This is a genomic window from Sporosarcina sp. SG10008 (assembly GCF_044569405.1).
GTDB classification, from domain to species: Bacteria; Bacillota; Bacilli; order Bacillales_A; family Planococcaceae; genus Sporosarcina; species Sporosarcina psychrophila.
This window is the reverse complement of sequence record NZ_CP172607.1, coordinates 1485587-1600929: the sequence shown is the minus strand read 5'-3', so window position 1 is coordinate 1600929 and position 115343 is coordinate 1485587. Positions and strand designations below refer to the sequence as shown.

Annotated in this window: 106 protein-coding genes, 1 pseudogene and 1 riboswitch (2 of these 108 running past the window's edge); of the genes and pseudogenes, 31 read left to right on the top strand and 76 right to left on the bottom strand. The window is 38.7% G+C overall.

The annotated features are described in order from the left end of the window. The 3 genes from ACGLYD_RS07605 to ACGLYD_RS07595 all read right to left on the bottom strand — a co-directional run. Window positions 1-803, bottom strand: partial view of a proline dehydrogenase family protein gene (locus ACGLYD_RS07605; protein ID WP_399632212.1) — the 5' portion only. The gene continues 166 nt to the left of window position 1, outside the view; 803 of the gene's 969 nt are visible here — the first part of the coding sequence; the start codon lies at window positions 801-803; its stop codon lies beyond the left edge, outside the window. A gap of 87 nt (window positions 804-890) precedes the next feature. Next, window positions 891-1565: an amino acid ABC transporter permease gene (locus tag ACGLYD_RS07600; protein ID WP_067209019.1), complete on the bottom strand. Its 675-nt coding sequence runs from the start codon at window positions 1563-1565 to the stop codon at window positions 891-893. A 20-nt stretch (window positions 1566-1585) separates the two neighbouring features. Beyond that, window positions 1586-2446, bottom strand: a complete 861-nt coding sequence (locus ACGLYD_RS07595; protein WP_187047720.1) for a transporter substrate-binding domain-containing protein — start codon at window positions 2444-2446, stop codon at window positions 1586-1588. A 216-nt stretch (window positions 2447-2662) separates the two neighbouring features. On the opposite strand from ACGLYD_RS07595, the gene ACGLYD_RS07590 reads away from it, so the two are divergent. Next, window positions 2663-3610: an urea transporter gene (locus ACGLYD_RS07590; protein WP_067209014.1), complete on the top strand. Its 948-nt coding sequence runs from the start codon at window positions 2663-2665 to the stop codon at window positions 3608-3610. Between the two features lie 140 nt (window positions 3611-3750). Here the strand turns inward: ACGLYD_RS07590 and ACGLYD_RS07585 are convergent, their stop codons facing one another. After that, window positions 3751-5454 carry a methyl-accepting chemotaxis protein gene (locus tag ACGLYD_RS07585; RefSeq protein WP_399632207.1) on the bottom strand — a complete coding sequence of 568 codons (1704 nt, stop codon included), beginning with the start codon at window positions 5452-5454 and terminating at the stop codon, window positions 3751-3753. 1015 nt (window positions 5455-6469) lie between these two features. On the opposite strand from ACGLYD_RS07585, the gene ACGLYD_RS07580 reads away from it, so the two are divergent. After that, window positions 6470-7213 carry an arylamine N-acetyltransferase gene (locus tag ACGLYD_RS07580; protein WP_187047717.1) on the top strand — a complete coding sequence of 248 codons (744 nt, stop codon included), beginning with the start codon at window positions 6470-6472 and terminating at the stop codon, window positions 7211-7213. 59 nt (window positions 7214-7272) lie between these two features. On the opposite strand, the gene ACGLYD_RS07575 is transcribed toward ACGLYD_RS07580, so the two are convergent. Further along, on the bottom strand, window positions 7273-8100 hold the full coding sequence (locus tag ACGLYD_RS07575; RefSeq protein ID WP_067209007.1) for a GNAT family N-acetyltransferase: 828 nt from the start codon (window positions 8098-8100) through the stop codon (window positions 7273-7275). Between the two features lie 84 nt (window positions 8101-8184). Continuing rightward, a complete protein-coding gene (locus ACGLYD_RS07570; protein WP_187047716.1) occupies window positions 8185-8955 on the bottom strand; it encodes a DUF2161 domain-containing phosphodiesterase in 771 nt (256 codons plus the stop codon). A gap of 143 nt (window positions 8956-9098) precedes the next feature. Between ACGLYD_RS07570 and ACGLYD_RS07565 the strand changes: the two genes are divergently transcribed. Further along, complete coding sequence (locus ACGLYD_RS07565; RefSeq protein WP_067209002.1) at window positions 9099-9521, top strand: MarR family winged helix-turn-helix transcriptional regulator; 423 nt, start codon at window positions 9099-9101, stop codon at window positions 9519-9521. 54 nt (window positions 9522-9575) lie between these two features. On the opposite strand, the gene ACGLYD_RS07560 is transcribed toward ACGLYD_RS07565, so the two are convergent. Together ACGLYD_RS07560 and ACGLYD_RS07555 are read right to left on the bottom strand one after the other, a co-directional pair. Further along, complete coding sequence (locus ACGLYD_RS07560) at window positions 9576-10331, bottom strand: SDR family NAD(P)-dependent oxidoreductase (protein ID WP_082786558.1); 756 nt, start codon at window positions 10329-10331, stop codon at window positions 9576-9578. Between the two features lie 63 nt (window positions 10332-10394). Beyond that, window positions 10395-11201 carry an SDR family NAD(P)-dependent oxidoreductase gene (locus ACGLYD_RS07555; protein WP_187047715.1) on the bottom strand — a complete coding sequence of 269 codons (807 nt, stop codon included), beginning with the start codon at window positions 11199-11201 and terminating at the stop codon, window positions 10395-10397. A 141-nt stretch (window positions 11202-11342) separates the two neighbouring features. Between ACGLYD_RS07555 and ACGLYD_RS07550 the strand changes: the two genes are divergently transcribed. From ACGLYD_RS07550 to ilvA, 3 genes are all read left to right on the top strand, one after another. Beyond that, the gene (locus ACGLYD_RS07550; RefSeq protein ID WP_187047714.1) at window positions 11343-11678 is read left to right on the top strand and encodes a diacylglycerol kinase family protein; all 336 of its coding nucleotides are present in this window, start codon (window positions 11343-11345) and stop codon (window positions 11676-11678) included. Next, entirely contained in the window at window positions 11663-12241 is a 579-nt protein-coding gene (locus ACGLYD_RS07545; protein WP_222618024.1) for a hypothetical protein, read from the top strand. The genes ACGLYD_RS07550 and ACGLYD_RS07545 overlap by 16 nt, the downstream gene beginning before the upstream one ends. Before the next feature lie 122 nt (window positions 12242-12363). Beyond that, complete coding sequence (gene ilvA / locus ACGLYD_RS07540) at window positions 12364-13632, top strand: threonine ammonia-lyase IlvA (RefSeq protein ID WP_067208991.1); 1269 nt, start codon at window positions 12364-12366, stop codon at window positions 13630-13632. Between the two features lie 101 nt (window positions 13633-13733). Here ilvA and ACGLYD_RS07535 read toward each other — a convergent pair whose 3' ends face one another. Beyond that, on the bottom strand, window positions 13734-14582 hold the full coding sequence (locus ACGLYD_RS07535) for a neutral zinc metallopeptidase (protein ID WP_338652439.1): 849 nt from the start codon (window positions 14580-14582) through the stop codon (window positions 13734-13736). Between the two features lie 160 nt (window positions 14583-14742). Further along, entirely contained in the window at window positions 14743-16230 is a 1488-nt protein-coding gene (dacB, locus tag ACGLYD_RS07530) for a D-alanyl-D-alanine carboxypeptidase/D-alanyl-D-alanine-endopeptidase (RefSeq protein ID WP_399632199.1), read from the bottom strand. Between the two features lie 138 nt (window positions 16231-16368). Between dacB and selD the strand changes: the two genes are divergently transcribed. From selD to ACGLYD_RS07510, 4 genes are all read left to right on the top strand, one after another. Continuing rightward, the gene (gene selD / locus ACGLYD_RS07525; protein WP_399632196.1) at window positions 16369-17418 is read left to right on the top strand and encodes a selenide, water dikinase SelD; all 1050 of its coding nucleotides are present in this window, start codon (window positions 16369-16371) and stop codon (window positions 17416-17418) included. A gap of 33 nt (window positions 17419-17451) precedes the next feature. Further along, window positions 17452-18516 carry a tRNA 2-selenouridine(34) synthase MnmH gene (gene mnmH / locus ACGLYD_RS07520; protein ID WP_067208983.1) on the top strand — a complete coding sequence of 355 codons (1065 nt, stop codon included), beginning with the start codon at window positions 17452-17454 and terminating at the stop codon, window positions 18514-18516. 507 nt (window positions 18517-19023) lie between these two features. Next, window positions 19024-20511 carry a catalase gene (locus ACGLYD_RS07515; RefSeq protein WP_067208981.1) on the top strand — a complete coding sequence of 496 codons (1488 nt, stop codon included), beginning with the start codon at window positions 19024-19026 and terminating at the stop codon, window positions 20509-20511. Between the two features lie 176 nt (window positions 20512-20687). Further along, window positions 20688-21713: a hypothetical protein gene (locus tag ACGLYD_RS07510; protein WP_399632192.1), complete on the top strand. Its 1026-nt coding sequence runs from the start codon at window positions 20688-20690 to the stop codon at window positions 21711-21713. 167 nt (window positions 21714-21880) lie between these two features. On the opposite strand, the gene cyoE is transcribed toward ACGLYD_RS07510, so the two are convergent. The 28 genes from cyoE to ACGLYD_RS07370 all read right to left on the bottom strand — a co-directional run bounded on the left by cyoE (window position 21881) and on the right by ACGLYD_RS07370 (window position 50874). Beyond that, window positions 21881-22822: a heme o synthase gene (gene cyoE, locus ACGLYD_RS07505; RefSeq protein ID WP_304627127.1), complete on the bottom strand. Its 942-nt coding sequence runs from the start codon at window positions 22820-22822 to the stop codon at window positions 21881-21883. A gap of 206 nt (window positions 22823-23028) precedes the next feature. Continuing rightward, complete coding sequence (locus tag ACGLYD_RS07500) at window positions 23029-24033, bottom strand: aliphatic sulfonate ABC transporter substrate-binding protein (RefSeq protein ID WP_338652443.1); 1005 nt, start codon at window positions 24031-24033, stop codon at window positions 23029-23031. Between the two features lie 330 nt (window positions 24034-24363). Then, entirely contained in the window at window positions 24364-25368 is a 1005-nt protein-coding gene (locus ACGLYD_RS07495; RefSeq protein ID WP_338652444.1) for an ABC transporter substrate-binding protein, read from the bottom strand. A 200-nt stretch (window positions 25369-25568) separates the two neighbouring features. After that, window positions 25569-26321: an ABC transporter permease gene (locus tag ACGLYD_RS07490; RefSeq protein WP_067208970.1), complete on the bottom strand. Its 753-nt coding sequence runs from the start codon at window positions 26319-26321 to the stop codon at window positions 25569-25571. Then, on the bottom strand, window positions 26254-27096 hold the full coding sequence (locus ACGLYD_RS07485) for an ABC transporter ATP-binding protein (RefSeq protein WP_399632188.1): 843 nt from the start codon (window positions 27094-27096) through the stop codon (window positions 26254-26256). Before ACGLYD_RS07485 ends, ACGLYD_RS07490 begins: the two co-directional genes overlap by 68 nt. Window positions 27097-27260: 164 nt before the next feature. Further along, window positions 27261-28190 (bottom strand): cysteine synthase A, encoded by a 930-nt coding sequence (gene cysK / locus ACGLYD_RS07480; protein ID WP_399632186.1) that lies wholly within the window; start codon window positions 28188-28190, stop codon window positions 27261-27263. A 23-nt stretch (window positions 28191-28213) separates the two neighbouring features. Beyond that, window positions 28214-28837, bottom strand: a complete 624-nt coding sequence (locus ACGLYD_RS07475) for a bifunctional precorrin-2 dehydrogenase/sirohydrochlorin ferrochelatase (protein ID WP_187047705.1) — start codon at window positions 28835-28837, stop codon at window positions 28214-28216. A 481-nt stretch (window positions 28838-29318) separates the two neighbouring features. Next, window positions 29319-31043: an assimilatory sulfite reductase (NADPH) hemoprotein subunit gene (cysI, locus tag ACGLYD_RS07470; protein WP_354312963.1), complete on the bottom strand. Its 1725-nt coding sequence runs from the start codon at window positions 31041-31043 to the stop codon at window positions 29319-29321. A 25-nt stretch (window positions 31044-31068) separates the two neighbouring features. Continuing rightward, on the bottom strand, window positions 31069-32895 hold the full coding sequence (locus ACGLYD_RS07465) for an assimilatory sulfite reductase (NADPH) flavoprotein subunit (RefSeq protein WP_399632183.1): 1827 nt from the start codon (window positions 32893-32895) through the stop codon (window positions 31069-31071). A gap of 144 nt (window positions 32896-33039) precedes the next feature. After that, entirely contained in the window at window positions 33040-33186 is a 147-nt protein-coding gene (locus tag ACGLYD_RS07460; protein ID WP_082786557.1) for a YezD family protein, read from the bottom strand. A gap of 35 nt (window positions 33187-33221) precedes the next feature. Beyond that, window positions 33222-33977, bottom strand: a complete 756-nt coding sequence (locus ACGLYD_RS07455; protein ID WP_399632181.1) for a sirohydrochlorin chelatase — start codon at window positions 33975-33977, stop codon at window positions 33222-33224. A 99-nt stretch (window positions 33978-34076) separates the two neighbouring features. Then, window positions 34077-34859, bottom strand: a complete 783-nt coding sequence (gene cobA, locus ACGLYD_RS07450) for a uroporphyrinogen-III C-methyltransferase (protein ID WP_067208943.1) — start codon at window positions 34857-34859, stop codon at window positions 34077-34079. A gap of 44 nt (window positions 34860-34903) precedes the next feature. After that, the gene (gene sat, locus ACGLYD_RS07445; protein ID WP_067208941.1) at window positions 34904-36052 is read right to left on the bottom strand and encodes a sulfate adenylyltransferase; all 1149 of its coding nucleotides are present in this window, start codon (window positions 36050-36052) and stop codon (window positions 34904-34906) included. Beyond that, window positions 36053-36781: a phosphoadenylyl-sulfate reductase gene (locus ACGLYD_RS07440; RefSeq protein WP_067208939.1), complete on the bottom strand. Its 729-nt coding sequence runs from the start codon at window positions 36779-36781 to the stop codon at window positions 36053-36055. It lies immediately after the preceding gene. 260 nt (window positions 36782-37041) lie between these two features. Continuing rightward, a complete protein-coding gene (gene cysC, locus ACGLYD_RS07435) occupies window positions 37042-37641 on the bottom strand; it encodes an adenylyl-sulfate kinase (protein ID WP_399632176.1) in 600 nt (199 codons plus the stop codon). A 223-nt stretch (window positions 37642-37864) separates the two neighbouring features. Next, a riboswitch (SAM riboswitch) is annotated at window positions 37865-37965 on the bottom strand. Window positions 37966-38131: 166 nt separating this feature from the next. Then, the gene (locus ACGLYD_RS07430; protein ID WP_399632174.1) at window positions 38132-39040 is read right to left on the bottom strand and encodes a DMT family transporter; all 909 of its coding nucleotides are present in this window, start codon (window positions 39038-39040) and stop codon (window positions 38132-38134) included. 59 nt (window positions 39041-39099) lie between these two features. Then, window positions 39100-40269, bottom strand: a complete 1170-nt coding sequence (locus tag ACGLYD_RS07425; protein ID WP_399632172.1) for a TraB/GumN family protein — start codon at window positions 40267-40269, stop codon at window positions 39100-39102. 156 nt (window positions 40270-40425) lie between these two features. Further along, window positions 40426-41181, bottom strand: a complete 756-nt coding sequence (locus ACGLYD_RS07420; RefSeq protein ID WP_067208929.1) for an amino acid ABC transporter ATP-binding protein — start codon at window positions 41179-41181, stop codon at window positions 40426-40428. Window positions 41182-41205: 24 nt separating this feature from the next. Beyond that, window positions 41206-41919 carry an amino acid ABC transporter permease gene (locus ACGLYD_RS07415; RefSeq protein ID WP_399632170.1) on the bottom strand — a complete coding sequence of 238 codons (714 nt, stop codon included), beginning with the start codon at window positions 41917-41919 and terminating at the stop codon, window positions 41206-41208. 12 nt (window positions 41920-41931) lie between these two features. Then, a complete protein-coding gene (locus ACGLYD_RS07410) occupies window positions 41932-42639 on the bottom strand; it encodes an amino acid ABC transporter permease (protein WP_399632168.1) in 708 nt (235 codons plus the stop codon). Between the two features lie 94 nt (window positions 42640-42733). Next, window positions 42734-43591 (bottom strand): transporter substrate-binding domain-containing protein, encoded by an 858-nt coding sequence (locus tag ACGLYD_RS07405; RefSeq protein WP_399632165.1) that lies wholly within the window; start codon window positions 43589-43591, stop codon window positions 42734-42736. A 32-nt stretch (window positions 43592-43623) separates the two neighbouring features. Then, entirely contained in the window at window positions 43624-44799 is a 1176-nt protein-coding gene (locus ACGLYD_RS07400) for an acyl-CoA dehydrogenase family protein (RefSeq protein ID WP_067208921.1), read from the bottom strand. Between the two features lie 506 nt (window positions 44800-45305). Next, a complete protein-coding gene (locus ACGLYD_RS07395; protein ID WP_067213936.1) occupies window positions 45306-46049 on the bottom strand; it encodes an amino acid ABC transporter ATP-binding protein in 744 nt (247 codons plus the stop codon). A 43-nt stretch (window positions 46050-46092) separates the two neighbouring features. Next, a complete protein-coding gene (locus tag ACGLYD_RS07390; protein WP_067208918.1) occupies window positions 46093-46749 on the bottom strand; it encodes an amino acid ABC transporter permease in 657 nt (218 codons plus the stop codon). A 43-nt stretch (window positions 46750-46792) separates the two neighbouring features. After that, window positions 46793-47947: a saccharopine dehydrogenase family protein gene (locus ACGLYD_RS07385; protein WP_067208915.1), complete on the bottom strand. Its 1155-nt coding sequence runs from the start codon at window positions 47945-47947 to the stop codon at window positions 46793-46795. An 86-nt stretch (window positions 47948-48033) separates the two neighbouring features. Beyond that, window positions 48034-48846, bottom strand: a complete 813-nt coding sequence (locus ACGLYD_RS07380) for a transporter substrate-binding domain-containing protein (RefSeq protein ID WP_399632159.1) — start codon at window positions 48844-48846, stop codon at window positions 48034-48036. An 817-nt stretch (window positions 48847-49663) separates the two neighbouring features. After that, window positions 49664-50311 (bottom strand): GGDEF domain-containing protein, encoded by a 648-nt coding sequence (locus ACGLYD_RS07375; RefSeq protein ID WP_067208910.1) that lies wholly within the window; start codon window positions 50309-50311, stop codon window positions 49664-49666. A gap of 146 nt (window positions 50312-50457) precedes the next feature. Next, complete coding sequence (locus tag ACGLYD_RS07370; protein WP_187047873.1) at window positions 50458-50874, bottom strand: HEAT repeat domain-containing protein; 417 nt, start codon at window positions 50872-50874, stop codon at window positions 50458-50460. Window positions 50875-51092: 218 nt separating this feature from the next. On the opposite strand from ACGLYD_RS07370, the gene ACGLYD_RS07365 reads away from it, so the two are divergent. Next, entirely contained in the window at window positions 51093-52127 is a 1035-nt protein-coding gene (locus ACGLYD_RS07365) for an ABC transporter permease (protein WP_342538145.1), read from the top strand. Window position 52128: 1 nt separating this feature from the next. Next, window positions 52129-52806 carry an ABC transporter ATP-binding protein gene (locus ACGLYD_RS07360; RefSeq protein ID WP_067208901.1) on the top strand — a complete coding sequence of 226 codons (678 nt, stop codon included), beginning with the start codon at window positions 52129-52131 and terminating at the stop codon, window positions 52804-52806. Window positions 52807-53044: 238 nt separating this feature from the next. Here the strand turns inward: ACGLYD_RS07360 and ACGLYD_RS07355 are convergent, their stop codons facing one another. Continuing rightward, window positions 53045-54070 carry a nitric oxide synthase oxygenase gene (locus tag ACGLYD_RS07355; RefSeq protein ID WP_067213935.1) on the bottom strand — a complete coding sequence of 342 codons (1026 nt, stop codon included), beginning with the start codon at window positions 54068-54070 and terminating at the stop codon, window positions 53045-53047. A gap of 487 nt (window positions 54071-54557) precedes the next feature. After that, window positions 54558-54761 carry a hypothetical protein gene (locus tag ACGLYD_RS07350; RefSeq protein WP_067208898.1) on the bottom strand — a complete coding sequence of 68 codons (204 nt, stop codon included), beginning with the start codon at window positions 54759-54761 and terminating at the stop codon, window positions 54558-54560. 587 nt (window positions 54762-55348) lie between these two features. Here ACGLYD_RS07350 and ACGLYD_RS07345 point away from each other — a divergent pair. The 3 genes from ACGLYD_RS07345 (at window position 55349) to guaC (ending at window position 58757) form a co-directional block, all read left to right on the top strand. Beyond that, a complete protein-coding gene (locus tag ACGLYD_RS07345; RefSeq protein WP_067208896.1) occupies window positions 55349-55645 on the top strand; it encodes a DUF3817 domain-containing protein in 297 nt (98 codons plus the stop codon). Window positions 55646-56082: 437 nt separating this feature from the next. After that, on the top strand, window positions 56083-57417 hold the full coding sequence (gene glnA / locus ACGLYD_RS07340) for a type I glutamate--ammonia ligase (protein WP_067208894.1): 1335 nt from the start codon (window positions 56083-56085) through the stop codon (window positions 57415-57417). A gap of 356 nt (window positions 57418-57773) precedes the next feature. Next, the gene (gene guaC, locus ACGLYD_RS07335) at window positions 57774-58757 is read left to right on the top strand and encodes a GMP reductase (protein ID WP_187047692.1); all 984 of its coding nucleotides are present in this window, start codon (window positions 57774-57776) and stop codon (window positions 58755-58757) included. A 242-nt stretch (window positions 58758-58999) separates the two neighbouring features. Here guaC and ACGLYD_RS07330 read toward each other — a convergent pair whose 3' ends face one another. Further along, a complete protein-coding gene (locus ACGLYD_RS07330) occupies window positions 59000-59581 on the bottom strand; it encodes a LysE family transporter (protein ID WP_067208889.1) in 582 nt (193 codons plus the stop codon). A gap of 115 nt (window positions 59582-59696) precedes the next feature. Here ACGLYD_RS07330 and ACGLYD_RS07325 point away from each other — a divergent pair, with 115 nt between their 5' ends. Then, window positions 59697-60248, top strand: coding sequence for a helix-turn-helix domain-containing protein (locus tag ACGLYD_RS07325; RefSeq protein WP_067208887.1), 552 nt, complete (start codon window positions 59697-59699; stop codon window positions 60246-60248). A 535-nt stretch (window positions 60249-60783) separates the two neighbouring features. On the opposite strand, the pseudogene ACGLYD_RS07320 reads toward ACGLYD_RS07325, so the two are convergent. From ACGLYD_RS07320 to ACGLYD_RS07260, 13 genes and pseudogenes are all read right to left on the bottom strand, one after another. Further along, window positions 60784-61433, bottom strand: a pseudogene (locus ACGLYD_RS07320) (ATP-binding cassette domain-containing protein); the annotation flags it as partial. Between the two features lie 109 nt (window positions 61434-61542). Then, on the bottom strand, window positions 61543-62733 hold the full coding sequence (locus ACGLYD_RS07315; protein WP_067208885.1) for an MFS transporter: 1191 nt from the start codon (window positions 62731-62733) through the stop codon (window positions 61543-61545). A gap of 792 nt (window positions 62734-63525) precedes the next feature. Continuing rightward, window positions 63526-63945, bottom strand: coding sequence for an arsenate reductase (thioredoxin) (gene arsC, locus ACGLYD_RS07310; RefSeq protein ID WP_067208883.1), 420 nt, complete (start codon window positions 63943-63945; stop codon window positions 63526-63528). Between the two features lie 22 nt (window positions 63946-63967). Further along, complete coding sequence (locus tag ACGLYD_RS07305) at window positions 63968-65266, bottom strand: arsenic transporter (RefSeq protein WP_304627124.1); 1299 nt, start codon at window positions 65264-65266, stop codon at window positions 63968-63970. Window positions 65267-65281: 15 nt separating this feature from the next. Then, entirely contained in the window at window positions 65282-65629 is a 348-nt protein-coding gene (locus tag ACGLYD_RS07300) for a metalloregulator ArsR/SmtB family transcription factor (RefSeq protein WP_067208877.1), read from the bottom strand. Between the two features lie 278 nt (window positions 65630-65907). Beyond that, window positions 65908-66540, bottom strand: coding sequence for an FMN-binding negative transcriptional regulator (locus tag ACGLYD_RS07295; RefSeq protein ID WP_399632151.1), 633 nt, complete (start codon window positions 66538-66540; stop codon window positions 65908-65910). 174 nt (window positions 66541-66714) lie between these two features. Then, window positions 66715-67008, bottom strand: coding sequence for an RNA polymerase alpha subunit C-terminal domain-containing protein (locus tag ACGLYD_RS07290; protein WP_340742049.1), 294 nt, complete (start codon window positions 67006-67008; stop codon window positions 66715-66717). A gap of 636 nt (window positions 67009-67644) precedes the next feature. Next, the gene (gene glmS, locus ACGLYD_RS07285; RefSeq protein ID WP_399632148.1) at window positions 67645-69447 is read right to left on the bottom strand and encodes a glutamine--fructose-6-phosphate transaminase (isomerizing); all 1803 of its coding nucleotides are present in this window, start codon (window positions 69445-69447) and stop codon (window positions 67645-67647) included. A 741-nt stretch (window positions 69448-70188) separates the two neighbouring features. Beyond that, entirely contained in the window at window positions 70189-70941 is a 753-nt protein-coding gene (locus ACGLYD_RS07280) for a hypothetical protein (protein WP_067213934.1), read from the bottom strand. A gap of 92 nt (window positions 70942-71033) precedes the next feature. Further along, a complete protein-coding gene (locus ACGLYD_RS07275; RefSeq protein ID WP_187047688.1) occupies window positions 71034-71723 on the bottom strand; it encodes a copper homeostasis protein CutC in 690 nt (229 codons plus the stop codon). 27 nt (window positions 71724-71750) lie between these two features. Then, window positions 71751-72698, bottom strand: coding sequence for an asparaginase (locus ACGLYD_RS07270; protein ID WP_399633146.1), 948 nt, complete (start codon window positions 72696-72698; stop codon window positions 71751-71753). A gap of 95 nt (window positions 72699-72793) precedes the next feature. Continuing rightward, entirely contained in the window at window positions 72794-73261 is a 468-nt protein-coding gene (locus tag ACGLYD_RS07265) for an N-acetyltransferase (RefSeq protein ID WP_067208863.1), read from the bottom strand. A gap of 549 nt (window positions 73262-73810) precedes the next feature. Beyond that, window positions 73811-74800 (bottom strand): SEC-C metal-binding domain-containing protein, encoded by a 990-nt coding sequence (locus ACGLYD_RS07260; protein ID WP_342538138.1) that lies wholly within the window; start codon window positions 74798-74800, stop codon window positions 73811-73813. 1276 nt (window positions 74801-76076) lie between these two features. Here ACGLYD_RS07260 and speD point away from each other — a divergent pair. The 6 genes from speD (at window position 76077) to nspC (ending at window position 82690) form a co-directional block, all read left to right on the top strand. Continuing rightward, complete coding sequence (speD, locus tag ACGLYD_RS07255) at window positions 76077-76895, top strand: adenosylmethionine decarboxylase (RefSeq protein WP_067213932.1); 819 nt, start codon at window positions 76077-76079, stop codon at window positions 76893-76895. A 44-nt stretch (window positions 76896-76939) separates the two neighbouring features. Then, window positions 76940-78367 (top strand): aminotransferase class I/II-fold pyridoxal phosphate-dependent enzyme, encoded by a 1428-nt coding sequence (locus ACGLYD_RS07250; RefSeq protein ID WP_340742603.1) that lies wholly within the window; start codon window positions 76940-76942, stop codon window positions 78365-78367. Further along, complete coding sequence (gene speE / locus ACGLYD_RS07245; protein WP_187047685.1) at window positions 78364-79215, top strand: polyamine aminopropyltransferase; 852 nt, start codon at window positions 78364-78366, stop codon at window positions 79213-79215. Before ACGLYD_RS07250 ends, speE begins: the two co-directional genes overlap by 4 nt. Further along, entirely contained in the window at window positions 79205-80050 is an 846-nt protein-coding gene (gene speB / locus ACGLYD_RS07240) for an agmatinase (RefSeq protein ID WP_187047684.1), read from the top strand. Before speE ends, speB begins: the two co-directional genes overlap by 11 nt. A gap of 290 nt (window positions 80051-80340) precedes the next feature. After that, complete coding sequence (locus ACGLYD_RS07235; protein WP_187047683.1) at window positions 80341-81540, top strand: saccharopine dehydrogenase family protein; 1200 nt, start codon at window positions 80341-80343, stop codon at window positions 81538-81540. 13 nt (window positions 81541-81553) lie between these two features. Continuing rightward, complete coding sequence (gene nspC / locus ACGLYD_RS07230; protein WP_399632141.1) at window positions 81554-82690, top strand: carboxynorspermidine decarboxylase; 1137 nt, start codon at window positions 81554-81556, stop codon at window positions 82688-82690. Between the two features lie 51 nt (window positions 82691-82741). On the opposite strand, the gene ACGLYD_RS07225 is transcribed toward nspC, so the two are convergent. From ACGLYD_RS07225 to ACGLYD_RS07210, 4 genes are all read right to left on the bottom strand, one after another. Continuing rightward, a complete protein-coding gene (locus ACGLYD_RS07225; RefSeq protein WP_187047869.1) occupies window positions 82742-83467 on the bottom strand; it encodes a 3D domain-containing protein in 726 nt (241 codons plus the stop codon). A gap of 324 nt (window positions 83468-83791) precedes the next feature. Then, window positions 83792-84574, bottom strand: coding sequence for a Cof-type HAD-IIB family hydrolase (locus ACGLYD_RS07220; protein ID WP_342538136.1), 783 nt, complete (start codon window positions 84572-84574; stop codon window positions 83792-83794). A gap of 255 nt (window positions 84575-84829) precedes the next feature. Further along, window positions 84830-86545, bottom strand: coding sequence for a phosphoenolpyruvate--protein phosphotransferase (gene ptsP, locus ACGLYD_RS07215; RefSeq protein ID WP_340742044.1), 1716 nt, complete (start codon window positions 86543-86545; stop codon window positions 84830-84832). Continuing rightward, window positions 86545-86811: a phosphocarrier protein HPr gene (locus ACGLYD_RS07210; RefSeq protein WP_067208839.1), complete on the bottom strand. Its 267-nt coding sequence runs from the start codon at window positions 86809-86811 to the stop codon at window positions 86545-86547. Before ACGLYD_RS07210 ends, ptsP begins: the two co-directional genes overlap by 1 nt. Window positions 86812-87139: 328 nt before the next feature. Between ACGLYD_RS07210 and ACGLYD_RS07205 the strand changes: the two genes are divergently transcribed. Next, window positions 87140-87499 carry a collagen-like protein gene (locus tag ACGLYD_RS07205; protein WP_187047679.1) on the top strand — a complete coding sequence of 120 codons (360 nt, stop codon included), beginning with the start codon at window positions 87140-87142 and terminating at the stop codon, window positions 87497-87499. Window positions 87500-87681: 182 nt separating this feature from the next. Here the strand turns inward: ACGLYD_RS07205 and purU are convergent, their stop codons facing one another. After that, window positions 87682-88590, bottom strand: a complete 909-nt coding sequence (gene purU, locus ACGLYD_RS07200; protein ID WP_340764576.1) for a formyltetrahydrofolate deformylase — start codon at window positions 88588-88590, stop codon at window positions 87682-87684. A gap of 344 nt (window positions 88591-88934) precedes the next feature. Between purU and ACGLYD_RS07195 the strand changes: the two genes are divergently transcribed. Then, entirely contained in the window at window positions 88935-89090 is a 156-nt protein-coding gene (locus ACGLYD_RS07195; RefSeq protein WP_082786555.1) for a DUF1540 domain-containing protein, read from the top strand. A gap of 312 nt (window positions 89091-89402) precedes the next feature. On the opposite strand, the gene ACGLYD_RS07190 is transcribed toward ACGLYD_RS07195, so the two are convergent. After that, entirely contained in the window at window positions 89403-89765 is a 363-nt protein-coding gene (locus ACGLYD_RS07190) for a hypothetical protein (RefSeq protein ID WP_399633142.1), read from the bottom strand. A 565-nt stretch (window positions 89766-90330) separates the two neighbouring features. Here ACGLYD_RS07190 and ACGLYD_RS07185 point away from each other — a divergent pair. After that, window positions 90331-90738: a DUF4395 domain-containing protein gene (locus tag ACGLYD_RS07185; protein ID WP_342538134.1), complete on the top strand. Its 408-nt coding sequence runs from the start codon at window positions 90331-90333 to the stop codon at window positions 90736-90738. A 116-nt stretch (window positions 90739-90854) separates the two neighbouring features. Here ACGLYD_RS07185 and ACGLYD_RS07180 read toward each other — a convergent pair whose 3' ends face one another. Continuing rightward, complete coding sequence (locus tag ACGLYD_RS07180; RefSeq protein WP_187047676.1) at window positions 90855-91331, bottom strand: DUF1641 domain-containing protein; 477 nt, start codon at window positions 91329-91331, stop codon at window positions 90855-90857. A gap of 6 nt (window positions 91332-91337) precedes the next feature. Then, window positions 91338-94274 carry a formate dehydrogenase subunit alpha gene (gene fdhF, locus ACGLYD_RS07175; protein ID WP_342538133.1) on the bottom strand — a complete coding sequence of 979 codons (2937 nt, stop codon included), beginning with the start codon at window positions 94272-94274 and terminating at the stop codon, window positions 91338-91340. Window positions 94275-94533: 259 nt separating this feature from the next. On the opposite strand from fdhF, the gene ACGLYD_RS07170 reads away from it, so the two are divergent. The 3 genes from ACGLYD_RS07170 (at window position 94534) to ACGLYD_RS07160 (ending at window position 97183) form a co-directional block, all read left to right on the top strand. Further along, window positions 94534-94893 (top strand): DUF2294 domain-containing protein, encoded by a 360-nt coding sequence (locus tag ACGLYD_RS07170; protein ID WP_067208827.1) that lies wholly within the window; start codon window positions 94534-94536, stop codon window positions 94891-94893. Continuing rightward, window positions 94894-95709 carry a formate dehydrogenase accessory sulfurtransferase FdhD gene (gene fdhD / locus ACGLYD_RS07165; RefSeq protein ID WP_187047673.1) on the top strand — a complete coding sequence of 272 codons (816 nt, stop codon included), beginning with the start codon at window positions 94894-94896 and terminating at the stop codon, window positions 95707-95709. A gap of 187 nt (window positions 95710-95896) precedes the next feature. Continuing rightward, window positions 95897-97183 (top strand): OFA family MFS transporter, encoded by a 1287-nt coding sequence (locus tag ACGLYD_RS07160; RefSeq protein WP_338652487.1) that lies wholly within the window; start codon window positions 95897-95899, stop codon window positions 97181-97183. A 218-nt stretch (window positions 97184-97401) separates the two neighbouring features. Here the strand turns inward: ACGLYD_RS07160 and ACGLYD_RS07155 are convergent, their stop codons facing one another. From ACGLYD_RS07155 to ACGLYD_RS07125, 7 genes are all read right to left on the bottom strand, one after another. Beyond that, window positions 97402-98556 (bottom strand): mannitol-1-phosphate 5-dehydrogenase, encoded by a 1155-nt coding sequence (locus tag ACGLYD_RS07155; RefSeq protein ID WP_399632131.1) that lies wholly within the window; start codon window positions 98554-98556, stop codon window positions 97402-97404. Between the two features lies 1 nt (window position 98557). Continuing rightward, window positions 98558-98995 (bottom strand): PTS sugar transporter subunit IIA, encoded by a 438-nt coding sequence (locus ACGLYD_RS07150; protein WP_067208818.1) that lies wholly within the window; start codon window positions 98993-98995, stop codon window positions 98558-98560. A gap of 17 nt (window positions 98996-99012) precedes the next feature. After that, window positions 99013-101103, bottom strand: a complete 2091-nt coding sequence (locus ACGLYD_RS07145) for a PRD domain-containing protein (protein WP_342538131.1) — start codon at window positions 101101-101103, stop codon at window positions 99013-99015. Between the two features lie 88 nt (window positions 101104-101191). Continuing rightward, a complete protein-coding gene (locus ACGLYD_RS07140; RefSeq protein ID WP_067213927.1) occupies window positions 101192-102631 on the bottom strand; it encodes a PTS mannitol transporter subunit IICB in 1440 nt (479 codons plus the stop codon). A gap of 232 nt (window positions 102632-102863) precedes the next feature. Next, entirely contained in the window at window positions 102864-103286 is a 423-nt protein-coding gene (locus ACGLYD_RS07135) for a DUF1801 domain-containing protein (protein WP_354312932.1), read from the bottom strand. 22 nt (window positions 103287-103308) lie between these two features. Next, window positions 103309-103515, bottom strand: a complete 207-nt coding sequence (locus ACGLYD_RS07130; RefSeq protein WP_187047868.1) for a cysteine-rich CWC family protein — start codon at window positions 103513-103515, stop codon at window positions 103309-103311. A gap of 122 nt (window positions 103516-103637) precedes the next feature. Next, window positions 103638-103973: a hypothetical protein gene (locus ACGLYD_RS07125; RefSeq protein ID WP_342538129.1), complete on the bottom strand. Its 336-nt coding sequence runs from the start codon at window positions 103971-103973 to the stop codon at window positions 103638-103640. A gap of 286 nt (window positions 103974-104259) precedes the next feature. On the opposite strand from ACGLYD_RS07125, the gene ACGLYD_RS07120 reads away from it, so the two are divergent. After that, window positions 104260-105165: a TIGR01777 family oxidoreductase gene (locus ACGLYD_RS07120; RefSeq protein ID WP_338652497.1), complete on the top strand. Its 906-nt coding sequence runs from the start codon at window positions 104260-104262 to the stop codon at window positions 105163-105165. 819 nt (window positions 105166-105984) lie between these two features. On the opposite strand, the gene ACGLYD_RS07115 is transcribed toward ACGLYD_RS07120, so the two are convergent. Beyond that, window positions 105985-106449, bottom strand: coding sequence for a DinB family protein (locus ACGLYD_RS07115; protein WP_067213926.1), 465 nt, complete (start codon window positions 106447-106449; stop codon window positions 105985-105987). Window positions 106450-107020: 571 nt separating this feature from the next. Between ACGLYD_RS07115 and ACGLYD_RS07110 the strand changes: the two genes are divergently transcribed. Further along, window positions 107021-108181 carry an iron-containing alcohol dehydrogenase gene (locus ACGLYD_RS07110; protein WP_399633140.1) on the top strand — a complete coding sequence of 387 codons (1161 nt, stop codon included), beginning with the start codon at window positions 107021-107023 and terminating at the stop codon, window positions 108179-108181. A gap of 112 nt (window positions 108182-108293) precedes the next feature. Here the strand turns inward: ACGLYD_RS07110 and ACGLYD_RS07105 are convergent, their stop codons facing one another. The 3 genes from ACGLYD_RS07105 to ACGLYD_RS07095 form a co-directional block, all read right to left on the bottom strand. Further along, on the bottom strand, window positions 108294-109025 hold the full coding sequence (locus ACGLYD_RS07105) for a hypothetical protein (protein WP_067208802.1): 732 nt from the start codon (window positions 109023-109025) through the stop codon (window positions 108294-108296). Then, window positions 109012-110355, bottom strand: coding sequence for an AAA family ATPase (locus ACGLYD_RS07100; protein WP_342538128.1), 1344 nt, complete (start codon window positions 110353-110355; stop codon window positions 109012-109014). The genes ACGLYD_RS07105 and ACGLYD_RS07100 overlap by 14 nt, the downstream gene beginning before the upstream one ends. A gap of 311 nt (window positions 110356-110666) precedes the next feature. Next, complete coding sequence (locus ACGLYD_RS07095; RefSeq protein ID WP_354312930.1) at window positions 110667-111755, bottom strand: hypothetical protein; 1089 nt, start codon at window positions 111753-111755, stop codon at window positions 110667-110669. Window positions 111756-111959: 204 nt separating this feature from the next. Here ACGLYD_RS07095 and ACGLYD_RS07090 point away from each other — a divergent pair, with 204 nt between their 5' ends. Beyond that, complete coding sequence (locus ACGLYD_RS07090; RefSeq protein WP_067208795.1) at window positions 111960-112775, top strand: S1C family serine protease; 816 nt, start codon at window positions 111960-111962, stop codon at window positions 112773-112775. 129 nt (window positions 112776-112904) lie between these two features. Here the strand turns inward: ACGLYD_RS07090 and ACGLYD_RS07085 are convergent, their stop codons facing one another. From ACGLYD_RS07085 to ACGLYD_RS07075, 3 genes are all read right to left on the bottom strand, one after another. Further along, the gene (locus tag ACGLYD_RS07085) at window positions 112905-114002 is read right to left on the bottom strand and encodes an ABC transporter ATP-binding protein (RefSeq protein WP_067208792.1); all 1098 of its coding nucleotides are present in this window, start codon (window positions 114000-114002) and stop codon (window positions 112905-112907) included. Window positions 114003-114148: 146 nt separating this feature from the next. Further along, complete coding sequence (locus ACGLYD_RS07080; protein ID WP_067208789.1) at window positions 114149-115033, bottom strand: CdaR family transcriptional regulator; 885 nt, start codon at window positions 115031-115033, stop codon at window positions 114149-114151. Between the two features lie 274 nt (window positions 115034-115307). Then, a protein-coding gene (locus ACGLYD_RS07075) for an aldo/keto reductase (RefSeq protein WP_399632123.1) crosses the window boundary here: on the bottom strand, window positions 115308-115343 show its 3' portion. The gene runs 948 nt beyond the window's last position; the window shows 36 of its 984 coding nt (coding positions 949-984); its start codon lies off the right edge, out of view; it ends in the stop codon at window positions 115308-115310.

Here is a 115343-nt window from a genome sequence, read left to right as displayed (position 1 = left end):
TATGTACAGAAATTATACCCTTCGCTAGCCAATTGCAATTGCATGTCCTTTCTAAAACCGTATAGCATTTGGAACTCGAATTTATGATTCGGGATGTCATTTTCTTTAACAAATTGTTTTACATGATTAATGACATGATGATCATGTGTTGCAATTGACGTGAATTTACCATTTAACAAATGCCATTCGATCAATTGAATATAGTTTTCATCGATTTCTTTTTTATCTTGATAAGCATATTCTTCAGTCTCTTTATAAGCACCTTTTACAATACGCAAACGGAAATTTTTGTAATTTTGAATATCTTCTACCGCGCGGAAGAAATAAGCTTGAATTACCGTTCCGATATTGTCATAGTCCTTAGACAACTCATCAAGGAGATCAAATGATGGTTGCAAACGAGCATGATCTTCCATATCAAAGTTAATGAAAATTTCATAACTTTTTGCTTTAGCTGCAATTTCTTTTAGATTTCCCAAACAGAAATCAATATCTATATCTAAACCTAATTGAGATGGTTTTAGAGAAATATGAGCATCGACCCCGTGTTCGTGAATAGCTTCGATGACTTCCAAAATTTGTTTTTTCGCAGCTAATGCTTCCTCTTTTTCAAAGACGAATTCCCCAAGGTTATCTACCGTACAAGAAATCCCATGTGCATTCAGTTCTTTAATACTTTGGATAGTTTCAGCTACATTAGTTCCTGCTACAACATTTTGTGCTCCCATTTTTAAGCCGTATTTTTTTGCCGCGCTATTCAAAAGCTGGTTTTGGGACAATCCGATAAAGAAGTCTTTTAACATGTTATATGCTCCTCAATATTGTTTTTTATTTTTTAATTATATCACACGACCGTGCTTTTGCTGAAATGATAACTGGTTACAGAATCATTAGTTGTTCAAAGAACTTTTTTCTAGATAATTTTGCCACACTTCGACAAGTAAGCAAATGCCCCAATAGATTAGACCTACCAAAATATAAACCGTCATATAGTCGAATTCCCTGCCCCCAACGATTTTTGCGCGTTGAAACAGATCGGGCACAGTAATCATCGCAGCCAATGAAGATGCTTTGATCAAATCTAGTAGAACATTAGACAATGGCGGAATTGCGATTCGTGTTGCTTGTGGTAAAATTACAAAAAGCAATGACTGCCAATAGGACATCCCTAATGCAGTGGCAGCTTCCCATTGTCCCTTATCAATTGAGTTAAGCGACGATCGGATAATCTCAGCCATATAAGCTGAAGAGTGAAGGCTGAAGCCTATTAAAGCGGCAGTGACAGCTGAAAATTGAATTCCGATATTAGGCAAACCAAAATAGAGTAAAAATAGGAATACAAGCATCGGTGTACCCCGCATATAGGATATGAAGATACGTGCTGGCCACCTAAATAGTACTAATTTAGACGTTCTGCCTAGCGCCAGGAAGAAGCCCAATATCAGCCCGCACACCATGCCCCCAAAGGAAATGAGTATGGTGTAACCAACCCCCTGCAAAATATACGGAAATGACTCGATGGCAAGCTGCAAATCGAAAATGTGTTGCCATTCAATTCCACTCACATTACAAGCCGCCTTTTCGATTATTCAAAATCATAGTCTTGTTCAACTGATACATCTTCCCCACCAAAGAATTGCTTCGACAATTCAGAAATTGTTCCATCCGCGTGCATTTCGACAAGTACGGAGTTCACTTGCTTTAGTAGTTCATCATTGTCTTTTTTCATGATGATTGCTTGGACATTCGGATGATATTTGATATCCGGATGGATCATGATTTCAAACTCCGGAAATGCAGCAAGTGCCAATTTTTGTAAGTAGTAATCATTCAAGATGACATCCGTACGGCCTATAGAAACATCACGCAAATACACATCATTTGTGACGTTATCATAAATCACCTCTTCAGCACCGTGGTCGCGTCCAACTTGCATATAAACGGAAGTTGCAGCCCCAGCCGCTTTTTTTCCTTTCAAATCTTCAAGAGACTCAATACCTGAATGATCCGATTTCCGTACGATAGCAGTACCGAATGAATACTTATAAGGCTCAGAAAAAGTGAATTTCTCTTCCCGTTCGGGTGTGATTTCAATATCATTCACTGCTAGATCAGCTTGCCCACTATTCAAAGAAGTAAGCATTCCGTCTAGACCCATTTCAACGTATTTGATCTCCAGCTTCAGACGCTTTCCTAGCTCGTTCATTATTTCAACTTCGTACCCCGTTAGTTCCTTGCTTTCGCCGTCATGGTATGATGCTGGATAAAGAGTTCCTGACGTTGCGACAACAATTTCACCTTTTTCTTGAATGTTCTCCCAAGTGGAAGTTTTAGAACCACTCTCCTTATTTGTATCGCCACTAGCACCACAAGCAGCTAAAACAACCATCATTGAAAATAGTAATAAAGACAGGAAGATTTTACTAAGATGTTTTTCTTTTGTCATCGAGATTCTCCTTTTGAAAATAGTATTTTACAAATAATTGTCCACTGAAAATTATAATACATTCTTAGTTAAGATGTAACCCTTATGATTCTAAATTAGGAATACAGATAGTTTAGAATTGGGGGGTTATTAGAGAAAAATGAAAAATAGTGATGGGATTATGGTATATTCATAAACAATTAGTTTTATATTCAAAGTAAAAGGAGATGTTCCCAAATGTGGGGATCTTTCAAGTTGGATAGCATTAAAGACCTGATACGTATTTCACTTAAAGGGTTTTCTCAAGTAATGTTAATCGACAATGCAATCTCAGGAGGGTTAATTCTTTTAGGGATAATGCTACACTCTCCCCTTCTTGGATTAATGGCACTACTGTCTTCCATGATTGGTACGGTGACGGGAAAATATTGTGGAGGAGACCAAATTGCAGTTAGCCATGGAATATATGGATTTAACGCCATCCTTTCCGGTATCGCGGTAATGTTATTTTTACAAAATGATTGGAACTGGGTTATTGCACTATTTGCTGCAATAGCAGCTGCTTTGCTTATGGCTATCTTATCGAAGTTTTTAGCCAAGTGGAATATTCCCTTGCTCACTTTTCCATTTCTTTTTGTAACATGGGTTAGCCTTTTTGCGGCATATCGTTTTAGCGCAATGCATGTAAACCCGTCATTTGTCACATCATCTCCTGCTAACTGGAATCTTCCAGTTGAAGGTAAACCCAATTTCTTTCTCGGTTTAATAAAAGGTGTAGGTGAAGTATTCATTATTGACTCTCTATGGGCAGGTTCGCTTATTCTAATTGCTCTCTTCGTGGCTGGATGGAGATTTGGTGTCTATGCGATTATTGGGACATTTGTGTCTTGGCTAACTGCATACTCGCTAGGGGTCGATGTTGAATTGCTAGATTTAGGTCTCTATAATTATAATGCCGTGTTAGCAATGATTGCCGTGGGTCTAATGTTCGATGAAAAAAATAATTTCCCCCTAATGGGTATATTTGCAGCTGCAATGACAGTCCCAATTGCAGCAGGTATGGATTTAATTCTTTATCCGAAAGGGCTTCCCGTATTAACATCTCCCTTTATCATTAGTACATGGCTATTTTTAGCGATGAGGAGAACGATACCCATATTTGAGCCACAAATCACAGAAAAGTAGCAAGAAAATACATAATTAAAATGTGTAAAGACCCGCAAAAGCAATTAGCTTTTTGCGGGTCTTTTTTTAATAAGAATAAGAAAATATTAGTTTTTTGACTTAGAATAGTGTCTAGCTCCAGGCGCTTTCGCTTTTCTTAATTATTCCAATCTGAACTGCCCGACAAGTTTCTCCAGATCTTGTGCCATATGACTCATTTCAGTAGAACGTGTTGCAACTTCTTCAATTGAAGCTGATGTCTGCTCTGTTGCAGCCGAGATATTGTTAGACATATCTTCAATTGAATGAATCGATTGCGTCAAGTCATTGATGAGTACTACTACACGATTTGAACTTTCTGCTTCAGCTGTCGTTAATTCTGAAATTAAGTTAATTTCCTTAACAGTTTCAGAGACGGCAATTGAAATGTTACTTAAGGAAGTTGCAGTCAAACGAACCGTTTCTGTTCCGGATTCAATAAGTTTTGTGCTCTCTGATGTAGAAGTAACAACTCGACCGATACTTTCAGTAATATCTTGCACTAGCTTTTCTACTTCAAGAACTTCTTTATTGGACTGTTCTGCAAGTTTTCTTACTTCCTCCGCAACGACCGCAAATCCTTTGCCATGTTCACCCGCACGTGCAGCTTCTATCGATGCATTAAGCGCAAGTAAATTCGTTTGGGCAGCAATGCCTGCAATTGAACTGGTGATATTTTGAATTTTAGTTGTAGATTCAATTAGATTTTGAATCGTACCACCTGCTTCATTTGAGGAGACTCTGATTTTCTCCATATCATTACTAATGTCATTTACGCTATGCTGACCTTCTTCTGCAATTTTCATTGTCCGCCTAGAGTTCCCCGCACTTAGTTCAGCTTTCTCTTTTGAATCCTGAAGATCATTCGCCAGAGAAGACAAGATTTTGGATGCATGTTCTGCATTGATTGTCCCGTCGGAGATAGAAGCTGCGGTTTCACTCATATTGTGTGCGACCTGTTGAATCGCCATCTGCATTTCATTTAATGAAGCAGCTGTGTCAAGTGAGTTTTGCGTTAATTGAACAGCTGTTGTTTTGACTGTCCCAATCGTATTGCGCAAGTTCGCTGTCATCATGTTTAATGTTCGTCCTAAATCGCCAACTTCATCTTTACTTGTTACAACTGTATCTTCAATGCCGAGATTTCCATTCGCAATTTCTTTCGCATGTGCGATTAAAGCTGAAATCGACTTTGTTTTACGTCTGATTAGCATAATTGTAATGATCGATGCGATGATCATTGGAATAAGGCTGATTAAAATACCATTCCGAACAACATCCCATGTTCTTCCAGCAACAATTGAACCATCAAAATCGATAACGCTGATTGCGATGATTTCTCCATTTGGATCGTGATTTTCAAATATCGGTGCATAACCAGATAGACGTTTTAGACCTGCAAATTCATAGAGCTCTGTGTAAGTTGAATGCTTCATATCCAAGAGCATTGCAAGCGCTTTTTCATCAACCGGAACCGAATCACCTGGTTCGAATCCTTTTGCACTTAAATGGTCATCAAGTGCTAGAATTTTCCCATCTAGATCAATGATGTATTGAGTCTCGAAAATAGCTTTATGATTGAGTGTCCAGTTAAGCTGTTGACCAACCTCATCCATCGTTTCGCGGTCACCTTTAAGCATTTTTCCCACGTCTTCCGGCCGGATCAAACCTGTTGTAATACTCGCGCATCCATACGCTTCAACACCTGCGGCATCATATAATTTATCGTAAGCTGTTTTATATGTTGCGATGGACGTAATCGCTAACATTGCAACCATGATACCGACAATAATCGTTCCCAATTGTACCGTTAGTGTATTTCTCATTGTTTTTCCCCCTACTATTCTACTAGTCTATAATACTCTATAAATCAACAAAAACAAAGTCCGTAAGACATAGATTATTCGTCCGTTTCATGCCTAATTAGACAAATTTCTGTTATTTTTGATGTTATCTTCTATGATAAGAGGGGATTATCTTCTGTATTGCCTACGGATAAATAATATAATTAGATATGTTGAATTAAAGAATCCCATTGAATCTGTCGTGGCACTCAATAATAAGAGAGGTGTAATTCGGGGTGTGGATTGTAGAACGCTTGGTGCTTTGGGGATGCCTTTCGCCGCGCCTGCGCTAGGTTGTTCATTATCGAGAGAAATGTGATTTTGAGATGTATATGCCGAGATTGTAAGGTGATTACTAGTTGATATAATATAAATGAATCCCATTGAACTGCTACGGCGCTAGGGGATGCCTCTTGGAATTAACTGTATAATTTCTGCAAAGAACGCAGAAATTATACAAACCGAACTCTTCGTTGTTCGGTTGGCTACCCCTGTTAAGGCGCCTTCGCTCAGTATATATACCGGATTCAACATATATAATTATAGTCAAGAAAGACGCAATCCAGGTTGCAGATTTCACCACTAATAATGAAATGCTCTTTCTCACATAGACCATCCAGCGAAGGCGCGACTTCGTGGCAGCCGGAGCGATAAGACTAAGGAGGGATGCAGTTCAATCCCTCCCAAGGGGTCTTCTTTCTGGCTTATCGCGGGAGGCATCCACAAAGCGTCGAAGCGGTATTGGCAGGAATTCTAATTTGCTCTAAATAGTGGGACTTTTTCAGTGACCTCCTAAAAGCCTTTATTAAGCGCATACGCCGTATTCATTTGTTCAACATATAAAGATATGGTGAAATAAAGAATTCCATTGAGTCCGCTACGCCTTAAATAGATTCATTTAATTATTCTACTTCAATGGAGTATAATAATTAATACGTACTTTTAATGAGCAGTTAACTAGTATATTTTTCTCGAAATAATGAAATGGGGTGCTGAAATGGAAGTCCTCAACTACTTAGCTAGGTTTTGCGGAACACAGAACAAAGAGATATCCCTCTTTGATTTAACCGAGTTACAACGATTGCATGTCCAACATATCCCTTTTGAAAATTTGGATGTGATTCGCAGGGTACCAATTTATCTTAACTTACAACATATTTATGATAAAATCGTCCGTCGTAAACGTGGCGGTTATTGCTACGAGTTGAACGGGCTTTTCAGTTGGCTACTAACCGAATTGGGGTACGATGCACATTTAGTTGCAGCTACAGTTCTAAGGCCAAGCGGAGAGTGGGCAAAAGCAGATACTCATGCAGCTATTATTGTACAACTTGATCAACCCTATCTTATAGACGTAGGTTTTGGTGACTCCACTTCTTTACCGATTCCACTAAACGGGGAGGAACAAACTGATATAAGCGATACATATAGGGTTATTCAACAGCTAGATCAATCATTTTATCTGGAACGAATCAGTGACACTGAGATAAAAACGCTATATCGATTCGATTTAACCTCAAAAGCACTTGTCGATTTTCATGAGGGCTGTGTATTTAATCAAGTTGCAAAAGAATCATCTTTTACACACTCAGATATCGTCACCCGCGCCACTACTACCGGTCGAATTACATTATCAGATCAGACAGTAACTATAACCGAAAATAATATTAAAACTAAAACAATACTTTCAATAGAAGAGAAAGTACACTTCTTAGAAGATGTTTTTGACATTCGTCTATAAAAAATGACAAAAAAAGCTAACCGGAATGGCTCGTAGCATTGATTCCGGTTAGCTTTTTTCTAGTTGCCCCTATTCTTTTTATAATAATCCTGACCTTGCATTTTCACGAAACCGACTGATTCATATAGGCCAAGTGCACGATTATTTTTCGCTTCTACTTCAAGCCAGATTTGATTGCCAGCATCGTGCTCACTTTTCACGATATTGCGGAGTACCTTCCTACCGTACCCTCTCCCCTGGAACTCGGGTAAAATGGCGAATCCGTAAATCCATGCTTCACCATCCATGCGATTGATCCGGACCTTACCAATCGTTCTGTTATCTGCCTCAATCATCAAAAACTGCTCGTCCTGTCTTTCTTTTATGCGCTCCAGATGAGAACGCGCATCTTCTTCATCCATTCCGAATGCAAGGACATCGAGCTTCACTTCAAGGTTCGCATCACTTTTTTTCGCCACACGAATCAGAACCTCGTCGCTCGCTTCAATCGGCTGTTCTGACCAACGCATCTGATATTCAGAAAACGCATAGGAATAGGGCTGACTTGCTAACCATCCCTTAGCGGTATTGGACAAAGACGGGGTGTTCAATAAAATTGTTTGAAAACCATATTGTTCGATTGGTGCTAATGCTTGTTGCCATAGTTCGGTAAAATGCCCTTTCCTTCTATTCCTCGGATTAACCATTCCACATACTTCAACGGTAGAGCCAAAACCAAATAAAGCTAAATAAGCGACAAGTTCTCCATCCTCTTCATGAAAAAAATCCATTTGACGTCCTTCTCGTTCTCTGAGCATCTCCCAATTTAACTTCAGTTGAATACCATCCGTTTTTTCACATTCTTTTTGAAGCTGTTTAATCGCAATTAATTGACTTTCTTTTAACATATATAATCCTCCAATTCAAAAGCTTCTTGCTTTTGATATGTAAATGCCTAATTCAATAGTAACACGTATTGCAAGTTCTCCCCTTCACATATTTCCCCCGACATCATCGATATCCAAGTAAGCGCTAGCAGTTTCTCTTACCACCTCATGATAATAGCTAAAGAGATCCGGGAATTCGTGCAACTCATTTTTTCCAATGTCACTAATCATATATATTCCTCGTTGAATTTTATCAAACCAACCATAATAGTTTTTATTTAAAATTGTTAACGTTTTTTCCCCAGTCCCCATCTTCCGTAACGATTTTGGAGATAAAGGTCCCGATTCCAAAAGGCAACAAGCTATATGAATGCAGTTTTCTTTATAGGCTGTCATTATCTTAGTCTGGCAACTCCCGCCAATATTATAGTCTCCAAGTCTGCCTTCCATTTCAGTCAACATCGCATTTCTTTTTTTCTTACTACGTTGCATACTTTTCTTCCGATCAAAAGACGCGGGATGAAACACTATTTCCACCTGTGCATCATTTTCCAAGAATGAGACAAGGATGAGGCCTAACTCTAGTCTTCTCACCAAATGACAACTATCTTTCCACTTTTTCGAACGAAAGTTGAGTTTAGGTCTAGGAATTGCGACATAGACTTCATTAGTCAGCCGCTGTCTTTTTGTCGCTTGGATTAAAAGATCAATTGATAGCGATAATTTCAATTCAATAAGGACCAGCTCTTGATCTCTTACAGCCGCAACGTCACACTCATTTACTTCACCATGGACATCATAACCTTGTTGTGTGAAATATTCTTTTACTGGTTTATATAAATCAACTTCATATCGTTTGGTTTCTTTGCCTTGCATGTTAATCTCACCTCATTATGATGGTATACATAATTGAACGAAACTACCACCCCAAAATCCCCCTTAATGATGGTACACTAGTAATGCGCGAAAAAATAAAAAGTTATTTGGAGACGTATTATGAGAAAAGGATGGGGAAAATCATGTCTACTCAGACAATCTTTGAACTACTACATACGATTGAACAAGTAACACATAAAATGCATGTAAAGTGGCGGCAGCAAGTAGATTACGATCTTGGTGTATCGCATATTGTTGCCTTGCACGAATTACAGATGAATGGGGAAAGCCGACCTTCCGAGCTTGCCCGCCTATTAAACTTTACACCTGCATCTCTCACACACCTTTCCACTAAACTATCGAACAAAGAACTAATCACGCGTCGGCAGGACGATACTGACCGCCGTATCATCTATTGGAAAATTACGCAAAAAGGCGAAGATTTATTGAATCAAGCACAAAAAGACGGTCAACATCTCCGCATGAAGGTCTTTTCACATTTAACAGAAACAGAGCAGCAATCGTTACTTTCCATTTACACAAAGTTAAATAAGTCGTTAATATGAAAAAAGAGCATCTTCTCAACGGAGATGCTCTTTTAGTCTGTTCAATTAGTTGGTTTACCTAAGTTTAGTAATTCCACCATCGACCATTAATGTTTGTCCTGTAATGTAATCAGAATCGGCACCTGCCAAGAATACAGCAGCCCTCCCGATATCATTTTCTAGGTCACCAAGTCGTTTTAACGGAATCTTAGACACCATTGTTTCGAAAGCTTCAGGTTGTGCTTTTGCCCATTGCTGAATCCCAGGAGAATCCGCAAGTGGTGCAATTAAGTTCACATTGATTCCGAATGGACCAAATTCATTTGCAGTAACACGCGTAATCGCCCGGATTGCTTCTTTTGCCGCAGCGTATGTAGCTTGGTTAGCGTCTCCGTTTATACCTGCTCCAGAAGCGAAGTTAATGATTTTACCTTTCGTCTCCTTTAAATAAGGCAATGCAGCCTGCATTAAATAGAACGTCGGATAAAATCCTGTGTTGAACGATAAGTCTAGATCCGCTTGCGTAATCTCTTCGAATGGCTTATTTGTCGATGCGTGTGCATTGTTTACTAAAATATCCAACTTACCGAATTTCTCGACGGTTTGCTTCACTATTTCCGGCAATTTATCATGCTCGGCTAAATTCGCTTGGATAAAAATCGATTCCGGTTGATAAACTTGCAATTCCTTAATTGCCTGTTCCCCTAATTCCCCATTTAAATCGACGATGACAACTTTAGCACCTTCTTTTACGAATGCAGTCGCCATCCCTTTACCAATACCTCCGGCTCCGCCAGTAATAATTGCAACTTTGTCTTGAAGTTTCATAATTAATCAAACCCTCTCTTAAATCGTCTATTGTTAACTTTTCTATATGGATTATCTATTGAATTCTTACGATTTTGCTTGTGACATTAACTGATGAAAGTCAGCAATACTTGGGTTGCTTAAATAGTGACCACCTTCAACTTGAATCGTTTGGCCAGTAATAAACTTGGATTCATCAGAAGCTAAAAATAAGACGGTATTTCCAATATCGTCAGCTTCCCCATGGTATGGTAATGCGTTATATTTCTCAAAAATATCAAGTACTTCTTGTGACATATTTTGTTTTGCAGCAGGTGTTAAAATCAAACCAGGAGCAACTCCATTACAACGTATATTGTCTTTTCCATATTGCGTTGCGATATATTTCGTCAAGTTTACAACTGCAGCCTTCGATGCACCATAAGCTGAACGGACAGAATCCCCCGCAAAGGCAGCCATGGATGCAGTATTAATAATAGAACCTCCGCCTGCTTTTTGCATATGTGGAATTGCATATCGGCTTCCTAGTAAAACACTTTTTGCATTCACATTCATTAAACGATCCCACTCATCTAAATCAATATTCACGACATCCAAATCTTTTTGCAAATTTGTCGTCCCTACATTGTTATAGAGGATTGTAATGGTACCAAACTGTTCAACCGTGAAATCAATCGCATCTTTAATTGATTGTTCACTCCCAGCATCCAAAAATACAGCAACGGCATCTCCACCGTCGTTTAAGATATTTTGGGCAACTTGTTTCGCACCTTCCAGATTAAAGTCTGCAACGACCACTTTTGCACCTTCTTTTGCAAGAAGTGTAGCAGTAGACAACCCGATACCTGATGCCCCACCTGTTACTAATGCAACTTTATCCTGTACTCTTCCCATAAATTTACCCCTCTCAATTTCCAATTTAGATAGTACCACTCAATATACTTTAACATTAAATCATATTGAGAGGAAGCTTTAACTTCGTAAGCCTATAGATCCAAATGTGCTACTATGAAAATAGTAGCATTGGGGTATGTTATGTATCTTTTCATCGTAAATCCATTATCGGGAAATGGCCAAGCTTGCTCATTATGGGATGAAATCGAGAAGAAAGTGAAGCAAAAAAATAGAGAATACAGTGTGATTGTCAGTGATTCAGAAGTTACAGCACGCAAATTCATCACAACTTACCTTCAGTCAACTACCATTCATGCTGTGACAGTTATCGGTGGAGATGGCACAATGAGTTCTGTCATACAAGACATTGCTGGAACCGGTATTCCACTCGCTATTCTACCTGCTGGTTCAGGAAATGACACTGCTCGGATGTTCCGCCTAACTACTCACCCTGATCGTTTATCAAAGGACTATTAGAGCATCGGACTGTTGCCATTGATTTATTAAACATAAATGACCGTTTTGGCATTACTGTCGCTGGAATCGGGCTTGATGCAAGGATTGGTCAACGTGTAAATCACTCATTTTACAAACCGATATTAAATAAGCTTGGCTTAAGTTCATTCACTTATACCATTGCTGCGATAATTGAGTTACTGTCATTTAAGCCGTTTAAAAGTACAGTCACAATCGATGATATGACCTATACATACGCTATTACCTGGCTCACTGCTTGTGGAAATACTTCCTCCTATGGCGGCGGATTAGTCGTTTGTCCCGGAGCCTCTCCAACAGATAGTATGTTAAATATTACAATGCTTCATGATGTAGGGCGGATGAATATCTTAATGCGCCTATTTCTTGCTTTGCTTCGGGGTCAACCGATTCTCAGGAAAGGCGTTACATACAGAACGGGAAAAGAAATCACAATTGAAACAGACAGGCCAATTCTCGCAATCATCGATGGAGAAGTTATAAAGTCCACCCCACTCCATGTTGCAATTCATGAAAAAGCATTGAATCTTATTCTAACTAGATAAGACAGATTGCCATTTTCCCTTTCGAAATTAACTCATAATTACAAACATTGATGTGTTTATTCTCCTTCTGTCATGTTAGTATAGAAAAATGATCTATTTATATGGAGGGTGCTGAGATTACTATGAATCTAACAAAGACGGAACCAACTGGAATTCAAGTCGAGGATATACTGATTGCCAATCAATTACTAAAAGATGTAGTCGCACATACTCCTCTACAAAAGAATGAACGACTATCAGAAAAATACGACTGTCGAGTCTATGTAAAAAGGGAAGATTTACAACATGTTCGTTCCTTTAAATTACGGGGTGCCTATTATAAAATCAAAACCATAGAAGCAGCTGCGCTTGAAAAAGGTGTTGTCTGTGCCAGCGCAGGTAATCATGCGCAAGGAGTCGCTTTTGCTTGTGCGCATCTAGGTATTGACGCAAAAATATTCATGCCACAGACAACTCCGAAGCAAAAAATTAACCAAGTGAAAATGTTTGGACGGAATTATGTAGAAATCATTTTAGTGGGCGATACATTTGATGATTCATCCGCTTCAGCGGTCGAATGTGCGACTGCTGAAGACAGAATTTTCATCCACCCATTTGACGATTACGATGTCATTGCCGGACAAGGAACAGTCGCGGTTGAAATCATGAATGATATAGAGGAACCTGTTGATTTTGTCTTTGCCAGTATTGGGGGCGGCGGCCTTATGTCTGGTTTGAGTACTTATATTAAAAACCTGTCACCACATACACGTATGATTGGTGTAGAGCCTGAAGGTGCTGCTAGTATGAAAGCAGCATTAAAGAATAATGAAGTGACAACCTTGGATACAATCGATAAATTCGTTGATGGGGCAGCCGTACAAAGTGCCGGCCAACACACATTTGAAATTTGCCGTAAGTACCTGGAAGACATTGTACTAGTTCCAGAAGGTAAAGTGTGTACGTCTATCTTGGAATTATATAACCAACATGCAATTATCGTAGAACCAGCAGGTGCGTTATCTATCGCCGCATTGGATTTTTATAAAGATGAGATTAGGGGGAAGTCTGTCGTATGTGTCATAAGTGGCGGGAATAATGATATTGGTCGAATGCAGGAAATTAAAGATAAATCATTGATTTATGAAGGACTTCTTTATTATTTCATTGTTAACTTTCCTCAGCGTTCTGGTGCGTTACGTCAATTCTTAGATGAAGTACTTGGACCTGACGACGATATCACTACATTTGAATATACAAAGAAAAACAACAAAGAAAGCGGCCCTGGACTTGTAGGCATTGAAGTAAAGAGGAAGTCAGACTACGAAGGACTTATTCAGCGAATGCATGATTGCGGTTTCTCTTTTAAAGAGGTTAACAATGATAGCACGTTATTTGAGTTACTTATCTAACTTGCTTTTTGATAACTAAAATCTTGCTTATGGCGATTATGTCCTAAGCAAGATTTTTTCATTGTGCCATGGAGGAAACCCTTGTCACCTCCATGATTCTTTTACAATCCACTTGCTTTAAATGTATCACCACCCTCAATGGTGCCGTTTTCAAATCCTTTAGTAAACCAGCGCTTCCTTTGTTCAGAAGTTCCGTGAGTAAAGCTGTCGGGGACAATATACCCCTGGGCTTGTTCCTGAATGCGGTCATCACCTACAGCACTCGCTGCTGTAATTGCTTCATCAAGATCACCTTCTTCAAGAAAATTCATGTCCTTCTGATGCCTTGCCCACACACCAGCAAAATAATCTGCCTGTAATTCAAGGCGTACCGAATATTTATTAAACTCTTCTGTGCTCAGTTTTGGGCGAAGAGCATTCACTTGCTCATTGATGCCTAAAAGGGTTTGTACATGATGTCCTACCTCATGCGCCACAACATAGGCCATCGCAAAATCCCCAGGAGCTTGGAACTTGTCTTGAAGTTCTTGATAAAAACTTAAATCAATATAAAGTTTGTGGTCGCCTGGACAATAAAATGGTCCAACGGATGCTCCTGCTGCTCCACACGCAGATTGAACGCTATCTGTATATAACACGAGGATTGGTTCCTCGTATTCCAACCCTTGTTCGCGGAACAATTTTGTCCAAACAACTTCTGTATCTGCAAGAACTACTGAAACAAATTCCGCAAGCTCCTTTTCTTCAGCCGTTTCTTCATATGGAACCGAGGGACCCGAATCCGCACCTTGTAAGTCATTCAAAACTTCACTTGGACTGCCTCCAAGAAAAGTAATAATAAGTATAAGAATTAAGCCGCCAATACCGCCCCCGGCTAATGCTATACCCCCTTTTCCCTTGCCTCTTCGATCTTCAACATTCGAACTTCCTTTTCTGCCTTTATACTCCACATAACTTCCTCCCGACATCTGATTTATGCATTGAATACTCAAATTGTACATATGTATTTCTTGCTATACCCAAAATGTCCAGAAAGTAATTATTACAAAAAAATACATGACACTAAAAAAACATCGAGGTAAATATATCCCGATGTTCAAATTCACATTATTATTTAATTGTTGAATTAGTTATAGCAGTTGCAATACGGTCTAGGATAGGAATCGTACTGGATTTGTGATCCTGCGTTAGGACACTGAAAATGAGCGTTTCTCCATCTTTTGTTTGTGCATATCCTGCCAATGCACTGACATTTGTCAAGCTCCCCGTTTTCGCAATGACATTACCTTTAGCAGTTCCCGTTTTCATGCGATTCCTAAGCGTACCTCCGATGAATCGGTCCGGTGCCCCAGCAACAGGTAGTCCTTGCGCAAACGACCCGTACCAGGGTGCCGTTCGCACTTGATACAATAACTCAGTCAGTTGTGCAGATGTCACTTTATTCGCATGGGACATACCGGATGCATCTTCAAACAACCATTCGTTCACATCTAAACCGACTGACTCAGCATAGTCGCGCATCACCCGTAAACCTGCATTCCAGCTGCCATCCCCATACTTCATTTTCCCCATTGCCTTCGCCAATACTTCAGCATGTGAGTTATTACTTAATTTCATAAAAGGTCTCATCAAGCTCTTTAATGGCATGGAATTTTTAGTTACGAGAATTTTGGATTCTTCTAGAGTTTTTCCCCGTAATACTTTAGATGAGGGATCAAAATTTATCCCTTTTGCTAGTAATGATTTTTTAAAAATATCAAGTGCATAGGCAGTTGGGTTGGACACAGTAATCCACTCTTTCCTGCCAGCGGAACCAATCGGGACATTTCCAGTAATCATAATGTTATTCGTACCGTATTGACGTTCAATTTTCAAAGTGTTTTTAGTCCACTTAGGAACTGTCTTAGAACGATTGACCACTCGAACAACGCCAGTTTCCGGGGTTAGCATTACTTTTGCTACTTTCCCGCGTGCAGCTGGCTTTGCGTCTACAATGACCGTTCCAGCATCGTAATCCGTATTCGGAGATACAGTCAATGCTGAAATCTGAGCTGCATAGTAATAAGATTCATCATTTTTATCAATACCTGGTGATAAACGAATCGTATCGAACCAAGTGTCATCCCCTACCAGATTACCTGAAATCCGTTTGACTCCAAGTATAGCCAACTTCGAAGCAAAATCATCAAAGTCTTTTTTCAACAACGTAGGATCGCCTGTCCCGCGAAGGTATAGATTTCCGTCTAGTATTCCATTTGTTACTTTGCCATTTGTTAATACATCTGTAGTGAAACGATAATTTTCACCAAGTGTCTCAAGTGCTGCCGCTGCTGTGAGTATTTTCAGCGTGGAGGCGGGTGTAATCCCTTTATCACCCTGTTTTTGGTAGATGATTTCCCCAGTTGAAGCTTTGCGCACGGTTACGCTGCTAGAAGCTGCACGCATTCTACTATCTGCCATAATCGTATTAATGGTGTTTTCCAACCCCTCATACGAAACAGCTGCAGACACGGTTGAATGTTCTGGAACCGTTGTAAATAGCATTCCAACGAACAATAATACAGATAGTAACGATAGTGCTATTCTTTTTTGAATCAAACCTGTACCCCCTTAAAATTTGCACGAACTATGAATATTCTACCATAAGAAATAGATTGCGAGGACTTGCTATACTAAATCTATTTTCCCATTGTGTTAAGATTATAAATAGAATTGTAATCGAAAGGTGGAAAAATAATGGAGAAAACTGAACCAGTAAAATTGACTTCCCTTACAAAAAAAGGAGGCTGTGGCTGTAAAATCGGACCTGCAGATTTGGCGGAGGTATTACGTAGCCTACCAGTTGCGACTCCCAATCCTAATTTGCTCGTTGGTCTCGATACGAGCGATGACGCGGGTGTTTATAAACTGACTGATGAAATAGCCATGGTACAGACGCTCGACTTTTTCACGCCAATTGTCGACGATCCTTACGATTTCGGTCAAATTGCTGCAACAAATGCAATCAGTGACATCTACGCAATGGGTGGAACTCCAATTACAGCGCTAAACATCGTTGCTTTTCCAATCGCTACGCTGGATAAAAAAATCCTGACAGAGATCCTTCGTGGTTCCGGTGATAAATTAAAAGAAGCAGGAGTTACACTCGTCGGCGGACATTCAATAGATGATCAAGAACCAAAATTCGGTCTTGCCGTAACCGGAATCGTTCATCCCGATAAAGTACGAACAAATGCCGGTGCACAACCAGGTGATAAATTACTTTTAACAAAACCAATCGGTGTCGGGATTTACACAACTTCATTGAAAAATGGTTTATTATCGGAAGAGGAAATTGTCTATGTTACAAAAATTATGACCACACTTAATAAAACGGCGGCAGAAACAATGGCGACATACGATGTCCATGCGGCCACAGATGTAACTGGCTTCGGACTACTTGGACATGCATCTGAAATAGCGAAAGCAAGCGACGTGGGTATTCGAATCTTTGCAGACCAAGTACCAACACTCCCCCGCACAAAAGAACTGGCGGAAGCTGGAAAAGTACCTGGCGGAACAAAGAACAATTTCGCCCACGTAGCGGATGTTGTCACGTACTCGGAAACAATGGACCAATTCGACCGTTGGATTTTATGTGATGCAGTTACTTCTGGTGGACTGCTCATAGCACTCCCTGGAGACCAGGCGAGTCAACTGTTGGATGAACTCCAACAAAAAGGCGTAGACGCACGGGTAATCGGCGTAGTAACCGAAGATAATAAAGGACGGATCACTGTCATTTGATAAAATGTAAATTTTGGTTAGAAGGTGTATTGAATGTTTCGAGATCTGATGTTGGAAGATATATTTACATTGCAAGAAAAAGGCCCACATACATTCATTGATGTCCGTTCTCCTAAAGAGTTTAATGAGGCGACGATTCCTGGAAGCATTAACATTCCTGTCTTTGATGATGAGGAACGCGCGGAAATCGGAACTCTTTATAAACACAATGGACAAGAAGTTGCCATGGAAAGAGGGCTTGAAGTCTTTTCAGAGAAATTGCCGGATTTTATTCGTGCTTTCAAACTTATTAAAACGCCTATGACGGTATTCTGTTGGCGTGGCGGCATGCGCAGTAAGACAGCGGCTACTGTCCTTGATTTAATGGGCATTCATACCACTCGACTAAGTGGAGGGATCCGTTCGTATCGCCAATGGATCGTTCATGAATTGGAAAAGGAGAACTTTCCGCCAAACTTCATTGTATTGAATGGCTATACGGGTACTGGTAAAACAGAGATTTTGAAGCGTCTAGCGAACAATGGCTATCCAGTCATCGATTTCGAACACATTGCTGGTCATCGCGGTTCTATTTTCGGACAAATAGGACTTGAGCCAAGCAATCAAAAAAAATTCGACTCATTATTAGTCCGTGAATTAGAACGTTTTAAAACTGAGCAGTATGTTTTCATAGAAGGTGAGAGCAGAAGGATTGGGAAAGTAAGTTTACCGCAATTTATTTATGAGAAAAAGGAAATTGGGATGCAAATTGTCATTCACCTCCCTCTTGAGGAACGGGTCAAAATTGTTTTAGCAGACTATGAACCGTGGAACAACCCGGAACGTTTCAAGGAGGCTTTTCAATTAATTAAAAAACGATTACATACCCCCATTGCCAAGGAGATTGAAACGCATTTGGAAAATGGTGAGTTTGCATGGGTAGTCGAGTTGCTACTTGAACACTATTACGATCCAAGGTATAAACATTCTGGTTATCAAAATACTGACATACAGAAAGTAGATATCGATGCGAAAAATATAGAAGACGCATTTCAAAAAGTTCTTCATACAATCGAGCGAGAGCAATTGCGCCTAGGTGTAATTGCGTCCGAATTTTGAATTGCGCTTGTTTCCGTAGGACGAGGCGATTTTAGTCTGAATTCTCCTAATCAGTAGGGATTTCTGCTGATTCAAGTTAACATTGCCTCTTTATCGAGAAAATGAACTGCCTGAACAATCTACCTTATCGTTGACTGTTCAGGCAGTTTTTCATTGTTGAGATATGCCGAATCACAGAATTCTCTTTAACGTTTAATTAATTTTTATCATACCCGTATAATTTTACTGACTTTTCCGTTAATAAAAGTTAATATAGAAGGAGAATCCTATTTTCCGAATTGCCTGCGTCTCATTTCTAAGTTTTTTATATACCTTCTAATTGAGAATGGTTATATGTAATTCTCCCCCTCTTCATTCAGTAAAAGTGCATACGAAGCTACTTACGACTTGAGGATATGCAGCCTTTATAAAAGAATTAATTTTAGTAGATGTTATTAGTAGATATATTGTTTCTTTTTTAGTATGATTATCATGTAGGAATTAAAACAATCTAGGGAGTGAGAATCTATGACAGAAAAAGACAATAATAAAAAATTAACAACTGCTGCTGGTGCTCCAGTTGTGGATAATCAAAACTCAATGACTGCTGGGCCTAGAGGGCCAATACTATTACAAGATGTTTGGCTATTGGAGAAGCTCGCGCATTTTGATCGCGAGGTTATTCCTGAACGGCGTATGCATGCAAAAGGATCTGCTGCGTATGGTTCATTTACCGTAACACATGATATTTCACAATATACAAAAGCAAAAATCTTCTCTGAAATTGGTAAGAAAACAGATATGTTCGTTCGTTTCTCAACAGTAGCCGGTGAACGTGGTGGTGCTGACGCAGAACGCGATATTCGCGGATTTTCAATGAGATATTATACAGAAGAAGGTAACTGGGACCTTGTCGGAAATAACACACCTGTGTTCTTCTTTAGAGACCCAATGCAATTCCCAGACTTGAACCATGCTGTTAAGCGTGATCCACGTACAAATATGCGTAGCGCCAATAACAACTGGGACTTCTGGACATCACTACCTGAGGCACTTCACCAAGTAACAATTGTTATGAGTGACCGCGGACTTCCAAATTCGTACAGAAATATGCATGGTTTCGGAAGCCATACCTTTAGTATGATCAACGCTGACAACAAACGTGTTTGGGTGAAATTCCATATGCGTTCACAGCAAGGCATTGAAAACTTGACTGACCAAGAAGCCGAGGCAGTTGTTGGGAAAGACCGTGAAAGCCATCAACGCGATCTATATGACAATATCGAAAATGGGAACTTCCCGAAATGGAAAATGTACATCCAAGTAATGACAGAAGAACAAGCCAACAATATGCCTTACAACCCGTTTGATTTGACAAAAGTATGGTATAAAAAAGACTTCCCTCTTATTGAAGTTGGCGAATGGGAATTAAACCGAAATCCTGATAACTATTTTGCAGAAGTAGAGCAAGCTGCTTTTACACCCGCAAACGTTGTACCAGGTATCAGTTTCTCTCCGGACAAAATGCTACAAGGTCGTCTCTTCTCCTATGGAGATGCACAGCGTTACCGTTTAGGCGTGAACCATCACCAAATTCCGGTCAACCAACCGAAATGCCCAGTTCATAGTTTCCACCGTGACGGCGCGATGAGAGTCGATGGCAATATGGGTAGCACACTTCATTATGAGCCGAACAGCTATGGTGAGTGGAAAGAACAACCAAAATATAAAGATCCAGCACTAGATCTTTTCGGTGCAGCAGACCAATGGAATTTCAGAGAAGATGACGATAATTACTTTGAGCAACCAGGTAAACTCTTCAACTTAATGAGCATAGAACAACAACAAGTTTTGTTCGAAAATACGGGTCGTAATATGAATGGCGTTGAGAAACATATTCAGCTTCGTCATATTGTTCACTGTTACAAAGCGGACCCTGCTTATGGTCAAGGTGTAGCAGATGCACTTGGTGTTTCTTGGCACGAGGTGGAAGCAGCTGTTGGTTCTGAAGATTAATTATTGAAGCAAATAAGGAGTGTACTTCGCATAATAATGCGAGGAACACTCTTTTTTTATAGGCAATCCCTATCCCTACACCCTTTTAGACATTCACTATGATACTACTGACTTTTATGTGAATCACAGGTAGAATAGAAAGTGTATTTAGAATATACAGTAGGGGGAAACTATAGATGTCTATTACTTTTATAGCAAAAGAAGAATTTTTTACGTTTCATGATCCGATGCAAGATGGAAAATTGATTGACCGCAAAACTGAAATTCGAATGGATCCGCTAACAGGAGAAACATCCCGAATCATTTTCGACCCAGGTGCATCCTTTACGTCAATAGATTATTCTGAGCTCGCAACACAAACCGCGGGTAGTAAATGTCCATTCTGCATTGAAAACGTACACACAGTCACACCTAAATTCCCGAATAATTTAACCGAAGACGGCAGGATAATTCAAGGAGAAGCCGTCGTTTTTCCAAACCTCTTCCCTTACAGCAAGCATAATGCGGTGGTCCGAATGTGTGATCAGCATTACGTTAAACTCGATGAATTCACAACACCAATGATTGCCAACTCCTTTTCTGCCGCACATAACTATTTGAATAAAGTTATTGCCCAGGATCTGGAAACTGCATATGCATCCATCAACTGGAACTACTTACCCCCTTCAGGCGGTAGCATTTTACACCCACATATTCATGTGCTGGCCTCTGAGATGCCGACCAACTATCAATTGATAACATTAGCAAGCAGCGAGCAATTTTACACAGAAACAGGAAGAAACTATTATGATACATTAATAGAAAGTGAGCAAGATATTGGTGAACGTTTTATCGCGACGGTGGGTTCCATCGACTGGGTTCATGCTTTCGCACCTAAAAGTCATATTGATTTCATTGGAGTTTTAGGTGCTTCTTCGTTAGGTGAATTAACGGATACCAACTGGCAGGATCTCGCAGAAAGTCTCACGGGCTTTTTCAATTACTTTGAATCAATCGGTATCGCAAGCTTTAACCTCGCCCTGTTTATCCCTGTAAGTAAGAATTCATCTGACCGTGTTCACGTTCGAATTGTTCCCCGATTGACTATGGGCGCACTCCAAACAAGTGATATGAACGTATTCAATTTCTTGCACGGAGAACCGCTAAGTTTAAAAGTACCTGAAGAAATCACAAAAGAAATAGCTGTGTATTTCAGTAAATAATTTGTACAAGTTCCCAAATAATTTCGGGATGAATAGGTTCCTGTCATTTAAAAATCCTCTCATGTCATTATAGACACGAGAGGATTTTCATTTTTGCATACTTGTGTTATTTGTCACCTTGACACTTACGTGGTTTGACCATTCTAAGATAGCTTGAAATTTCTTGTTTAATTAAATACTGGCAATGTAACAAGAATCATTAGTGTAAACAGGATAGCTACATAATTCACCGAACACATGAACATCAGATGTGCCCACTTCATATCGTTTTTCGTGAAAAATCCGGCGATAGTCGCAATTAACCACCCAATGTTCATCAACGAGGCAATAATAACAAATACTGTACCAAGTGATCCTAAAAAGAATGGTAATGGCAGTAAGCATGCGACATAGATAACCATTTGCCGCTTTGTAAAATTAAACCCGTGAACGACTGGAAGCATCGCCACTTTTGCCAAACTGTATTCTTCCACTTTCTTCATGGCAATAGCAAACGTATGCGGCATTTGCCAAATGAATAGGATAAGCGTCAGTACGATTGGCACGATATGATAACCAGGTGCAATTGCAGCCCATCCAATTAAAGGTGTCACCGCACCTGATACACTGCCAATGACTGTATTTAGCGTATATCTACGTTTTGACCACATTGTGTACAAAATAACATACGTAAACCATCCAATAAATGCGTAGACAGCCGCTTCAATTGTTGTAAAAGCTAGAAGTACTAAACCTACTACAGATAATATGATTCCTAATCTAAAGACAAACTTAAGTGTAAAGTTTCCAGTAACTGTCGGACGGTTTTTGGTCCGCTCCATCACTGTATCAATATCGACGTCGTACCAGTTATTCAAGATAAGTGCCCCAGCCATAACAAGTGTACTGCCTGAAATCGTCAACAAAAATACATCCCAGTTTGCTAAAAAAGTTCCATTCGTAAAATAGAGTGCTAACCAAAATCCAGTAAGGACAGGTAGCACATTAGAGATTAAGACTATCGCCTTAAATAAAGATTTAAGATCTGCGAATAGCGTTGAAAGATTTTGTTCTTTCGATACAGTTTTTTCATTAACCTTCTCCCAAGAAGGATCCATTACTTTAGTCATCAATTCGTCTCTCCTCAAAAAAGCCAGGTGCTTTTCCAATTTGGTGGATTCCCAATTCGTTCAGTGGCTGGCATACTTAACTCCATTTTACTCTTAGTTTTCAAGTAAGACAAAGGAAAGCTTTGTGACATTTTCAAAACTACGAGAAAAAAGAATTGGAAACATCAATATGATGTTTCCAATTCACTATAATTAGTTACGTTTTATTATTTTCCTTCTATAGACTTCAACTGATCCAATTGAATTAAACCTTCAATATCGCTACTAGGGATATATCCTGCTTCCTTACTGATATCAGCCATTTCCTGAATTACTTCGTCATTGACAGAAGTAGTTACTTTTAGGCGCTTAAATGCGACTTCGAGTTCAGCTTTGTTAATCTCTTTTCCCGTTAGTTCTTTGATGTGTTTAATGACAAGATTTTGACTTTCTTCAGGATTTTGTTCAATAAACTCAACTGCTTTTACATGGGCTGTTAAGTAGGCTTTCATCAACTTGTCATCCTCCAAAAAATTCTTGCTTGCGGCGACAACAGTATTTGGTGATTCTTTCCCCCACGCGAATGATTCCCAGTCCAATAAAAGCTTACCATTTGCCTGTGTTTCCAAAATATAGCCCCAGGGTTCTGGTATTGCAGCTGCATCTAGAGACTTTTGAATAAAGAGCGTTGCTGTATCAGCTGGTGCTGCCGCAAACATTTCGACTGTTCCTCCATTTGCTGTCGGCTTCAGACCCACATCTTTTAGTGCTTTACGCAACATGATATCTTGAGTACCCCCAATTCCAGGTATCGCAACTCTCTTCCTATCCAAATCAGCAAGCTCATTAACGTTACTATCTTCACTAGCAATAAGGACTGCACCACCATTTACAGCGCCTGAAATTATATGATAGTTAGGGTCTCTTACGTAAAAGTTCAGTACAGGACCTGGTCCTACTGTTCCCACATCAATGGATTTAGTAGCCATCGCTTCCATGAACAGTCCGCCGTTACTGACGGTCTTTGTGTTGATTGTAATATCTTCCCCAAACGCTTCAGTGAAATAACCTTCCTCCAGCGCAACGATTGTAGCCATGTGCGTTAAGTTCGGGAAATATCCAATGTTCACGACTTTACTGCCTGGTGCTCCTTGTTCTGCTTTAGCGCATGCAGCACAAATACTCAATATAACTAAGGAAATAAGCGCAAGTACGAAAAATTTACGTTTCATCCTTTTCTCTCCCCATCTGTTTCTATAAATAACCTCTTAACTTATTCCCCATTTATTCTGCACACTGCTCTCCAGTCGAAAAAAACTAGATTATCTACGTTTGTATCGATGCCGCCAATAATGATCATTACCTATTACATGTGTTGATTAACCTAAGCTAACCAGTAAATGATTGCTTACTTTTGTGATAAAACACTAGATACCCTATGTACAGGTGCTTTCGGATCAGTTTGGACTAAACGACTACTGCACCATTAACGAACGCAGTAGGATTATAAACATCATTATGATGTTTATAATCCTACTAAATCAGTAACGCTTTACATTTTATTATTTTGCTTCTATTGACTTCAACTGTTTCAATTGAATTAAACCGTCAATATCATTACTAGTAACATACCCTGCCTCTTTACTAATATCAGCCATCTCCTGAATAACTTCTTCATTGACAGACGTGGTTACTTTCAGGCGCTTAAATGCGGCTGCGAGCTCAGTTTTATCAATCTCTTTTCCTGTTAATTCTTTGATGTGCTTTATAACTAGATCTTGACTTTCTTCAGGATTTTGCTCAATAAACTCTACTGCTTTTACATGTGCTGTTAAATAGGCCTTCACTAATGTTTCATTTCCCAAAAATTTCTTACTTGCTGCAACCACGGTATTTGTCGATTCTTTCCCCCAAGCGAATGATTCCCAATCTAACAACAATTGACCGTTCGCCTGCGTTTCCAAAATGTAGCCCCATGGTTCCTGGGTTGCTGCAGCATCCACAGACTTTTGAATAAAGAGCGTTGCTGTATCAGCTGGTGCTGCAGCAAACATTTCGACTGTGCCACCATTTGACGTCGGCTTCAGACCCACATCTTTTAGTGCTTTACGTAACATTACATCTTGGGTACTTCCTATTACAGGAATCGCAACTTTCTTCCCGTCTAAATCAGCAAGTTCTTTAATATTACTATGTTCACTCGCGACGAGGACGGCTCCCCCGTTTACAGCGCCTGAAATAATATGATAGTTGGGATCTTTTACGTAGAAGTTCAGTAATGGACCGGGTCCTACTGTTCCTACATCAATGGATTTAGTCACCATCGCCTCCATAAACAAGCCGCCGTTACTGACGGTTTTTGTGTTGATTTTAATATCTTCTCCAAATGCTTCAGTGAAATAATCTTTTTCTAGCGCCACAATTGTAGCGATATGCGTTAAATTAGGGAAATAACCAATGTTCACTTCTTTACTGTCTTGTGCTCCTTTTTCTGTCTTTCCACAGCCAGATACAATTGCCAATACAGCTAAAGAAATAAGCCCAAGTAAGAACAAATTACGTTTCATTCCGTTCTCTCCCCTTTTTTATCTATTATCAATTCTTCAACGCCCAGACACTTGGTCTGCACGATTCGGGTCATCAGTGGGGAGGGATTGAACTTCCCCCTCCTTGTTGTGCCATGAATATCACGTATTTAGACTACCATCCTTCAAAGTCATTCCTGCTTATGCCTGTCACGTCGTAGCATGCTGTTTCCGCTTTTCCCTTAACTAATTCCCCATTTTTTCTGCACACTGCGCTCCAATCGTAAAAAGACAAGATTATCCATGATTGTACCGATAACACCAATGATGATCATTACCGAGATAACCAAATCCATTTGTCCGAGTGATCTTCCCATTTCCAAGAGATACCCAAGCCCTCCTCCACCACCAAGAAGTTCCCCTGCCATTAACGCGCGCCAGGAAAATGCCCAGGCGATTCGTAATCCAGATATGAGCTGCGGGACAGATGCTGGCATAATAACTGTTCGCAAAAAGTGAAAACCGCTAGAACCTAATGTTTTAGCTACTTGTTGATAAAGCCTTGGCACATTTTTAAAACCACTTGTCGCATTGATTGTCATTGTCCAAGTCGCTCCGATTGTTACAATAAAAAGAATAGAGAAATCGTTCAAACCGAACCAAATGATTGCAAGTGGGAACCAAACAATACTCGGAATCGATTGCAATGCCGTGACAAGAAATCCAAGTGTGTCTTCCACTAACTCAGAACGCCATATGAGGTAACCTAAAAAAAGACCAAGGATTGTCGCAATTGTAAATCCTATTAATAGACGACTCATGCTAGTAAGGATTGCAGTCATTATTTGACCACTCAAAATACCTGTGTAAAGTGTATGCAATACTTGGCTGAGACTCGGAAACATGAAATCGGGTAAGCTTGATAATCTAGATGTGACTTCCCATATCGCCGCTAGAATCCCGATGAAGAGGGTTCGTCTTAAAAATGTAGTCATCCCCCATTTCCTCCTTTAACACTTTCTCAATTTCACCTTGCAGTGATGCCAATATCTGTTTTTCCAAATGAAAGGTTACATCATTTGGCATAACGCCGTCTTTCATTGTTTTTGAAGAATAAATCTCTTTTATTCTTCCAGGACGTGTTTCAAATACAACAATCTTTTCGGATAAAAGGACAGCTTCCCGAATGTTATGCGTAACGAAAAAGATTGTCACCTTCGTTTTTTGCCAAATTTCCAGAAGTTCATTATGTAACACCATTCTGGTCTGCTCATCCAATGCCGCAAATGGCTCATCCATTAGTAAAATTGCGGGCTCCATAACAAGTGCGCGTGCGATAGCAACACGTTGTTTCATACCTCCGGACAGCTGATGTGGATAGGCGTCGATAAAATTACTTAGATGGACCATTTTCAACATTTCTCTCGCTTTGTCCTCTGCCTCTTTTTTTGGCAGACCCTTTAAACGTAAGCCATACGTGACATTATCAAGAACCGTTAACCATGGAAATAATCCATCCTGTTGGAATACAACGACACGATCTGGTCCGGGATCCGTCACTACTTTTCCAGCAATCCGAATTTCCCCTTGATCAGCCTTTTCAAGACCAGCAATCAGATAGAGCAATGTCGACTTCCCGCAACCGGAAGGACCAACAATTGAAACAAACTGCCCTTTTTCCACGTCTAACGAGATATTATCCAGCACTTTGACATGACCATTTTCTTTGTGGGGAAAGCTTTTCACAATGCCGTCTATTGTTAAATACATTCAAATACCCCTTCCCTAAAATTCCCTACAAGTAAATCTATATAGGTTGAAATAAAGAATTCCTTTTAAGGCCACTTTGTTTAGTTTATATAGGTTTTCATATGTTCAACTAATTTAGTAGCTCTATTTATTATTCACGCACTCCGTAAATTGAAGATTTGGTTTTAAAATCCGAACAAATCGCTCGATAAATAGCGTTCACCGGAATCAGGTGCAATACAGACGACCGTATCATTCGGAGTCAATCGCCTTGCAACGGTCAAAGCCGCATATACGGCAGCGCCTCCCGAAGGGCCAATAAGAATCCCTTCATTCGCGGCTAAAGACCGGACTGTCTCGTAAGCTTCATCGTCTTGTATCATAAATATTTCATCATAGACGTTCGTATTCAAAACGGAAGGAATAAAACCTGGACTTGTTCCAACAAGCTTATGCTTACCAGGCTCTCCGCCCGATAAGACAGGTGATCCGGCGGGCTCAACAACATGAACCGTTATTCTAGCATCAAGTTCTTTAAGTGCTTCTCCGGTACCTGTCACTGTCCCTCCCGTTCCTGATGTACAAACAAAAGCATTAAGCTTTCTTCCAATGGACTTCATCGCTTCACTAATTTCAACAGCCGTTGTTGTCCGATGAATATCCGGATTTGCAGAGTTTTCAAATTGCATGGGGATAAAACTGTTTTCAATTTGTGCAGCTAATTCATTTGCTTTGGCGATTGCACCTGGCATTCTTTCCTCACTTGGAGTTAGAACGACCTCCGCACCATATGCTTTCATTAAATTAATGCGTTCAATCGTTGCATTATCCGGCATGACGAAAATCGCTCCATAACCTCTTGCCGCGGCATTCATTGCCAATCCTATTCCTGTATTGCCTGATGTCGGTTCAATAATCGTTGCCGCCGCAACCAATTCCCCACTTTTTTCTGCTTCGACAATCATATTGTAAGCAGCTCGGTCTTTTACGCTCCCGCTTGGATTAAAATATTCAAGTTTCACATAGACAGCTGCTCCTTCTGAATCTGGCAGTCTATTCAATCTCACAAGCGGAGTATTTCCAATCAATTCAGCTATATTGTTTACGACGCGCATATCTGTCATCCTCCCAGTTACATTTAGGACATGTTTTGATATCCACTTATTAATTCTAGAAAGGCATTTTGCATGTTGTTAGATTGCCTGTACGTGTCATTCGTGATTGCTTTAAGTAATTTCGTTTTTATTGTTTGATCAAAGATAGAATGCTTAACTTTTTCTCTCGACAGCGTTAGAAATTCAAGATAATCGCCATAAGTATCGTCGTAAATTACGGCAAGTTCATCACGAATGCTTTTGGAAAGTGTCGGACTTCCGCCGCCCGTTGCAACACTTATCGTTAGGTCACCCCTTGTCAGCTTTGCAGGGACATGAAAGGTGCTTAACTCCGGATTATCAACGATATTGACCAGTTGATGCTTGCCAGCAGACGATGCAACGAATGTGTTCACGATTTCACTATTTGTGGCTGCAATAACAATCAATGCGGAATCAAGATCAACCGGTTCAAACAATTTATTTTTCCAGGAAATCTTGTTCTCAATAAAGAGTTGTTCTATTTTCGAATGAATCACCGGACTAATCACAGTTATATAAGCACCTGCCTGTAGCAAGCCGGTAATTTTTCTGTAGGCAATCAGACCACCACCAACTACTACTACAGCTTTGCCTTCGATGTTCAACATAATCGGGTAGGATTTCATTGTTTTATCCACCTGCCGCTGTAAAGTTATTCTGGAAAAGACCGTAAAATCAGCGGTCCTACTTAGCTTTTTTATATTATTAGAAAGTATAAGTTTTTCACTTGGAGCATTGTCTAGACTCCAGCGCCTAGACCCTCGAGTCGCTTCAGTCCTTAAGTTAAAGGCAAAGTACGCCTTTATCTTTAGGCCCTCTAGCGCTTTTCGGGTCTACCTAGGCGCTTGCGCTTTTCTTATTGTCTAGACTCCAGCGCCTAGACCCTCGAGTCGCTTCAGTCCTTAAGTTAAAGGCAAAGTACGCCTTTATCTTTAGGCCCTCCAGTGCTTTTCGGGTCTACCTAGGCGCTTGCGCTTTTCTTATTGTCTAGACTCCAGCGCCTAGACCCTCGAGTCGCTTCAGTCCTTAAGTTAAAGGCAAAGTACGCCTTTATCTTTAGGCCCTCCAGCGCTTTTCGGGTCTACCTAGGCGCTTGCGCTTTTCTTATTAATCGTGAAAGTCCAATCCAGATTGGACTGCTTTCACATGTCCTGCACGGATAACAAAATCTCCAAAATGCTCGCCTTCTTGTCTTTCCTTCGCGTATTGGAAAAATAGTGGTCTAAGTAGTGCTAGAATCTCTTCTTCTCCAATGTTTTCCCGGTATAATTTGTTTAGTCGATCTCCAACAAAGCCAGCCCCTAGATACATATTATATTTTCCAGGAGATTTACCGATAAAGGCTATTTCCCCTAAAGAAGGACGAGAACAACCGTTTGGACACCCTGAAATACGTATGATAATCTCTTTTTCACGCAATCCCGCTTCATCCAAAATCAGTTCCATCTTATCCAACAGGGTAGGCAGATAACGTTCAGCTTCAGCCATCGCTAGTCCGCAAGTTGGAAAAGCAACACAAGCCATTGAACTTCGACGTAATGCAGAATGATGCTGTCCATCAGTCAATCCATGCTGTTCAATCAGTTCGACGATCTTTTTCTTATTTTGACTCGAAACATTGCTGATAATCAGGTTTTGGTTTGGGCTAAGGCGGAAATCTCCTGTGTGAATCTTGGCAATTTCGCGCAAGCCAGTCATCAGTGGATAATCATCCAAGTCTTGGATTCGACCATTTTGGATAAAGAGCGTGAAATGCCAAGTGCCATCGCTTCCTTCTATCCAGCCATAACGATCTCCATTATGTTCAAAATGATAATCACGCGCGGTTTCTAGTTCCCAGCCTAATCGCTCATTGAGTTCTTTTACGACCCATTCAAGTCCACGTGTATCAATTGTGTATTTAAAACGTGCATACTTTCGAACAGAACGATTCCCGTAATCACGTTGAATCGTAATGATTTTTTCGGCTACTTCGATAATCTGATCTGTTGTACAAAATCCAATCACCCGTGCTAACTGAGGATAGGTGTCTGTATCTCCATGTGTCATCCCCATGCCGCCTCCGACTGCAATGTTGAATCCTACTAATTTACCTTCTTCTAAAATGGCAATTAGACCAAGATCCTGCGAAAAGACGTCAACATCATTATTAGGAGGAACTGCTACACCAATTTTAAATTTCCGTGGTAAATAGAGCGCACCATATAATGGTTCGATTTCTTCCTCTGTTTCTTGACTGTCGATTACTTTTTCACCATCAAGCCAAATTTCATGATACGCATTGGTCCGTGGCGAAAGATAATCACTTAGTTTCTGAGCCCAACCATAGACCTCGGCATGAATATCCGATTGATAAGGGTTTGGGTTACACATGACATTCCGGTTCACATCCCCACAAGCCGCTAGTGTATCCATCAATGCCGCATTAATTTCCTGAATATTTTCCTTCATATTCCACTTTAAAATCCCATGCATTTGAAATGCTTGTCGGGTAGTCAATTTCAACGTTCCATTACCAAATTTATTGGCAACACCGTCCATTGCTAGCCATTGCGCCGAGGTTGCAACGCCGCCCGGAGCGCGAACACGGACCATGAACTGGTATGCCGGCTCTAATTTTTGACGTTGTCGCTCATTGCGTAAATCCCGATCATCTTGCAGATAACTCCCATGGTGTTTCATCAATCGATTATCGTCGTCAGGTATCCCCGAACTAATCGGATATTCAAGCGTCTCCACAAGCGTTCCTCGTAAATAGTTACTCTCACTCTTAATCCGCTCAACATCACTAGGTGGACCGGGTTGTGGCGGAAGAATTATTTTTTTAGTCATGTAACTAGCTCCTCTCTCACTTGTTTCAATAGACATCACGTTGATAACGTTTCTGCTGTTGCATGTCAGCTAAATAATCAGATGCTTCCTTGGTACTCATGGCACCTTCTTTTTCAATGATTTTTTCCAAAGTAGTATGGACGTCAGCAGCCATATGCTTTTCATCACCGCAGACGTAGAGTACAGCACCCTCTTCTAGCCACTTAAAAATAGCTTGGCTGTTCTCAATCATTCGGTGTTGGACATAGACTTTATCTTTCGTATCACGGGAAAATGCAACATCCATTCTCGTCAATACACCCTCTTTGAGCCATTGTTGCCATTCAACCTGATACAGAAAGTCTGTAACGAAGTGTTGATCACCAAAGAACAACCATGTTTTCCCTTCGGCGCCAATCTCCTCGCGTTCTTCCAAGAATGATCTGAACGGAGCTATTCCAGTACCAGGTCCAATCATAATCAAAGGCGTGTTAGGATCTTCTGGTAATTTAAAGTTCGAGTTACGCTGAACATATACCGGTAAATGATCTCCTGGTTGCGCACGTACAGCACATTCATCTGAACAGACACCAACCCGATCGCGACCATGTGCCTCATAACGAACAGTTCCAATCGTGAGATGAACTTCATCTGGATTTGCTTTTGAACTACTGGCAATTGAATATAAGCGCGCGGGTATTTTACGTAATATTGCGACAAAATTACTTAGAGTGACTTCCCATGGCGCAAAATCCCGTACTAGATCCAATAGATCACGACCATAGAGATAATCCCTGCATTCTTGGTCCTTTGCTGATTCCAAGAGTTCCTTTAATTCATTGTTAGCGGTAAATTGCACTGCTTTTTGTAGTAATGGTTTCGTCAATACAGTGATTTCAAAATTAGAAATCAACGCCTCGCGCAAGGGCTTAAGCTCCCCCTGGTTATTGACCTTCACTGCTTCGCTAGCATTCCAGCCCATCTCTGCAATCAAGGTATCTACTAATTCTGTATCATTTTCTGGAAAAATGCCTAAACTGTCTCCTGGTTCAAACTCAAGGTTCGATCCTTCAAGTGATAACTCAAGATGACGTGTTTCTTTGTTTGACCCACGGCCATTTAAATTCAAATTCTCTAGGATTTCAGCTTTAAATGGATTTGTTCTAGAATACTCCAACTGTTCCGTAACACCCTTGTTGACTGGTTGTTGGACCGTTGTAGAACTGCATCCTTGTTGCTCATTTAATGTGGCTAAAACATTCGTAAACCATTCCGCAGCAGATTCATCATAATCCAAGTCGCAATCCACACGTGGACTAAGCTGTTTTGCACCTAACTTCAGTAATCGTTCATCAAATTGCTTACCTGTCTGACAGAAAAACTCATAAGAACTATCTCCCAAAGACAGGATCGAATAGTGCAGATTATCCAATTGTGGCGCTCTTTTACCATGAAGAAATTCATAGAACGGCAATGCATTATCTGGTGGATCACCTTCACCATGTGTACTTACAATAAGTAGTAAGTTCTCAATTTTCTTAAGCGAATTCGGTTTGAATTCATTCATAGAAGCAAGCGTTACTTGAAACTCTTCTGCTTTTAAATTCTTCGTCAGTTTTTCAGCTAAAGCCTGCCCGTTACCAGTCTGAGATCCATAGAGAATTGTCACTTCTTTTGAGATGACTTCTATTTTTTTTGACGGAGCTTCCAGAACAGCCACGCTGCCTGAAGCGTTTGATTGCGTAGCTAATTGACTCGCACTCAGATAGCCTCCCAACCAGATTTGTTGTGTCTCCGTCAGTATTGGTAAAAGTTGATTTAGGAGTTCTACCTGCTCCTGATTAAAAGGACTGTTTATCACTTGAAGCGCCAAAATTTCCCACCCCGCAAAATTAGTATTTTACATATATATGCTGAGCACGCGAATACTTATATAAACTAAGCTGAGGTATCCTCAAGCGTCATATCGAATTCAAAAGAATTCTTTATTTCAACATACACAGCTATAAAAAGAGCATTATTTTAATCTAATTTTCTCATTTCTCTCTATTTGAACCACAACATTGTCTTGAATAACCAATGTGATAGAGCCATAATTCATCGTGCTCAGCATCTTTTTAACATTTTCAATAGTAAGTTCAAGATTTTGTTCCCGTTTCTCCATAGTCCCTTTCATCCTCTCAGACAAAATATCTTCATTTAAATAAGCTGACTGATTTGCTCTTTTTCAAGTAACTCATTCACCCGTTCTACAAGTACATCCTGGACATATTTGTGATAACCAAGATTTTCACAAAGAATAAGCTGCTGGTCATTAGGAGACTGTGTCACAATCTTTTTCTCAATGCCATTCATTAAAATACCTGTAAATAATAAGTACGGAATAATGAAAACTTGCTTTTGAGGTGCTTCCTGTAGTTGCAGTAATGCTTCATCGAAATGAGGATCTGCTCCGTAAAGAAAACAAACAGTTACTTTATTAAAGGCGTACTTGTCAGCAAGAAGCTGTGCAATTTCGTTTAAATCATGCTTAACTGTGGGATCACTACTCCCCCTGCCTACGATTAACACTTGAGCATCTTCTGCAATCGCTACTTTTTGTTCAACAACTCGGTCATATAAACTATCAACAATCTTCGGATGAATGCCAAATGCTTTTCCGTATGTAAATTCGATATCGGGATACATGATTTTTCCCACTTCGATTTCAAATGGAATATCTTCATTTGCATGCGCTGCGGTTAATAAAAGTATAGGTACAATGGCAATTTTAGTAGCTCCGCGTTCCACGCATTTCGTAATCCCTTCATCCACGCTTGGTGCCGCTAGTTCTAAAAAACAAATCTCTTGAATCGGAACATCGATCATTGCTTGACTGCTCTTAATAAACTGAATGGCTTCTTCGACACCTGCTTTAATTCGGCTACCGTGGCCCACATATAAAACTGCCTGCATGCTAATCCCTCCTCGTATCAAGTACGCCTCGGCGTACTAAGGTAACCTTTCTTTATTATTAAGCGGGGATTCTCACCCCTGCTGAAAGAAGTTAAACTGCTAGTATGCAGATACTTCTTTAATACTATTTTGGTTCAACTCTGTTTGTTCAAACCATTGAATCTTCTCTCGCAATTTCACAACTTCGCCGACAATGATCATACTTGGGTTTTTAATTTCAGAATCTCTCGCAATCTCTACAATGGTCGATAGTGTACCTGTAATCGTATACTGCGCTTCTGTCGTCCCCCAATGAACAAGTGCAACTGGCGTGTTTTCAGGTCGGCCATGCTTAGTCAGTTGCTCACAAATATAAGGTAAGTTTCCGACACCCATATAAATCGCTAATGTATCAATACCAACTGCAAGACTTTCCCAATGAATGGAATCGCTTTTTCCAGCACGCATATGGCCAGTTACAATCGCAAAACTAGAACTTAAATCACGATGCGTGACTGGGATTCCCGCATAAGCAGGAGCCGCAATTCCAGCAGTAATTCCTGGAACCACCTCAAAAGGGATTCCGTTGTCTGCAAGAACTTCTGCCTCTTCAGCACCTCTGCCAAAAACGAATGGATCTCCACCTTTTAAGCGTGTGACGATTTTTCCCTGCTTCGCATATTTCACTAAAAAGTGGTTAATCGTCTCCTGAATCATTGCATGGTAATTTGGGAGTTTTCCGCAATAAATTAAGTCCGCTCCCGGTTTTGCATAGGAGAGCAGCTCTTTATTAATTAAACGATCATACAAGATGACATCCGCTTGTTGAATACATTTCATCCCTTTAACGGTGATTAAATCAACATCTCCAGGTCCAGCTCCAACTATAAATACTTTTCCCATTCTCATCTCTCCTCTCACCGCTCAGTTCTACAATAAAATCATCGTTATGAATGAATCTCTTCTTTTTGCATTCCTGCAATTAATACTTCGATCACTTCCGGTCGGCTAAATGTCGATGGCAGTTGTTCTCCCTTACGAAGCATTTCTCTCACTTTTGTTCCCGACAAGATCACATGGTGACTGGCATCATGCGGACATGTTTTTGGTGTTGCCATGTTACCGCACTTATTGCAGTAAAAGCTATGTTCGAAAAATAATAACGTAATCCCAAGTTCTCCAAGCGTAAAGTTGCTAAAGATTTTCTGAGCATCATACGTACCGTAATAATTACCAACACCCGCATGATCACGACCGACGATAAAGTGTGTACAACCAAAATTCTTTCGAACCATCGCATGAAAAACGGCTTCTCTTGGTCCGGCATAGCGCATTGCCGCTGTAAACACACCTAAAAACACATGCTCTTTCGCATAATATTTTTCTAGTAAGACTTCATAGCTTTCCAGGCGCACATCTGCTGGAATATCATCTGATTTCGTTTCACCTACAAGGGGATTCAAAAATAATCCATCTACAATTTCCAATGCAGTCTTTTGAATATATTCATGTGCCCTATGAACTGGGTTTCTCGTTTGGAAACCGACGACTGTTTCCCAGCCTAGCTCTTGGAATTTCCCTCTTGTTTCAATCGGGTCATATAGGTACTCCGAAAACTCATTCAGCGGCCTTCGCTGAATCAGTGTGATGGTTCCACCCAGGTAGACATTAGGGCGCTCAAACAACTTCTTGACGCCTGGGTGCTCACGGTCTGTCGTTTGATAGACTAGTTTAGCTTCTTTTTCCTTATCTGGTGTGAAAATATCCGATACTTCGAGAACACCATAGACAACTCCATCTCTCACCAATTTCACAAATTTCCCAACAGCGATACCTTGTGCGTTCACCTCTGTCGTTGGCAATGTAATCGGAATTGTCCAAGGTACTCCAGTAGATAATCTCATTGTTGTAACAACAGAATTGTAGTCTACTTCTGTAAGAAATCCACTTAAAGGGCTATAAGCACCCGTACCAATCAAATCCAAGTCACTACTAGCAATTTCGTCTAATTCAACTGTTTCAGTTATTCCTTCGTATTGAAAACCAGGATTCCAGCGATTAATTAATGTACCACCATGCGGTTGACTCAAACTCATTTAAATTCCCCCATTTTCGTTAGCATTATGCAAGCCACACTCTGTCTTCGCCTGATTTGCCCAGCGCCCTGACCTCGACCCCGTCGTTGTATCCCCTTTGAATGTGCAGTGTGAACAACCGATACTGGGATAGCCTTGGTCATGGAGTGGATTATAAGGCAAATTATGTTTTTTTACATAATCCCAAATATCAATCCACGTCCAATGAATCAGCGGGCAAATTTTAACCGATTGAAAGGTTTCATCTTTGTTCACAAAGTTTGTCTGACTTCTTGATGGTGATTGTTCACGCCTAAGTCCTGATAACCAAGCGGTCGTACCGCTCATTGCTTCACGGAGTGGAATTACTTTCCTCATATGACAACAACGATCCGGCTGTCTTTCCCATAGTCGATCGCCATACTTGTCAGCTTGTTCCTCAACCGTTAAGCCGGGAGTCTTCATTTCAATTACAAGCTTTGGATAACGTTTCTTTACTTCATCGATTAAGGTATGCGTTTCTTGAAAATGAAATCCGGTTTCGAGAAAGACCACTTTAGCAGTTGGTTTTATTTGCGAGATTAAATCTATCATTACTATACCTTCAACCCCAAAACTACACGCATATACAAGTTCATCGTCGTATTCTCCGTAAGCCCATCGCAAGACGTTTAACGCACCTTTTGACTCGTCATCGATTGGAAAAACTTCACTAGTCTCAGCCCAAGATTTGTACGTCAACTTCGCCATACTAATCCCCCCTCTAAACTCAATAACTCTATTACATTATCTTTTTTTAAAAAAGGCGACTTTAATCTACTATTGATTAAAGTCGCCTCTAATTTTTTAGTCAGCGAATTGTTCGTATGTTCACGATTGTCCATTAGCTTCTTGATTTCCAGTCGGCATGTGATTAGCGTTTATACTAACTTTATTAATCCTATGTGTCAAGTAGGTTTAAATACATTCTATTCCTAAAACCCCAATATGTTACGCATTTAGTAATTTTTTTAGATATAGTTATTTTCTTTTAAATAAGAAACGATGGCTTTGACAGACTCTACAATATTTAATTGATTGGTATCAATGATTATTTCCGGGTTAACAGGTTCTTCATAAGGAGCATCAATTCCTGTAAAACCTTTAATTTCACCCAATCTTGCTTTCTTATAAAGCCCCTTCGGATCCCGTTCTTCACAAGTTTCTAAACTTGCCTTAACGTATATTTCGATAAACTCATCGGATTTGACAATTTCTCGCACCTGATCTCGATCTTCCTGATAAGGCGATATGAATGCTGTCAATGTGAATAAGCCAGCGTCGACCATTAGTTTTGAAACTTCACCGATTCTGCGAATATTTTCCGTCCGATCATTTGGACTAAACCCTAGATTCTTATTTAAACCGTGCCGGACATTATCTCCATCCAGTCGATAAGTATGAATGCCTTTCGCGTGTAACTTTGTTTCTAGCGCTACTGAAACTGTTGATTTCCCTGACCCTGATAGCCCAGTGAACCAAAGAATAGCACTCTTATGGCCCTTTAGTTCTTGACGTTTTTTTTTTGTTACCTCTGATTCATGCCAAACGATATTTGTAGACTCTGTCATTGTTTGCCCCCCTAAATCATTTGTTTCAGTTTAATTTTTATATACAAAAAAGACACCTTTTTCCGATTCAAATAATCGATTAGAAAGTTGCCTTTAGTTGTCTAATTAGCATGTATGAAATTGTTAAAATGATAAATGACTTACAACCTTTACAGTAAAGAAATAAAAAAACCACTTCTAAATAGAGCAAGAAGAGGTTAATAGAATCGAACACATATTACTCCTCTTATCTGCTAAACTTTCGTTTACTGGAATTGGCACAGTACTAAACAGTCTGTTGCCGAGGTTTCATCGGGCCAGTCCCTCAACCTCTCTAGATAAGATATAAACTATTAAGTTGAGACCAATACTACATTATCGAAAATTCAAAGTCAATGACTTATCAGAATTTATTTTCAATCATATCAGTTTAGTTGGAATTAAAGGCGATCTTCTTGCACATATAATAGGCACTTTAAACTACTTTTCAGTGCGCTAGGAAACATGTTAGTTAACTCTCACTTAACCTTTCGTTGTTCTCATCGGTTTTCTCTATTTCCTTTTCATAATTATTTTTCCAATTAACAAGAAAGATTCCTGCAAATATTAGTAATCCACCAAAAAGGATAGACCAGGTTAGTCTTTCATGGAGTAAAAACCATCCTGTGAGTACACCGAAGAATGGCGCTAAAAAAAGGAATGCACTAGTTCGTTCTTGATTACCTCTTTGGAGAAGATAAAACCAAATAGAAAACTGAATAATTGAGGCTGCAATGGTAAGCCATAACAAAATCAGGATAGATTGAGTAGTCATTTTAAAGAAAGTCTCTTCCAGTAGTAAGCTTCCCAGAAAGAGAATTAATCCACCAAAAAGCATTTGATAGGCTGTCATTACATACGTATCAAATTTGAAACCATGTATTTTTATCAATAGCGTAGCAATCGCCCATGAAACAGCCGACAAAAGCCCTAATATGGTACCGACTTTAAAGTCAAGATGTGAACCTAACGTGAGAAAAACCCCGATAAAACCTAACAGTACACCTATCCATTGCTGAATATGGTAACGCGATTTTAAAAAAAGCGTCCCAAAAACGACAACGAGTAAAGGATTCATAAACGTTAGGATAGACGTCTCTCCAGAAGTGATTGTACGCAGTGCCATAAATATACAGCCCATCACAAAAGCTGTTTGGAAAAGTCCAATTAGAACAATCCACACCCAGTCGATTGCTTTTACTGGATGTGGCTTGTTTAAGATTTTAACGATAGTTGCCATAATAATCCCTGCAAGCGTAAAACGCAGAGCGACTAATAGGAGTGGAGATGAATAGGCTAACCCTAACTTCCCTATTGTAAAAGAAGAACCCATTAGTCCAGTCGTCAAAATCACTAACAAGCAAAAACTGATTCGATTCATCCGATCCCCACCCCATTATTACTATAAAACGTTTAAAAGAAAATGCTGATCAATTGATTTCACTTTAAGTTTTCAAAGAATACACGGATAACGTCGGCTCCGCCTAAGAAGGTCCCCAACGTTCCTCCCAAGTTAGTCAAAACGATTACCAACAAGACCCGTGTCACCTTATTTGCCCAAAAACCTTTAATCGTAAAAACATCTGCAGAAAGCGTTTCAAAGTCACCAACACTTGGGCGGCGAAAAAATGCTTGAACAATTCCTGAAACCCAACCGGCCGCTATCAGTGGATGCAAGGTAGTAATAGGGGCTGATACAAAGGCCGCTAAAATGGCCAGCGGGTGTCCAAGAGCCACCGCAGCACCAATAGCTGACAGGCTACCTGTCCATAAGACCCAGCTTAACGCTTGATCGAAACCGGCAGATGGATTTGCGATAAAGGTGTAGGCGATAATTGATAATAGAAGAATCGGAATTGCCCATCCGCTAATTTTTGGGATTTTTGATTTTGGTGGTGTTTGCGCTAATGCGACTAAATCATGGTCATTATAGATTTCTTTTGTAATCCCTGGAACATGTGCTGCACCAATGACTGCAACGACCTTTTTACCTGGTGCATCTTTGATTTTCTGTGCTAAATACTGGTCTCTCTCATCGATTAAGGGCGTCTTTAACCTTGGAAATGATTCCGTAAAGTCAGTTAGAACGGCATTTAGCGTGTCCTTTGATTTCATTTTCTCCAATTCTTCTTCAGAAATCGTCTCTTTGCTGAAGATACTATAAAAAACCGACATCAGAAGCTGACTTTTCCCCTTAAGTCCAATATTCCCCCAAATTCGGGAAAAAGTAATTTGGATATTACGGTCAGCCAGCACCAAATTTGCACCGACTTCTTTTGCTGATTCAATCCCCTGAATCATTTCCTGTCCAGGTTTAATATCAAATTGCTTTGCCAAACGATTTTGAAAGGAGGATATTGCCAGATTCATTAAGAGCAATGTAGCTTTCTTCTCTTTAATCACCTTGAAAATATCCGTTTCTTTCCACTTATTACTATCCATTATAGATTGAAACCTTTGTTCATCCAATTCAATGCATACTGAATCGGGTCTTTCCTTGTCGATTACCTCTTTTACTTGTTCTGCACTTTGCTTGGAAACATGGGCAGTTCCAATAAGTATTAGTTCTCTACCGTCTAATTCTATTCTCGTAATGTTAGTTTCTTGCATTGACAAACTTCCTTTATGAACTTATTTCTTCTGAGCAACCTTAAGCCAAGGTTTACTAAAAAGACGGTCTAGTTATTATAATGAATCAGTTTGAATGAAATTTCAATTATCTTTCATTATTAATATAATGAAAGTCACCCTCATGGATAATGACTATTAAATATGATACGTAAAGACCTCGGGCAATACCCTTTTTAAAAATTTCTGTGTTCGTTCTTCCTTTGGATTTACAAAGATTTCATGGGGTGCTCCTTCCTCTACTACGACTCCCCCATCCATAAATATTACTTTGTTAGCTACATCCTTCGCAAAACCCATTTCATGTGTGACAACTAACATAGTTGTTCCTTCTTTCGCGATATTCTTCATAACTGTCAAAACTTCCCCGACTAATTCTGGATCCAATGCAGAAGTTGGTTCGTCAAATAAAATAATGTCTGGATTCAAAGCAACTGCTCTTGCAATGCCTACCCTTTGCTGCTGCCCTCCCGATAATTCACTGGGATATGCATTGTATTTATCCGATAGCCCCACTTTATCCAACGCTTTTTTCCCTATCTCAACCGCTTCTGCTGTCGGGATTTTTCTTCCGATAATAAGTCCTTCTGTAACGTTTTCTAAAGCTGTTTTATTATTGAACAAATTATTGTTTTGAAATACAAAAGCGATTTTCTGTCTAATCTGATGGATTTGTTTTTTGGATGCTGTTTTTAAATTCACGTCTATATCCCCAAAAATAGCACGGCCTTGATCCGCTTTTTCTAAAAAATTGATACATCTCAGTAATGTTGTCTTACCTGATCCACTTGGCCCCAGTATAACAACAACATCGCCTTTATCTATTGTTACGTCAACACCTTTTAAGATTTCAGTTTTACCGAATGACTTATGGATATCTCTAATTTCTAACATGCTTCGGATCCCTCCTTTTCATACTTAAACGACTGACGGTTTATATTTACTCAAACGTTTTTCATATAGTTTAAATGCGAATTCGACTGCACTGCATAACAGTAAATAGACAAGAAAGATATCGATATAGGCCTCAACATAATTGTAGCCTACGTTCGCTGCCACTTTTGCTTTCAGCGTAATTTCTTGTAATGACATTGCATACCCGAGAGATGTCGCTTTGATTAAGTTGACTGTCGCTGTACAGATATTCGGCATTGCAACGACCAATGCCTGTGGGATAATAATTCTTCTGTATGCTTGCACATTCGTTAGCCCCACTGATTGGGCAGCTTCCAACTGCCCCTTGTTCACCGTGCCTAGTGCAGAGCGAAAAACTTCAATCAGGACCGCTGTAGTGTTAAAAGTGAAGACAATGAATGCGTACCAAATTGGATTCACATCATACACATTCATCCCAATATTAAACTTTGTAAATAGTGAACTTAGCAATAAGGGGACACTACTATAGACGATGAAAATCTGAATGATAATTGGGGTTCCTCTGACAAAAGAAACGTATACTTGTGCAAAACGATGTAACACGGGAATTCGATTGATTCTTGTTAGTGCCAGTAAAAATCCTAACGGCAACGCAAAGAGCAAAGCTACAATTGTAATGAATAGCGCTATAGGAACACCTGATAATGCGATAAAAAATGTATCTACTAAAAACTTGTAATTTAATCCTTCAGACACTTTCTCACCCCCTTATGCAGTTTTCAATCCTTGTTTCCCCTTACTAAATACTTTCTCTAATTTTAAGAAGAACTGTTCAATTGCTATTGAAAGTATCCAGTAAATAATTGCTAATGCAAGAAATATTTCTAATGCATGTGCGTTATAGTTGCCCGCAATAATAAGATTTGCTTTTCCGACAACATCTATCAACCCGATTGTATAAGCTAACGATCCTTCTTGAAGTACTGCCAGCAAGCTGTTTCCAAAGTTCGGTAATGCGACTACAAAAGCTTGGGGAAATACGATTCGTCTATAAGCCTGTGAATTGCTTAGCCCAACACTTACTGCGGCCTCAAATTGTCCCTTGTCAATTGATTGAAAAGCTGAGCGCATGACCTCGGACATAGCCGCCGCAAATTGAAGTGTAAAAGTGATAATGACAAATACAGCTGTGTGTATATTGTTCAAATTCAGACCGACACGATCACCGATTGCAGGAAGTCCATAATATACTAAAAAAAGGAGTACGATAGAGGGTGTACACCTTAATATCGTTGTATAACCATTAGCTACCTTCCTTGCAAATTTACTTTTCCCTATTTTCGCCGCCGTTAAGATAAAGCCCAGGAACGTACCGAACAGGACGGAAAGACCTGCAACCAAAAATGTCATTTTTAAAAAAGGAATTAGTAGTGGGATGGACTCCCATATATATGATGCGTCAAAATACTTCTCCATGTATCCACCCCGCTTTCATTTTCAAATTGTAACCATTTGATTGACAAAGGCTGTTGAGCATATCGCACACCCAACAGCCTTTATATCTTTAGCGTTATCTCTCTACAGCATCCAACACTTCAAACAAATCTCTGCCGTAAAACGATGTGCTTAATTCACTTATCTTCTTTTCTTCTTTCAATTGTTTAACTGCTTGATCATAGGCATCCGCAAATTCCTGTTCTTTCTTATTGAATAAAGGCCATGTTTTTATGACTGCAAATTCATTGTAAACAACCTCGTCTGCCAGATTATGATACGGGCCATCTTCAGCAGTCACTTGCTTTTCAAAAGGACCCTCAATGATAACACCACCATCTACGCGACCTTCATTCACCCACTGAACAACGTCAACTGTGAAAGCATCTCCAGCTTTCAACTGCACTTTATTACCCGGATTTTCTTTGTTATATTCATCAATTACAGTGTATTGAGCATTATTAGCTGCAATAGGTGCCAACGAAAAGCCGGCAGAAGCGAAGTCTGATAGGGATTTGATATGTTCATTCTCTTTCTTAAGCACAAGACCCGCACTGCTTAAGCCGATAAATTCTTTCGGGAAGATAAATTTTTCTGTTCTTTCCTGTGTCCAAAATGCATTTTTAACCCCTACCTGGTATTTCCCTTGTTCGACACCCACAAGTAGGTCATCGCTTGTCGTTCCAACGTACTCAAATTCGTATTGTGGAAGTAATTCATCAACTAGTTTCATCACTTCAACATCATATCCAGTTGCATTTCCTTTTTCATCCAACCAGGACATTGGTTTTGAAGCTTGATCATAGGCGATTTTTACTTTTTGTATGTCTGAATCATTACCATCGGCCGCTTTACTTGAGTTACATCCAGCTAAAATAGTAGTTAATGCTAAACCAATTGCCGCAAGTTGAAACACACTTCTTCTTCTCATCATGAAATCCCCTTTTTCGCTTCAATCCAATATGCTTACATTTGGATAGCGTTTTTTATTGTATCTTGTTCAATTGCAGTCAGTGCCAATTTCTTAATTGTCATATCGTCCATAGGAGGATTGTGCAAACCTGCCCTGACATCCCGATAATAGCGCTGTAATGGATTCGTCCGTTGAAGACTTTTTGCACCTACAATTCTCATTGCTTTATCGACAATCGTAATGGCTGAATTCGTAATGGTGTGCTTGACAACAGCGACCTCATTTGTCAGATAGCCTCTTCGTGATTCATCATCATAGGCCTCCGCCACACTATAAATCAGATGCCTTGCCTGGGTTAATTCCAAATCAATTTCTCCTAGTAATTGTTGAACATTTGGCAATTGACTAATTGGTCCATTCAGGCTGTTAGGTGAATAATTATTTGCAAAATGCACAGCATAATCACGTGCTGCCTGTGCAATTCCTAGATAACATGCTGGGATGTGAAGAAGCCAACCACTAAACGGAGCGCCACTTGGCTTGTCAGGAAGTTCAACAAGTTTTGACTCTTCGACTTTGACATTATCGAGAACGAGATCGTGACTTCCAGTTCCTCTCATTGAAATGACGTCCCATGTATGATCAATTGTTAGTCCTTCTAAATCTTTGTGAAGCAGGAAGAATCCTACTTGTTGTTGTTCTTCAATCCACGCAGATGTTAGAAAATATGTTAATACTGGAGAAGCCGTTGTAAATGTTTTACGTCCCGATAATACCCATGAACCATCTTGTTTTACCGCATTTGTACCAGGACGTCCTCCCCGAGTTGGACTCCCTGTTTGTGCTTCACTCACAGAGCGGTTCACTAAAGCTCCATTCAGAACTTCCTTGGCAAAGAATTCAAGATTTTTATCATTCCATAACCCTTTTCCGAAAAGTTCTCCGACAACTCCGAGATTCCATCCGATGGAAAGTGCTGTATTTCCATCAAAACTCGCTAATGTTTCTTGAAGGAGTACCATATCGTACACCTTTAACCCTTCTCCGCCGTAAGCTGTTGGAATTGTACTACTCGTATAACCCATTTGGATTAACTCTTGAATGTTTTCCGTAGGGAAGATGGCTAACTCATCAGTTTGTGCTGACGTATTTTTGAAATTCATTTCTTTCTTATACAACTTCTCTAACCAAGTCTTTTGACGTTCTGTTTTGACAAATATGCTATTCACCATTTCTCCCCCTAATGTCTTCTAATGAAGCTAAGCTATCTTTTAATTAGTAGTTTATATTATGCTAATCATTCCGATAGGTTTCATCGGAATTTAACTAATAGTAAGCTACGAATAATTACTCTGTCAAGATAATTCGCTTTTTTATGAATTTACGATAAAAAATACCCCTTTCTAAATCGAAAGAGGTATTAGCTATTATATGGTTAAAAGATTACTTAACTAACAGCCTCATACACGATGCCAATTTAATCAGAAATACAGACATCTGTAATTAAATAATAGCCATTTTCATTGATTATAATATGATATTCTTTATTGCGCACTAACGGGCAGTAAGACCCCCCACTATGATTGATGATTAACTTCATTGCGCTCCTATTATTTCAGATTAAATGAAAGGCGAAAAGGTGTTTTCAACATATATGCATCAAGCGTTAATTTGTAATTTTTATAGACATAAAAACTACTTACAAGACTTTATGCCATAGAAGGAGGCGCTGCAATTATTCTACTTTTGACAAAAATCGTCTTGTCCTTTCCTCTTTTGGAGTTTGAAATATTTCTGCTGACGTTCCTTGCTCAACAATTAATCCTTCATCCATAAATACGATCCTATCGGCGACATCTTTCGCAAAGTTCATTTCATGTGTCACAATTATCATAGTCATTCCCTCTTGAGCCAAATCTTTAATAACTTGCAAAACTTCACGAACAAGTTCTGGGTCGAGAGCAGAAGTAGGTTCATCAAAGAGCATAACCAACGGATTCAATGCAAGCGACCTGGCGATTGCTACCCTTTGCTGTTGGCCACCCGACAGTTGGGCTGGATAATGATCACAACGGTCCCCAAGTCCAACTTTAATAAGCAATGCTTCCGCTAATTTCCTCGCCTCGACCGGTTTAGTTCCATGAATAATAATAGGTCCTTCCATTACATTTTCAATGGCGGTTTTATGAGGGAATAGATTGAACGACTGAAACACAAATCCTGTTTTTTTCCTTAATTCTCTTATTACTTTTTTTCGTTTGCGTTCTATTTTTCCACCTGCAAGCACTGTAAACTCACCAATTTCAATGATTCCATCGGATGGCTCCTCCAAGAAAGTTAAACAACGTAAAAAAGTTGATTTCCCAGATCCACTTGGCCCCATTATTACGACCACTTCACTCTTATTTATAGTTAGGTCGATTCCCTGCAAAACTTCATTCAATCCAAAGCTCTTTTTCAAATTGGTAATTTGAATAATACTCATGGTTTTCTCCTCACATTAGTATTTTCAAATATTTTATTTAACGAACTAAATAGTTGGATGTTTTAATCTCTAGTTTGTTTAATAGCGTTGTAAAGAAAGTTATGAGAACCCAATAAATTGCAGCGGCAATTAAATAAATCGTGAGGGGTTCAAATGTTTTTGCGATTATCAAGCTCGACATTTGTAATAATTCCGTTACAGTGATGACAGAGACAAGTGAAGTATCTTTAATAAGCACGATAAATGTGTTTGACAATGTGGGAATAGCAATTCGTAGACTCTGTGGTAGTATTATTCTCCTTAAGGCTTGAGAATAGGTCATTCCCATTGACATTGACGCTTCCATTTGCCCATTGTCCACAGCAAGTATTGATGCGCGAAAAGATTCAGACAGATAAGCACCTGCATTTAAACTTAAGGCTAAGATCCCCGATGATATCGGGTCTAAAGCAATTCCTACTTGCGGTAAACCATAATAGATAACAAAAATTTGCACAAGAAGTGGCGTTCCACGGATTATTGAAATGTAGGTACTAGCGATCCCATTTAAGATTTTAACTTTTACTATCCTTACGATTGCTGTGAAAAAACCAATAATGAGTGCAATTACTATTGATATAGCTGCCAAAAAAATGGTCATCAACGTAGCTTTAAGTAGAGATGGTAATGAATCAATAATGATTGTGGCGTCCATACATCCTCCCCCTGTCAGACAAGCTACTCAGTAAAACCATTGATTATACTATGGTTTCCTCTTTACGTTCAATTTCAATTCCTAAACTGGCCAACTCTTCAATAAATGGTTGAAACCGATCTTTGATGATTATGCTTTCTATTGGAACAACACCTGTCTCTGTTATTTTTTTCATAGCAATCCATTTGGCTGCCAATGAAGCAGGAATAGCAGTAGTTTTTGCCATTGAAGTGATATTCCGGCCATGATCATAGTAGTCAATCATTTCCCAAGTATACTTTGTGGACTTTCCACCTTTAACCCCGCTTACCTCAACCCTTACTACAGTAATATCTTCATTCGAATCTCCAACCATTTTTGTTGCTAGTATTTTTTCTGCTAATGCACGAGGCGTAGTTGTAATTCCATCAATTGTAATGGGATCGATATCTAAAAAACCTAATTCGCCTAAAACACTCATTTTCCCCCAATGTCCTGGATAGCGAACCGTTTTTTCATATAAATTTTTCACTTTATCTTTTAAAATGAACGCTGTGCTATGTGCATCTGTAATAACAGCTTCACAGACACCTACCGGATCTGGAAAAATAATCTTCTCTAGCCCTGAAAGAGGAGGCAGCTTTACAAGTTTTCCATCTTTAACGGCCATTGCAGGTTTTGTATAAAGACCTAATACGCTTTCAAGACGGAAAACTACTTGATACCATAGTGGTGGAACAGGATATCTTGGAATGCCACCGCAAGTCATGATTGCCTCTTCTGCTTCATCTAACATCTCAATACCTTGCGCAGCTAAAAAGTTTGTTATTCCGGGAGCAACACCACAGCCAGGGATGATGATTACACCTGCTTCTTGTGCTTCGTTATCCAATGCTATTTTTTCATTAAAGTTTGATCCGACAAGGTCCACTAGATGGCATTTTGCTTTTATTGCAGCTTTTACGGCTAATAAGCTCAAAGAGTGTGGTAGACATGCCACAGCTACGTCTACATCTTTTAGCACTTTTGCAATATCATCCTCAGTTTCTAACGTGGCCACTTTCCCTATCACTTTGGGATTATTGGCGATTTCTAAACACTTATCAATACTCCCTTGACTAACATCAACAGCTGTAATTGCATCAATACCAGTAAATTTAGCAATTTCACTAACTACTGTCGTACCTATCATTCCGGTTCCCAATATGGCAATATGCAAATTAATCTGCCCCCAATACTTGGTTTTTACATGTAATAAAACATAGAGCAATCAATATCTCCCCTTTGATCACTCTATGCTTACTTTTATTTGTCTAAAGGCTCTGTTCCAAACCATTTTTTATAAATATCATTATATGTTCCATCCTCTTTCATTTCACTCAATGCTTTATTTACTTCCGTAATAAAATCTTCGTTTCCCTTATTAACTGCCATCCCTATTTCATCTTTATTTACTATGTCACTTGTAATTTTTAATGGAAGGCTATTTTCTTTAATATTGTAGGCCATTAATAACTGGTCGTTGATAATGACATCCAACCTTTTATTCGTAAGGTCTTGAATATAGTCACTTACAGCTTTGTATAATTTCACGTCAGCACCTTCGACGCTATTCGCAACTTCTTCAAAAGTTGTTCCACCACCAACGCCGACTTTCTTGCCTTTAATGTCCTCAAGTTTTGTAATGTCATCGGTATCTTCACGAGTTATTAATACGGAACCAGTTATGACATACGGGTCAGTGAAATCAACGCTTTTTTTGCGTTCTTCCGTTACAGTCATCTGCCCAATGATGATATCAAATTTATCGGCCTTTAGACCGCCGATTAGTCCATCCCATTTTGTTGCAATAAAGTTGGCTTTGACGCCTAATTTATTGGCTATTTCATTGGAGATATCTACGTCAAAACCTTGAAACTCATCTTTGTCATTTAAAAAATTAAAGGGAGGATATGTGCCTTCGAAAGCGACATTCAATACTTTCGATTTTTCAATGCGATCCAACACGCCTTTTCCACTGCTTTCTTTTTCTTGCCCTTTTTCGTTATCTGTACCACAACCCACAATAATACCAATCATAAAAATCGTGATTAGTACCAAAATTAGAATCTTCTTCATTTCTTTTCCCCCTTCTATTTACATACTATTTTAATCTGTTTTCTCCATTTTTCATCAGATAAAACAGTTTAGTCTCATGTGAATTGAAAACGCTTACTAGCTTTCCATACACACTAGAATGGCAATAGAAACTAAAGAATCATACAACTAAAATACTGATAAAGTCACTGTTAATATAATCTATCCTGCCAATTTCCCCGTACTCAGTAGCGCAACTACCATCTTTCCTATTCCTTTATTATCGAACAAAGGTATTTGAAAGTCAATCTACATATCTAATAATTCAATAATTTCTGTAAATTAAACAAGTAAAAAGACATGGTTTTATATAGATTCATATCCTCAATAAATCGTTAAACATCGTTCGATGTAGGCAGTGAGTTTTTCAATTATTGTACAAGATAAAAGTCCAATTAAAATCGAGTTAGAGTAAGTCGTTAACTCCCGAGTTCTCACACCACCATCCGCACCGATCGGTATACAGCGGATCAATTAAAATCGATTACTCAATAATTCGTAACAAGTTAATAGACTTTTGAGCGCTTTGGAACTCCAATTATAGCAATTCCGATAAAAATTCCCGTGTGCTAAACAATGGGAGTTTGGACAGGTCTCTAACAAGAGAAATTCATCCTTTTTTCCTCTCGCCTCGTACTCAAACAAAGCCAATACTAAACATATGAGATATGAATATAAAAATACTCCTCCTTCTAATGTGCAAAAAACTTAGCACATCAGAAGGAGGAGTACAGACGTTACACCAGATCAATTAGAAAGAAATGACCGTATTTTAAGGGAATTAAGTGACCATTAATATTCATATAGCCACTTCTTTTCCTTTTGCCTTATACATCGCCCCATCTGCAATTTGTATCAACTCTTGAAAATCTTGCCCATCATCCGGATAAATCGAAAAGCCAAGAGATACTCCTACAGATGGGAATTCATCAAAGTTCTCATTTTCCAATTTTCGTTGAAATTCCTGTATATAATCTGACTCAAAATCATTAGTACTTGTAGGTACTAGAATCAAAAATTCATCTCCACCCCAACGTGCTACCCTATCACTCTTCTTAACAGACTTGTTTATAATATAGGCAAGATGGATCAATAGTTCATCACCTTTATGATGTCCATATGTATCGTTAATTTCTTTAAATTTGTTGAGGTCGATCATAATGACACCTAATTTTTGATCCTTGTTTCTAATTGTTCGTGTGATTTCCCGAAAATATTTTTCTACTGTTCGACGGTTGTAAGTATCCGTTAAAGGATCTTTTTCAGAGTAGTATTTTACTCGATCGAACTGCATTCCACACCACAAAGCAACCGATAAAAAGATGAATGTCAAAATAAAAAAGTTCGCTTTAAATGGAAGCTCCAAATATTGATGATAATAAAAATACCGTAGAATATTGAATAAACTAACTACTAACATCGCGATTATTCTACCACTATATTTCATGTTATTGACTCATCTCCATATTTCCTATAGGTATAATACACCACTAAAGAACTACCCGCGACTTAATATGACAATCAACACATACTGAAAAACGATTGCAGCTATTTTGCAATCGTTTTTCAGTATGTATATAACTTTGAAACGTTTTACTTTTTATTTGCCGTCTCCCAAACGTTTTCAAGCCATGCTTCAAATTCATCGCCTTTGTCACCTTCATAGGTATCATACAAATCAAGTCTCATATTTTTCAATTTTTCTTTGTACTCTTCGAACGAGTGATCTCTTGGCAAGCTTTTCTTAATTCGAAGGAAAACTTTGTTGGCATCTTTAATCAGTTCAAATCGATTTCGTGGTGGTAATTCAACATCTTCACCAAATTTCACAAGATTACGGTGAGAGGCTTCTACCACTTTATATACGGCATCGTTGTTCATTCTGTGTAAAAGTACATCGATAGTCCGTTTATGTTTCCATTGTCCTAATTCTTCAATAGCTTCTAAACGTAGTCTCCAATTCGATGCTCGGTTAACTGCCTTCCGTAATTCATCGTAATTTGGCGGCATTTCGTTTTTAATTCCATTAGTCAAGTGATCCAATCTCCTTCTATTTCAATATCCTGTTTAGTTAAGGGTAACGCTACATATTAAATACAATACCCTTCAATATGTATTGTACCATTATCTGCTGAACTACATACCTTTTTTCATGTAATCATCTGTTCATATTCCGTTCACCTAGTCAGATTATAGTTAAGTTATTAAGAAATACGGGGGGCGCAAAGATGAATATTGCATGGAAAGAAATTAAGAAGAATAAAACAAAATTTATTATTTTAGGATCAATCATTTTTCTCGTCAGCTTTTTAACATTTATCATCTCGGGGTTATCGAACGGTTTATCCCAAGATAACGCAGCGTTAATTAAAGATTTACCAGATGGTCAATTTTACATGAACGCTGATGCAAACGAAACATACAACCTTTCAAGAATAGATGAAAGCGTACAAACCACTGTTTTAAATGAACAAAAAGATGCAGCTGCACTCTCCATTCAGATGGGTTTTGTCAACGATATGGACGACAAGCAGTATAGTATAGCTTTCGTTACTTCAACAGATTCAAAATCGTTTGAATCTGTCGGTAAAGGAGAAGTCATCCTAGATCGTTCATTAGAAGATGAAGGGATTAAGGTTGGCGATATATTAACCAATAATCAGTTCAGTGGTGAATTTAAAGTAATGGGCTTTGTTGAACAAAAGAAATACAGCCATGCGCCTGTTGCTTTTATTAACATGGAAAACTATAAAGAAATTTACCGTGTCAATGAAATGCAATTGATTTTTGTACCAGGTACAGAACATGCACCAGTGGTGACGGGTTTACAATCATTTTCAAATAAAGAATTCCTCAATACAATTCCAAGTTACAGTGCAGAACAGATGTCACTTAATATGATCATTTGGTTTTTGGTTGCCATTAGCGGAATGTTGTTCGCAATATTCTTCTACATGATGAACGTTCAAAAGATTGGATTATATGGCATCTTAAAAGCACTTGGCGTTAAAACAAGCAGATTGTTCGGTATGATGTGGTACCAGATGATTTTCATCACCGTGATTGCACTTGGACTGTCAGTTGCTTTAAGCCAAGGCTTCTCTTTAATTGCACCTCAAGGAATGCCATTTAGTTTAACACTTGAAACAACTGTTCAATTATCGGTTGTATTCCTTATCATTGGCTTTATAGGGGCGACGCTGTCCGGTCTGCAAATTAAAAAAGTAGAACCATTGCAAGCTATCCAACAAGGAGAGGTTTAATATGACGATTTTCACAATTGATGAAGTTACAAAAACATTTACGAATGGTGAAGTGGACGAACAAGTATTAAAAGGGATTAATATTTCACTTCGAGAAGGTGAAATAACAGCATTAGTAGGCGCTTCAGGTTCTGGTAAAAGTACAATTCTTACAATAGCAGCGGGACTTCAAAGTGCAACGGACGGAAAAGTGCTATTTGAAGGTCAAAACATGACTGACATGAATCAGGATCAGATCAGAAAAATTAGAGCGAGCGAGTTCGGATTTGTCTTTCAATCCTCACACCTAGTCCCTTTTCTAACCGTAGAAGAACAATTATTGCTGATGCTTGACGTTTCTGAAACCAAGCTTAAAAAACGTGAACAAAAAGTGGAAGTCGAAAAAATCCTCAAATTGGTGGATATGAATCATCGAAAAGATGCCTACCCTGCTTCATTATCAGGGGGTGAAAAACAGCGTGTGGCAATTGCCCGTGCGATTATCCACAAACCGAAGATGTTGTTTGCAGATGAGCCGACAGCAAGCCTAGATTCTAAAAGATCGAAAGACGTCATGACATTGATCCGTGAGTTGACGAAAACATTGAACATTACAACGTTGATGGTAACTCATGATGAAGAAATGCTTTCTTTTGCGGATCATATCATTACAATGAAAGATGGATTGGTGTTATCTTAGAAAAATGCACCCTTGTATAACCGGGAAATTAAAAGTGATAAAACCGCTCAAATATTTTTTGCGAGATAGATTTCCATGAAAGTATAGTTAATTTTTTTCCTTACTATATCCTGAATAAAGATTGCCCGAAACAGCCATTCTCTTACATGGCTGTTTTTATTCTTATCTCATATATTTATGTTTTTCAAACAAGTGTGCAAATGGATACTCTTATTTTTTGCGGAAGTATAAAATCCTATTAGCTTTCACCCGGATTTTTCTGATGAAAGTAATTAGGTTTAACGACGTCATTGCTATAAGGTTTGTGAAAGACATGAGTCGTTGCAGGCGAAAGCGGTGGAATCAGCCAAGTCCAATTTCCTGTGATACCTCGCCCTACTGTACACTCATTTTTTTCAAAACTTTTAAATTGCTTGGCGGCAGTATGATGGTCGACTAACGTAACACCCGCTTTTTGATAAGAATTCAACACCGCAATATTTAGTTCTACTAACGCTTTATCCTTCCATAGTGAACGGTTTGATCTTGTATCCAGTCCCATCAACTCTGCAACTTTTGGGAGTAGATTATAACGATCTTCATCCGCCAAATTTCTCGCACCGATTTCGGTTCCCATATACCATCCATTAAATGGAGCGGTCGGATAGTTAATCCCACCAATCTCCAACCGCATATCCGAGATAATTGGCACCGCATACCATTTTATACCCAGTTCTTCAAAACACTCTAGTTGTGGATGGGTAATCGTCACTTCTTTTACTAGTTTTTTTGGTATTTCAATGATTCGGGGCGATTCTCCTTCCAATTGAAAGACAAGAGGAAGAACATCATAAGGAGTCCTCTCCCCTTTCCAACCTAACATTTCGCACATCCTCGTAAATTCAACTGATGTGGAATCTCCAATAATCTGTTCAGCCTCTTCATATCCTGCGTAGCGTATAAGCTGATGGTTCCATATTCGTATCGGATCAATTCCGCCATGTCGTGGTGGGAAAATCGTAATCGATGAACGAATTTTTCCGTCATTTGTCGCATATTCAATATGGTTCAATAATGCGCTGTACACATCTTCAGCGGTTTCTAATGCCCTCTCGTCAAACACTTGAAGCCTGTCCCAAAATAAACGTCCAATACAACGATTATTATTACGCCAAGCCATTCTAGCTCCATGTTGAAGTTCTTGCGAAGTATGGCTATACGTTCCAGTTTCATTTATTTCACTTCGCACTTCCTCTATTCGCTTCATCTGTTGCTCTGTTGTCATCCCAAGTTCTGCATAACATCTATGTATGAATTGCTCGGCTTCTAGATGTAATCTATGTTTTTCATTCTGTAAACTCAAAGTTCATCATCTCCAATATTGCCAGTATACCATTCAAAATGAGCTTGTTTCTTCTTCAATATAGCCAACTTTTCGAACTTTGTATTTTAATTAATGGAACACATAAATTACTAGATCTCCCCTGGACTTACACATGTGTTGATTAACCAAAATTCACCAAAAAGACTTACTCAAATATCAAGTACTCCGTGTATAGTTGCTTTTGGTTCGCTTTGAATTGAACCACTTCTATACCATTATCGAGATGCCTTGAATAATTCATCGAAAGCGGACCGGAAATGATCCAGTGAATATGGAGTTTTTCAATCCTTTATTACCTGCACGTAATTCAATAAAATGGTTAATCAACAGACGTTTTATTTCTCCAAAAAAAACGCAAACCAATAGGTAATCGGTTTGCGCTGTTACATTATGACCCCATTTTTCTACGGGCACTGCTAACTTTTTTTGCTTGTTGGCTTTGCATTTTTTTAGCAGATTGTGCTGGATTGCCTTTTGCGTTGTTATCAGCAGTTTGGTTCTTCTTCGCTTCTAACTGTTGTTGTATCACTTCTTTTAAGCTTATCTTTTTCTTTGGCGCTTCGTGTTCATTTGTTTCATTGTTTTCAGTCATTTAAAATCCTCCTTACTATTGAATAATGATTGATTTTACTTCTCTCTAGTATAACCGAAATTCGATGACTACTGGGGATTTTCTAAAATTAATTAAAAAACCTATAGTTTTTCTATTTTATCAGTCAATTCACATACGGAAATAGCATACGATTAGTCCCTAGACCATAATGCTTTCAATTTGAACAATAAAACCTAAATCATGACCTATATGATGACAAGAGTCCTTTTTTATATAGGAATGCAACGATTTTCCTTTCTAATAATAACTGTTTTTGCAAGTTCTTGAAAAGTGTTCAAAAGTAACCTCCACAAATTAATGAAAGATGAAAAAAATCACCGAACAATTGGCAAGCTCTCTCAAACAACAATCGTTGGTATTAAAATAAAGCCAGAGAATTAAATAATGTATCGACGATTTTAACTGTATTTCTACTTTGAAGTATAGGTGCTACAGGCTGAAGGTCAATAATCCTGAGTTTCAACTCTCCCTGCCCCTTTCCTTCACAGCAAGTCACATTCCTGTACATGATAATTTTCATATTGTAAAGTAATTGATGAAATGTAGTAAGTAGAGGAAGTGGAATCATGTTAAAAAATGCTTTAGGACGTTTTCGTTTGATTGGTATATTGGAAGGCATTTCACTACTGATCCTATTGTTTATCGCAATGCCATTAAAGTATTGGTTCGGTATGAAGAGTGCAGTAACAATCGTCGGAACACTTCATGGCTATATATTTCTAGCTTATATCGCAGCAATTGTATATACGATGATTAAGGTGAAATGGCCGTTTAGGTTTACGATTGGTGCCCTTCTTTCAGCATTTATCCCCTTTGGCAATTTCATTTTGGACAGACGACTCAAAAACTTGAAAACGAACTAAAAATATATTTATAAGTTGAACTAATGATTCTATATAATCTCCAGCAAAGGCATCCCCGAGCGTTGTTGAGAGGATTCTTTATGCCAACATATTATAGTATAATAGATTCTGTCAAAAAAAAGCGAAGCCCATTTCAATAAAAGGGGCTTCGCTTTTTTTAATTTGCTTACGCAAGCCTATTTACTCTTTTATCTCAATTACTGTTGAATTATTTCCGGTTCACCCTAAAAAAGAAGATTAAGAATAATAAGCAATCCCCTTTCTTATTTTTCCAAAAAATGGTTTATTTCCAGTATTATGATTAGATTATTGAAAGCTAGCTTTATACAAATTAATTAGATTTAAATAAAATTCTTGTTAATGGTAACTTTTTGCTTTATTATAGAAAAATGTTATGGAGTAATCCGTAATTAATGATACTTAAGGAGAGTGGTATGATGAGGAATTATACAAAAGAAGACATTCGCAAATTTGTAGGAGAAGAAAATGTGAATTTCGTTCGACTTCAATTCACAGATATTTTAGGTATGATCAAAAACGTGGAAATTCCCATCAGCCAGCTCGATAAGGCGCTTAACAATAAAATGATGTTCGACGGCTCTTCAATTGAAGGATTTGTGCGTATCGAGGAATCCGATATGTACCTCATACCAGATCTTAACACATGGATGGTGTTCCCTTGGCCCTCAGGAAAAGGAAGGGTAGCACGTCTTATCTGTGATATTTCTCTTGCCAATGGTTCTCCGTTTACAGGTGATCCTCGTGGCAATTTAAAACGTGTATTGACAGAAATGAAGGAGCTTGGATTTACTGATTTCAATCTGGGACCAGAACCAGAATTCTTCTTATTCAAGCTCGATGAAAATATGCAACCGACAATGGAATTGAATGACAACGGCGGCTATTTCGATCTTGCACCAATGGACCTTGGAGAAAACTGTCGACGAGATATCGTCTTGGAGTTAGAGGAAATGGGCTTCGAGGTTGAAGCATCGCACCATGAGTGCGCTCCAGGACAACACGAAATCGACTTTAAATATGCGGATGTTCTTACCGCTTGTGACAACATTCAAACATTCAAACTCGTCGTCAAAACAATTGCTCGTAAACATGGCTTGCACGCAACGTTCATGCCAAAACCCCTTTTCGGTGTCAGCGGATCAGGTATGCATTGTAATGTTTCCCTATTCAAAGACGGTGAAAATGCCTTTGTTGACGAAAATGGTGAATTACAATTAAGTACAACAGCATATCAGTTCATGGCTGGCGTTCTCGAACATGTTCCTGGATTTACAGCAATTACAAATCCAACAGTTAACTCTTATAAGCGACTTGTTCCCGGCTACGAAGCGCCCTGTTACATCGCCTGGTCTGCCCAAAACCGCAGCCCTCTTATCCGAATTCCAGCATCTCGGGGAATAAGCACTCGCATCGAAGTCCGTTCCGTCGACTCGGCTGCAAACCCATATCTTGCAATGGCGGCTATATTAAAAGCAGGTTTAAATGGCATTAAACGTGAACTCGAACCGCCAATGCCAGTCGACCGCAATATTTACGAAATGAAACCTTTCGAACTTCAAGAATTAGGTATCGGGACACTACCTACTGACCTTGACCATGCACTCATCGCGCTAGGTAAGGATGAAATTATCCAAGAAGCTCTTGGCAATCACATTTTCACAAACTTTATGGCAGAGAAAAAATTAGAATGGGAAAGTTACCGAATTACCGTACACCCTTGGGAAGTTGAACGTTATATGAAGATCTATTGATAAAAAGGTCTCGTAAGAAGATAACAGACTTTTAAACCATTGAAACTTCGATACCCCCGATTCGGTAATATGGGATACTCACCATTCAATGCCTCTCTTTGCGTGTTTGTACAGTAGATGCTATCGACACATAGGAATAAGCAAAAAGAGTCCACGAAAGCTCTTTTTGCTTATTTTTTAATTATTTGTATAACAAAAAGTAGTTATTAAACTCAAAAGGAAATGGAATCAGATTTTATACGTTTTGCCAATCACTATTAAATATTTTGACATACTACCTAAATTGTTGTAAATTATTAAAGTGCGAACGTTCAAAACTAAACGAATGATATTATTCGGATTTCGAGGTGCTATCTATGGAAAACGTATTTGATTACGAAGATATCCAGCTGATTCCTGCAAAGTGTGTGGTAAATAGTCGTTCTGAGTGTGACACTTCTATACTACTTGGCGGACATACATTTAAAATTCCAGTTGTACCAGCAAATATGCAAACAATTATTGATGAAAGTATCGCTATCCAATTAGCTGAAAGTGGTTACTTCTATATTATGCATCGTTTTAACCCAGAAAAACGAGCAAACTTTGTTAAAGACATGCAATCACGTAGTTTAATCGCTTCTATTAGCGTTGGTGTTAAAGATGAGGACTACACTTTCATTGTACAACTAGCTGCTGACGAACTTACACCTGAATTCATCACAATCGACATTGCTCATGGACATTCCAATGCAGTCATTAATATGATTCAACATATTAAAAAGCATCTGCCTGAAAGCTTTGTCATCGCTGGTAACGTTGGCACACCAGAAGCCGTACGCGAACTTGAAAATGCCGGGGCAGATGCTACGAAAGTTGGTATTGGACCTGGTAAAGTATGTATTACAAAAATAAAAACAGGCTTCGGTACAGGCGGTTGGCAGTTAGCTGCACTACGTTGGTGTGCGAAAGCAGCTACTAAACCTATCATCGCAGACGGCGGCATACGTACACACGGTGACATTGCTAAATCGGTACGTTTCGGTGCTTCAATGGTCATGATCGGTTCTCTATTTGCTGGACACGAAGAATCTCCCGGTCAAACAATTGAAAAAGATGGACAACGTTTCAAAGAATACTTTGGATCAGCCTCTGAATTCCAAAAGGGCGAAAAGAAAAACGTTGAAGGTAAAAAAATGTACGTCGAATATAAAGGTCCACTAATGGACACTTTAGACGAAATGCAACAAGATTTACAATCGTCCATCTCCTATGCTGGCGGTAGCAAACTTGAAGCCATCCGAACAGTGGATTATGTCATTGTAAAAAACTCCATTTTTAATGGAGATAAAGTGTACTGAAAATTTATAGCTATTAAAAATCCAATCAAGATATTTTATATCTTGATTGGATTTTCTATTTAGGGAGATCTTAATTGAATGAAAACAACATCAAGATTATTACTGACAGCTCAGTATTTTCATTTTAACTTCCATGATAAAACAAGTTCTAAATGCGTTTTGCGTACTTCAGAGTATTCAATCCACTTCGCGCATCTTTTAACAACAGCCTCATTTGTAACCCTCGCACTTAATATTACTTATTACAAAAAAATCGAAACTGCACTATACATCAATAACAATGCCATCACAATATTAAATTGCTTTCTATAATCCGAGAGGAATTTCTGAAATATCGAACCAAAAAGGCTCCAACAACAAGTGCTCATTATACCGACGAAACCTAGAAACAACGAAAATAGTAGTAAGTCAATTGTTGAACTATAATATGGAAGAATGAACGTTGCAATTACCGTAATACCATATAAAACACCTTTCGGATTGACAAACTGTAACAGCATCCCTGCCAAAAAACTGTTATATTTACCGCCCTCATCACCATTAGTACTAGTCGAACTAGTAATTATTTTGATTGCCAGATACAGCATATAGGCCGCACCTAGAAGCATCATAGGCAACTCAATTTTCGGAATGAAGTTATGTAGGATTAGATTAAAGTAACTCGATAATATCATGATGACAAAAAAACCTGCGCCTACGCCTAGGCAAAATCGAAGTGTCTTCTTAAATCCATACTGATTCGCAAATAACATCGCCATAATATTATTCGGACCTGGCGTAAAACTCATGACAAAAACATACAACAAGAATGTTAGTACTGGCATATTCGACCTCCCCCTAATGAATATGTTATACTGTCCATAACAGGCACTATAACGTTTTCTTTTTATTGTACAGTTCAGACGTTATATTGTACAGAGAAATAGGAGTGTTTTAAAAATGGAAATTCATCTTATCATTGCCAAGAATTTAAAAGCAATAAGGGAGAGTAAAAAATTAAGTCTTGAAAAAGTGGCTGAATTGACTGGTGTAAGTAAAACAATGATCGGTCAAATTGAACGTGGCGAATCAGCTCCAACCATTACAACTATCTGGAAAATAGCCAATGGTTTGAAAGTTTCTTTTACTTCACTCATCAATCACCCTCAGCCCGACACAATAATAGTATCGAAAAGTGATATTCAAATCTTGTCCGAAGATAATGGAAAATATCGAGTATACCCCCATTTTCCATTTGATGAAGACAAACGCTTTGAAGTGTATGCAGTTGAGATAGACAAAGGTGGATTCCTAAGTGCAGATTCACATATGGAGGGGACCGAAGAGCTATTAACAATTTTTGAGGGGGAGCTAACGGTACGTGTAAATTACGAGGAGTATACCATTGAAAGCGGTGATTCCATCCGATTTAAAGCCGACAGACCCCATAGCTATCATAATTCAGGAGAAACATTGACTCGTTTAAGTATGGTATTGTACTACCCAAATTAAAAAGGGGCTGTCCATGAGTTGTAAATTATCGGCTGATGGGACAGCCTCTTTGTACCAATGCAATTATTAATTTTGCCTGCTACGTTTAATTTCCTAATGCTTTTCAATTCCACTCACTGTGGGATTTGCTCTATCTTTTCATGCACATGTAACTGTTTTATCCACAAGAATTGAGAAGCACTCTACACTAATCGTATTTATATATTACAATGATAATTTCTTGGAAAATCGAACCATAGCCTTGACAGTCAAGCAAAATCTATCCCGCTCAATCAAATCCATAGCTTGCAAAAGTTACTTCAATCTAAAATTAACCCCCTCTTCTGCAAATCATTTGCGGATTTGTTTATCTAAGCGTAAGCAATCGATATCCTTACTAATTTTGTAAAAACCAGGTTCTTAGCAAATTTAGAGAAATTTAATATAAAAAAAGGGTTTCCTACTGTACAATATATCAGTTTGACTGATGTGAACAGTTCTCGAACAGAATATTCTCCATCAGGCCACTGAAATTACACTTGATTCAATTGTTTATTTTCATTTTTTCTTGCACTGCTTTTTCAAGACGGTTCTTCTCTTTTACGAATTGTTCGTGCGATTGACTTTGTTGTTCACGTTCGAGCTGTTTTTGCGTCTGGTAATCACTGTAATTTCCCGAATAGACATGTACTACTCCGTCATTCACTTCCCATACTGTGGTAACGAGCGAGTCTAAAACAGCGCGGTCATGGCTAATTAATACTAGTGCCCCGTAGTAATAGCGCAGTTCATCGAGTAAAAAAGATATACCTTCTTGATCTAAATGCGTAGTCGGCTCATCAATCAATAGTGCTTCGTAATAATGCGTAAACAACTGTGCCAACTTCAACCTTGTTTGCTCACCACCACTTAGCTCTTCAGAATATTGCGGAACTGCCAATCTTCCAAGTAAGGCCCCGTCCGCTTCTACAACAGTGGGGCTTCCAGTTGCTCAAAGTAACCGCCCTCTACATGAAGTTTCACTGTTCCACGTGTCGGTTTAATATTATTAGCTAGCAATTTCAATAATGTACTTTTCCCAGCAACATTTTTCCCAACAATACCAATCCGGTCAAATTGATGGACAGTTAACCGTTCAATTTTCAATATTTCTTTATCTAAATAAGTCATTTCAACATTTTTTATTTCAAAACAGATTTGTTCCAAATTCACTACCTCCGAAATATTATAATTTCGTACCGATAGCTAGAATCGATACGAGCTTCTATTTCAAGCTCGTATTAAAAGAATAATAAAAATTGCATGTCGCTTCCTCCTACTTCACTTTTATAGTCACTGCCGCATTTAGAACAATAAGGAGACCTGCCGCGCTAAAGAAGACGGCTACATTCGTGAGTTCCGTAAAAAATCCAGCTAAACCTAATCCAATTGGTGCTGCCAATAACGATAGACTTGTCACAAAACTGAATACCCGTCCAAGCAATTGAGGTTCAATTTCCGCTTGGATAAAAGCATAGAATGGCGCTGAAAATAATGGACCAGCTAAACCGACTAAAAAACTCATCACTACGAACACATAGAACATCGACGGCAAAAGCAGACCGGAAATAAATAAGGAAATGCCCATCAAGATCATGCCTGCTGCCATTGTTTTAACCTTATCGAACCGATCTCCCAGTACACCTAAAAACGAAGCGCCTACAATCAAACCAATTGCAAATACGATCTCAACGATACCTGCTTCTACTACGCCTTTTTCAAAATGATTCCGTACCATAAGCGGGAAATAAGTTCCAACGGGAATGAATAGAACAGCTACAACAATCATCACGATGGTTAGCTTTAGGACAAGGCGATGTTTCACAATCGCATGATAGCCTTCTTTCATTTCAGCTATCAAGTTATCAGTGGCCATTTCTTCTGTTCTTGTTACGCTCGGAATTCGGATGAACAATAGCACGCTACAAGCGATAATAGCGCCAAAAACATCGAACAATAACACCCATTCAAGGGAGCTAACTGCCAGTAACGACACCCCTACTGCGGGTCCTGCAATATTGGTCATTGAACTCACCATCTGCCCCCAGCCTGCAACCTTTGTAAGATGCTCTTTTGGTGCAAGCAATGGTACAGAAGCTTGCATTGCCGGCATATGAAAAGCAGTCGCAAGGGATCGAACAATTAACACAAGTATGACTAACGTGATATTTGGCTCGCTATAATACATCCATAAAAACAAGAATAAACTACCCAGTGCAATAATCAGATCTGCTAAAATCATCATCACTTTACGGGAATGACGATCAACAATCGTCCCTGCAAATGGACCGAGCAAGGCTTGCGGTAAAAAGCCGGCTATCCCAGCCAGTGCTAATACAAGTGGAGAACCCGTTGTATCTGTCAACCACCAAATAATACTAAATTGAACAGCGGCACTACTCAGCAATGAGAAAAACTGTCCTGTATATAACGCAATAAATTTTCGTTTCCAATTTCTATTTTCCATTATAATCGATACCTCCTGAATTTGCGTATCGATTCTTCACCGATACGAGCTTGACTTACTAAGCCCGTATCAATAGAAAAGTAACATCATCATAGTGAAATCCCTCCAAATCATAAAATCACAATACGACTGCTTAGAAACGACTATAGCACCTGTCTCCCTGAGTCTATAAAAAAAGTACGCATTTTACTGCGTACTTAAAAAATGGTAAAGATATCTGTAGAGCGATAAAGCTTCTACTTCCTATCTAACCTAGTACGCACAACAAATAACCCCTCAAAAGAGTGGTTAACAAAATATGTACATATCGATCAGTATAGTTGTAAAAATCCCACCTCTATCGCTCCTTTCAAAGCTTAAATTATACTAACTTGTTCCTAATGGTATGTCAATGCATATCACGTTCTTCCATCCCCTCCCAGTTGCGTTCTTGAGGCTTTCGATTTCCCTTCAATACTAATCCAACTCTATTTTTAAGACTAATGGTTTACAATACTTTTCCTTTTGCATAAAAATCATGATCCTCTTTATTCATCTCATCACCTAACGCCTATATTATTGCAGAATCATTAGCTGACTTAACAGCATCAAGACTGTTCTTGCTTATTGGTGTCAGATTCACATTGCATACTCCTGTTTTTGGTAAATCCAGTTCCACTTTTTGTGCTGATTCAAAGTCGTACGTTAGATATTCATCTTGGGATCGACCCCTTCATAAAAAGATAATAATATACTTATATGCATTTCGGAATAAAGGTCGAGAGATGGTTTCTCCCGACCTTTATTAATTATTTATTTCCCAGTTTCAGCAAAGTACCTAATACGATCACCAATTTCATTACGAACACGTTGGAAAAAAGCCCACTTCTCTTCATTCGTTCCTTCTGCCTTTGCAGGATCATCAAATCCCCAATGATCACGCTTTACATGGGGTGGTGTCATCGGACACTTGTCAGCAGCATCCCCACAAAGCGTGACGATAAAATCTGCATCATTTAAGATTTGTGGATCAATACTATCCGAAGTTTGATTCGAAATGTCGACGCCAGCCTCATTCATGGCTTTGACAGCATTTGGATTAACTCCATGTGCTTCAATTCCAGCACTGAGAACCTGCCATTCTTCACCAAGATACTTTTTGCCCCAACCTTCAGCCATTTGGCTACGGCATGAGTTACCTGTACATAAGAAATAGAGTGTTTTTTTCGACATAATTAAAGCCACCTTTTGTGTTTTATTGTATGATTGACAGCCATAAATACAGTCCTATTAGTGTAATCAGAAGTGTAGGAACCGTTAAAATAATTCCGATTTTAAAATAGCTACCCCAAGATATCTTCACACCTTTTTGAGATAAAACATGTAGCCATAGTAAAGTGGCCAACGAACCGATTGGCGTTATTTTGGGACCTAAATCCGATCCGATGATATTTGCATAAATCAAAGCCTCGCGAATAGGACCTGTCGTAGTCGTTTCTGATATAGCTAACGCGTTAATCATGACCGTAGGCATATTATTCATAAGTGAGGACAATATCGCTGCAATAAATCCCATAGAAATCGTTGCAATAAAGAGTCCTTGATTGGCTGCCAATTGAATGACATCGCCCAATACAGCTGTAAGACCAACATTACGCAATCCGTAGACAACAACGTACATCCCAACAGAGAAGAAAACGATGGCCCAAGGTGCCCCTTTAAGTACTTGCTTCGTGTGTACAGCTGGGCTTCTTTGTGCCATGGCCATAAAGAATATCGCCGTAAGCCCAGCAATAATAGAAACAGGCAATCCCGTAAACCCACTAGAGAAATAACCTAAGAGTAATACGCTTAAAATCAGCCAAGTTAGTCGGAACATTTTTATATCCTTGATAGCATCCTTCGGTTCTTTTAAATCCGAGACATCATAGTCTTTAGGAATACTTTTACGGAAGAATAACAACAACACTAAAATGCTCGCAACTAATGCAAATAAATTCGGAACAATCATTCTGGTTGCATATTCAACAAATCCGATACCGAAAAAGTCTGCTGAAACAATATTGACTAAGTTACTCACAACTAATGGCAACGAAGTGGTATCAGCTATAAAACCACTGGCAATAATAAATGGAAAAATCATCTTTTCATTGAAATTCAAATTTCTTACCATTGCAAGAACAATTGGCGTTAGTATTAATGCAGCCCCATCGTTTGCGAACAAAGCCGCAACAACTGCACCTAAAATACTGACGTAAACAAACATGCGAATCCCACTGCCTTTAGCTAATCTAGCCATATGTAAGGCAGCCCACTCAAAGAATCCGATTTCATCTAAGATCAATGAGATGATTATAATGGCGATGAAAGCAAGAGTAGCATTCCATACAATCCCTGTAACATCAATAACGTCTTGAAAGTTAACCACTCCTACTAATAAAGCGATTATTGCTCCAATACAAGCGGACCATCCAATTGATAAATTTCTAGGCTGCCAAATAACAAAAATAATTGTAATGATGAATATCAATGATGCCATTATTACTGAAACCAACGCCCATTCCCCTTCCTACTCGCAGCAAACTCTAAGCCCTTGCGCTTCCAGTCTAGCTATAGACTCATTCTGTTCAGGAAGCTGTTCAAGAATGCTTTGAATAAACGGATAGTCTTCATGATTTTTGTTAATCGAGAAGAAAATCCATTGTCCTCTACGTTCTTCTTTCACTACCTTAATATCTCTAAGTTTACGCAAGTGTTGGCTGATTGCTGGCTGACTCATATTAAAAATCTCAACAAATTCACACACACAGCATTCATGTGACTTGAGTAGCTGCATCATGGTCAAACGGGTTGGATCTCCGAGTAATTTTAAGAGTTGCGATGCTTGCTGCATATCAATCGTTACTGTTTCATTCATTAGTCATCCCTCCTTAGATCATCATATAAGAATATACTTATATTCACAAGTGAATTATTCTACTTAACTATATTATATTGGGCTTTACTCGAAAGAAATTTTGTTAGGACATGACCAAAAGATATTATACCGATTTGAAGTTCCAATTTGTTGTTTGTATTTCTATTTAGTGAACCTCTTATTCTAAACGCCAAATAATACCCTTTTGATTTTCAAGTAAGCATTATTTGGCGTTTAGGGAAAGGATTTTCCACGCCATTATCGGATTTATTAACATATTAATCAGAATCTCCGTAATTCTCTACTCTCTTTTTCATCACCTTCGCCATTTGTTGGGAACTTGTTTCTTCTTCCCCATGCAGTTTATCAACGATGTTAAGATAATCCTCCTCATTGCGATTCTGACTTAATTTATAGGCAGCTTGAATTTCTCCTACTTTAATTTTAAATCCAACAATTCCTTTTAGTTCTTTTTCTACTAACTGAGGAGATAGTTTGTTCCATAAAACCGGATTCTTTCGATGCTTCTCGTATTTTTGTAGCATCATTATTAGGTCTTGTTTTAACTCTTCCTCATCCAAAATGCTCGCAATGCCATATACATGTACGGCTTGATAATTCCATGTTGGAACATTTTCATGCCCGTACCAAGAAGAAGAAATATAAGCATGTGGCCCCTGGAACACAACTAGTACATCATCACAGCCTTCGAATGTTCTCCATTGTGGATTCCCATATGCCATGTGCCCGGTAATATAATAATCATCTCCTTTTTTATTTAGCGCCAAAGGTAAATGACTAGCAATTGGTTTATTTTGTTTTATTGTAACAATAGTTCCAAATGAGTTCTCTTGAACAAATTCTTTAATTTCATCTACGTCTGTAACTTTAAAATACTTGGGAATATACATGATTAACCTCCTCTTTGATTACTAAAATGGCATTTATTGCCACATTAATTGAAAATGATTGGTATGCAGATTTCATAATTCAAACACGTAGTACCGACCTAGATACACTCATACAATAAATCCCATTGAATTCGCTTTGGTACCTTCGCAAAAATAAGAAGACCAATCCTGTCTTTAAGGTTTAAATACTAATCCAATTTCCTCCAAAGAGTTTCTAAGTATAGGCAGAGAAGCTGGGCCAATACCGTGAAATTGTAAAATTTCTTTTTCGCTAAACATTGATAGTTGTTGTAACGTTCCAATACCGTGATGCTCTAACGCTCTCCTTGCAGGTGCTGAGAGCTTTGAGAGAAATCCCTTGTCCGGCTCACGTTCTTCCTCGCATATCGGACAGCTTGGACAATCACTACTTTTATAATAGTTGTGTCCGTTGCTACATATTCGTAAGCTCCTGTTTGAAGTTCCCATTGTAAAATGTCTCCTTCCTTAAAATCTATATTCCCTTAATTATAGAATACTTCGAGTATACTTTTTATTGAATGATACCAGGTTCTGAAACCATTAGTCATTCAAAGAGACTCGTGTACTCCGAACTTATTTCTTGATTAATTCCGTAATGATTTTGTTTACCATCTTATCCATTTTGGATGATTCATATCTCCGCATCCAAGAAAAAATTTCCATACCTTTAATCTGTCTTGAAGTACGGCTTCATTGCGATCACCATATGCGCTAAACGAGTACGAATGAAGCTCTCTACTTTAGATTTCCCTTAATGAACCCGTACAGTTTCAACTCCCCTCGTACATTTATGCACTATTATCAATAATATGAGTTTTTTTATTTTCCTAGGAGTTTAAGTACATTCCTCAACAAACTTCCATATATCATTTCATTTATTTCTATAAATCCAGTTTACACTCAACTATTTCATTAAATAAGCCCTTTTACAACGAAACACCCCTTTGGATAAAAATCCAAAGGGGTGTTTCGTAACTTTTTTATAAACGTCGCATTTTTTTACAAACATCGCGACTTTATTTTAAATCCACAACTTTATTTCAAAGCTACATCACATCAAAAAAATTGATACTCAAACTAACCTCACTCCACCGTAACTGATTTTGCTAAATTACGAGGTTTGTCAACGTCGCATCCTCTATGAAGAGCAGCGTAATAGCTAATTAGCTGCAAGGGGATAACGGCAACAAGAGGTGTAAGTAAGTCATGCACTTTGGGCAGAACAAAACGATCATTCTCTTCTTCCAACCCTTCCATTGACAGTATGCAAGGATTCGCTCCGCGCGCGACAACTTCTTTAACATTACCACGAGTGTTGAGACTCACTGCTTGTTGTGTAACAATTGCAAACACAGGTGTGCCCTCTTCAATCAGCGCAATCGTCCCATGTTTTAATTCCCCACCTGCGAAGCCCTCTGCTTGAATGTAGGAAATTTCTTTTACTTTAAGTGCACCTTCTAAGCTAACGTAATAGTCTAGGTTCCGCCCGATGAAGAAAGCATTTCGAGAAACTGCTAAGAATTCATGTGCGATTTTCTCCATTTCCTCTTTTGAATCCACAAGTGTTTGGATTGCATTCGCTGTGATGGCAAGCTCTTTCTTCAAGTCAATTTCTACTGTTTTCCCTCGTTTTTTGGCTACAACATAAGCTACGATAGCAAGAACTGCTACTTGAGCTGTATATGCTTTTGTCGAAGCTACAGCAATTTCCGGACCAGCGTATAACAGTAATGTATGATCCGCTTCACGAGAAAGTGTGGAGCCTGTAGCGTTTGTTAACGTAATGCTTGGGTAGCCTAACGCTTTTATTTTCACCAATACTTGACGGCTGTCCGCAGTCTCTCCAGATTGTGTAATGAAAAGAAATAACGGTTTTTCCGAAAGAAGTGGCATGTTATAGCCAAATTCACTTGAAATATGCACTTCAACCGGAATACCAGCAATTTTTTCAAAATAGTGCTTGCCGATAAGACCAGCGTGATAGCTTGTGCCCGCTGCAATTATATAAAGACGGTCAGCTTCGTTAAACGCATTTACAATATTCTCATCCATTGCAAGTTCACCTTGCTCGTTTTCATATGCTTGAAGAATTTTACGAATAACACCTGGCTGTTCGTCCATTTCTTTCAGCATAAAGTGAGGGTACGTGCCTTTCTCAATATCACTCATATCGAGCTCTGCAGTAAAAGGTGCACGGTCAATAGTTTCGCCAGCCAATGTCATCAGTTCGATTGCTTGTTTACGAACAATGACAACTTCTTGATCATGTAGTTCAACGTATTGGTTTGTTACTTGTAACATCGCCATCGCATCAGAAGCAACCACATTGAAGTTGTCTCCAACTCCTATTAATAATGGGCTCTTGTTTTTGGCAACAAAAATAGTGTCTGCCTCATCAGCATCTAACATGGCGATTGCATAGGAACCATGGAGTAAAGACAGTGTGTGACGGAAAGCTGTTTCAGTAGTCATACCATCTTTAACAAACTTTTCAACAAGTTGTACGATAATTTCTGTATCCGTGTCAGAAATCATTTGAACGTCCTGTAAATATTCTTTTTGAAGGTTATGATAATTCTCGATTACACCATTATGCACAAGTGTAAACCGACTCGATGTACTTTGATGTGGATGTGCATTCGTTTGATTTGGAACGCCATGAGTCGCCCAGCGTGTTTGACCAATTCCAGTTGACGCTAACACTGTTGAATCTACTGCTGCACGTAGGTCTGCAATACGTCCTTTTTCTTTTATAACAGTAATACCTTTTTCATTGCGGAGTGCGATTCCCGCCGAGTCATACCCACGATATTCTAACCTTTCAAGTCCCTTTAATAGAATTTCTTTCGCATCTAAATCACCAATATAACCTACTATTCCACACATATTTTTTCCTCCGATATTTGCAAAATAAGCAATACTTAACTACACCTCAGCTGAATTAGCGAAGTGTCCTTACATATTGCTTGAATGATTTTGCCTTTTTGCTCCTTTGTCCATTCGATTGCTCAAATGATTTACTAGCAAAAAATACAACCGGGCAATCGCGATTGGGAGGCTTCCGCCGAAAGTTCGATACTCCTCCACCTCGTCTGCTGAAAATTAGTAACGTCCGATTTCTTCAGCACTGGCGCTTTAACTGTTTTCCGATTTACATTTAACGCGCGATTTTCACTCCTTTTACACGCGGTGACCAATAGCTTATCTAGTACTAGTAGCTATGAATCAACTTTATCATCTTACATAACTTGCTGTTTTTTTGTCAATAAATAAAGAGAGTAAGACTAGATTTTTTTCTAATCCCCCTATTCACTAATATATGCAGAATGATAGTGAGATCACAACAGTTTTGGGAAATCAAAAAAATCAGTCACTTTCGTTAAATGGCTGATTACTCGTCCTATATTCAATTGGTTTAAGAACAAAAAGTCAGTCAGATTAATTAGCTTTTGTATCAAAGTATCCTGCTATCCCGATGTCATACAAGGGAATAATTTGATTCTAATAACACAAGCGGTTCTCTTACTTATCTAGTTGTAACTACACTATTATTATCAGTTACTGCTTACTCAAACATATAATTCTATTCATTTTAATAGCTAGCTTTTGTGTAACATTTCAAAGTTATTAGACTGAAAGAGATGGAAAACCCGCACGACTCCACAACCATAAAGGGGTATGAACATCAATTGGAGATAACTCACTATCAATTAGTGCCTTTTCCCATGATTTAGCAACTATCTGTCTATTATCCGACGAACCATCTAATACCTCAGAAGAACATAGACCTAAATTTACGCTAGCTTTCAAAATATGCGTATCAGGAGCTATTGTAATCAATTCTCGAGACCTCCAGCAAACTCCCGTATACCTTTCCATGGCATATAACCAGTAATTGAAAATCTTAGGTCCAGAAAGATATGGAAATTCTGGCTTTCTATTGATTTCCATAATGCTTTTTAAGATGGCTATATCAAATTGAGCAGATTCAATCAATCCTATTACGTCACCTCTTTGAGATGATTGAGTTATTCCCTTAGACACACGTTGCCAAATTTCCGGGTGGCGATTGGGTTGTAAAGCAACTCGGTAATAAACCAAAATACTACGTAATTCATCCAAATTACTTTCAGATACGACTTTTGGATTAAAGATCCAACGAGAACTTTTATCCAAATAAGCTTGTGCAACCGACTCCCATAATTTATATGAGTTTCTTTGATAATTTAAAGCCATTCCTAATGTCAGTACATTCATTAAATCATCTTTGGGAACAATTCCAATCAGAGCATCCTCTGGCATTATTTCACCACCAAGCAACCCTTCAGCATGCATTTGTATTAGTAATTTCACATTTCCAATAAAGGTTTTGTTTTCCATTCGATCCTCCGAACCTATTTCAACTATTATTTCTATAATCTCATTTGTCGTAATCCCAATGTTTGTAGGTACAATTTCACTTTTCTCCAAATTTAACTATGCTCAAGTTCACTTTTTATCGCTGTAATAATCGCTCCATCAATCGGATACATGAAGCTCCTGTTAACACGGACAGCCGACCCAAAATGAACTTCTTCTATCCCTGTTGCAGACACCAATGAAGACAGCGTTTCAGGGTTCATACCATTCCCCGCTAAAATTAGGACAGAAGTATCTTTAGACTTGTCCACCAACTTTTTCAGCTGTTCAGCAGCTTCTGGCGCTGGTGCTTGTCCCCCTGAAGTCAAAATCCGCTGAATCTGTGGGAAACGAGCAATGACTTCTAAAGCTTCCAGCTGATCTTCTATCTCATCAAATGCACGGTGAAAAGTGACTTTCATCTCTCCAGTTTCCTCCAACAAACGTGAGAGGGCATCCGTATTCACTTTACGCTCTTCAGTTAGTACTCCAACAACAACTCCCGCAGCTCCCGCACGTTTAATATGGCGAATGTCAGCTATCATTACAGCTAAATCGTTGTCATCATAGTGAAAAGTTCGACTATGTGGCCGAACGATTACATGGACTGGAATATTTACACCTGCAACCACTGCTTCCACCAATCCCAAACTTGGCGTTAGGCCACCTTCAGTCAAAGCTGCGCAAAGTTCCAATCGGTCGGCACCACTTCGTTCTGCAGCAATTGCATCCGTCAAACTTGTAGCTATAATTTCTAACATCATTTTGGTTACACCTCCTATGAATGCATTTTATTTTTGTAAATCAAATACGACTTTTCTTTCCCCGACAATCACATTATTATCATTTATAATTTCTTTTGGCGCTAACTTATACAAACGCTCAATCGTTTCATGGTTTTCATAACCGATCTGCTCCAAAATAGATGCAATAATGATTGGCCACACAAGCTCGGATCCATCCATTACTTTTAATGCAAAGCCCATTCGCTCATTCTTAAGTGCAAAACCATACACGCCCTTAGCTCCACCTTTAGCAACGATATTTGGGTCCGCCAATAAAACAGAGCAAATGAAATCATGACTCGCAATCATTTCCGGATGTGCATTCATATAGCGAGTAATTTTAACGACAGCTTCTCTCATTTCTCGTTGCTGAATCAAATCTGGACAAGCAAGTTTCAGGTACGCTTGAGCAATGTTCTGAAGCGGCATTGCATACACAGGGAATCCACATCCATCAATTCCAATGCCAAAGTCTTTCTTCGGATAATTGGCCATATCAGCCATCGCGGCCAAGCTCAGCTGCTGTACCGGATGTTCCAACTTCCAATAACCGTCAATGTCGTATCCCAGCACTTTTGCCAAAGCGATAAAACCGCTATGCTTTCCTGAACAGTTATGGTAAAGCTTTCGCTGCTTCCCGTGCTTTCGATGATAGTCCGCTTTTGGTTCTTCATTCAGCGGATAGGTTGGACAGCAATAAAATTGCTCTTCATTAATTCCGACCTTTTGTAAAATCGAATCCAGCGCCTCAATGTGATAGTCTTCTCCACGATGCGAAGCAGCAAATAAAGTAGCTTCTTTGGATGTAAGTCCGAACTTGTCATCTACTCCATTTTGAATAACTGGAATCGCCTGAAATGGTTTTGCTGCCGAACGAAGAAATGTCATATGATTTTCGTTGCCAACAGAATAAAGGATATCGCCATCTGCATTGATTCCACAAATAACACCCATATGAACGTTTTCTAAAATGTCATTACGATATTCTTCCACTATTACTTGTTGGTCCACTGTTTATTCCCTCCACTTGCTCGTTATGAAAGAATTCCCTACAGGTGGTAGCTCATCACAATGAGTTCACCACTTCTCCCCATCTCCCGAACGCCTTCATCAATATAGCCACACTTTTTATACAGGGCTTGAGCTATCTCATTTTTAATATTTACAGCTAGTACGATCTCATCAATGCCAATAAAATTACTTCTAACAAATTCTGGTATAAGCATCAATGCTTTCTTCCCATAACCTTTACCTTGCTGATGAAAATCCGTTGAAAAGCTTCTAATTAATATAGCATCGTCATTAGGAGAAAAAGGGTTAACCCCTTCACCTTTATGTAAGCTAAAGAACGTTACAAGTTGCTCATTTTCTACCGCTAAAATCGAATAGCGATTCTCTTCCGTATTCGAAAGATCAATAGAATCTTTTGGGGTTCCCGTAAATCGTTGCTGTTCGCTAGTTAGTGTATAGTTTTCTATGAGTTTAGCAAAAGCATGATTATAAAAATGCAGTTTCATGTATTCTACTCCCTTCCACAAAAGTACGTACGTTCCAGTTAAGAAGTTCTATGTATGCCATTAACATAATAACCAATTACTTAAATGACTACGTCACCTCCTGCGTTTACTGAGAACCGATTATTCCAAAGAGTTAAATTCCATTATATCAGCACTTGCCCTAACAAACTTAAATTATTTCATTACAATTAAAGGATTACCATTTACCAACATTTGCAAGAAAATCCCAACACTTATAAGCAATAAAAAAAAGACTCCAAAATTTATGGAGTTCCTCCTTTGCAGTGCTTCATGACAAAACAAATATGTGAATCTACCTATATAATGGCACCTCCCATTTCTCTTTGTCTTCTTCATACTAAATACAGTTTTTATGATTTTTTGTTTTTCTCCAAGACTTTGAATGACAATGCCACCCGTGAAGAGTCAGCATATTCACTTGCTATAACGAGTTTAAGATACAAATCAATTCATTTTTTGATGAAATAAAAAAAGAACATCCCACTCCATTTTTTCAAATGAGTAGGATGTTCTTTATAAAAATATGGATCAATCTTTGCTAGTATAATACGCATTTAAATCATAATAATATTTATTCAATGAAGAGGTAGACACTTCAAACCATTCAGCAATCTCTTTCACAGTTATCGTAAGAGGTTCAAATAAGGCATTTTCTTGGCCAAATCGAATTGCTCCAGCTGCAATCGCCACTTCTTTACGTGCGTTCGGCTGCTGTTCTACTAAATAATCTTCTATTATTTCTATTAATTGCTCAGATTCACGTTCATTTTCCTCTAAAAACTCTATTGCTTTTTGGAGTACACCCGCTTCAAAGTTTGTAAATTCTCCTCCGTCGTAGCCATCCTCACCAAGTAGCTTCCAAAATGCAATTCCATTTTCTTTTAAAAATGAGGGAACAGATTGTTCTTCTTGTGATTCAAATTGCTTCACAAATCTCCCGAATGCTTTTGTATAATCGGTTGGGAAGAAAATCAAGCTTGAAATCGCCAAATAGTGATTATCTTTGGATGAGCCATCCGGTAAAATGAAGCAATACACATGGACGCCTACTGGAACAGGCTTTTCACTTTCACGTCGTAAACGTATCGTTTCGTCTTCTAATATATTTTTAATGGACATATATGTATCATCTACAGCTACTACTTCTCCAATGAAAATACGTGGATCAGACCATGTTTCTAACACTTTCACTACAGATGGACGGATAATTTTCTTTTGTTGTTTCTTCATATAATTCGTCCAAATGTCCGGTTTGTGATGGAAAAAGAATTCATCCATGACAATCGCTTCAATCATTTCCTCGACTAAATATTCCTTAAGTGGCTCACTCCATTTTTTCACCAAGCTCAAGAATTCATTTAGGTCACGTTTTTCAGGATACTCTTCATAAAACGCTTGCAAAATTCTTTCAAGCTCTTCCGATTGCACTTCTTCTATTGAAAATGTCGCTTTCGATTCACAACATTTTTTATATTTTTTCCCACTGCCACAGAGGCATGGATCATTACGTCCAATCACATAAACACGTCCTTTAACTAATTAAGAATACATTTAAGTGTAACATGACTATACAAAAATAATAAGTGTACATTTTAGTTTGCCAGTTTGGTGTATTCATCTACAACGTGTGTATTTACGGTACTATAAATGTAGAAATAAAGAACCTTATTGAATTCGCTACGACGCTAGGGCTTCGACTGCCCCTTGTAAAGCTCCTTCGCTCAGTTTATATTGGTATGGATTTATAACTCTTCCCTAATCAGAATCAGTTTTGAAGATAATTATTAGAACAATGGATACTCATCTATACTACGACACACGTCCTTTAAAATAATCAAAAAAACGACTGTCAGGGCTTTTGCCCGTTAAGTCGTCTGTCCTCTTTTTGCAGTGAAAGAACTCGCTTCTCTCCACTTGTCATTCTCCTAGGCTTTATTTGTCTTCGATGCTCCTCAATAATCGCCTGTAAATTCACATCATCTATCATGCAATATTCCCTCCGTTTCATACTCACTCAATAGCGTATGAACTACAAGCGGAATGGATACACTTTATTAACATGTTGTATTTTTCTGAAAATACAGCCACGAAAGATATTATTCCCATCTTTTACCGTGTCAGATAAATTATCTAACGCAAAGTAATCTTTAAAATACACATACTCTCGTTAAGAATTCCTTGTATTAAGAATAATCAAAATTAGTTTCCCAGGAAATAATCTTCTAACATTTTGAAAGCATCCTATTTCCCGAAGAACAAAATTAATTAATAAATAAATTTTTACAATTAATATATATTACAAAAATATTAATTCTCCATTTTTATTTACACTACTTCAACCTATTTTCTATCCCATTTTTTTCACAGTCAACTAACACTGAATTTAAAAACTATTGACGAAAGATTAAACTTTAGTTTACACTTTTCATGAAGCTCCTTTTAATAGTATAGGTAACTGATTTAGTCGTCGTTTCCTTACTACTAATTAGGGGCATTTTTTCGCAAGTAATTAATAATATTTTAAAGTAGTTCCACTTTTTTTCTACTGCAACTCTAGTGAATGCCTACTAAATATTTTATCTGCATATACCTATATCAACCGAGCGTAGGCCCCTTACAAAGGGTAGCCGAAGCCTTAAGACTGGCCGCGAAGCTGCTTGGCTTAAGGCGAGAGGCATCCCCTAGCGCCGAAGCGAATTCAATGGGATTCTTTATTTTAATTTATGAAGAATAAATTCTATTGACTAAGAAATGTTATACTTTATAATAAGATTTGTTTTACATGAAAGGCGTGATGGTAGGGTTGGAAAATAAGCTGAAGCTTTATGGCTTTAACAACCTCACAAAGACTCTTAGCTTCAACATCTATGATGTTTGCTATGCGAAAAGTGAGCGGGAGCAAAGTGAATATATTGCTTATATTGATGAGCAATATAATTCCGATAGATTAACCAGTATCCTGTACGAAGTGACAGATATTATCGGGGCACATGTCTTGAATGTCAGTAAACAGGATTATGATCCACAAGGTGCAAGTGTGACCATTCTTATTTCGGAGGAAGCCTTTCCTATCGCATTGATTGATGAATCGTGTAATAAAGGTGAACGTACCATTTTGGGAACTCGTAAAACAGTCGTTGGTCACCTGGATAAAAGTCACGTTACCGTTCACACATATCCGGAATATCATCCCGATAATTCTATCGCTACTTTTCGAGTCGATATTGATGTTTCAACGTGCGGCACAATTTCCCCGTTGAATGCACTTGATTATCTGATCGGGAGTTTCGACTCAGACATTATTACAACTGATTACCGAGTGCGTGGATTTACACGCAATATGGAAGGCGAAAAATTGTATATAGATCATTCTATAGAGTCCATTCGGGATTATATTGACAGCAATACATTGCTGAAATACCATTGGAAAGATATAAATGTACACCAATCCAATATCTTTCATACAAAGCTACTTATCAAAGACATAAACCTGCAGGACTATTTGTTCAATACAGATGTCTCGGAGCTACCTCTTAATGAAAGGCTCGAAATCACAACCATGCTACGAAAAGAGATGACTGAAATTTTTAATGGTTCTAATATAGATGAATGAGGGGTGATTACGTGACACATCTTTTGCAACATAAAGCCCCCATAATGGAGGCGCTGAATCAATACAAATCAATGCGCGTCGTCCCTTTTGACGTTCCAGGTCATAAACGTGGAAGAGGTAATCCTGAATTAGCTGCATTTTTAGGTGAACAATGCTTGAGTATGGATGTCAATTCCATGAAACCACTTGATAATCTCTGCCACCCTGTTTCGGTTATAAAAGAGGCAGAAGAATTAGCAGCTCAAGCATTTAATGCTAAGCACGCCTTTTTCATGGTGAATGGTACCACATCTGCAGTACAGGCAATGATCATGACGGCATGCAAAGCTGGGGATAAAATCATTATGCCACGCAATGTACATCGCAGTGCGATTAATGCCCTCATTTTAAGTGGTGCCGTTCCTATCTATGTTAATCCGGGCGTACACAGTGAACTTGGCATTCCTTTAGGAATGGCCGTAAAAGATGTAGAACAAGCTATCTTAGAAAACACAGATGCTAAAGCCATTCTCATCAACAATCCTACTTATTATGGGATTTGTTCAAACCTGCAAGCTCTTACCGATCTTGCACATCAACACGATATGCTCGTCCTTGTCGATGAGGCACATGGTACTCATTTTTACTTTGGTGATAATCTTCCCGCTTCTGCTATGTCAGTTGGTGCTGATATGGCATCCGTTAGTATGCACAAATCCGGCGGGTCATTGACACAAAGCTCTTTTTTGTTGATAAACAATGACGTAAGCGAAGGTTATACGAGGCAGATTATCAATTTGACACAAACGACAAGCGGATCTTATTTACTGCTCTCTTCCCTGGATATCTCGAGAAGAAGTTTAGCGCTTAACGGAAAAGAGATATTTCAAAAGGTTGCCGAAATGGCACACTATACAAGGACTGAAATCAATAAGATTGGCGGCTATTACGCCTATTCGAAAGAATTGATTAATGGAGATACGATTTTCGACTTTGATGTTACGAAACTTTCGGTGGATACCCGCGACATTGGCTTAGCCGGAATTGAAGTCTATGACATTCTTAGAGATGAGTATGATATTCAAATTGAATTTGGCGATATCGGTAATATTTTGGCTTATATTTCTGTCGGTGACAGGCATCTAGATTTGGAACGGTTAGTCGCAGCACTCGCTGAAATAAAACGCCGCTATTCTAAGAATAAAAACAGCGTTTTCATCCATGATTACATTCGTCCGCAAGTTGCTTTCACACCGCAAGAAGCCTTTTATGCGCCTAAGCAAAAGTTGCCCATTTCGGAGAGCGCAGGTTATATTTCCAGTGAATTCGTTATGTGTTACCCCCCAGGTATCCCGATTTTGGCGCCTGGTGAACGGATTACAGAGGAAATTTTGGATTTCATTCAATACTCCAAAGATAAAGGCTGTTTCTTAACAGGTACTGAAGACAGCGACATTGCAAATATTAATGTGTTGAAGGAGTTGGCGAAATGAATTTATGGTATACAGAAAATCATTCGCCTAATGTCCGTTTTTCATTGGAAGTGGAAGAGCACCTCTACACGGGTAAAAGTGATTTTCAAAAAATCGATATTTTACAAACGTCGGAGTTTGGCCGTGTTCTTACACTAGATGGACTCGTAATGTGTACTGAAAAAGATGAATTTATATATCACGAGATGATTACGCATGTAGCAATGGCAACCAATCCGACTATAAAAAAAGTACTAGTCATTGGGGCTGGTGATGGTGGAACAATCCGTGAATTGTCTGCTTACCCAACTATTGAACAAATCGACATGGTTGAAATTGATAAGATGGTTGTTGATGTCTGCAGAGAATATTTACCGCAGACAGCCTCGAAATTAGATGACCCGAGGGTTAATCTGTACTTTGAAGACGGGCTAAAATTTGTTCGTAAAATCGAAAATGATTATGATTTGATCATTGTGGACTCGACAGATCCATTCGGTCCAGGTGAAGGGCTATTCACAAAAGAATTCTACGGCAACTGTTATAAAGCGCTGAAAGAAGATGGAATTCTTGTGAATCAACATGAAAGTCCCTTTTACGCTGAGGATGCGCTTGGTATGAGGAAAGCACACCAAAAAATCGTGGGCTTCTTCCCTGTTTGTAAAGTTTATCAATTTCACATGCCAACTTATCCATCCGGTCATTGGTTGTTTGGTTTTGCGTCAAAGAAATTTGACCCTATTCAAGATTTGGATGCAACAGCATGGAATGACCTTGACCTGAAAACAAGGTATTACAATACAGACATTCATGTTGGTTCATTTGCACTTCCAAACTATGTAAAGGAGCAATTAAAAGATGTTGAATAGAAATGTTGAAACGTTTATTGGTTGTGACAATGAGTATGAAGAATCGAAAATCGTTATTTTTGGGGCTCCATTTGACTCTACAACTTCTTTTCGTCCTGGTACACGCTTCGCAAGTAAAGCAATGCGTGGTGAATCGTTTGGAATTGAGACGTATAGCCCTTATCAGGATAAAGACTTAGAGGATATCGCTGTATTTGACGGTGGCGATTTAGAATTAAGTTTTGGGAACACGACAAGAGCATTAGGACAAATTGAAGATTTCACAACTCAAATTTTGGATGACGGCAAGATTCCCTGCATGATTGGCGGGGAACATCTGGTGACACTCGGTGCAATGCGTGCTGTTGCCAAAAAACATCCTGACCTTCATGTCATTCAATTTGACGCACATGCAGATTTACGTGAGGACTATCTTGGGGAAACCCTTTCTCATGCCACCGTTATTCACAGAGTATGGGACTTACTCGGAGACGACAAGATCTTCCAATTCGGTATCCGCTCTGGAGACCGCAGTGAATTCCAATGGGGTAAAGACCATGTGTTTACGAACAAGTTTAACTTTAACGGATTAGAAGAAGTCGTTGAAAAGCTTAAAGGTAAACCAGTCTATTTAACCATCGATTTGGATGTATTGGACCCTTCTGTATTTCCTGGAACAGGTACACCTGAAGCCGGCGGAGTCAGCTTTATGGAATTACTGAATGCCATGTTAACAGTAAGCGGCCTCAATATTGTTGCTTGTGATGTAAACGAGCTATCTCCGATTTACGATCAAAGCGGTGTCTCGACAGCGGTAGCATGTAAAGTACTACGCGAATTGTTATTGGCAATTTGAATTCGGTGGCAGTAACTGGCACCGGGGTGTGGCGTTTGGATACATGTATAAACTGAGCGTAGGCGCCTTAAAAGGGATAGCCAACCGAACAACGAAGAGTTCGGTTTGTATAATTTCTGAGTACTTTGCAGAAATTATACAGTTAATGTCCAGAGGTTATTTCCTTTAGGTTCAAGGATATCTCGACTAATCTTGGCGGGAGGCATCCCCTAGCGCCGCAGCAGATTTGAAGGAATTCTTTACTTCAACTTTTCAATCTAAAAAAACTATATTATAGGCGGGTGTTCATTATGGGAAAAGCGTTAATTATTGGTGCTGGTGGAGTTGCAGGAGTAGTTGTTCATAAATGTTGTCAGGTTCCTGACGTATTCGAAGAAATCTGTATCGCAAGTCGTACAGTATCTAAATGTGATGCGTTAAAAGAAAAACTGGATGGCGGCCGTACTAAAATTCAAACGGCGCAAGTAGATGCTGATAATGTGGAAGAACTGGTTGAACTTATTAATAAATTCCAACCAGATATCGTCATTAACGTTGCATTGCCATATCAGGATTTAACGATCATGGATGCATGTCTTGCTACTGGCGTTGACTATGTCGATACAGCAAACTACGAACCTCTTGACGAAGCTAAGTTTGAATACAGCTGGCAATGGGCTTACAGAGAACGTTTTGAAAAAGCTGGCATCACTGCCCTACTTGGAAGCGGCTTCGATCCGGGCGTTACAGGCGTCTTCTCTGCGCATGCACTAAAACATCATTTCGATGAAATTCATACGATTGACATTGTGGACGCAAACGCTGGTGATCACGGCTATCCGTTCGCTACTAACTTTAATCCTGAAATTAACATCCGTGAAATCACAGCTAATGGAAGCTATTTTGAAAATGGTGAGTTCATCGAAACTGAACCATTATCAATTAAACGTGTCTATAATCTTCCTGAAATCGGTCCAAAAGATGTTTACTTATTACATCACGAGGAACTGGAATCCCTTGCACTCAATATTACAGGTATCAAAAAAATTCGTTTCTGGATGACGTTCTCAGAGAACTATTTGAACCACTTAAAAGTGCTTGAAAACGTTGGAATGACTTCTATTGAACCAATCCTTTTCGAAGGGAAAGAAATCGCTCCCCTTCAATTCTTAAAAGCTGTGCTACCGGATCCAGCTTCTCTTGGGCCAAGAACAATAGGAAAAACGAATATCGGCTGTATTTTCCAAGGTATCAAAGACGGCGAAGAGAAAACGTATTATGTTTACAATATTTGTGACCATCAAGAATGTTACAAAGAAGTAGGTTCACAAGCAATTTCGTATACAACAGGTGTCCCTGCAATGATCGGTGCGATGCTGGTAATGACGGGTAAATGGAAGAATCCTGGCGTACACAATATCGAAGAGTTCAATCCTGATCCATTCATGGAAGCACTCAACAAATATGGTCTACCATGGCAGGAAAGCTTCAATCCTGAATTGATTGACTGAGGAGGGCTTGAAATTGAATATTGATTTAAATGCACTCCCCTCCCCCTGCTATGTAGTGGACGAAGGATTGCTTATTAAAAACTTGGAAAAAATGAAGTCTGTTATTGACCAGACGGGCTGTAAGATTCTACTTGCTCAAAAAGGATTTTCGATGTTCTCAGTTTATCCGTTAATCGGAGAATACTTGAACGGGGTAACATCTAGTTCCGTACACGAAGCAAGACTGGGCTTCGAAGAAATGGGCAAGGAAGTACACACCTACGCCCCTGCCTTTTCGGAAACAGAGATTGATGAGATTCTTTCTTATTCAGATCACATCGTCTTTAATTCGTTTCAACAATATAATCAATTCAAAGAAAAAATTAAAAACCATCCAAAACAAATAGAAATTGGACTTCGCATTAATCCTGAATACTCTGAAATCGAAGTCGATATGTACAATCCTTGTTTTTCGCATTCAAGGTTTGGCGTTACGCTTGAGAATTTTGAAGCGGACCAACTTGAAGGCATCGATGGCTTACACTTCCATACGATGTGCGAACAAAACTCTGATACGCTGGAGCGCACCGTGCAAGTTGTCGATGTAAAGTTTGGGGAATACATTAAAAATATGAAGTGGATCAACTTCGGCGGTGGGCATCATATCACAAGACCCGATTATGATATCGAAACACTTATCCGTTCGATACTGTTTATGAAGAATAAATACGGTGTACAAGTGTATTTAGAGCCTGGTGAAGCTGTTGCATTGAATACTGGCTATCTTGTTGCGACTGTTTTGGACACCCTCCACAACGGTATGCCAATTGCTATTTTAGATACTTCAGCAGCATGTCATATGCCTGATGTACTGGAGATGCCTTATCGCCCTGAAATCATTGGTGCAGGAATGCCAAACGAAAAGGCTTACACCTATCGATTCGGTGGACCTACTTGCCTAGCTGGAGACGTCATTGGCGATTATTCTTTTGATGAGCCATTAAAGCCTGGTGATAAGCTTGTCTTTTGTGATATGGGCCACTACTCGATGGTGAAAAACAATACATTTAATGGTGTTAACTTACCTTCTATCGCCTTAAATACCGTTAGTGATGGTATTCAAGTGATTAAACAGTTTGGGTATGACGATTTTAGAAACCGTCTATCTTAACCAAAATGAAAAACCTGTGCAAAAATACTATTTTTGCACAGGTTTTCTTTATTAATTGAGTACTTTAAGTTTCACTTTTTTGACTCCCCACTCCATTGCATTATTATAAGATGGAATGAAAACATCGATTTTATTCCCTTTAATGGCTCCTCCTGTATCTCCAGCTATCGCTTCTCCATAGCCTTCCACCCAAACCTTTGTACCTAGCGGAATAAGTTTTGGATCTACTGCAATTACTTTCTGATTTGGATTAGAACGTAAGTCAATGCCGTAAGCGGTAGTTCCTGAACAGCCCGTACAGTAGGCTGTATAGGCTGTCGCTGTAACCAGCATCTCTTTTCCATCACTTGCAGGTGGTGGCGTTGGCACGATTGCAGCCGCAATTGTATCTTTCGTTCCCGCATCTGCTACATGCCCACTGACGATTAATACATCACCAGGGTGGATCACCTCGCCTGTTAGGCCGTTCCAACTCGTGAGAGAATCTATAGTAATGTTATGATTAAGTGCAATTCGATACAAATTATCGCCTGCGTTTACTGTATAGCTTTTCGGCTTCGGAGTTGATTCCACTGGTGCGACTAATTCCTGATCTACTACTTCTTGATCAGGTACCTTACTTTCTTCTGCTTCTCCCAAAATCATGTCAACTGCATTTGAAAGGGTTTGTAAATATGTCAGTTCATCATCACTCAGTTGGGCATCTGAGAGTATCGCCGCATCTGTTACTGAATAAGTGGAAAACGCAAAAATTAGGGCTAACAAAAATATTTTCATTTTCAACAAAAGTCTCCTCCTTCATTTCAAATACGATTGCTTATCCTAAACAGCAATCGATAATTTGTTTCCACAAGTATTGCCCCGAATCTTTGAAAAACAAACATTCTAATTAAATAAAAAGAAACCCTTCTCCAAAACAACTAAAATTTGTTTTGAGAATAGGGTATTATTAGCGATTTAGCGATGAAATCATATTACATAATGTGTAAGTTATCGAATTAAATCCACGAAAATAAAAACAACAATCAGCCATTCATTTGAATGACTAATTGTTGTTTTCACTGTAGGCAATTGTAATAGATCATTTATGTCTCCAATTAGTTAAGATAATAATCCAACCATCTGCAATCCGTAAGCAATACCATCTTCGCCCACATCTTTCGTAACATATCTTGCTGCTTTTTTCACTTCCTCAGGAGCATTCCCCATCGCAACACTATGTCCAGCATACTGAAGCATTTCAATATCATTTAAATTATCACCAAAAGCATAGACTTGATCTTTCGAGAATCCTTTCTTCTCAATGAACTTTTCAATTCCCTTCGCTTTAGAGCCGCCAAGAGGTAGAACATCCATCGAATATTCATGCCAACGGATAAAGTTCAATTTTCGCAAATTGTCTCGATATAATGTTTCTTCATGTTCTTTGCAATACAGGAGTGTTTGATAAATTTCAGTATCGTTGTAGTAACTAGCGTCCATTTCTATTTGAGTAGTATCAATATTAAGGGAGGTAAGAGATTCTTCTATATCAGAATGATAGTCAAAAGTGGATCTCATAAATTCTGCACCCATATAAACAAGTGGATGATTTTGCGTTGTGGAAAAACCCGATAAATGCGCTAATAATTCTCTATCAATAGGGTTTTTATAAATGACTTCATTTTCAATTTCAACATACTGACCATTAAAACAAATGAAAGAATCAATCTCCAATTCTTTCCTCAAATCTTCGATAAAGTAAGGAGCACGCCCCGTCGCAAAGGCTACTTCATGTCCTGCTTCTTTTAAAGATTTAACAGCTTCCTTCGCAGAAGCAGGTAATTTCTTATCGTGGTCTAAAAGAGTTCCGTCAATATCAAACATAATCATTTTTTTAGTCATTTTATTTCCCCCATTACAGAATGAATTCATATTTGGTTCAATTTTAAAAGTGTGATTCTTATTTCATACTAATTCGAGGCTAATTGCGGGGTAATTCTAACATACATCAACAAATAAGATTCTTTAGAATGGCGTCGTAGGAATAACAGTGGTGTTGGTGTTTGACACAAGAATACAGCAAAACAATAAATAAAGACAACACCCCTGAACGATTAATCAAGTTCTGGGATGCTGTTTTATGATAACTGTTTTGAATTACAAATTGCTGCGGGCCATAACTGCTTGAACTACATCCTCAGCTGTTGACATCTGCAAGGCTTCATTCGCAAGTTCTACCATATCGCTTTTGTTCAATTTTAGAATTTGAGTACGGGCCTTTAAAATGGATGTGGCACTCATCGAGAATTCATCAAGGCCTAGTCCCAATAGTAAAGGAATAGCGATTTCATCCCCTGCCATTTCCCCACACATCCCAGTCCATTTTCCTTCCTTATGTGAGGCGTCAATAACCATCTTGACCAACCGTAGAATTGCTGGATTATAAGGTTGATATAAATAGGCAACGCGTTCATTCATACGATCAGCAGCCATCGTATATTGGATTAAATCGTTGGTTCCAATACTAAAGAAATCAACTTCCTTCGCGAACTGATCTGCCAGTATTGCAGTGGAAGGGATTTCTACCATGATGCCAACCTCAATAGTAGTGGCAACATTTATATTGTTATTTAGGAGTTCTTGTTTCTCTTCCTCCAAAATTGCTTTAGCCTGGCGGAACTCATCAAGAGTTGCAATCATCGGGAACATGATTTTCAAATTCCCATATGAACTGGCTCTTAAAAGAGCTCTTAATTGCGTTCTGAAAATATCCTGCTCTTCCAAACATAAACGAATAGCGCGAAGTCCTAGGAATGGATTCATTTCTTTAGGGAGATTTAAATAAGGGAGTTCTTTATCCCCGCCAATATCAAGGGTCCGAACAACGACCGGTTTACCTGACATTCCCTGTAGAACCTTCTTATATGCCTCGTACTGCTCTTCTTCAGTTGGGAGTTGGTTTCTGCCCATATACAAAAACTCGGTTCTGTATAATCCGATCCCTTCTCCACCATTACTGATGACTCCCTCTAAGTCTTCCGGGGTGCCGATATTTGCAGCTAACTCAACATGATGACCATCAGCAGTAGTTGTTTTTTCATCTACTAGCTTTGTCCATTCAGCTTTTTGTTGCTCATACTTCAATTGTTCATTTTCGTATGTAGCAATGACATCCGGAGTAGGATTAATATGTACCTCTCCTTTAAACCCATCAACAATAATGATGTCACCGTCCTGAATAAGCTTAGTCGCCTCCTTCGTACCTACAACTGCGGGAATTTCCAATGTGCGCGCCATAATCGCAGAATGGGAAGTCTTCCCACCAATATTAGTTGTAAAACCTTTTACAAATTCACGATTTAACTGCGCCGTGTCTGAAGGTGTTAAATCTTCTGCGATAATAATTACTTTTTCAGAAATCATGCTCGGATTTACAATTTCAACATTTAGCAAATGGGACAGCAAACGTTTCGCAACATCACGAATGTCCGAAGCCCGTTCTCTCATATATTCATTATCCATTTGCTCGAACATTGTAATAAACATATCAGACGTTTCTTTGAGTGCGTGTTCAGCATTCACATGATCTGTTTTAATTTTATCTTCAATTGAAGTCAGAAGCTCCGGATCAAGTAAAACTAATATATGTGCATCGAAGATAGCTGCTTCATCTGCACCAAGTCCTTTTGCAGCGGTATCGCGAATTGACTCTAACTCACTTTTCGAAATAGAGACAGCTGACTGAAAACGTGAAAGTTCTTCCGGAATGTCTTCAACAGTTTTTTTACTGAAAGATAGATCTGGCTCAACAAAACGGTACGCTTTTGCTATCGCTATACCATTTGATGCAGAAATCCCATGAAGTAGGCTCATTAGTTAGTCAGTCCTCCGTTTTTCAACGCTTCTTCAAGTTCGTTAAGTGCATCCTGTTCATCGATTCCAGTGGCGCTAATTTTAAATTCTCCACCTAAACCAATACCTAAAGACATTACGCCAAGAATTGATTTTAAATTGACGTTTTTCTCATTGTAAACCAAGTTTATATCGGATTTGAATTTGGTTGCTGTACTTACTAATATTGAAGCGGGTCGCGCATGAATCCCCTGCTCATCCGTAACTATAAATTGTTTTTCAACCATTTAAATCATACTCCCTCATTAAAATAATACTTACTTACCAAGCTTATCATTTTGGGTCGGGATAGAAAAGGATCTAACCCAAAAAAACTCCTCTTTTACATCTTCATTACACATTTCTGATCCTTCATTTAATTGTAATCGATATGTTATCATCGGCCCTTACTCATATAAGGAACGGACATAACTCCTATACTGGCTTCTTCCCTTAGCAGACAGCTAAATTCTTCACTTACTTGATTCCGGCAAGGTAGCACTTTACTAACCAGGTCCCAAAATATGATTCTCACATATACTACTAGGTATATATCGAAAAAGGAGGCACTCAATTTTGTCTGACGATCAGTTTCCAGTCCCGCACAATCCCAATAACTCGGAACTCCCCTTTGGACAGCCACATTATCCAAAAAATCAAGAACAAGTTCAATTTACGAAACAAGGTGCAGCACCGACCAATCCACCGCCATCTACTATCCCAAAACAACAAACTGGACCACTTTCCATAGATCCAGGCGCGTTACGAGGTTGCTTATATCGCGATACTTACCTACGTCTCGTAAACCGAACATCATTTTGGTTTCATCCAACTTACATCGATTATTTTACAACCACGGGTTTTAAATGGGATGGCTATGCATGGCTTCCATGGAGAATAGACTTGGATAAAATCATATCTTTTCAGTGCACATAGTAATAATTCAATAAATAAAAAGGACCAGTTTCTACTAAACACGACATTGTAATCATTCGTGTTTAATTGAGAAATTGGCCTTATTTATTATGTCGTTACATTGACTTACATACTGATTCCAGGCGCTATGAAACTAGATTCCTTAACTATTTAAAATCTGTACCAAACGCAAAAACCCAATATTAATGAAACACAATCGTTTTGTTACCTTCGACAATAATTCGATTTTCGAGGTGCCACTTTACAGCTTTTGCAAGAACACGTCGCTCAATACGGCTTCCAATTTTTTTCAAATCTATTACGTCATCACGATGATCTACCCGCTCGATATCCTGTTCAATTATTGGACCTTCGTCAAGATCGTTTGTTACATAATGGGAAGTAGCCCCTATCAGTTTCACACCACGATCATATGCCCGTTCATATGGTCGGGCTCCAATAAACGCCGGCAAGAAAGAGTGATGAATGTTAATGATTCGATGTTGAAAATGATTTACAAAGTCAGGCGTAAGAATTTGCATATAGCGAGCAAGAATTAGTAAATCAACACTATATTCTTCCATTAGGCGAATCTGTTCTTCTTCTACTTTTTTCCGAATGTCCTTATTGGCAGGAATATAGTGAAAAGGAATTCCTAAAGATTCGACCATCTCCCGTGCGTCCTCATGGTTACTTACAACGACTACAATATCTGTGTCCAAGTCACCATTTTGCCATTCCCACAAAAGTTCAATCAAACAATGTGGCTCTTTTGAAACAAAGATAGCTGTCCGCTTCCGTTCACTTTCGTAAGCAAAGTGGTAATCCATAGAATGATTGGTAGCAATTTCCTCAAAATCACTTTCCATTTGCGCTGACTTTTCTTTCAAATTTTCACAGTAAAATTCCATTCGAATAAAAAAGTTTCCCTTTTCGGGATCATTCGAATACTGACTTGATTCAATGATATTCGAATCATGATTAAGTAAAAATGTCGACAACATCGATACAATTCCAGGTTTATCCGGACATTTTACTAACAGTCGCCCCCGATTTTCACTTTGATTTCCCTGTTGTTTCAATTTCATTTCAACTTCTGTTTTAATAGACATTTACGAACAGCTCCTAATGATAATCATGCTATATGTGTTGAAATAAAGAACTCCATTGAACTAACTATATCGCTAAGGATACTTCCCGCCCTATGCTAACTTGCTTCGCTGCAGCATTAGGACTTCGGCTACACCTTGTAAGGTGCCCTCATTAAGTTTATATAGGGTATTCATTTATTCAACTACTATAGTTAATATTATTGGTCATACTACGCGCTTGAGCAATGTTTTCAATTGTACCCCATTTTTTAAAATCATGATAGTTTTCTTAATAGATGCTTTTAAAAGAAAAAAGTATTAATCCTCTGTTTTTGCTCATCATAATAAAAAGGAGGTGTGATACTATGGCTCAAGAAATTCTTTGCGAAGTGAGTAACTGTAAATTCTGGGGTCCCGGAAACAAATGTAAAGCGAATTCTATCTACGTAGTCAGCCAAAAAGGAAAAAAAGCAACAAGTAGTGAAGAAACGGATTGTAAAACATTCGTGCCAAGAGATTGAATGACGACGTATTCGATTATTTATAATTTAGTTCAAGCTTAGTATCATGCACTGTGGAAAGCGCCAGATTCTAAAGCAATTCTGACTGTTTTGGAATCTGGTGTCTTTCATTTTCTTGAATAATTAACAATTTATAACGTGTTTATTTACATAAATCGGATCACTCGCAATGGCGACATTAATGGCAACAACTGGTTCAGCATATAACATACTTGCAACTGAACCCGTCTCTCCCAATGAAAGTTCCGTAGCCCATGTAACATAAGCAGCTGCCTCCGGAAAACCTCCAAATAAATAGTCGACAAATTAGCTTCATTTGTAGCACCCTGAATGCCTTGTAAGAGACCTGGGAAGTAAATGAAGAATGGCAGTTCCCCCCCAAGTGAAGTATGTGGTTATTTCATTGGAACGATAACATCTCAATAGTGATTTTTGGAAAACGAAGAAAAAAGATGTTACAATAGATGCGCTCAAAATGAAAATAACTCCTTTTGAAATAGTGAAAGATGTTCCCTTAGATCCAGCTGTAATGAGAAAAATTTCGATAATCCCGACAAACACCCCCACCCAAGCGAGAGTACTTAACCGCTCTTTCAGAAATATGACAGCTATCAATGCTGTGTAAACAGGTGCAGAAGCAATGAAAATTTCTTCGGAACCTGAAGAAACTGTCACTTCTTCTATATGTAACTCCCCAGTGGTAGACACTAATCCCAATCTAACCAAGTACACCTATCTTCAGAATATCCTCTTTTTTTAGGTGACCGGAATTTAGTTCCAAGCCAGAGGGCATAAATTACGAAAACGCTAGATACTATTAAAACCGAGTAAGTATCAAATTGCCTGGTTATAGCCTCCTAGTAAACTAGCACGTATAGTAGCGAATCCTGATCCCATTCAATGACTGTAAACATCGCAAGTAAAAAGCTTTTTTATTCATAAATTAACCCTTTACTGAAAACAATTTTGGTTGTTTACATCTAGAAGCGTCACTTGTCCTTCAACGCAATGCTGTCGCTTTGACTAATGAATGATGCAAGAGTAACTATGCAATACACTGAATAGAATAATGATTTAAAGTCAAAATATAATGGGTCTCTTTTATATGTATGGAAACCTCGAACTTCAATTTTAGGTAAATATCTAAAACCTGCTCTATTTTTATTCCTCTTACTCATGTACATTCCGGTCACCATAACATATAATAGTATAAAATCCAATTAGAATAGTAGGTTTTAATGTGAAAACAATACCAAAACCTTTAGTAATGGCAAATCAATGGACGATTGTTTTGACTGTAATTATTGCACTTCTAACACAGTCAGCTTGGATATTACTCATTCCATTAATCGCAAATGTTTCAAGTTTATTGACGGGATTCCATCCGATTTTAGTACTTGTTAAGCATTTTTTAGCTAAACCAGCTAATCAATATATTCAAGAAGACTACGCGCAGTTACGATTTAACCAATGGTTGGCTGTCGGATTTTTATTCGTTGCATGTGTAAGCTTTTTATTGAATTGGACTATATTATTTAATATCGCTACGACGATGGTTGGCATAGCTGCACTCATCGCAATCCTAGGTTTTTGCATAGGTTGCTTTGTACGCTTCCAATACCAACAATGGAGTTATCGACGTAATTAAGTACTGTGTAACACAAAATGAAATCAGCCATTAACATGTATGGCTGATTTCATTTTATTTGTGTGTAATCGAGACGTATTACTGGTACTTTTTCGAACCTTCTACTACTTGCTATCTTATTCTAACCCTTTGCCCATCCCTTTCAGAAAATCTAGTCCAAATTTCACGGCACGGTTCGTATCAGGATCATTTAATGCAGTCATCAATTGAAAAATACTTACTTTTTGCCCATTACCGCTATAAAGCTCAGCTTCATTCAATCCACTTTTAACGCTCGCAGCAAGTTTCGCTGTAACATCAGGGTCAATAGATGAAATCACACTAGTTGCATGTAGCACATGGTTGATAATATTGGTTACTGGGTCACGTGATGCTTGGTCTACTGCAATTTTCGCGATATCAGCCTTTGCTTTCACCATCGCCTTCAGTGCATCGAAGACGCCTGCGTCATCCAACTCCCCAGTAATTTCAAGTATTTTATTGAGTGCCTGGTCTTGTTCGGCAATTAATGACTGTAGCTCACCCAGTTTATTCTGTTTGATTTCTTGTGGTGTCAGTTCGTTCCATTTAATAGAAGTAATTGGTGCCGCCATCGTATATCACCTTTCTTTCTTAGCTTCAGTTAATTGTATATATCCTGGACGAGCCCATTTCCGCTCCACTTCAACACCATTTTGTGGGTGACGCTCTTTATTACGATGGTTCGACTTAGGCAACGGGTTTTCGCCTTCTTTTCGAAGTACTTCCATTCGTACCATCGTCTGTTTATACGCTGGTGTATTCGTGCGCTGATCGACTGCAGGACCGGTTAGGAAATTAATGGCTGATTCTTTTTCAACTGAGTTCATCGGCAAGAACAATTCATTTTTCTTTACACGGTCCGTTACGAGTGCTGGTAATTTTAAAGCGCCATATGGCGAAATCAAGCGTACAAGGGAACCGCTTAACACACCACGCTCTTTCGCAAGTTCCGGTGAAACTTCAACGAAAACCTCCGGCACTTTCTTCTGAATTCCATCCGATTTATTCGTCATATTGCCTTCGTGGAAATGTTCTAGCAAACGCCCGTTATTGATGTGGAGATCATATTCTAAGGGAAACTCTACAGGTTCCACCCAGTCAGACAGAGCAAAACGAGCCTTTTTATCAGGGAAATTAAATCCGTTCACGTACAACAGCGGTGTACTTTCACCATCCAAACTGCCCCATAAGAAGCTGTCCCAATCTTCCATTACGCTATAATCAGCTTGACTAAATAACGGTGAAAGGCTAGCCATTTCCGCAAAAATCTCACTCGGATGACTGTAGTTCCATTCTGCACCGAGACGGTTAGCGATTTCCTGTACAATCCACCAGTCCGCCCGTGCGTCTCCCAATTCCGGAAGTGCTTTGTATAAACGCTGCACACGTCTTTCCGTATTTGTAAATGTTCCGTCTTTTTCAAGTGATGGAACCGCCGGTAAAATGACATCTGCATATTGCGCAGTCCTTGAGAAGAAAATATCCTGCACAACGAGAAAGTCGAGCTTAGACAAGACATCGTGTACATAGTTCGCATTAGAATCGACGAGCGCCATATCTTCACCAACTATATACATGGCTTTCATGATTTCAGCATCGACGGAATGTAGCATCTGAATATTATCAAGTCCGGGCTTATCATGGATTTTCACGCCGTATGCCTTTTCGAACTTTTGACGTGCTTTATCATCAGTGACGTGTTGATAGCCTGGTAGCCATCCTGGTAGCGATCCCATATCACATGCACCCTGTACGTTATTATGTCCACGTAGCGGATAAGCCCCAGCACCAGGACGTCGATAATTACCTGTCGCAAGTAACAAATTGGAGATTGCGGCGGAAGTATCCGATCCACCAGTATTTTGTGTGACACCCATTCCCCAAAGAATACAAGTACCGTCTGCATCACGAATCATTTCCGCTGTCTTGATTAGCATATCCCTTGATACACCACATACTGTTTCAGCATAGTCGAGTGTATATTTCTCAAGAACTTCTTTGAATTCACCCAAGTAATGGACATTTTCATCAATAAACGACTGATCATGCCATCCTTTATCAATCATGTACTTTGTCACTGCCATGAGCCATACTTGATCAGTTCCCTGCTTCGGACTTATAAAGATATCAGAGCGGTCAGCCATTTCATTTTTTCGCAAATCGGCGACAATCAATTTTTGTCCGTGCAGCTTATGTGCACGCTTCACACGAGTGGCCAGAACTGGATGTCCTTCAGCTGGGTTAGCCCCGACAATAATGACAAGACCAGCCTTCGCTATGTCTTTAATAGTTCCAGCGTCTCCGCCCATCCCTACTGTACGGAATAGACCGTCTGTCGCTGGTGATTGACAATAGCGTGAGCAGTTATCAACGTTATTTGTTTCAAATACTTGACGTGCTAATTTTTGAATCACATAGTTTTCCTCATTTGTAATCTTCGAAGATGAAATGATGCCAACAGCTTCTTTTCCATACTCTTTTTTTATTGTACCTAGTTTCAAAGCAACAAGGTCAAGCGCTTCTTCCCACGTAGCTTCAACAAAAGAATCGCCTTTTCGGATAAGTGGTGTCGTAATTCGTTCCTCGCTGTTGACGAAATCCCACCCGAATTTCCCTTTTATACATGTCGAAATCGCGTTGACTGGGGCATCTGAAACGGGCTGGATTTTCAAAATTTTTCTATCTTTCGTCCACACTTCAAATGAGCACCCAACACCGCAGAATGTACATACTGTTTTCGTTTTCTTCGTCCTCGTATCGCGCATCGCCGATTCAACATCTGATACGGCCATAATGCCGCTATACCCGGGCTCAACATCTTTGACAAGTTCAATCATCGGCGTCAGGATTTCCTCTTTTAGCCCGGTCATGAATCCGGCTTCACCAAGCATTGATTTTTCCATTAGTGCATTGCATGGGCATACGGTAACACAGTGGCCGCAGCCTACACAAGATGAGTCATTAATTTTCGCGCCCCCATCCCACAGAACAATTGGACGGTCCCTCTCCCAATCAATCGATAAGGTTTCATTTACCTGTAAATTTTGGCATACTTCAACACACTGGCCGCAAGCAATGCACTGATTTGGGTCGTAACGGTAAAATGGGTGTGTAAAATCAACACTTTCCTGTGTGCATTTTGGTTCATATGGATATTTTTGATGTTCGATTTCCATCATATCCACCGTATTATGTATTTTACAGTTGCCATTATTGTTGTCACACACTGTACAATACAAAAGGTGATTTTCTAGAATTCGATCCATTGCCTCCGTCTGCGCTTCTTTAGCACGAGTTGAAGCCAGCTCTACGCTCATTCCAGAGACAGCTTTTGTTGAACAAGCACGCATTAGACGGCCATCTACTTCCAAGATACACGTATCACATGTCTCAATTGGGTCCACTTCAGGTAAGTAACATATTTGCGGATGATCAATTTGATACTGATTGATCACCTCAAGGATCGTCTTGCCTTCCACGAAGTCATAATTGGAACCGTTAATCTTGATTGGCATGTATGCGCCTCCTTTTTTATAAATAAAAAACCACCATGAAAAAATACACCGACTTGACAAGTGCACTTTCATAGTGGAATAGTCTTCTAACAGGACATGTTAAACTACCAATCCATATTTCTATTTAACGTTCGATAATGCCACAGCAGTTCATACTGTAACACCTCTTAGACACTAGTATATTTTAAGTTGAAAGAATAAACAATCTATTTTTCAGCTTTTGAACTATTTTCTTTTACCACGGAGGAGGAATAAATACATGTTAAAAAGAATACATGATTTTAATGATATTATCAGAAAGCTACGCAAAGACTTATTCGGGAAGGGACCTGAAAGAATCCACACGGTTTTTGTTGATAATATGATTATTTCAACACTCTACGGGAACTTGACTCCAACTGAAAAATTTATTGCCAGTACACCAGAAGGAAAAGAAATGATCCATGCTGCAAGAACTAGAATGATTCAAGATGTCTATCAAAAAGCACCACCCGATGGCATGGAAGAACTCGTCGGGGCTAAATTTGTCCACCTTTTCTCGGACATCAAATTGGAAGAGGACATTGCAATTTCCGTATTTCTTTTCGACCGGCAAATTGAACACAAGGGGGGAAAGTAGATGGAACAAGATAAGAAACGGACTGTTTTTCGATACTCAAACGGATATTTCTCGAAAAAGGAAGACCAAATTGTAGTCGAACACCCCGTCACTATCAAAATCAATGACCAAGAATTTGCAACAATCGTTTGCTCGCCTGAGTACATCGAAGACATGGCGGTCGGTTTTTTGGCATCTGAAGGTGTCATCCCAAAGTATGAAGATATCAAAGACATTTCTCTACAGGAAGAATTGGGTATTGTCCATATCAAAACGGACAAGATGTATCCTTTTTACGAAAAATTGCTGAACAAACGCTACATCACCTCCTGTTGCGGCATGAGCCGACAAGGTTTTGTGTTTGCTAACGATGCATTAACAGTGAAAAGAATGACAGGAACCCATGTAACGCTTACCCCGGAAGATTGCTTTTTTCTGATGGAGCAAATGGATCAATCAGCAGACATGTTTCATAAAACTGGAGGTGTCCATAATGCAGCACTCTGTGATCCTACTGGCATTGTGCTGTCAAGGATGGATATTGGCAGACATAATGCTTTAGATAAAATTTACGGTCATTGTTTAAGAAATACTATTTCAGTAAAAGACAAAATAATTGTGTTTAGTGGCCGTATCTCATCGGAGATTTTATTGAAAGTGGCAAAAATCGGCTGTGAAATTGTACTTTCAAAATCAGCCCCTACTGAATTGGCATTGACACTCGCAGAAGAACTCGGAATTACTACAGTCGGATTTATACGGCAAAATTCATTCAATCTGTACACTCACCCGGATCGGATCATTATCGAAGAAAACAACAATATTTTTCAACACTAAAAAAACATTCGTGACAAAATTGGCAATGAATGCTAAGATGACTGAAATGTCTAACATTAACACATTATACATCTTTCATGTAAATAAAAGGCTATTTAAATATAGGGGCTCAGCTGCTCGAAATTACCTTTGGGGATTACAGGTTTATATCTGTTTAATTTCATATTTTCATAAAGGGGGAAAAGGTTTGAAGGGGAATAAAACGAAGAACAGGTGGTTGATTGCCGCATCCGCAGTTGGTATTCATATTTCTATCGGCTCCGTATATGCTTGGAGCAATTTTACAAATCCATTAATCGATCAGTTTGGTTGGTCCACAAGTCAAGTACAACTCACATTCAGTATCGCCATTCTATTTTTGGGGCTGTCTGCAGCATTTCTTGGTCACTTCGTGGAGAAATATGGGCCAAGGAAAGCGGGAATCATGGCAGCTATTTGTTTTGGCTCGGGTGTAATTGGTTCCGGGTTTGCTGTAAGCGCTTCCTCGCTTCCATTACTATATTTATTTTATGGGGTACTGGGTGGGATTGGGCTTGGCGTTGGTTACATTGCGCCAGTTTCCACTCTTGTAAAATGGTTCCCTGACCGCCGTGGACTTGCGACCGGTCTTGCCATTATGGGATTCGGTTTTGCTGCAGCTATTAGTAGCCCAATTATGGAAGCGCTTATTACTTCTGTTGGGCTAAAAAACACATTCTTTATTTTGGGTGTTTCTTACTTTTTAGTTATGATTTTATCCTCTTTATATCTTGAAAAGCCTGAAGAAGGCTGGGCACCCGCTGGATTTATTGAAAAAGTTAAAGCAGGAAAAATCGAACAAAAGAGAGACTTGGCACAATTGACAGCGAATGAAGCAGTGAAAACCAAACGTTTTTACTATTTATGGCTAATGCTCTTTATTAATGTCACATGTGGCATTGGTATATTATCAGCAGCAAAACCACTCGCAATTGACAGTATCGGTATGACAACTATACAGGCTGCAGCACTCGTCGGGGTCCTCGGTATCTTTAATGGAGCCGGCAGACTTGGCTGGGCGGCTACTTCTGATTATATAGGTAGACAAAACACATATACCACATTTTTTGTAATCCAAATCTTTTTGTTTGCACTATTGCCTTTCACAACAAATGCACTGCTATTTCAAATTATGCTCGCAGTCATTTACACATGCTATGGCGGTGGTTTCGCATCCATTCCCGCATACATTGCCGACATTTTCGGAACGAAACAGCTTGGTGCAATCCACGGTTATATACTAACTGCTTGGTCGGCAGCTGGTCTTGCTGGGCCTATGTTCGCTGCATGGATGAAAGATATGACGGGTAGTTACGAAAGCAGCTTGCTCTATTTCGCTGGTTTGTTTGTAGTTGCATTCGTTATTTCCATATTAATCAGAGTTGATATTAGAAAAGTTCAAGTGGAAGGCGAAAAACCCGCACTTAAGCCCTTAGAAAAAGTTGTAAGTGGATGATTATCACTGCCGCAAGTAATCTCGAAAACATGGATAGCCATCTCAAATTCTAAATGCTTAAGCAGCTAATCCATCTCTACCTGACAAAACAAGATCGATTTTAACTTCATTTTTTCTTATATAAAAAGAAGCTCATCTGCATGCAAATGAGCTTCTTTTTATATAGATGACAACTCCTTATACTTTCAGCCATCATTCAATTATGTCATTACTGTAATTTAATTTCCCTTAAGTTTTTGATATCCCTCTTCAATCGCTGTAAATAGAGCTGTTCCAGCCTTCAAACCAGTAAATGTTTCAATTGCATGACGAACACCTTGCCGCTGAATTGTTTCTTGAATGAGCTTTGCTTCGGGATCTTCCAAATAATCATAACGCAATGCTGCTGCAATTCCCATCGCCAAGAAAGTCGGTGTCTCGTCAAACAACTCCACGTATTGAGTTGCTGGGCCGACCAGCCTATCATTGAATTTGAGTTTACGTAAAGGTGAACGACCCACTCGTGTTACATCATCAGATATAAAGGGATTTGCAAAACGCCCCATAATTTTTTGTATATAATCGCCATGCTCTTGCTCATTAAATTGATATTTAGCAATGAGTAATTTACCGGTTTCTTGCAAGACATTCTCAGTCATAGTTTTGATTTCTTCACTCGCAAGTGCTTCGTCCATTCTCCTGATACCTGCCAAATAACCAAAGTAAGCAACGGCAGCATGGCCTGTATTTACCGTATATAATTTCCTTTCAATATATGGTTCCAAATCTTTAACGAACGTAATCCCTTTAACAGGCGGATTTTCACCAATGATCTCCGATTCCTCAACTACCCATTCATAAAATGGCTCCACTTGAACCGCTGTCTTGTCTTCATTTATCTGGTTCGGGACAATCCGATCTACCGCTGCATTCGGAAAGCTAAAACAGTGATCGAATTGGGATTTTTCGTCTTCAGTTAACTTTTCATATACTTTTTCTTTAAGAAAAGCACTTCCACCAATCATATTTTCACAAGCGATGATTGTTAACGGTTGTCCCGTTTGAATGAGACGCTCCTTAAGTCCATCAGCAAGTAATCCCGCGATAAAGGGCAATACATTCGGCCCAACCGCCGCTGTTACAAGATCGGCTTTGGCAATTGTTTCGATTACTAATTCCGGATCCGTCGCACTATTAATAGCGCGAACATTTTTCACAAGTAGTCCTTCGTGAGCTTCATTTGCAAGTTCAACACGGTATTGTTTTTTTTCGTTTATCAAATTAACAAGCTCGCTGTTCACATCTACAAAGCATGTTTCAAATCCGGATTGATACAATAAGTTTCCAATGAAACCTCTTCCTATATTTCCAGCGCCAAAATGAACAGCGATCATGTTAGTTCACTCCTTCAAAGAAGGATAAGACTTCATCTTTAGATGATGCATACACAATTGCTTCTACATTTTCTTCATCAGAAACTACGATTGCAATATTCGACAGGATTTCTAAATGCTCATCCCCTTTTCCAGCAATCCCAAAGATCAATTTCACGATATTCCCATCTCCGAAATCCACACCCCCAGGCACTTGAATAATCGCAATACCTGACTCCTTCACTTCTTGTTTTGCATCGTCTGTACCATGTGGAATGGCTACAAAATTGCCCATGTACGTAGATGTCATTTCTTCACGTTGAAGCATTTTTTCTATATAACTTGACTGAACATAGCCTCTGTCAAAAAGGATTTTCCCTGTTAAGCGGATTGCTTCTTCTTTTGTTGCCAGTACTTGATTCAACACAATGTTTTCGATTGATAAAATTGGTAATGTCATTATAAAAACTCCTCTAGTCAATTTATTTTTTCATCTATGAACTGCACAAATTTCTGTGCCAAATAAGAATGGATAAGCGTCCCCTGATTGGATTCAAACAATTCGACACTTTTTTCGTTTTCAATAATTAGTGCACTAATGAAACTCAGTACTTCTAAACCCTGTTTATGGTATTGATGGGGTGCTAACAACAGTAATAAATGCTTGACTTCGCTATCATTTCCGTCCATTGCTGTCATAACGATTGGGTCTTTGAGTGTTTGAATCGTAAACGAAGGCTTTAGAACTTGTTCATGACGGGTGTGAAATAAAGCGAGCTTTGTTTCAGGTATTCCTATCCCACCAAGAGCTTCTCTTGCAAATAGAGCATTTGCTACAATTTCATCATCTTTTATAATTTTTTGCATTTCCAATTGATGGCATGCTACCCGTATACACTTTTTTATCGACATATATTCATTTTGTGATGAATGCTGAAAACCCGATAATAACTCGGCTACAGTTTCCGTGTATAATTGGATATTTTTCATTCTGTTAATTATTTCATCAACGCTTGAACGAACACGATTTAACAAGGCAACCGGTTTTTTTATAAGCATCTGCCTTCTTGCATACAGCTGAACTTGCTTAATTTCTTCTTGTGTCATAAAAGGACTGACGATCATATATTCCTTAGTAAAATCTTGTAAGTAAATAGTGGAAATAATTAAGTCTCTATCTGAGATTTGAAGTTCATTCAATTCAAATAGAGATACATTCACTACTTCTGCAATTTCTGGTATTTCCCGTTGAAGTCGCGATACAAGCATTTTCGAAGTTCCAATGCCACTAGAACAAACAATATAGGCTTTTAAGTCCTTTTCGCCCCTCAAGCCAAGTAAAACAGATCCGAAGTGCATAACTAAGTAACCTATCTCTTCATCGGGAACTCGTAATTCTGGAAATACTTCTCCTACTGCATCCTTAACTAGTTGAAACAGTTCTTCATAGTCTTTACGAATATTTTTCAACAATGGATTGGTGATACCCATATTCTGTCGAATTCGATAAATCGCAGGCTTCAAATGTGTAACAAGACCTTCTAGAAGGGGCGCGTTATCCTTCAAATCTTCACCCGTAGCATCTTCCATGTACTGAATCAGTTTCTTCGCTTGCATGAACGTTTCCAAATTGGAAGCTTCAAGTAATTGTCCTTCATTATGACGAAGCTTAGCTCCTTGAAGATGCATCGTAATATATCCAATCTCAGCATTAGGGATATCAATCTGGAAACGGGTCGCTAATTTAGTGATAATTTCGTGTGCAATATGGTATTCCGGTTCCTTTGTTAACTGCTCCAAATATATCGTATCCATCTGAATGTTTTCACCTAACATAATACGTTCAATTGCCAAAGTTAAATGAACGATGAGTCCGACATAAGCATTGTCCGTAATTGGAAATGGTAGTACTCGATTTAATTGTTGCATGACATCTTCAATAACAAGTAATTTTTTCCTATCAACAAGATGTAATAACCGTTTGGATATAGAACTTTCGTGATTCCCAGACTTCTTCTGGATACGTTCTTTAATAAATGAAAACAACTCGTCTTCTTTTAAAGTCTTGGCAATCACGTAGCTCATTGCTCTTCGTTTTGCTTTTTCGGATCCGCTTATTTTAATTCCATACCCTCTTTTTTTCACTATTAAAAGTTGAAAGGGTTTTAATTGTTCCTCTAGCTTTAGTAAATCTGAACTAATCGTTGCAATCGCTACTCCTAGTTCATTTGCGAGCGCAAACAGCTTCACAGGTTCTGTTGATTCATATAATGTGCAAAGAATCATTGTTTGCCTTTCGTCCAATGTATACTCGCGAGAGGAGAAAGTGTTTAGCTTTTGTTTTAATATTTCCTTATTTGTTTCTTCCCCTAGAATCTGAATGCCAACCCCAGTTTTCCTTATAAGTTCAAGGTTGTATGGATGCAATAACTTTTCTATCGTATTCAAATCGCGGTGAATGGTCCGAGGGCTGACTGCTATTTTCTCCGATAACTCTTTAATTGTTACTTCTTCACTTCTGTTGATCAATTCATCCAAGATAACTTTTTCCCGAGCTGAAATATCCACGTTAAACACCCCACTGAAATGCTCTATAATCATTGGTAAAACTCAGCCTAATTTCTTTCGAATTAGGCTGAGTTTAAGTGTACACTCATTACTTTTTCAGTTTTTCAAGAAGTTCATCGTATCTCGGACTATTTAAAAAGTTTTCGACAGAAATATGATATGCGTTTGGTGATTTTGCTTTCGCACGTTCAGTTAGATCTTTATGAGTGATTACTACTTCCGCATCGGGCGGTAAGTTACTGATAGCCATATTCGAAACCGCAACATCAATATCAGCTTTTTTCACTTTATTCCTCAAAATTGAGGCACCCATTGCGCTGGAACCCATGCCTGCATCACATGCAAAAATAATACTTTCGACATTTGCAAATGACACTTCTTGAACAGCTTCTTCAGCAATCGATTGTTGCATAAAGTCTGCTGCACGGCTCTCTTTACCTTTTAACGCAGACGTTTTTTCCGTAGCTTTTAACAAGTCATCCTCTTCAGTTTCCTTGCCTGTTTTTAAGATGATCGATGCTACAATGAATGACACAACTGTTGCAAAGAGCACGCCCGCGATAACAGCTACAAAGCCACCTTTTGGCGTCATGGCAAGGATGGCAAAAATACTACCTGGCGATGCCGTGGCAACCAAGCCGCCTCCCAATAATTGAAATGTAAATACGCCCGTAGCGCCTCCTGCAATGGCAGCAACCAATAGCAATGGTCTCATTAAAATGTAAGGGAAATAAATTTCATGAATCCCCCCGAGGAAATGAATGATCCCTGCCCCTGATGCCGTTTGCTTCGCCATCCCTTTACCAAAAATCATATACGCAAGTAATATCCCGAGACCGGGTCCTGGATTGGCCTCTAATAGAAAGAGAATCGATTTACCTGTTTGTGTAGCTTGCTCAAGCCCAATCGGACTTAACACACCATGGTTAATAGCATTATTTAAAAACAACACTTTTGCTGGCTCTATCAATATGCTAGCAATTGGCAATAAATTCGCATCGACAATCGCTTGCACACCTGCTCCAAGAGCTTTATTCAACGCCTCTACAACTGGGCCAATTCCTTTAAAAGCAACTAAAGCTAAAATGAAGCCAATAATACCTGATGAAAAGTTATTGACAAGCATTTCAAAACCTGATTTTATTTTCCCTTCAACTAATTTATCAAATTGTTTAATGGACCATCCACCTAAAGGTCCTACAATCATTGCACCGAGGAACATTGGAGCATCTGGTGCTCCAACAATAACCCCCATTGTGACAATTGCCCCAACGACTCCCCCACGAATATCATGGACAAGACGGCCACCTGTAAAACCGATTAAAATTGGTAATAAGTAATAAATCATAGGATCTACCAATTCACTAAAGCTTGCGTTCGGAATCCAACCCGTCGGAATAAATAATGCTGTAATAATCCCCCAAGCAATAAATGCACCGATATTCGGCATGATCATCCCACTTAAAAAACTTCCAAAACGTTGGACTTTCATTTTGAATCCTGAATTTGTTTGCTGTTCATTTTCCATAAACATACACTCCCTTCCTTTTTTATAAAGCGACAACTGTTTGATTACTACCAATAATAAAGCGTTTACATTCGTTAAGCAATTGAATGTAAACGCTATTTTGTCACTTCTATTGTTGCCATGTGTGTGCTTGATGGAACTAAGTATACACATAGCTCTTCTTTATTGTCAGAATTAACAGTTCTCGATCTAGTTAATGGTCAACGCATATCTATCTGCTGATAAATCGTAATTAATTCTCCGGATATTGTGTTTGCAAAAACGTAACCGATTGAGTAATTAACTCTTTTAATACGTTCGTATCGATATCATCGACTTTATTAATGTACACACATGCTTTGCCAGAAGTGTGTTTTCCAAATGTCGCCAACAATGCATCACGTTCGCTATCTCCGGGTGCAAAATACAAACTAGTTTTTGCTTTTCGCGGAGAGAAAGCTGCCAAAGGTGCGTCACCTTCGTGGCCCGTTTTGTATACATAATGATACGATCCAAAACCAATAATGCTTGGTCCCCACATTTTTGCTTCAAAGCCAGTCGTCTCTTTAAATATATCAAGTAGCGTGTAAGCATCTGCACGTTTTTTCGGATTTTCTACATTCTCAATAAATTCAATAACATCATTGTCTGTTGCCTTCATTTTTTGTTCGTACATATTTTATTCCCCCTCTCTTCTATCACCCTACGAACTCGTCTAGACATTTTTTACATATGCATGATTTTCTCAATTGATCGTAAGGTACTAGGTCGAAAATTGCTTTCGGAAAGAACTCTCCACTACACCAACATATACCTAGAGATTTCTCTGTGGAATTACAGCAATTATTATTGCCTTTACAAATAGGACATTGGTAACTTTCTGCTGTATCGAATGCTTGGACCATCGTTTTGCCTCCCTTATTTATACAGATTATTTCAGAGCTCATTATACATATCTCACACATTTAAACGGTCATAGGACTAAACGATTAGTATTGCTTACACATCAGAAGAAATTTTTGATTAATTAATATGAAGATATACGAGCAGTTGATTTCATTTCACTGTTCCTTAAATAATTTAAGTGATGAATTTCTACTCTATAAATTAAACTTTTTATATGTTTCTGTAAAAAAGGTTTAACTTTTCCGTTGTAATCCTCAAGTGATTTGCATACATAGTCTTCGTCCATAGAAACAGTAAAACTACATGTGATCACTACAGATTGTTCTTCCTCAGTAGTTGAATACCGCTCGGTTATTTCAATAATTTTCATACTTACAAATTTGTTTTTCATATATGTTTTTGTTTTTGGTAATTTACTGTTGGACAGAAAAGATACAATTCCTTTTACATAAATCATTCTATTTACCTCCTAATTAAGCTGGGAAAATAGATTTCTATATAGCTAGTGAAATCCTTAATATATTGATTCAGATATTGGTAAGATACACGCCATACTCCCCCTGCTTATGCAAATGCTTTGCATGTATTGTATCACAATAAGAACATCGGTTTCATTATTTTTCGTCGCTTAATTCATGCTAACAACAAGGGAACTTGGTTCTCTAAGTCAAAATTTAACTTTGCAACATAATTGAGCAAAGCATCGTCCAATTAGAAAGAACTACAAGAAACGAGTGGATGATATGAAAAAGAAAATAGTCATAGCTGGCGGAACGGGTTTTATAGGTCAATACTTTGAAGAGAAGTTTACGAATTTAGGCTATGAAGTAATTATCATTTCAAGACAGCCCCATCATCTTTTTTGGACGGATAGCGTAGGCATTGTAGATTCCTTAGAAGGTGCCGAGATGCTCATCAATCTTGCTGGGAAGTCCGTCAACTGTCGCTATAATGAGAAGAATAAAAAAGAAATCCTAGACTCCAGAACTGGGACCACAGAAATACTTGGAAATGCTCTGCTAGCCTGTAAAAATCCACCGCCATTATGGATCAATTCGAGCTCGGCTACGATTTATCGACATGCGGAGGATCGACCTATGACGGAGGCTAGTGGCGATATTGGAACCGGATTCTCCGTAGAAGTAGCACAAGCTTGGGAGAAATCCCTATTTGATTTTCAGCTATCCCAAACAAGGAAAGTCGCTTTAAGAATTGCTATTGTCCTCGGTGAGGATGGTGGAGTGATGGAGCCCTACCTCAACCTCGTCCGCTTTGGGCTCGGCGGAGTACAAGGAACAGGTAACCAAATGTTTAGTTGGATTCATATAGAAGATGTGTTTCGAATCATCCTATTTCTTCAAAGCAACGAACAATTGAATGGCATATTCAATTGTTCGGCTCCCCAGCCGATCACGAATCGAGTATTCATGACACAACTGCGAAAAACAATGAACCGAAAGATCGGATTACCCTCGCCAAAATGGATGCTCGAAATGGGAGCCATCTTTATGAACACTGAAACGGAATTGATTTTGAAAAGCCGTTGGGTTATTCCTGACCGATTAGAAAAGGAAGGTTTTCAGTTTACATTTGGTACAATCGGGGAGGCACTTCAACAAATACTAAAAAGTTCTAATAAGATACAATGATTAATATGGACATAAAAACGGTTCAAGGAATAATACCCCCTTGAACCGTTTTTCATCGTAAAGTATTGGGTTTCAATTCCACTGTACATATTCCTCAATTCATCTAAAAAGCTAGTCGCCTATCGTATTTCCGCTTCAACTCGTCAGTGACTGGGACAGCACCATTTTTACCACATGCTCGTTGATAATGTCCTATAATTTCACTCCGCTGTTGATAGGCTTTTCGACTATATATGTTGAACAAATGAATACGGCGTATACGCTTTACAAAGGCTTTTGGGTGGCCACTGAAAAGCCCCACTACATAGAGCAAATTAAAATTCCTGCCAATACCGCTTCGACGCTTTGTGGATGCCTCCCGCGATAAGCCAGAAAGACGCACCTTCGCTGGATGGACTATGTGAGAAAGAGCATTTCGTTACCGGAATGAGACCTGCAATCTCTAGTCCGTCCTTCTTGAATTAAATCACTATCAAAAAATAATCACATTATAATCTCGGCATATACACTCCGAATCATAACTCTCTTCAATAATGAACAACGCTAGCGTAGGCGCGGCAAAGGGGTAGCCGAAGCCGTGAGACTGGATGCGAAGCGCCAATCCAGGCTTAGGGCGAGAGGCGTCAAGCGTTCTACACACCCCGAATTACACCTCTCTCATTATTGAGCGCCACAGTAAATTCAATGGGATTCTTTAATTCAACATATTTAGTTGCAATTTGCATTTTTTTGAATGAAACCCTTCTCTACTCTCTTTTAAACTAGTATTTGCAACAATCTTGTTTGCGTTAGATTCTGTCACTTGACACCTATTTCACTTTATCGCCCTTTAGGTTTATTTATCATCTTTTTTATAATTCGAATCTGACCTCGATGATTTAGTTCGTCTTCAAATACATGAAACCATTTAAAATAATTGTTCGTGGGTAGTCCATCCCAAAATGACATTTGTTCAAATAACCATTCATCTTTCAATGTTTTAAACGTTTCAATTGTTTTGTTCCTTGTTTCAGCTAATTGTTCCAAATAGAAATCAATGCTATTTCCTTTAATTTGATCTCGCGCACTATTCCCTAAATCTAATCCTGGATTTAACGTACTACTATCATCATCTGTAATATCTCGATTTTCGAACGTGAAGATTTGGTATGCCTTTTCAACCGATATCATATGAGCAAGCAACATTCCGATTGAATTCGATTCTTCTCCATAAAGAAAATCCAATTCTTCAACTGTTAAACTTTCGATTTCACGAATCGTTGTAACTCTAGTATAATCCATCATAGAAACCAGTTTACTGAACTCTAGACTTAACCCCTCTTTTTGATCAATTAAAAATATTGTATTATTCTCCAAAAGTAGTTCACTCCCGAAAGTATTATTTAAATGACAACTGCCGAAACTAACTAGGAAATTGAATCGGTATATCAGCTTGAATGAGATTGAATCTCTACTGATACACTTTGCTTGGTGGTTAATTCCCTGCTACACTAACTATCTAATGAAGCAATTCGATAATGAATTGGACATCGTTACCATTTTCTTCTCTTCAATTATGATAGAAATAAAGAACTTAGGCTCGATGGATCTTTTTAGTCGCCAAGCCGAAAAATATTGTCCAATATTTCAGACATCATTATCTTAACATATATAGGAGATATAGTGATACATACCTTACCCTAGATCAGCATCTGCGACGATTGAACACTAGTCGTGATAAAGTATTAATTGAACGAATAGGGCTTTTCTCAGCTGTTATCCCACCTAGAATGTTCGTACTGTAATTTTTTAAATGGGGCTCATATCCCCCTTTGCAGCGAGATGAAAGATTTTATTAAGAAGAGGTGCAATAATGATGAATATATTTACACAACACAACCCGACGAAGTTATATTTTGGTAGGGGGCAAATTAGTCAATTATCAACAGAAGTTGCTCATAAGAAAGTCCTTCTAGTTTATGGTGGAGGCAGTATTAAGCAAAATGGTGTCTATGAAGATGTGATGAAAGAACTCACTAAAGCAGAAGCTACGGTATTTGAATTACCTGGTGTGGAACAAAATCCACGTTTAACAACGGTGCATAGAGGCGTTGAAATTTGCAAATCAGAGGAAATCGATATTCTTTTAGCCGTCGGTGGCGGAAGTGCAATTGATTGTACGAAAGCTATTGCTGTTGGAGCTAAGTATGATGGAGATGTTTGGGATTTAATTACCCGAAAAGCTCCGATAACATCAGCTCTCCCAATCGGAACTGTCCTTACATTAGCGGCAACTGGCTCTGAAATGAATCCGATATCTGTTATTTCAAACTGGGACACAAAGGATAAACTTGGTTGGGGTTCGCCACATGTATTCCCGCAGTTTTCAATCCTGGATCCGACTTATACGTACTCGGTGTCCCGTAAACAAACAGTATATGGAATTGTCGATAGTATGTCTCATGCTCTTGAAAGTTATTTCCATCGTACAAGAAACACGCCTATGATCGATGGATTCATTGAATCCCTACTCCGAACAGCGATTCGAACTGCACCAAAATTACTTGAAGACTTAACTTCTTATGAACATCGTGAGACGATGATGTATATTAGTACAACTGCATTTAATGAAACATTGTCGAATGGAACAGATGGCGGTGACTGGGGGTCTCATCGAATAGAACATGCACTTTCGGCTGTTTATGACATACCACACGGTGGAGGACTGGCCATATTGTTCCCAAACTGGTTAGAGCATGTACTTGAAGATGATCCATCCCGAGTAAAAATGTTGGCAATGAACGTTTTTGGTATTTCTGATAAAGGCAAGAGTGATATTGAAGTCGCAAAAGAAGGAGCGAAAGCGCTTCGTACATTCTGGTATTCTCTCGATGCTCCCAATCGTTTGAGCGACTATGGGATTGACGACAAAGATATTGAATTAATTATCGATAAAACTTTTATCAAACCTGGGGTTGGCCTTTACAAAGAATTAGATCGAGAAAGTGTCAGAGATATTTTAATTCGTTCCATGTAAGGTTGCAGGTCAATACATCAAATAGAAAGCCATAGAAAAGAAACCACTTTTGAAATAAAGTGGTTTTTTCTTTGTCTTATAACTGAACACTAACACCTGACTATATGCTATTTTAGGGACTCTGAAAGCCAGACCGTAATTTAACAAATTCGAATAACAAAGGCACATTACTATATTTTTGCAATGAAGCCGTCCTTTCAGAAATCTTTTCCCAGCTTTCCTTATAAGAATCTGCACCATTTACCAATGGCATAGATCCCTGTAAAAAGTCTTCAATTGGTATCTCCAACTGCTCAATAAACCGTTCTACTTCTGGAAATTTCCTATCCTTTTCTGGATTGGGTTCTTTGAATAGAACATGTTCCAAATTTCTTGAAAAGTAATACATACGGTAGTCGATTTCACCAGCAATTATCTTATCCAATGCCTTCATTATATTGATATTTGTACTTCTATCCATATTTCTAGCTGCTATTTGTTGCTTTTGTTTTTCATGCGGAACAGTTATTCGATCCTCGTGGTAAAGCGTTAATTCTTTTTGGGTGTCATCAATAACAATCGCATCTTCAGGGATGAAACAGCCATCCATATCAATAATATGCAATACACAGAATACATCTTCAGGACGAAATTTACTTTTTATCATAAATTCATTTACTGCATTTCCAATCACAGACTTGATAGGTTCTTCCGGCCTGTCCAAGTCATATAAAATATCGCCGTGCTGAATATGGAAACGTATATTATGCTGCTCGAAAAGACTGCGTAACCGATTGTATAGCAATACCTCTTCGCAGCTTCCCTCGACAAGTAATAACACGACCTTCTTTTTAGTATTTGTCATGTATAATCCCAGCTTTTCGGAATGCCGTTTTAATATCATATAAATTCGTTTCTGCATAGACTTCTTCGTCTTGACCGCCCAGTTGCACTGCACGTAGATAGATATCCCGTGCATTGCTTAGCCTTTCAACACCTTTTAATTGTTGGTATCTATCCTCTTCGTTAAGAGTCGTAAACCATAAGTTTCGAATTGGAAGCACTTCTAATATTCTTAAATTATGAGAAGTGAAAAAAAGTTGACCTTGTGCATTTTCGTTCAGAACTTCTAATATTTCGCCAAGTAAGTATTCAAAAATCCCTGCATCGAGCTCATCAATTACAACACAAGCGTTCGGATTATTATAAACTGCAATAAGAGTACTTAAGATAGAAATAATTTTCAATGTACCTTCCGATTCACTTCGTAAAGGAAGTTCAATCTCCCCTTGTTTTGATAAAAACTCAAAGCGAACCCCTTCACTGCCATCACTCAACTTCTGCTTATTGATCTGCCTTATCTTTATTAGAAGGCCTGGGATAATGGTCTGCAAGACAATATTCGTCTGACTAACCACTTGGTCAATCGTTTTAAATAAGTCCAGTGGTAACACCATTGTGTCCGCCATCTCATAGGGTATATGTCCACGCTTTCTTTCCAAATGAACACTAAAAGGCATAACAAGATTGGCAACTAATAAACCATATTGAATCGTATCAATGATGTGTAAATCACGATTAAGGTCATCTGAAAGACTTTTCATGATTTCAATTTCAGTTTCTTCTAAATGCTCTTCATATACTTCCTTTAACTCTTCTCGAAATACAAAAGAAGTTGAGTTACTAGTGGCCATTCTATTGGCTACTATGACTGAGACCCTTGCAGATTCATTCATTTCATGTGATTCATTAGCTCCTATCGTTAATCCTTTAACAGTTTTCGAAATTAGAACTTTGAATGGCTCATTTTCCTTATTTTCTCGATATACTACTTGTTCTTCGACAATTTGATACCTTCCTTTTCCCGCCGTCAAAGAGACTGAATAGTTAACGTAGAATTCACCGAATTGATTTTCAATAATAAATTGAAACAATAAACGAATAGTCTTTTCATTAAAATATAGCAAATTAGATGTGAGCTTGGGAAGTGGAGCATTATAATTGGCTGATAATAAAGTCTTTAACAGATTGAACGCTTCCACTGCCGCAGTTTTCCCAGAACCATTTTGACCATAAAACCCTATGACATCAGCTTTCTCCAATGTATTGAAAGTTGAATTTGTGTGAAACTCACCATTTTTAACGTTTTTCAAATTAGTTATTTCTACTTTGGTTACCCTGACAATACTTTTCATGGAGGTCCTCCTATGAATTCTACATAAAATGAAGATATTCATTTACTTTCAATGATAAATACATTTAAAGAGTAAATTATTAAATGCGTTTATCGGCGGTGAAAATGTAATTTACTTATCAATATGCTCTTACTTGTCATAAGTTATTCAGGCTAGCAATTGGAAGCTGTACTGAAATTAGGGTGTATTGACTGAGTAGCTTTACACAGACGTCTACCTAAAACTAATTTTCAATGCTTTAGAAATATTTACGTTATATTTAAGACAACACAAAAATGCCTACCGAAACGATAGGCATTTTAACATACGTTTTATCTTTGAAAAGTCTCGCCGTTGATTATGACTTGTGTGGCACGGAATGGGATATTTACATTCATTGAGAAATACGGCTCCAAAATGCTATAAAATGACTCCCATTGACTATCTACTTCATCATATTTACCATTAAGCTCCAAGTCAATGATGCCAGTATAAATTTTTTGTAGTTTAGAAAGATTTTCCTTAGATACTTCGAAATCATAATAAGCCATTTGTTCATCAAATGTGGGCATTGGATTGGCAGCGCGATAATACGGTCGCATCACGGAGTCAAATGCCTCCCATTTATCCATCGCCAGTTGATCGTCTCCATCACTACTAGCCTGGCGAGCATCCTCATATAATTTCTTTATCACCGGAAAATCTGTTTTGGAAATAGTCGTACCTAAATCTATAATATACTCTTCAAATGTGGGCTCTACATAATAAGTATTGACAATTTCAAAAAACTGATCTAATTTAACGCCAGATTCTATCTCCGCCCCACTTTTTGCAAGTGAAACCCATTGATAATATAGTTCTTCCAGTTGCAGCAGGTCATTAGCCGTAAATGGATATTCAAACATACTTATATAGACGTCAAATGCTTCAGGCTCCCAATTTGCAAGATAATATGGATTGGTTATTCGATTAATTTGCACCCATAGTTCTCCTGCCTCCTCCCATAACTCATCCTTTTCTAAAGTCATTACCTCATTGTAAAGAAGTTCAAGCTTTTTAATTTCATCTTTTGTCACCCCGAGCGGTAGATTTTTAACAAAGTAGTCAAAGCTATAAAAATCCGCAATGCTTTCCAGGACTTCTCCTTCGATTTGCACCAAAGCTCCAACTGAGAAATTCATCGCCTGGATTTTCTCCTCAGTAAAAGTATGCAATCCTACATGGTAGCGTTCACCGCTATCACCTTTAACGATTATTTCATTACCCCAATTTTCAACGACTGTCCCTTTGACAATCTGTCCAATTTGAAAGTGTGATCCAGCTTGTTCCACCGCTGCGAAAGTATAAGATGGCATCACTCCGCCAATCCCAAGTGCTAATGCTATAGAAAGGACCAACATTCTCTTCTTTTCTCTGCTCATATCTCATTCCCCTTTTACTAAATAATTGTGTAAGAAAAATACGCTTGGACTATATTCATTCTTCCATCTAAATGTCATTGAACCATTCATTATATGTTCTGACTTAATAAATGATGACAAACAAATAAAAGAAAAAACGTTGTATTCTTTCCTTTGCTATAATGAACTATAATGAAATGTATTTAATAGTTAGGGTGTGCGTGCATGAATTCGAATGAAAAACAACCGCCTGATTTAAAAGACGTTGATTCAAATGAGGAAATTGATGATGAAGAGCTACAAGCACTGGTATTAGAAGCACAACAGGAGGTCCTTTATAGAGAGGCGCAAGAAAAAACAACCCCCAAAACGAAACGCCCATTTCCAAAATGGCTATTTTGGCTTATCTCCATTGTGATGGTTTTCAACACATTTGCGATCATTTTTGAAGTGTATTCAATCCCAGCCATTGAATTCTTACAAACTTCCTCAAAATTATCGAAGCAAGAAAACATTGGTACCTATAAGAAATCTGTTGTTGTTATTCAATCCGCTGAAAGCAAAGGCACAGGTTTCTCCATTTCGAGTGACGGAACTATTCTAACAAACTATCATGTTGTCAAAGGAATCGACACTGTAAATGTCTTTTTCCCAGAAGAAGGACGTTTTACGGCAGAAGTTGTGCATACCTATCCATCAGTCGATCTTGCTGTATTAAAAGTCAATGGACAAGACCTACCCCATTTAGAACTCGCTGAAAAAACGACTTTTACAGCTAATGAAGCCATAAACTTTATTGGTAATCCTTTAAGTTTTAAGGGCATTGCAAATGAAGGTACGATAATTGATTATATCCAGCTACCAGATTGGGATGTACCTGTCGTTATGATGAAGGCACCGGTTTATCGAGGTAATAGCGGTAGCCCCGTATTTAATAGCAAGGGGCTGGTGATTGGCATTGTTTTCGCCACGTTAGATCATGAAACGCATGGAAAAGTCGGTTTATTTGTTCCGGTAGATGAGTTTTATGATCGACAATAAGTAGTGTTTGTAGATAAGATGTTAAATAGATATATAGGTGGTGTTTGGCAACCATTTTCAACATCAAAGAATCCAAATACAAAGCCACTAAAGGAAAATTAATTCCCTTAGTGGCTTTACTTTTTAATCTTATTTAATTCGTAATTCTGATTCGCTATCGAAAAAGTGTGCTTTATTAAGGTCAAATGCTAAGTCGATTGTTTCTCCAGCCACAACATTGAAACGTGCATCTACACGTGCAACAAAATCTTGGTCATTTACCTTAGAATAAAGAATTATCTCGGCACCCATTAATTCAGCAACTTCAATCGAAGCCCTGATTTTTGTTTCAGGAGAAAAATCAAGGAATAACGGTTCATCATGAATATCTTCTGGACGAACTCCTAGAATGATATCTTTACCAATATAGTTTTGCTCGCGAAGATATTTCATTTTACCCTCGGGTACCAGAACCTTTACATCTCCCATGACAAAATGATTCTCTTCTAGTTTACCGTTTAAGAAGTTCATTGCTGGAGAACCAATAAAACCACCAACAAAAACATTGTTAGGTTCATCGTAAACTTCTTTAGGGGCTCCTACTTGCTGAATAAATCCATCCTTCATTACTACGAGGCGCGTGGCCATTGTCATCGCTTCCGTTTGGTCATGGGTTACATAAACAGTTGTTGTTTGCAGGCGCCTGTGCAACTTTTGAATCTCCGCACGCATTTGTACGCGTAACTTAGCATCTAAGTTAGATAATGGCTCATCCATTAAGAATACTTCGGCATCACGTACAATAGCACGTCCTAAAGCAACACGTTGACGCTGTCCACCTGAAAGTGCCTTTGGTTTACGATTTAAGAGGTCCTCAAGTCCCAAAATTTTAGCCGCATTATCAACACGTTTTTTTATTTCATCTTTTTTAAATTTACGTAGCTTCAAACCAAATGCCATATTATTGTAAACGTCCATATGTGGATATAATGCATAGTTTTGGAAAACCATAGCAATGTCACGATCTTTTGGTGGGACATCGTTCACTCTTTTACCACCGATGAAAAGATCGCCTCCTGATATTTCTTCCAAACCAGCAATCATTCTAAGTGTTGTTGATTTTCCACAACCTGATGGACCAACTAATACTAAAAATTCTTTATCTCTAATTTCCAAACTAAAATCTTTAACAGAAACAACATCTTTATCATATACTTTTCTTATATTTACCAATTTCAAGTCTGCCATTTTATTCCCTCCAGTGTATGTAAGTGCTTTCATCTACTATTAATAGAATACAATATTTACACTATTTAAGTAATGGTGAATATGCACAAAGATCTGGACACTCTTCGTGCATATTTACTATGAACGAAGTTTCCTAACAAATGGAGTTACTTTCTTGCTAAAAGGGCCAGGTAAACTGTCATTGCATGATGAAATTGTCGGACATCAATCCCCGTCTTTTCAAAAAAACGATCCAACCGATATTGTAGGCTATTTCGGTGCATATGTAATACTTTTGCAGTCTCCGATATATTTAAATTACATTGAAGAAACGTTTCAATCATTTTCAGTGTTTCTTCATCGTTTATGTATTCTTGTAAAATAGTTTTGCCAATATCGGAACGTAAATCTGATTCTGTTTGATTGATAAGTAGATAGGGCACAGCATCAATATACGTTACTACTGTCTTATTCGTATATATAAATACTTTCTTAGCCGCATTTATTAATGAGTGATAATACTGAGCGATGTCCTCCAAACCGTCTTTATAAGATCCTATAAAGAAGTTGATTTTCACATATAAATCGCTCATGAGTATATCTTTAATCTCTTCAAAAGAGATGCTATCTTCATAGACTGTCTGTTCTTCTATGATAATCCCTTCATGTCCATTTTCCCATAGAATAGGAACTGGATTTGCAAATAGTTCATGAATGGCATCTTTAAATATAATTGGGTCAATTTGATTTTTTTTGATTGAAAAGTAAATAAAGCGATAGGGATTTTTAATTTCAAAGTTAGAATTTACTTCAGTCGAATGAACTGTGTTTCTCCACTTTTGTTCTTCAGCGGTAGGTAATGGTAAGTTTATATTATATGGTAATAAGAAAGTAGTTAATAATGATAAATCTTTGGAAGTTAATTCTTCTTCACTAATACCAATAATTTCATTGTCGTCTGTCACAAACCACTTATATGTACGGTCTAGGTTATCCTTTCTCTCAGAATATACAAGAAGTGAAGAATAAATTTTACGTAATTGATTGATCATCAAAGCACCTCTTTACCTTTTTCGAAAAACATTTTCACTTTAGATTATTATGTCAAAATTAATAGTACCACATTAATACTTACATACGCCTTGCAATTAGATGATTCCGTTTTTGCAACTACACATAAACATAAATATGATGCAGTTCCAGTAAAACAAAGTAATGTAAAAATGCCTAAGGAATTTTCCCTTTGGCATTTTTGTGATAACCAATGTATTAGTAAAAGTTTCTGCTGAAACAAGCATAGACGCTTTTTACAGCCTCATTACAAACTCAATACGCCCCTCTAATTTCCCGTTGCACTTCATC

What these genes read in the sequence shown, in the direction of transcription:
- ilvA (WP_067208991.1), top strand. Translation starts at nt 12,364, where the DNA reads ATGAATCTAACAAAGACGGAACCAACTGGAATTCAAGTCGAGGATATA.
- ACGLYD_RS07345 (WP_067208896.1), top strand. Translation starts at nt 55,349, where the DNA reads ATGTTAAAAAATGCTTTAGGACGTTTTCGTTTGATTGGTATATTGGAA.
- ACGLYD_RS07080 (WP_067208789.1), bottom strand. Translation starts at nt 115,033, where the DNA reads ATGATCAATCAATTACGTAAAATTTATTCTTCACTTCTTGTATATTCT.
- arsC (WP_067208883.1), bottom strand. Translation starts at nt 63,945, where the DNA reads ATGTCGAAAAAAACACTCTATTTCTTATGTACAGGTAACTCATGCCGT.
- ACGLYD_RS07330 (WP_067208889.1), bottom strand. Translation starts at nt 59,581, where the DNA reads ATGCCAGTACTAACATTCTTGTTGTATGTTTTTGTCATGAGTTTTACG.
- ACGLYD_RS07315 (WP_067208885.1), bottom strand. Translation starts at nt 62,733, where the DNA reads ATGGAAAATAGAAATTGGAAACGAAAATTTATTGCGTTATATACAGGA.
- ACGLYD_RS07180 (WP_187047676.1), bottom strand. Translation starts at nt 91,331, where the DNA reads ATGGCGGCACCAATTACTTCTATTAAATGGAACGAACTGACACCACAA.
- ACGLYD_RS07270 (WP_399633146.1), bottom strand. Translation starts at nt 72,698, where the DNA reads ATGGGTGTTATTTGTGGAATCAATGCAGATGGCGATATCCTTTATTCT.
- ACGLYD_RS07130 (WP_187047868.1), bottom strand. Translation starts at nt 103,515, where the DNA reads ATGGTCCAAGCATTCGATACAGCAGAAAGTTACCAATGTCCTATTTGT.
- ACGLYD_RS07475 (WP_187047705.1), bottom strand. Translation starts at nt 28,837, where the DNA reads ATGAAATCCTACCCGATTATGTTGAACATCGAAGGCAAAGCTGTAGTA.
- fdhF (WP_342538133.1), bottom strand. Translation starts at nt 94,274, where the DNA reads ATGCCAATCAAGATTAACGGTTCCAATTATGACTTCGTGGAAGGCAAG.
- cysK (WP_399632186.1), bottom strand. Translation starts at nt 28,190, where the DNA reads ATGCGCGTCGTAAACAATATAGCTGAATTGATTGGAAATACTCCGCTT.
- ACGLYD_RS07375 (WP_067208910.1), bottom strand. Translation starts at nt 50,311, where the DNA reads ATGAAATATAGTGGTAGAATAATCGCGATGTTAGTAGTTAGTTTATTC.
- ACGLYD_RS07295 (WP_399632151.1), bottom strand. Translation starts at nt 66,540, where the DNA reads ATGTATATTCCCAAGTATTTTAAAGTTACAGACGTAGATGAAATTAAA.
- ACGLYD_RS07290 (WP_340742049.1), bottom strand. Translation starts at nt 67,008, where the DNA reads ATGGGAACTTCAAACAGGAGCTTACGAATATGTAGCAACGGACACAAC.
- ACGLYD_RS07365 (WP_342538145.1), top strand. Translation starts at nt 51,093, where the DNA reads ATGAATATTGCATGGAAAGAAATTAAGAAGAATAAAACAAAATTTATT.
- sat (WP_067208941.1), bottom strand. Translation starts at nt 36,052, where the DNA reads ATGAGTTTGAGTCAACCGCATGGTGGTACATTAATTAATCGCTGGAAT.
- ACGLYD_RS07455 (WP_399632181.1), bottom strand. Translation starts at nt 33,977, where the DNA reads ATGCAGGCAGTTTTATATGTGGGCCACGGTAGCCGAATTAAAGCAGGT.
- ACGLYD_RS07575 (WP_067209007.1), bottom strand. Translation starts at nt 8,100, where the DNA reads ATGTTAAAAGAAAGTCAATTAATTGCGATTAAACAGCTTCAAAAAGAA.
- guaC (WP_187047692.1), top strand. Translation starts at nt 57,774, where the DNA reads ATGGAAAACGTATTTGATTACGAAGATATCCAGCTGATTCCTGCAAAG.
- ACGLYD_RS07360 (WP_067208901.1), top strand. Translation starts at nt 52,129, where the DNA reads ATGACGATTTTCACAATTGATGAAGTTACAAAAACATTTACGAATGGT.
- cyoE (WP_304627127.1), bottom strand. Translation starts at nt 22,822, where the DNA reads ATGACTAAAGTAATGGATCCTTCTTGGGAGAAGGTTAATGAAAAAACT.
- ACGLYD_RS07420 (WP_067208929.1), bottom strand. Translation starts at nt 41,181, where the DNA reads ATGTTAGAAATTAGAGATATCCATAAGTCATTCGGTAAAACTGAAATC.
- ACGLYD_RS07210 (WP_067208839.1), bottom strand. Translation starts at nt 86,811, where the DNA reads ATGGTTGAAAAACAATTTATAGTTACGGATGAGCAGGGGATTCATGCG.
- cysC (WP_399632176.1), bottom strand. Translation starts at nt 37,641, where the DNA reads ATGACAGAGTCTACAAATATCGTTTGGCATGAATCAGAGGTAACAAAA.
- ACGLYD_RS07170 (WP_067208827.1), top strand. Translation starts at nt 94,534, where the DNA reads ATGTTAAAAAGAATACATGATTTTAATGATATTATCAGAAAGCTACGC.
- ACGLYD_RS07590 (WP_067209014.1), top strand. Translation starts at nt 2,663, where the DNA reads ATGTGGGGATCTTTCAAGTTGGATAGCATTAAAGACCTGATACGTATT.
- ACGLYD_RS07220 (WP_342538136.1), bottom strand. Translation starts at nt 84,574, where the DNA reads ATGACTAAAAAAATGATTATGTTTGATATTGACGGAACTCTTTTAGAC.
- purU (WP_340764576.1), bottom strand. Translation starts at nt 88,590, where the DNA reads ATGTCTATTAAAACAGAAGTTGAAATGAAATTGAAACAACAGGGAAAT.
- ACGLYD_RS07350 (WP_067208898.1), bottom strand. Translation starts at nt 54,761, where the DNA reads ATGACTGAAAACAATGAAACAAATGAACACGAAGCGCCAAAGAAAAAG.
- ACGLYD_RS07135 (WP_354312932.1), bottom strand. Translation starts at nt 103,286, where the DNA reads ATGTACGAACAAAAAATGAAGGCAACAGACAATGATGTTATTGAATTT.
- mnmH (WP_067208983.1), top strand. Translation starts at nt 17,452, where the DNA reads ATGTTTCGAGATCTGATGTTGGAAGATATATTTACATTGCAAGAAAAA.
- cysI (WP_354312963.1), bottom strand. Translation starts at nt 31,043, where the DNA reads ATGACTAAAAAAATAATTCTTCCGCCACAACCCGGTCCACCTAGTGAT.
- ptsP (WP_340742044.1), bottom strand. Translation starts at nt 86,545, where the DNA reads ATGAGCCTACTTCATGGGATTTCTGCATCAAATGGTATAGCGATAGCA.
- ACGLYD_RS07405 (WP_399632165.1), bottom strand. Translation starts at nt 43,591, where the DNA reads ATGATGAGAAGAAGAAGTGTGTTTCAACTTGCGGCAATTGGTTTAGCA.
- ACGLYD_RS07565 (WP_067209002.1), top strand. Translation starts at nt 9,099, where the DNA reads ATGTCTACTCAGACAATCTTTGAACTACTACATACGATTGAACAAGTA.
- ACGLYD_RS07235 (WP_187047683.1), top strand. Translation starts at nt 80,341, where the DNA reads ATGGGAAAAGCGTTAATTATTGGTGCTGGTGGAGTTGCAGGAGTAGTT.
- cobA (WP_067208943.1), bottom strand. Translation starts at nt 34,859, where the DNA reads ATGGGAAAAGTATTTATAGTTGGAGCTGGACCTGGAGATGTTGATTTA.
- ACGLYD_RS07570 (WP_187047716.1), bottom strand. Translation starts at nt 8,955, where the DNA reads ATGCAAGGCAAAGAAACCAAACGATATGAAGTTGATTTATATAAACCA.
- selD (WP_399632196.1), top strand. Translation starts at nt 16,369, where the DNA reads ATGGAGAAAACTGAACCAGTAAAATTGACTTCCCTTACAAAAAAAGGA.
- ACGLYD_RS07150 (WP_067208818.1), bottom strand. Translation starts at nt 98,995, where the DNA reads ATGACATTACCAATTTTATCAATCGAAAACATTGTGTTGAATCAAGTA.
- ACGLYD_RS07085 (WP_067208792.1), bottom strand. Translation starts at nt 114,002, where the DNA reads ATGGCAGACTTGAAATTGGTAAATATAAGAAAAGTATATGATAAAGAT.
- ACGLYD_RS07140 (WP_067213927.1), bottom strand. Translation starts at nt 102,631, where the DNA reads ATGGAAAATGAACAGCAAACAAATTCAGGATTCAAAATGAAAGTCCAA.
- ACGLYD_RS07595 (WP_187047720.1), bottom strand. Translation starts at nt 2,446, where the DNA reads ATGACAAAAGAAAAACATCTTAGTAAAATCTTCCTGTCTTTATTACTA.
- ACGLYD_RS07580 (WP_187047717.1), top strand. Translation starts at nt 6,470, where the DNA reads ATGGAAGTCCTCAACTACTTAGCTAGGTTTTGCGGAACACAGAACAAA.
- ACGLYD_RS07585 (WP_399632207.1), bottom strand. Translation starts at nt 5,454, where the DNA reads ATGAGAAATACACTAACGGTACAATTGGGAACGATTATTGTCGGTATC.
- ACGLYD_RS07515 (WP_067208981.1), top strand. Translation starts at nt 19,024, where the DNA reads ATGACAGAAAAAGACAATAATAAAAAATTAACAACTGCTGCTGGTGCT.
- ACGLYD_RS07380 (WP_399632159.1), bottom strand. Translation starts at nt 48,846, where the DNA reads ATGAAGAAGATTCTAATTTTGGTACTAATCACGATTTTTATGATTGGT.
- ACGLYD_RS07500 (WP_338652443.1), bottom strand. Translation starts at nt 24,033, where the DNA reads ATGAAACGTAAATTTTTCGTACTTGCGCTTATTTCCTTAGTTATATTG.
- ACGLYD_RS07115 (WP_067213926.1), bottom strand. Translation starts at nt 106,449, where the DNA reads ATGATGGATTATACTAGAGTTACAACGATTCGTGAAATCGAAAGTTTA.
- glmS (WP_399632148.1), bottom strand. Translation starts at nt 69,447, where the DNA reads ATGTGTGGAATAGTAGGTTATATTGGTGATTTAGATGCGAAAGAAATT.
- ACGLYD_RS07110 (WP_399633140.1), top strand. Translation starts at nt 107,021, where the DNA reads ATGAATATATTTACACAACACAACCCGACGAAGTTATATTTTGGTAGG.
- ACGLYD_RS07555 (WP_187047715.1), bottom strand. Translation starts at nt 11,201, where the DNA reads ATGGGAAGAGTACAGGATAAAGTTGCATTAGTAACAGGTGGGGCATCA.
- ACGLYD_RS07410 (WP_399632168.1), bottom strand. Translation starts at nt 42,639, where the DNA reads ATGGAGAAGTATTTTGACGCATCATATATATGGGAGTCCATCCCACTA.
- ACGLYD_RS07495 (WP_338652444.1), bottom strand. Translation starts at nt 25,368, where the DNA reads ATGAAACGTAATTTGTTCTTACTTGGGCTTATTTCTTTAGCTGTATTG.
- ACGLYD_RS07250 (WP_340742603.1), top strand. Translation starts at nt 76,940, where the DNA reads ATGGAGGCGCTGAATCAATACAAATCAATGCGCGTCGTCCCTTTTGAC.
- ACGLYD_RS07550 (WP_187047714.1), top strand. Translation starts at nt 11,343, where the DNA reads ATGTATCTTTTCATCGTAAATCCATTATCGGGAAATGGCCAAGCTTGC.
- ACGLYD_RS07490 (WP_067208970.1), bottom strand. Translation starts at nt 26,321, where the DNA reads ATGACTACATTTTTAAGACGAACCCTCTTCATCGGGATTCTAGCGGCG.
- ACGLYD_RS07485 (WP_399632188.1), bottom strand. Translation starts at nt 27,096, where the DNA reads ATGTATTTAACAATAGACGGCATTGTGAAAAGCTTTCCCCACAAAGAA.
- ACGLYD_RS07265 (WP_067208863.1), bottom strand. Translation starts at nt 73,261, where the DNA reads ATGAAACTGCATTTTTATAATCATGCTTTTGCTAAACTCATAGAAAAC.
- ACGLYD_RS07325 (WP_067208887.1), top strand. Translation starts at nt 59,697, where the DNA reads ATGGAAATTCATCTTATCATTGCCAAGAATTTAAAAGCAATAAGGGAG.
- ACGLYD_RS07120 (WP_338652497.1), top strand. Translation starts at nt 104,260, where the DNA reads ATGAAAAAGAAAATAGTCATAGCTGGCGGAACGGGTTTTATAGGTCAA.
- ACGLYD_RS07195 (WP_082786555.1), top strand. Translation starts at nt 88,935, where the DNA reads ATGGCTCAAGAAATTCTTTGCGAAGTGAGTAACTGTAAATTCTGGGGT.
- ACGLYD_RS07225 (WP_187047869.1), bottom strand. Translation starts at nt 83,467, where the DNA reads ATGAAAATATTTTTGTTAGCCCTAATTTTTGCGTTTTCCACTTATTCA.
- ACGLYD_RS07510 (WP_399632192.1), top strand. Translation starts at nt 20,688, where the DNA reads ATGTCTATTACTTTTATAGCAAAAGAAGAATTTTTTACGTTTCATGAT.
- fdhD (WP_187047673.1), top strand. Translation starts at nt 94,894, where the DNA reads ATGGAACAAGATAAGAAACGGACTGTTTTTCGATACTCAAACGGATAT.
- speB (WP_187047684.1), top strand. Translation starts at nt 79,205, where the DNA reads ATGTTGAATAGAAATGTTGAAACGTTTATTGGTTGTGACAATGAGTAT.
- glnA (WP_067208894.1), top strand. Translation starts at nt 56,083, where the DNA reads ATGAGGAATTATACAAAAGAAGACATTCGCAAATTTGTAGGAGAAGAA.
- ACGLYD_RS07425 (WP_399632172.1), bottom strand. Translation starts at nt 40,269, where the DNA reads ATGCAAGAAACTAACATTACGAGAATAGAATTAGACGGTAGAGAACTA.
- ACGLYD_RS07275 (WP_187047688.1), bottom strand. Translation starts at nt 71,723, where the DNA reads ATGATGTTAGAAATTATAGCTACAAGTTTGACGGATGCAATTGCTGCA.
- ACGLYD_RS07355 (WP_067213935.1), bottom strand. Translation starts at nt 54,070, where the DNA reads ATGACAACAGAGCAACAGATGAAGCGAATAGAGGAAGTGCGAAGTGAA.
- ACGLYD_RS07390 (WP_067208918.1), bottom strand. Translation starts at nt 46,749, where the DNA reads ATGGACGCCACAATCATTATTGATTCATTACCATCTCTACTTAAAGCT.
- ACGLYD_RS07095 (WP_354312930.1), bottom strand. Translation starts at nt 111,755, where the DNA reads ATGAGCAGAGAAAAGAAGAGAATGTTGGTCCTTTCTATAGCATTAGCA.
- ACGLYD_RS07105 (WP_067208802.1), bottom strand. Translation starts at nt 109,025, where the DNA reads ATGACAAATACTAAAAAGAAGGTCGTGTTATTACTTGTCGAGGGAAGC.
- ACGLYD_RS07100 (WP_342538128.1), bottom strand. Translation starts at nt 110,355, where the DNA reads ATGAAAAGTATTGTCAGGGTAACCAAAGTAGAAATAACTAATTTGAAA.
- ACGLYD_RS07280 (WP_067213934.1), bottom strand. Translation starts at nt 70,941, where the DNA reads ATGGAAAACAAAACCTTTATTGGAAATGTGAAATTACTAATACAAATG.
- ACGLYD_RS07125 (WP_342538129.1), bottom strand. Translation starts at nt 103,973, where the DNA reads ATGATTTATGTAAAAGGAATTGTATCTTTTCTGTCCAACAGTAAATTA.
- ACGLYD_RS07460 (WP_082786557.1), bottom strand. Translation starts at nt 33,186, where the DNA reads ATGGAGAAACGGGAACAAAATCTTGAACTTACTATTGAAAATGTTAAA.
- ACGLYD_RS07430 (WP_399632174.1), bottom strand. Translation starts at nt 39,040, where the DNA reads ATGAATCGAATCAGTTTTTGCTTGTTAGTGATTTTGACGACTGGACTA.
- ACGLYD_RS07440 (WP_067208939.1), bottom strand. Translation starts at nt 36,781, where the DNA reads ATGGCGAAGTTGACGTACAAATCTTGGGCTGAGACTAGTGAAGTTTTT.
- ACGLYD_RS07090 (WP_067208795.1), top strand. Translation starts at nt 111,960, where the DNA reads ATGAATTCGAATGAAAAACAACCGCCTGATTTAAAAGACGTTGATTCA.
- ACGLYD_RS07155 (WP_399632131.1), bottom strand. Translation starts at nt 98,556, where the DNA reads ATGATCGCTGTTCATTTTGGCGCTGGAAATATAGGAAGAGGTTTCATT.
- speD (WP_067213932.1), top strand. Translation starts at nt 76,077, where the DNA reads ATGGTAGGGTTGGAAAATAAGCTGAAGCTTTATGGCTTTAACAACCTC.
- ACGLYD_RS07300 (WP_067208877.1), bottom strand. Translation starts at nt 65,629, where the DNA reads ATGAATGAAACAGTAACGATTGATATGCAGCAAGCATCGCAACTCTTA.
- ACGLYD_RS07370 (WP_187047873.1), bottom strand. Translation starts at nt 50,874, where the DNA reads ATGCCGCCAAATTACGATGAATTACGGAAGGCAGTTAACCGAGCATCG.
- speE (WP_187047685.1), top strand. Translation starts at nt 78,364, where the DNA reads ATGAATTTATGGTATACAGAAAATCATTCGCCTAATGTCCGTTTTTCA.